Here is a 114,348-nt window from a genome sequence, read left to right as displayed (position 1 = left end):
CGGCGCCGTCACCGCCTCCGTCTACTCCGGGCAGCGCCCGGTCCACTGGACCGACACGGAGATGGCCTTCGGCGCCCTCGGCTGGGCCGTCCTCGCCGTGTGCGCCGCCACCGCCCTCCACCGGGCCCTCACCCGCGAGCGGTCCGGCGCCCCGGACGCCCCCGCGCTCCCCACCGCCCGCCAGGCCCCCGCCCCCGACGCCCCGGCCGGCACGCCGACCGCCCCGGCACCCGCCGACTGACCCGCCCCCACCCCCCGCCGAAGTGGAGAAGCCCGTGACGGAAGGCCAGAGCAGCGCCCCGAGCAGCAGCCCCAGGATCGGCATCCTGGTGGTGGCGTACAACGCGGAGGCGACGCTGGAGAAGACCCTCGACCGCATCCCCGCCGACTTCCGCCCGAGGATCGCCGAGATCCTGATCCTCGACGACGCCAGCCACGACGCCACGTTCACCGCCGGCTGCCGCTGGTCCCAGCTCGACGGCATGCCCCCCACCGTCGTCATGCGGCACACCAAGAACCTCGGCTACGGCGGCAACCAGAAGGCCGGCTACGCGCTCGCCGCCGAACGCGGCCTCGACATCGTCGTCCTCCTCCACGGCGACGGGCAGTACGCCCCCGAACTGCTCCCCGCCATGGTCGAGCCGCTGGAACGCGGCGAGTGCGACGCCGTGTTCGGCTCCCGGATGATGCGGCCCCGCGACGCCCTCAAGGGCGGCATGCCGCTCTACAAATGGCTCGGCAACCGCGTCCTCACCCGGCTGGAGAACACCCTCCTCGGCTCGGAGCTGACCGAGTTCCACTCCGGCTACCGCGCCTACAGCGTCGACGCGCTGCGCCGCCTGCCCATCGAGCGCAACACCGACGCCTTCGACTTCGACACCCAGATCATCGTGCAGATGGCCGACGCCGGGATGCGCATCCGGGAGATCCCCATCCCCACCTACTACGGCGACGAGATCTGCTACGTCAACGGCATGCGGTACGCCAAGGACGTCATCAAGGACGTCCTCGAATACCGCCTGGCCAGAAAGGGATTCGGCACCTGCGGCTGGATCCCCAAGCCCGTCGAGTACGCCTTCAAGGAGGGCGACGGCTCCTCCCACGCCGTCATCCTCGACCGGATGCGCGCCCTGCCGCCCGGCCGGGTCCTCGACGTCGGCTGCTCCGGCGGCGTCTTCGCCGAACGGCTGGAGGCCCTGGGGCACACCGTCACCGGCATCGACTGCGTCGAGGTCGAGGGCGTCCGCGAGCGGTGCTCCGGCGGGTTCTTCCTCGCCGACCTGGAGGACGGCCTGCCCGAGGGCATCGGCGAGGGGTACGACTACGTCGTCGCCGGCGACGTCGTCGAACACCTCTCCCGCCCCGAACGCCTTCTCGCCGCCCTGCGCGGCGTCCTGCGCCCCGACGGCCACGTCCTGCTGTCCGTACCGAACTTCGGGCACTGGTACTCACGGCTGCGCGTCGCCCTCGGCGTCTTCGACTACGACCGGCGCGGCATCCTCGACGAGACCCACCTGCGCTTCTTCAGCCGCGCCAGCCTCCGCCGCACCGTGCGCGCCGCCGGCTACGACGTGCTGTCCATCGGCGCCACCGGGGCGCCCTTCTGGTCCGTGCTCGGCGGCGGGCCCGTCTCCCGGGTGCTCGGCGCGGCCTCCCGGCTGCTCACCCGGCTGCGCCCCACCCTCTTCGGCTACCAGTACGTCGCACTGCTCACCCCGCATGCGGCGCGGACGATCATCGCGGGGGAGCACATCGATGTCCAGGACATCCTCAACCGCCAGTTCGTCCCCGTGGACGCCGCCACCGACCGCGTCGGCGTGTGAGAGGCGGACGTTGACCCTGCCCAGCTTCGCCCTGCTGCTGTTCGCGGTGTTCTCCTCGGCGGCCGGCCAGATCATGCTCAAGCACGGCATGAAGGCCGCCGCCGGCGCCGCCGAGCGGGCGGGCGGCTCCCTCGCCCTGCGCGCCGCCACCACCCCCTGGGTGGTGCTGGGCCTCACCGTCTTCGCGATCTCCGCCGTCGCCTGGATGTCCACCCTCGCCCGTGTCCCGCTGTCCGTCGCGTACCCCTTCAACGCCCTCGGCTATCTGCTGATCGTGCTGGCCGGCTCCACCCTGCTGCACGAGCGGACCTCGGTGTGGACCTGGGCCGGCTCGCTGCTGGTGGTGATCGGACTGGTGACGGTCTTCCTCGGCCAGCGGAACTGAACCACCTCCAGAAGGACCGAACGCCCATGCCCGCACTCAGCGTCGTCGTGTCCGGCCACGCCCCCCACGGCCGGCTCCGCGCCTGCCTCGACAGCGTCACCGCCCAGACCCCGCCCGACCTCGACATCGTCGTCACCGTCCCCGGCGCCGACGGCCCCGCCCGGGCGCTCACCACCACCTACGAGCTGCGCGACCCGCGCGTCACCGTCGTACCCGTCGCCGCCGGCGCCCCCGCCGCCACCGCGCGCGCCGCCGCCGCCCGCGCCGCGACCGGCACCCACCTCCAGTTCCTGGACCCCGCCACCGACCGGCTCCCCGAGGGCGCCGCCGCCGCCCTCACCGCCCGCCTCGCCGGCGGTGACGACGCGCCCGACGTGCTGCTCGCCGACCACCACCACGCCCACTGGTACGACGACGCCGCCCCCAGCGGCACCACCGAGCTGCTCACCGGCACGGGCGGGGCCGCCACGCTCGCCGCCCGCCCCGGGCTCCTCGACGTCGCGCCCCTCCTCGGCAACCGCCTCGTCAGCGCCCGGCTGCTGGCCGAGCACCCCGAACTGGCCGGCACCCCCGGGCACGACGAGCTGTACCTCTCGTACGCCGTGCTGCTCCTCGCCCGGCGGATCGACACCTGCGCCGACATCGCGCTCGTCCGCCACAAGGACCGGCCCAGCCGCCGCCGGGCCGCCGGACCCGACCAGCACTTCGCCGCCTTCGGCCAGTACGAGCGCCTCCACCAGCTCGCCCACGCCGCCGGCGCGCCGCCCGCCCTGCGCGGCCGGCTCTACGACCGGATGGTCGGCGACTACCTCGCCACCCTCGCCCGGCGCGACGAACTGCCGCCCGCGCTGCTCACCGAGTACTTCCGCCGCGCCGCCCGGCACACCGCCCGCTTCCGCCCCGAGGACCACCAGCGGCCCGGCGGCCTCGACGGCGTACGCCACCTGCTCCTCGGCCGGGGCGCCCACCTCGGCTACCGCCTGCTGCGCCTCGCCAACGACAAGCGCCGCACCGCCGGCGCCGCCGCCGGCCGGCGCGCCGAGCAGCTCACCGCCGCCCGCACCCGGCTGCGCTACCGCCGGGGGCTGCGCCGGAGCGCCGACCAGGACCTCGCGGTCTTCTCCGCGTACTGGGGGCGCGGCGTCCACTGCAACCCCGCCGCCATCGCCGCCGAACTCGCCGAACTCGCCCCCGACATCCGCCAGGTGTGGATCGCCGAGGCCGACCGCGTCCCCCTGCTGCCCCCCGGCACCGACCACGTCGTCCCCGGCACCCCCCGCTACTGGGACGTCCTCGCCCGCGCCCAGTACCTCGTCAACAACGTCAACTTCCCCGGCGCCGTCGTCAAACGCCCCGGCACCGTCCACCTCCAGACCCACCACGGCACCCCGCTCAAGCGGATGGGCGTCGACCAGCGCGACTTCCCCGCCGCCACCCAGGGCCTCAGCCTCGAAGCGCTGCTGGAACGCGTCGACCGCTGGGACTACAGCCTGTCCGCCAACAGCCACTCCACCGAGACCTGGGAGCGCGCCTACCCCGCAGGCCACCGCTCCCTCGACTACGGCTATCCCCGCAACGACATCCACTACCGGGCCACCGCCGCCGACGTCCGCGCCGCCCGCGCCCGGCTCGGCCTCGGCCCCGGCACCCGCGCCCTGCTGTACGCGCCCACCCACCGCGACCACGAGCCCCGCACCCGCTGGACCCCGCGCCTCGACCTGCCCCGCCTCGCCGACGCCCTCGGCGACGACACCGTCCTGCTGGTGCGCGGCCACTACTTCTACGACCGGCTGCCCGGCCCCCGCCACGACCGCGTCCTCGACGTCACCGGCTACGAACCTGTCGAACAGCTCGCCCTCGCCGCCGACGCGCTCATCACCGACTACTCGTCGATCATGTTCGACTACGCCAACCTCGACCGGCCCATCGTGCTGCTCACCGACGACTGGGAGACCTACACCGCCACCCGGGGCGTCTACTTCGACATCACCGCCGAACCCCCCGGCCACGTCACCCGCACCCAGGACGAACTCACCGGAATCCTCCGCGACGGCACCTGGTGCGACGAGGCGGCGGCCAAGCTGCGCCACGACTTCCGGCTGCGGTTCTGCGAGTACGACGACGGGCACGCCGCCGAACGGGTCGTACGCCGGGTCTTCCTCGGCGAGGGCGAGGAAAGCCTGCCGCCCGTCCTGCCCCTGGAGCGGCGCACCCCCGCCCCCACCCCCGAGGAGGCCACCCGCCGATGACCGCCCTCCCCGACGTCACCGTCACCGTCATCGTCCACGACGACGCCGAGCGGCTGCCCCGCGCCGTCGCCTCCGTACGCGCCCAGACCCACCGCGACATCGAGATCGTCATCAGCGACGACCACTCCACCGACGCCACCCCGCACGTCGCCGCGCAGCTGGCCGCCCAGGACGACCGCATCCGCGTCATCCGGCTCGAACGCAACAGCGGCGGCTGCGGCGCCCCCCGCAACCGCGCCCTCGACACCGCCCGCGCGCCGTTCCTGATGTTCCTCGACAGCGACGACGAACTCCCCCCGCGCGCCGTCGAGCTGCTGCTCGCCGCCCACACCGAGACCGACGCCGACTTCACCATGGGCGCGGTCGAACGCGTCCGCACCGACACCGGGGACGTCTCGCCCTGGATGGGCCACCTCTTCACCCGGCGGCGCACCGTACGGGGCGTGGCGGACGAACCCCGCATCCTGTTCGAACCGCTGTCGACCAACAAGATGTACCGCAAGGAGTTCCTCGACCGGCACGCCCTGCGCTTCCCCGAGGGGCTCCACTACGAGGACCAGCTGTTCTCCGCGCAGGCGTACACCCTCGCCCGCGCCTTCACCGTGATCACCGAACCGGTCTACCGCTGGTACATCGCCCCCTACGCGGCGGCCGGCGCCGCGACCATCTCCAACCGCCGCCACCTGCTCTCCAACGTCCGCGACCGGGTCACCGTCGCCCGGCTCATCGACGGCTTCCTGGCCGGCCAGGGCGTGCCGGCGGCGGTCCGGGAGGAGAAGGACCACAAGTTCCTCAGCCACGACCTGCGGCTGTACGCCGGCGACCTGCCCCACCGGGACCCCGCCTGGGTGGCCGGCTTCGCCGCCGAGGTCCTCCCCTACCTGGACACGCTCGCCCCCGCCGCCGTACGGCGGATGCGGCGCGCCGACCGGATCGTGGTGGGGCTGCTGCGCGAGGGGCGGTACGAGGAGGCCCGGCTCGCCGCCCGGGGCCTCGCCCACCCGGTGGGCCCCCGCGAGACCGTCACGGACGAGGACGGCCGGACCTACTGGGGCGGCACCCCGCCCCGCACCGAGGCCGGGCGCGCCGACCTGGACCTGGCCGAGTGGGACCTGGCGGGCTGCCCGTTCGGCGCCGCCCGGTTCCGGCACGAGATCACCCGGGTCGAACGCGCCGGGGACGGCGCCCTGGACCTGCGCCTGCGCACCTACGACCCGGGGCGGCGCCTGCCGCTCGCCCCGCTCGCCGCCCGGCTGCACGTGGCGCCCGGCGGGCGGCGGCTGACCGTGCCGCTGCGGATGGACCCGGCGGGGCGGGGCGTCTTCGAGGGCGCCGTCCGGCTGGACCTGACCGCCGCCGCGCTGCCCGCGCACGGCTTCCGGGGCGTACGGCACCCGGTGCTGGAGATCACCGACGGCCGCACCGGCGCGTGCGCCACCGGGGTGCTGCTCGCGCCGCTGGACCTCGCGCCCTGCGAGCTGGCCGGCGCGGGCCGCCACCGCGTCACGGCCGAACCGGAGGGCCGCGACACCGGGCGGCTCCAGCTGCGCTGGCAGCCGGGCGGGCTGGTGGGCCGGCTGCTGGGCCCGGTGGTGCAGCGCGGCCCGGTCAGACGCGCCGCGAAGGCCCTGATCCGGGGCCGGTGACCGCTCAGCGCGGCGCCGGGAACAGGACCGCCGACCCACCGGGGCACGGCGCCGGGCGGCGGTCCTCCGGCGGGACGACGGGCGGCAGGGCGGCCTCGTCCTCGCCGAGGAACAGGTGCCGCACCACCCGCTCGGCGGCGTACCCGTCGTCGTACGGGCAGAAGCGCGCCCGGAAGGCGGCCCGCAGCTCCGCCGAGCGCGACCCGCGCCAGTGGCCGGTGACGAAGATGTCGACCAGCTCGTCCTCGGAGCGGGCCACCGCGCCCGGCGGGAAGGCCCGCAGGTCGAAGTAGGTGCCCCGGGCCGCCTCGTACGCCTCCCGGTCCTCGATGTGCACCACCACGGGCCGGTCCAGGTTCACATAGTCGAACATCAGCGACGAGTAGTCCGTCAGCAGCGCGTCCGACGCCAGGCACAGCGCCTCCACCGAGGGGTGCCGCGACACGTCGATGATCCGGGAGTCACCGGCCGGGGCGAAGGGCGTGCCGTGCGTGGGGTGCGGGCGGGCCAGCACCACGAACCGGGGGCCCAGCTCCCGCAGCAGCCGCTCCAGGTCCAGCAGCACCGGCTGCGGATGGGCGTAGTCGCGGTGCGTCGGGGCGTACAGGATCGCCGTGTGGCCCTCGGGGACACCCAGCGACTCGCGCAGCAGCGCCACGTCGGCGGCGGTCGCCCGCTGGAAGACGTCGTTGCGCGGCGAGCCGAACTCCAGGACGCGGTACGCCGCCGGGTAGACCCGCTCCCACACCAGGCTGGAGTGGCGGTTGGCGGACAGCAGCACGTCCCACTGGTCGATGCCGCGCAGCAGCCGGGCGAAGTCGGTGTCCCGCGCGGCGGCCGGCCGGTACTGGAGGTCGAGGCCCATGTGCTTGAGCGGGGTGCCGTGCTGGGTCTGGATCAGCAGCTGGCCGCGCCGCTTCACCAGCCGGTGGTCGAAGTTGACGTTGTTGACCAGGTACTTGGAGCGGGCCAGCGCCGTCCAGTAGGCGGCCGTCCCCGGGCGCAGCCGGAGCGTCCCGGCCGGCACGGTGTGCGCGTGCTCCGGCCCGCACACCCAGGCCGTGCGCACCTGCGGGGCCAGCTCCCGCACCCGCTCCTCGACGGCCGCCGGGGCGCACGCGTACCCCCGGTGCCAGTAGGCGGCGAACACCGCCCGGTCCTCGCGCACCGGCAGGCACAGCTGGACCCGGTAGTGCGCCTGGAGCAGGGCGCCCCGCGCGGCGCGGGCGGCCACCGATGCGTACCGCCCGGCGCGCTTCCTCAGCACCCGGGCGGTCATGATCGCCCGGTACGCCCGGTGGCAGCCGAGCCGCACCAGCGCGTGGCGCAGCCGGGTGGTGAACTTGGGCGTCGCGCCCCGGGTGCGGAAGCGGCGGTAGTGGCGGCGGGCGCGCCGGAAGAAGTCGGCCCGGGTCCCGCGCGGGAGGCGGCCGGGCGCGGAGAACACGGACGTGAAGTGGTCGGCCATCCGCCGGAACAGCACCGGCCGCCAGCGCGCCAGCTCCGGCCGCGCGTCGATGAACGCGAAGACCCGCTCGTACTGCTCGAACAGGTCGAAGTGGCGCGGGCTGGTGGTGCGCAGGATGGATCCGGTGCGGCGCTGGCGGTAGTGGACGCAGACCCGGTCGAGGGTGGCGATGGACCCGGCGGCCATCAGCGCCGGGTACGTCCAGGGCGTGTCCTCGTAGAAGCCGGGCGGGAAGGTGAAGCCCTCCCGCTCCAGGAATTCCCTCTTGTACGCCTTGTTCCACACCACCATGAGGACCTTCAGCAGCCCCGGCCGCTCGGTCAGCGGGAAGGGCGCCGGCCCGTCCTCGGTGAGGTGGGTGCGGAACTCGTGCCGTACCGCCTCGCCGGACCAGTACACGCGCGCGTAGTCGTACACCAGCAGGTCGGGCGAGCCGGTCTCCTTCAGCCGGTCGGCGACGGCCTGGAGGGCGCCCGGTACGAAGGTGTCGTCGCCGTCCAGGAAGAGGACGTAGTCGCCGGTGGCCCGTTCCAGCCCGGCGTTGCGGGCGGGCCCCAGACCGGTGTTGACGGGCAGGTGCACGGCGACGACCCGGCGGTCGCGGGCGGCGAACTCGTCGATCACCGCCCCGCAGCCGTCGGGCGAGCAGTCGTCCACGGCGATCAGCTCCCAGTCCTCGAAGGACTGGGAGAGGACCGACTCCAGGCACTCGTGCAGATACGCCTGGACCTCGTACGCGGGGACGATCACGCTGAACCGGGGCATGGCCCGGGAACGTCGGATGAACCGACCGGGTTACGCCCGCCGTGGCATACGGGGGACGCCCCGGCACCGCCGTGACGCCCCCGTCGGCCACCTCGCCGACCGGCCCCTCGACCACCCCCTCGACCACCCCCTTGACCACCTCATTTGACGGCCCCCGCCATCACTCCGGAGACGAACTGCCGCTGGAAGGCGAAGAACACCGCGAGCGGGATCACCATCGACAGGAAGGCGCCGGGCGCCAGGATGTCGATGTTGTTGCCGAACTGCCGTACCTGCTGCTGGAGGGCGACGGTGACCGGCGGGGACTCCGAGTCCGCGAAGATCAGCGCCACCAGCATGTCGTTCCACACCCACAGGAACTGGAAGATGCCGAGCGAGGCGATGGCCGGGCCGCCCAGCGGCATCACCACCCGGGTGAACAGCCGCACCTCGCCCGCCCCGTCCAGCCGGGCGGCCTCCAGCAGCTCGCGGGGGATCTCCGCGAAGAAGTTCCGCAGCAGGAAGATCGCGAACGGCAGGCCGAACGCGACATGGAACAGCACCACCCCGAGCGTCGTCTCGAAGATCCCGACCGTGCCGAACAGCTTCGACACCGGGACGAGCGCCACCTGCACGGGCACCACCAGCAGCCCCACCACGACCAGGAACCACCAGTCGCGGCCGGGGAACTCCATCCAGGCGAAGGCGTATCCGGCGAGCGCCCCGACCACCACGACCAGCACCGTCGCCGGCACGGTGATCAGCACCGTGGAGAGCAGGGAGCCGGTGATGGTGTCGTTCTCCAGGATGGCCGCGTAGTTGTCCGCCGTGAGCCGCGCCGGCTCGGTGAACACCGTCCACCAGCCGCTCGCCCCGATGTCGGCCGGGTCGCGCAGCGAGGACAGCAGCAGCCCCACCGTGGGCATCAGCCAGAACAGCGCCACCAGCACCAGGAACACCCGCACCGCCCCGCCGCCCGCCCGCGCCGCGACACGCGCGGCGAGCGGGCGCCGGCCCTTCCCGGGCGTCGTCGTCCCGCTCATCGCCGTCCCTCCTTCCGGATACGGCGGATGTTGAAGAACATCACCGGGATCACCAGCAACAGCAGCAGCACCGAGATCGCGCTGCCCACCCCCAGGTGGGCGTCGGTGCCGAAGGACGAGCGGTAGAGCTGGAGCGCCAGGACGTTCGCGTCGTCCTGGACCGAACCGGGCGCGATGATGAACACCAGGTCGAAGATCTTCAGCACATTGATCATCAGGGTGACCAGGACGACCGCCAGGACCGGCGCCAGCAGCGGAACCGTCACCCGGCGGAAGACCTGCCACTCGCTCGCCCCGTCCACCCGGGCCGCCTCCAGCAGCTCCCGGGGCAGGCTCGCCAGCCCCGCCGCGATCAGCACCATGGCGAACCCGGCCCACATCCAGACGTAAGAACCGATGATCGCCGGGGTCACCAGCGTCGGGCCGAGCCAGTCCACACCGTTGTACTGCTCCCGGAAGTTGCTCCCCGGCAGCCGCAGATGCGCCCCGTCCGCCTCCCGGGGCAGAAAGAACGTGCCGTCGGCGGCGGCCGTCGCCGTGGCGACCACCTTCCCGTCCCGTACCGCCTCCACCGTCAGGCCCTTCAGGCCCAGCTCCCGGGCGTCGACGGTGTTCGGCGTCCCGCCGCCGCCCCGGGTGAAGTCCAGCCACGCCGTGCCCGCCACGCCGTCGCCGCTCCGCTCCGGCGCCTTCGCGGGCCGCGCGTCCGCCGGCATGTCCGCCGGGGCCACCCCGATCAGCGGCAGCTCCACGGGCGTGCCCGCCCGCACCGGCTCCTTGGTGACGAACGCCCCGCCGCCCGCCGCCTCCAGCGGGTGGACCGGCAGCGGCCGCGCCCGGGGGTAGACCGCCGACTCGGCGAACGTGTCGTGCACGCCCACCCAGACGGCGTTGGCGACACCGCGGTCGGGATCCTGCTCGTACACCAGCCGGAAGATGATCCCGGCGGCCAGCATGGAGATGGCCATGGGCATGAAGACGATCAGCTTGAACGCCGTGCCCCAGCGCACCCGTTCCGTCAGCACGGCGAAGATCAGCCCGAGCGCGGTGGCCACGGTCGGCGCCAGCACCACCCAGATCGCGTTGTTCCGGACGGCCGTGAGGATGGTGTCGTCGGTGAAGATCTCGACGTAGTTGTCCAGGCCGGCGAAACCGCTGCCCGCCCGGTCGAAGAAGGACCGGTACACCGAGTACCCGATCGGGTAGACCACGAGCGCGCCCAGCAGCACCAGCGCCGGCAGCAGGAACCCCGCCGCGACGGCTCTCCGGGTGCCGGTGACGCTCCTGCGCGAGACCGGGGGCGCGGGCCGTGTGGCCGCCGCGCCCCCCGCTGCCGGCGCCGCCACGGCGTCAGCCCGCGCTCTTGTACGCCTTGGCCGCGTCGGCCTCCAGCCTCGCCTGCGTACCCGCGACGTCCTTCGGGTTCTTCAGGAAGTCCTGGAGCGCCTTCCACTCGCCCTTGCCGGGCGTGCCGCCGAACGACTGCGGCATCTGGTCCGACATGTCGAACCGGAAGTCGTCCCCCGCCGCGATGAGCGCCTTGCCGATCTCACGCTGGACGTCGTTCGGGTACGCCGCCGGGTCCAGCGACCTGTTGGGGGAGATGAAGCCGCCCTCGGCCGCCCAGATCCGGGCCGCGTCGGGCGAGGCGAGGAACGTCAGCAGCGCCTGGGCGGCGGGCTTCGCGGTCAGCGCCACCGCCACGTCCCCGCCGGTCACCACCGGCGCGTCGGCGCCCACCGCCGGGAACGGGAACGCCTTGGCGTCCGTCCCGACCTTCGCCTCCGTCTGCGCGATGTTGATGGAGACGAAGTCCCCCTCGAAGACCATCGCGGCCTTGGGCGTGTCACCCCCGGTGAAGGTCTGCGTCACCGACGCGGGGAACTCGGTCTGCAGCGCGCCCGCCGCGCCGCCCGCGATCAGGTCCGGCCGGCCGAAGACCTCGCCGAGGGTCGTCAGCGCCTGCTTGACGGACGGGTCGGTCCACGGGATCTCGTGCTTCGCCAGCCGGTCGTACTTCTCCGGCCCGGCCTGCGAGAGGTAGACGTTCTCGAACCAGTCCGTCAGCGTCCAGCCGTCCGCGCCGCCCACCGAGAAGGGCGTCACCCCGGACGCGGACACCGTCTCGGCGGCGCCGATCAGCTCCTTCCAGGTCTTCGGCTCGGACACCCCCGCGTTCTCGAAGGCGGCCGTGTTGTACCAGATCAGCGACTTGTTGGCGGCCTTGAAGTACACGCCGTACTGGGTGCCGCCCACCGTTCCGAGGTCCCGCCAGCCCTTGCCGTAGTTCTTGGCGAGCTGCTCCTTGGCGCCGGGACCGGCGGGCTTGGCCCAGCCGCGCTCCACGGCCTGCTGGAGCGCGCCGACCTGCTGGAGCATGGCGACGTCCGGCGGGGCGCCGCCCGCGATCTTCGTACCGATGTAGTTGAGCATCGCGTCCTGGGTCGGCACATAGGCGACCTCCGCGCCGGTGCGCCTCTCGAATGCGTCGAGGACCTTGGTGAACGCCTCCTGCTCGGGGCCCGTCCACACCGCCACGACCTGGACCTTCTGCCCCTCCAGCCGGGGCAGTTCGACGGTCGCCGCCCCGGTGCCGGTGTCCTTGCCCGGCTCGGAGCCGCCGTCCCCGCCGTCGTCCCCGCCGCAGCCGGCGAGGGCGAGCGCGCAGAGGGCGGCGAGCGCCGCCGCGGCCCCGCGGGTCCGGAGGGTCCCGCGGGTCCGGGGGGCTCTGCCGGCCCGGGGGGTCCCGCGGGTGTCAAGGTCCGTGCGTGTGCGAAGAGTTGTGCGTGTGCGAAGGGTTGTGCGCATCACTGCCCCGTCTCTCCCGTGCGCGTACGCGTCCCGTCCGTCAGGTCTACGCCCGGCGTACGGGGGTCGCAATACCGCCTTCGGGGTCGCGGCGGGTTTCGTGATCGGGTCGTGACGTGGCGTCAACCCCCTTTCAGGTCTGCCGCGTTGGTACGAGCGGGGGCAGCGGGGCAGCCTCCACGGAGCGGGCCGCCCGCTCCAGCGCGCTGGCCAGCAGGGCCAGGTCCGTCGGGCCGTTGCCCAGCTCCCGCACCGGGCGGCGGGCCGGCGGGTCGCCCATGCGCTCCCACTCCAGCGGCACCACCGTGGGCCGCTGGGTCGCCGTCCGGGGGATGCGCCCGGTGACCCGGCCGCCCTGGAACGGCGTCACCCGGCCGTCCGGGTGGCCCAGCCGCCCCCGGCCGGGAGCCGGGACGTCCGGCCCGGGCGCGGCGGGCGGCGGCTCCAGCACCACCCGCAGCCGCGCCCGGTGGGCCAGCTCGGTGTCGGCCGTGCGCTCCGGGCGGGCCGACGCGGCCACCAGGTGCACGCCCAGCCGGTCGCCGTCCCGCGCCACCGCGTCCAGCGCCCGGACGACCGACCCGGCGGCGGGCCGCCCGGGGCTGCCGAGCGAGGGCGCCACCAGCGCGTCGTAGTCGTCGACCAGGACGACCAGCCGGGGCAGCGGCGGCGGGGCCTCCTCCTGGGCGCCGCGCGCGGCCGGGCGCAGCCGCAGCGTCCCGGACGGCGGCGAGTCCAGCCCGCCGGACGGGTCCGTACCGTCACCGGGGCGGCGGGGAGCGCCGGGCTGGGCCGTGTCGCCGGGTCGGCGGGGGGCGCCGGGCTGGGCCGCGTCGCCGGGGCGGCGGGGGCTGCCGGACGGGTCCGTACCGTCACCGGGGCGGCGGGGGCTGCCGGGTTGGGCCGTGTCACCGGGGCGGCGGGGGCTGCCGGGCTGGGCCGCGTCGCCGGGGCGGCGGGGGGCGACCATCCGGTCCGCGACCTCGCGGCGGGTGTGCCACTCGGCGAAGTCCTCCCGGCCCAGCAGCTCCGCGCGGCGCTTCAGCTCCGCCCCCAGCGCCTGGGCGAAGTCCCGCATCCGCACCGGGTCCGACGCCACCAGGTGCTCCACGGTGTGCGGCAGCTCGGTGCAGGGCGCGAGCCCGCCGTCGCGCCCGCCGCCCGCCCCGTCCACCAGCAGCAGGCCCAGCCGGTCCGGGCGGGACGCGGACGCCAGGGACGCGGCGACGGAACGCAGCAGCTCCGTACGGCCACTGCCGGCCGGCCCCTCGACCAGCAGATGGGGGCCCTCCGCCGTGAGGTCCACCACCAGCGGGCCGCGCGGACCGGTGCCCAGCACCGCGGTGCCGTCCGGGGCGGAGGCCCAGCGGGCCATCAGGGACGCGGGGGTCGCGCGGGCCAGCCCCAGCTCGTCCAGCAGCCGCGCGGACGGCGGCAGCGGCGCGGCCACCGCCCGCCCGCGCGGGACGGCGCCGCCCGGGGCCCCGGGGCCGCCCCCGGCCGCCCCGCCCGGCTCGTCGCGCTCGGCGCGCAGCGGGGCGAGGGCCCGCGCGAACCGCTCGGCCCAGGCCGCGGACACCGCGTCGACCGTGCCCACGGTGCCGTGCCCGGCGGGCCGGCCCGCCACCGTACGCATCAGCCGCAGCGCGGTCGCCACGTCGCCCGACAGCAGCGCGGCCGCCCCGCACTCGCGGAACGCCAGCGACGCGGCGCAGGCCGTCTCATAGGTGTCCGCCACCGGGGACAGCGGGGACGCCGCCGGGGACTCGGCCAGGCAGATCAGGTGGATGCCCGCCGCCGACCCGGCCGCCGCGAGCCGCGCGGTCGTCTCGCGCAGCGCGGCCGTCCCCGGGTCGCCGTCGACGATCACCACCGTGTACGTGCCGTCCTCCGCACCGTGCAGCCCGGCGGCCTCCGTGACGGCCCTGCGGTCGGCGCTCGCCCAGCCGGGCCCCAGCGGCCCGTCGTCCAGCCGCCGGGTCAGCTCCGCCGCGCGGGCGGCGGCCTGCTCCCGGTCGTACGCCAGGAGCAGCCGGCAGTCCTGGCCCCGGGCCGGGCGCACATGCGGCAGCCAGCCGAGCCAGCTCCACTCCCGCCGCCGCTGCGCCCCGCTGAGCAGGACGATCTCCAGCTCGGCGGGCGTGTGGAGCGCGGCGAGCTGGGCGACGACCGAGCGGGTCAGGCCCAGCAGCCGCGCCCGGGGCCCGGCCAGCCCCAGTGACCCGGCCTCGCGGAGCCCGACGGTCACCGGGACGGCGGCCAGGTCGGCCCGGTCGGTGGTGCCGAGCCGGACGACCAGCGACTCCGGGTGGCCCGGGCCCCGCTCCCACAGGCGCGGTCCCGGCCCGAGCGCGGTGAGCAGCACGGCCGCCGGGTCGGGCCAGGTCTCCGGCAGGGCGCCGCCCCCGGGCGCCGCCGGGGCGGGCACCCCCGGGGCGTCGGCCGGTCCGCCGCGCCCGCCCGCGAGCCGCCGCGCCCAGGCGCTTATGCCCCGCTTGCGGGCGGGCGCGGCGGGGTCGGCCCCGGTGCTGCCCGGTCCGTCATCGTCGCCCGGTCCCGCCGTACCGCCCGTACTGCCCGGTCCGCCCGTACCGCCCGCGCCGCCGACCGGGGTGCCGCGCGGCGGGGTGGCCTCCCGCGATCCGGCGCCGCCGCCGGTGCCCGGGGCGCCCGGGGGCGGGCCCGCCGGTGTGACGGCGACCGTGCCGCCGGTGACCGCCGGCCCGGCGCCGCCCGGGGCCGGGGGCGCCGCCTGGCGCGGCACCCGGTGCGCGCCGCCCCCGCCCGCCGGGCCGCCACCGTCCGGGACGTGCGCACCGGGGGCGGGCGCCGTACCGCCGAGGGACACCCGCAGGTGGCCCTCGCCGTCGGGCGCGGTCGGCAGCGGGGCGCCGTCCGCCAGCGGCGGGCCCACGGACAGCCGCAGCGAGGACTCGCCCAGGCGGAGCAGCGCGCCGGGGGAGAGGCGGACGGGCCGGCCGCCGACCCCGGAGCCGTCCAGGGTGGTGCCATTGGTGGAGCCCAGGTCCTCGACGGTGACCCGGCCGTCGTCGGCGACCGTCACCGCGCAGTGCAGGCGGGAGACGTCCGGGTCGTCCAGCGGGACGTCCGCGTCGGCGGAGCGGCCGATGCCGATCCGGCCGGGGTGCAGCAGATGGACGCCGCCCGCGTCCGGCCCCGCCACCACGTGCAGCCGCGCCGCCGCGCCGTCCGGCGGGGCGTGGTCCTCGCCGGGCACCTGGAGCGAGAGCACCGCGCCGTCCACCAGCGGCGGCTCGCCCAGGAAGCGGCGCTGCGGGTCCAGCCGCTCCCCGCCCGCGTACAGCACGACGGTGCCCGAGGGGTCGGCGCCCGACACGGCGGCCGCCAGCCCGGAGGCGACGGCGGCCAGCGCGGTCCCGGCCGGGGCGGTGACAAGCACGTCACAGGCGCGCCCCGCGGCCTGGCCGCCGGGCGGCGCCGCGAGGACGGTCAGCCGGATCTGCATCGCCGTCAGCGGTCCCTTCTGCGCGGCGCGCCCGGCAGGGGAGGGAACGGCCCGTCTCGCGCTCCCCCCACCCGTCGCGGACGCGTCGTCCGGTCAGGTCGGCACGGTCCACGGGGCTCCCGACCCCGTGATGGCCGTGCTGTGAGGCATCCTCCCACCCGGGACCGACAACCCGTCCCCGCCCCACCAAGAAATGATCTTGAACGATCGGACCCGGTCGGGAAAAGACCTGCTCGCCCCCCTTTTGTGATCATGTGCGGCGGTGCGAGTCGTGTCACCCTGGCAACCGTGTACCGCCCGCGGGCGTCCTCCAGGGGCGTACGGGGGCGGAACTCGACCCGCCGCCGGGCCGCGGTCCGGCACTACAGTGGGTCGGACACCCGGGCGGACCCGAGAGGGGCTCGGACAGGCAAGGACCACGATCGCAGGGAGCGCATGACGTGCGGCCGGTAGGCAGCAAGTACCTGCTCGAGGAGCCGCTCGGACGCGGCGCCACGGGCACCGTCTGGCGAGCCCGCCAGCGTGAGACCGCGGGCGCCGAGGCGGCCGTGCCCGGCCAGCCCGGCGAGACCGTCGCGATCAAGGTCCTCAAGGAGGAGCTCGCGAACGACGCGGACGTGGTGATGAGGTTCCTGCGGGAGCGCTCCGTCCTCCTCCGCCTCACCCACCCCAACATCGTCCGCACCCGCGACCTCGTCGTCGAGGGCGACCTCCTCGCCCTCGTCATGGACCTGGTCGACGGCCCGGACCTGCACCGGTACCTCCGGGAGAACGGCCCCCTCAGCCCGGTCGCCGCCTCCCTGATGACCGCCCAGATCGCCGACGCGCTCGCCGCCAGCCACGCCGACGGCGTCGTCCACCGCGACCTCAAGCCCGCGAACGTCCTGCTCGCCGAGCGCGACGGCCGGATGCACCCGATGCTCACCGACTTCGGCATCGCGCGCCTCGCGGACAGCCCCGGCCTCACCCGTACGCACGAATTCGTCGGCACGCCCGCGTACGTGGCGCCCGAGTCCGCCGAGGGCCGGCCGCAGACCTCCGCCGTGGACGTCTACGGTGCCGGCATCCTGCTGTACGAACTGGTCACCGGCCGCCCGCCGTTCGCCGGCGGCACCGCCCTGGAGGTGCTGCACCGCCACCTCAGCGAGGAGCCCCGCCGCCCCTCGACCGTGCCGGGCCCCCTGTGGACCGTCATCGAGCGCTGCCTCAGCAAGGACCCCGGGCGGCGCCCCGGCGCCGAGAACCTCGCCCGCGGCCTGCGCACCGTCGCCGCCGGCATCGGGGTGCACGCCACGCCCGCCCAGATCGAGGCCGCCGAGGGCGTGGGCGCGCTGCTCGCCCCCGACCCCGCCCCGGCGCCCGTGCCGGTCGACCCGGCCGCCGCCGACCCCACGCAGGTGCTGCCCGGCCGCGGCGCCGCCGCGTACGACCCGGGCGCCGCCACCAGCGTCCTGCCCACCACCGGAGCGGGCGGGGGCGCCCCGGGCGCCGCCGACCCCACCGCCGTGATGCCGCCCGTGCCGCCGCGCGCCGACGGCTCCCCGCAGCCCGAGGAGCCGCACCCCTGGCAGAGCCAGCTCCGCGCCGCCCGGGACCGCAACGAGCAGACGCAGGTCCAGTACCTCGACCCGGACCAGGACCCGCTGCGCCGCCGCCCGCAGCGCCAGGCGCCCCAGCGGTCCCCGCAGCACCAGCAGCCGTACCCGCCGCAGCCGCAGGCCCAGCAGCCCCCGCAGCGCCGGCAGTACGCTCCGCCGCCGCCCCCGCAGCAGTACGCGCCGCCGCCCCCGCAGCAGCAGTACCCGCCCCAGCAGTACCCGCCGCAGGCCCAGCAGCCCCGGCAGCCCCAGGCGCCGCAGCAGCCCCAGCCGCCGGCCGGGCGCCCGCCGCGCGAGCCCCGGCAGCCCCGGCAGCGCAGCGCCAACCCGATGCGCATCCCGGGCCTCGGCTGCCTCAAGGGCTGCCTGTTCACGATCGTGCTGTTCGTCGCGGCGGGCTGGCTCATCTGGGAGCTGACCCCGCTCCAGAGCTGGATCGCCGAGGGCAAGAGCTACTGGCAGGCGATCAGCGACGGCGTGTCGGCGGTCTCCGACTGGGTCTCGGGCCTCAGCGGATCCGGGGGCTCCGGCGGCTCGGCCGGCACCGGCGACACCCCCGCCGGACAGTAACCCTGCCGATTTGTCGACTTCCGGGGGGTGATTTACCCCCGGAAGTGAGTACCGGCGCCCGACCCCGCGTAACTTTGTCGGGAACGCCAGCCGCTGAGGGAGCAGTCTTGGCACGGAAAATCGGCAGCCGGTACACGGCCCACCAGATCCTGGGGCGGGGCAGTGCCGGAACGGTGTGGCTCGGCGAGGGCCCCGAGGGCCCCGTCGCCATCAAGCTGTTGCGCGAGGACCTGGCCTCGGACCAGGAGCTCGTCGGGCGCTTCGTCCAGGAGCGCACCGCCCTGCTCGGGCTGGACCACGCGCGCGTGGTGTCCGTCCGCGACCTGGTCGTCGACGGCAACGACCTCGCCCTGGTCATGGACCTGGTGCGCGGCACCGACCTGCGCACCCGGCTCGACCGCGAGCGCCGGCTCGCCCCCGCGGCGGCCGTCTCGATCGTCGCCGACGTCGCCGAGGCCCTGGCCGCCGCGCACGCCGCCGGAGTCGTCCACCGGGACGTGAAGCCCGAGAACATCCTGCTCGACATGGAGGGCCCGCTCGGCCCCGGCGGCGCCCACCCCGCCCTCCTCACCGACTTCGGCGTCGCCAAGCTGATCGACACCCCCCGGCGCACCAGGACCAACCGGATCATCGGCACCCCCGACTACCTCGCCCCGGAGATCGTCGAGGGCCTCCCGCCCCGCGCGGCCGTCGACATCTACGCCCTGGCGACGGTGCTCTACGAGCTGCTCGCCGGCTTCACCCCGTTCGGCGGCGGCCACCCGGGGGCCGTGCTGCGCCGGCACGTCACCGAGACCGTCGTACCGCTGCCCGGCATCCCCGACGAGCTGTGGCAGCTGGTCGTCCAGTGCCTCGCCAAGGCCCCCGCCTCCCGGCTGCGCGCCTCCGAGCTGGCCGCCCGCCTCCACGACCTGCTGCCCCTGGTCGAGGGCATGCCGCCGCTCGACGTGGACGAGCCGGACACCGAGCCCGCCGCCGAGGCGCACGAGGATGACCCGTACCCGACCCTCCCGAACGCCCCGCGCCGGGCCGCCGTGCCGCTGGTCCCGGGCTCCTCCACCGACTCCAACCGGGACACCCACACCTCGATGCGCGTCCCGGCCCCCGACGAGCTGTCCGGCGGCCCCCGCGGCACCGCTCGCGCCCCGCGCCCCGCCGGCGGGCGGCGCCCCGGCTCCGCCCGCCACAAGGCCGGGGCCGTGCGCAAGCGCCGGATCACCCTCGGCATCGCCGCGCTCGCCCTGCTGACCGCCGCGGGCGTCGGCGGGTACGTGGCGACCGGCGAGGACGACGCGGGCGCCCCGCCCCGGGACTCCAAGCAGTCGGCCCCCTCCCAGCCCTGACCGGGGCACCTCGCCCGCCCCCGACCGGGGCCGGGGCGGGGCGGGGGTGGCCCCCACAGGCCCTCGGAGGCCCCGGTGGCCGCCTGGGGGGCCGGGGTGTCGCACGCAGCCGTTACGCTGGTGTCGTGGCAGTCGTCGATGTATCCGAAGAGCTGAAGTCCCTCTCCTCGACCATGGGGTCGATCGAGGCCGTCCTGGACCTCGACAGGATGAGGGCAGACATCGCCGTGCTCGAGGAGCAGGCCGCGGCCCCGTCCCTCTGGGACGACCCGGAGGCGGCGCAGAAGATCACCAGCAAGCTCTCGCACCTCCAGGCCGAGGTGCGCAAGGCGGAGGCGCTGCGCGGTCGCATCGACGACCTCGGCGTCCTCTTCGAGCTGGCCGAGGAGATGGACGACCCGGACACCCGCGCCGAGGCCGAGACCGAGCTGACCGCCGTCCGCAAGGCGCTCGACGAGATGGAGGTCCGCACCCTCCTCTCCGGCGAGTACGACGAGCGCGAGGCCCTGGTCAACATCCGCGCCGAGGCCGGCGGCGTCGACGCCTCCGACTTCGCCGAGCGCCTCCAGCGCATGTACCTGCGCTGGGCCGAGCGCCACGGCTACTCCACGGAGGTCTACGAGACCTCGTACGCGGAGGAGGCCGGCATCAAGTCGACCACCTTCGTCGTCAAGGCGCCGTACGCCTACGGCACGCTCTCCGTCGAGCAGGGCACGCACCGGCTGGTCCGCATCTCGCCCTTCGACAACCAGGGCCGCCGCCAGACGTCTTTCGCGGGCGTCGAGGTGCTGCCGGTCGTCGAGCAGTCCGACCACGTCGAGATCGACGAGTCCGAGCTGCGCGTGGACGTCTACCGCGCCTCGGGCCCCGGCGGCCAGGGCGTCAACACCACCGACTCGGCGGTGCGCATCACGCACATCCCGACCGGCATCGTCGTCTCCTGCCAGAACGAGCGCTCGCAGATCCAGAACAAGGCCAGCGCCATGAACGTCCTCCAGGCGAAGCTGCTGGAGCGGCGCCGCCAGGAGGAGCAGGCCAAGATGGACGCCCTCAAGGGCGACGGCGGCAACTCCTGGGGCAACCAGATGCGTTCGTACGTCCTGCACCCGTACCAGATGGTGAAGGACCTCCGGACGGAGTTCGAGGTCGGCAACCCGCAGTCCGTCCTCGACGGCGAGATCGACGGCTTCCTGGAGGCGGGCATCCGCTGGCGGAAGCAGCAGGAGAAGTAACCGCGGCAGAAGCGGAATCGACGGCGCCCGGGGTCGGCCCCGGGCGCCGTCGCGTTTTCCGGGCGCACACAATTCGCTGGCGCAAGCGCCGTGTTCACCCCGGACTCGCTTTGTCGACAAGGAAACTAGCCCCTGGCGGGCGGTTGTTCGCTGTTTACGTCACAGTTGCATCGTTGCACCCCCGGCAACTGCGATCATTTCGGGCATCGCACGCGCAACCGCCTTGACGCTTGTACGAAAACTGGGAAAGCTGACGCGCGGCATGCGCATGACTGGGGCGCGTGTGATCGGGGGTGACTCAATCGAACCCCCCTGCGTCCGCTGCCCCGAGCGCTGTTCCACTGACAATCGGCTACTGGGGGTAGCAGGCAGATGACGAAGAAGACGCGGATCCGCGTGGCGCGGATCGCAGCCGGCGCGGTGATCGCGGCCGGTGCGTCCCTGACCGCGGCGGGCGCCGCCTCGGCGGTCGGCATAGACGTCAACGTGGCCGGTATCGGCGTCAACGCCGAGGTGAACGAGGACGGTCTCGACGCGGGTCTCGGTATCGGCGACGGCGAGCCGGGCGATGGTGACCCGGGTGGCGTCGACGGCGGCAACGAGCAGGGTGGTACCGGCGACCAGGGTGGCACGGGCGACCAGGGTGGCACGGGCGACCAGGGTGGCACGGGCGACCAGGGTGGTACCGGCGACCAGGGTGGCACGGGCGACCAGGGTGGTACCGGCGACCAGGGCGGCACGGGTAACCAGGGTGGTACCGGCGACCAGGGCGGCACCGGCGACCAGGGTGGTACCGGCGACCAGGGCGGCACGGGTAACCAGGGTGGTACCGGCGACCAGGGCGGCACGGGCAACCAGGGCGGCACCGGCGACCAGGGTGGCACCGGTAACCAGGGTGGCACCGGTAACCAGGGCGGTACGGGCGACCAGGGTGGCACGGGTAACCAGGGTGGCACCGGCGACCAGGGCGGCACCGGCGACCAGGGTGGTACGGGCAACCAGGGTGGCACCGGCAACACCGGCGGCACCGGCACCACGGGTGGCACCGGCACCACCGGCACCACTGGTGGCGACGGCTCCACCGGCGGTAACGGCTCCACCGGCACCGCCGGCGGCAACGGCACCGCCGGGTCCGCGACCGGTGGCGGCGACGCCACCACCTGCACCGTCGACCTCGACGGCGCCGAGTGCGCCGACAACACGGACACCGACTCCGCCGGCTCCCAGCCGGTCGAGCAGGGTCAGGCCAAGGAGGAGCTGGCCGAGACCGGCGCCGCCGAGACCTCGTTCCTGCTCATCGGCGCCGCGACGATGATCGCCGGCGGCATCGGCTTCCGTATGCTGCCCCGCCTCGTGAGCGGTGGCCGCGCGGCCGCCTGAGTGCGCACGCGCGACGCGCGACCATGACAAAGGGCCCGGGCGGGCCGTCCTTCACGGCCCGCCCGGGCCCTTTCGGGCGCTCAGGGCGCAGGTGTACGTCTTCCGGCCGCCTCAGGCGGTCTGGTGGGCCGCCAGCAGGGCCACCGCCGCGACCAGGGCCACCAGCACCATCAGCAGGACGGCCGGGCTCAGATTGCCGAAGGGGCCCGTCTGCTGCATCCGCTCGCGGTTCGCCCGGCAGACCGGGCACCGGCCCTCGCTGACGGGGGCCGCGCAGTTGGCGCACACCAGTCGGTCATAGGTCATGCGCTCTCCTCCTCCCGCGCGGCGGAGCCGCGGACGCGGACCGTGCGCCCACGCGGACTGTGCACACAGTTCTCTCCGCACAACGCTCGGGGAACCGCATCCGTTCCCCCTACCACTGTGCCAGCTCCCCCGAGTTTAGGCGCGCCCCGCCGGATTCCCACCGGTTCGGGCTTCTACCCCACCCGGACAAAAGGCGCAAGGCAGGACGGCGACTGCACGCGGCATCCCCAGTCGCGTATGGTCACGCTCACCTACTCCCTGCCGACCGTGGTGCACCCGTGATCCGATTCGACAACGTCTCCAAGACCTACCCGAAGCAGAACCGCCCCGCGCTCAGGGACGTCTCCCTCGAGATCGAGAAGGGCGAGTTCGTCTTCCTGGTGGGCTCCTCCGGCTCCGGGAAGTCCACCTTCCTGCGGCTGGTGCTGCGCGAGGAGCGCGCCAGCCACGGCACGGTGCACGTCCTGGGCAAGGACCTCGCCCGGCTGTCCAACTGGAAGGTGCCGCACATGCGGCGCCAGCTCGGCACCGTCTTCCAGGACTTCCGGCTGCTGCCCAACAAGACCGTCGCGCAGAACGTGGCGTTCGCGCAGGAGGTCATCGGCAAGCCGCGCGGCGAGATCCGCAAGGCCGTCCCGCAGGTGCTCGACCTCGTCGGGCTGGGCGGCAAGGAGGACCGTATGCCCGGTGAGTTGTCCGGCGGTGAGCAGCAGCGCGTCGCCATCGCCCGCGCGTTCGTCAACCGCCCGATGCTGCTGATCGCGGACGAGCCGACCGGAAACCTCGACCCGCAGACCTCCGTCGGCATCATGAAGCTGCTGGACCGGATCAACCGCACCGGCACCACGGTCATCATGGCGACGCACGACCAGAACATCGTCGACCAGATGCGCAAGCGGGTCATCGAGCTGGAGAAGGGCCGTCTCGTACGCGACCAGGCGCGCGGCGTCTACGGCTACCAGCACTGAGCAGCAGCACCAGCAGCACCCCGCAGCAGCAAGGAAAGGCTGAACGCACGCGATGCGCGCCCAGTTCGTACTGTCGGAGATCGGTGTCGGCCTCCGTCGCAATCTCACGATGACCTTCGCCGTCATCGTCTCCGTGGCTCTGTCACTCGCCCTCTTCGGCGGTGCGCTGCTCATGCGCGAGCAGGTCAGCGTGATGAAGGACTTCTGGTACGACAAGGTCAACGTCACGATCTACCTCTGCAACAAGAACGACGCGGCGGCCGGCGGGACGTGCGACAAGGGCGCGGTCACCGCGCAGCAGAAGAAGGAGATCGAGGGCGACCTCGCCAAGCTGGACACCCTCGTGGAGAAGGTCCACCACGAGACGGCGGACGAGGCGTACAAGCACTACAAGGAGCAGTACGGCGACACCGCGATCGCCAGCATCATCACGCCGGACCAGATGCAGGAGTCGTACCGGGTCAAGCTGAAGGACCCGGAGCAGTACAAGGTGGTGGCGACCGCGTTCGCGGGGCGGGACGGCGTGCACTCGGTGCAGGACCAGCGGCAGACGCTGGAGAACCTGTTCCAGATGATGCGGGGCATGAACGTCGCCGCGCTCTGTGTGATGGCGCTGATGCTCGTCATCGCCCTGATGCTGATCGTCAACACCGTGCGCGTCTCGGCGTTCAGCAGGCGCCGGGAGACCGGCATCATGCGGCTGGTGGGCGCGTCGAGCTTCTACATCCAGATGCCGTTCATCATGGAGGCCGCCGTCGCCGGCCTGCTGGGCGGCGTGGTGGCCTGCGGAATGCTGCTGGTGGGCCGCTACTTCATGATCGACGCGGGTCTGAACCTCGCCGAGAGCATGCCGCTGGTCAACTTCATCGGCTGGGACGCCGTGGTGACCGTGCTGCCGCTCGTGGTGGTGATCGGTCTGCTGATGCCCTCCCTTGCCGCCGCCATCGCGTTGCGCAAGTACCTGAAGGTGTGACGATCGCCCCTGGCGTCGTGCGGCCAACGGCCGTACGACGCCTTTTCCTTGTCCTACAGTGGGCGGCATGCTGGGCCCCGAGTTCTGTACCCGGCCCCGCGGTGGTCGCACCCGCGGGGCGGCCCTGACATTCGTCTTCGCGTCCGTGCTCGCCGCCGCCTCGGTGACCAACTGCCTGCCCCGCGACCCCGGCGCCGCCGAGCGGCCCGCGCCCCGGGCCGCGGCCGCCCCCGCCGGGCACGGCGACCGCGAGGAGCGGGTGGACCGGCGCGAGCTGGCACGCGCGGCGGCCGAGGCGATGGCGGACGGCAAGTCCGGCGCCAAGGCGGCCGAGGAGGTCGTCAGCCGCAGCGGCGACCGCTGGGGCGTGGTCTACGACCAGCGGGAGTACGAGGAGTTCGCCCAGGCCCTGGACGGCCGGTACACCGGCGTCGGGCTCTCCGCCCGCCGCACCGCGGGCGGCCGTGTCGAGGTGGCCCGCGTCCAGGAGGGCGGCCCGGCGCAGCGGGCGGGCCTCCGGGCCGGCGACCGCATCCGCACCGTCGACGGCCGCCCCGTGGACGGGCGTTCCGCCGCCGAGGTCGTCGCCCTGCTGCGCGGCGACGGGGCGCGCCCCGGCACCGCGGTCGCCGTCGGGGTGCAGCGGGGCACGCGCGCGTGGAGCGAGACGCTGCGGCGGGCCAGGCTCGCCACCGAGGACGTGACCGTGCGGCGGCTGGCCGACGGCACGCTCAGCATCAGGGTGGCGGCGTTCACCAGGGGGACGGGCCAGCGGGTGCGGGACGCGGTCCGCGCCGCGCCCCGGGGCGCCGGCGTCCTGCTGGACCTGCGGGGCAACAGCGGCGGCCTGGTCGCCGAGGCCGTCACGGCGGCCTCCGCGTTCCTCGACGGCGGCCTCGTCGCCACGTACGACGTGGACGGCGAGGAGCGCGCGCTGTACGCCCGGCCCGGCGGCGACACCGCCAGGCCCCTGGCGGTGCTGGTGGACGGCGGCACCATGAGCGCGGCCGAGCTGCTCGCCGGGGCGCTGAAGGACCGCGGCCGGGCGGTCGCGGTCGGGAGCAGGACCTTCGGCAAGGGCGCCGTCCAGATGCCGAGCCGGCTGCCCGACGGGTCGGTCGCCGAGCTGACCGTCGGGCACTACCGCACCCCGGCCGGGCACGGTGTGGACGGGCGGGGCATCACCCCGGACCTGGCGGCCCCGGTCCGCGCCGAGGAGCGGGCGCGGACAGTATTGAGTGGCCTGGGGACCGGCTCGTAGTGCGAAAATGGCGGCACTATGGCTAAGGAAAAAGGGCGCAAGCTGATCGCGCAGAACAAGAAGGCGCGGCACGACTACCACATTCTGGACACCTATGAGTGCGGCCTGGTGCTGACCGGCACCGAGGTGAAGTCGCTGCGCCAGGGGCGGGCCTCGCTGGCGGACGGCTTCGTCCAGATCGACGGCGGCGAGGCGTGGCTGCACAACGTGCACGTACCGGAGTACAGCCAGGGCACCTGGACCAACCACAGCGCGCGGCGCAAGCGGAAGCTGCTGCTGCACCGGGTCGAGATCGACAAGCTGGAGTCCAAGTCCCAGGAGACGGGTCACACGATCGTGCCCCTGGCGCTGTACTTCAAGGACGGCCGGGCGAAGGTGGAGATCGCCCTGGCGAGGGGCAAGAAGGAGTACGACAAGCGGCAGACGCTCCGGGAGAAGCAGGACCGGCGCGAGGCCGACCGGGCGATGTCGGCGGTCCGCCGCCGCCAGCGCGCCTGACGCCGCCCGGCCGGCGGCCCGGGCCCGCACGGGGACGGCCCGTCCGGGGCACGTCGCGGGAATACGCTGGCACGGTCGTGCGTTGGTCACGTACGATGGCACCTGCTCCTCACCGCAGGGGCGCGCCCTCTCGGGGGCTTTGAAAAATCAACATGGGGATGATCGGTTTCGACAGCGGATGTCGAAGCAGGGGAAGCGTGTCGAGGAAGCGGCAATGATCTCGTAAACCATATGTCGCAACCAATAATCGCCAACACCAAGCGCGATTCCTTCGCCCTCGCTGCCTAAGTAGCGACTTGCGAAGTGTCAGCCCGGGGCTGTTCCCGACCCGGATCCTGGCATCATTGAGGGAACTAAACCTCTAGACCCGGTCACGGGGTGCAGAGGGAAATCAAACAGTGACTGAGCCCGTCGGAGACTTGTCCGCGTGATCTCCGGGGCCGAGAAAATCGCAGCGGACTGCACACGGAGAAGCCCTGATTCTGCACCGTTGGACGCGGGTTCGATTCCCGCCATCTCCACGAGCGGTACCTCCGGGGGCCCCGCCCCCGGACCCGTCACCCCATGTAGCCCCTGACCTGCGGCGAAAGCCCAGGTCAGGGGTTTTTTCATCAGGCCGTGGCCCGGGAACGGCGGGCTCAGGACGACTCGGAGATCGCCTGGCAGTCCGCCAGGGTGGTCTCGTCGTGGTCCATGCACTCGTCGTACGTCATGCCGGACGTGTCAACCCCACTGTCACTGTCACTGCCGCTGTCACCGCTGCTGTCGCTCTCGTCGGCGGAGTCGTCGGAGGGACGGTTGCTGGGGTGGTTCACCCCGTACGTGTCGTCCCACGCCTTCTTCGGCATGTCGTAGAGCTTGTGGCAGTCCAGGCCGTCGGTGTCCTCGCCCCACGTCTTGGGGTCGGTGTGGGCGCTCGCGCAGGTGAGGAGCCGGCGCTGCTCCTCGTACTCGCCGACGGTGTCCGGGTGCTGGGCCCATATCAGGACCGTGAAGACGGCCGTGACGACGAGCGAGGCGAGCGCGAGTGCGGCGGCGGCCGTCCTGAGGGCGGGGTGCAGGCGCCGGGCCTTCCGGCCGGTGGCGTCCGGCGGGACGGGCGGCGGCATGGCCGGGGCGGGCGGAGGGGCGGGTGCGGTGCTGTCGGACACGGTTCTCCTCTTCGGCCGGGCGTCGGGGCAGGTGATCGCCCGGCCGGAATCATCCCGCGTCCCAGGTGCGGTGCGCGGCCGTTCGGGGGAATTGCCCCGCAGCGAGCGGGCCCGCGACCGTCAGGAGCAGGGCCACCAGGAGGGCGACCGCCGCCGCACCGGCCGGGACGGCGTACCCGGCGGCGGAGGCGAGGTGCTCGGCCGTCCACCCGCCCGTGGCCGAGCCCGCCGCGATGCCCCCGAGCAGGGCGGTCACGGCCAGCGTCATGCCCTCGTTCAGCCGGTCCGGCGGCGTCAGGCGCTGGACCAGCGTCATCCCGGTGACCATCGTCGGCGCGGTCGCCATCCCCGCCAGGAGCAGGCCGCCGCCCAGCATGAGGAGCGAACCGGTGGAGACCGCCGCGAGCAGCGGCAGCGTCATCAGGGCCGTCATCGCGGCGAGGCAGACCGCCAGTCGGCGCCCCGCGCCCCCGCCGGGCGCCCGCACCGACCCGTACACCAGCCCCGCCGCGCACGACCCCGCCGCCTGGAGGGCCAGCAGCAGCCCGGCCGCCGGGCCGTCCACGTACGCCAGCGTCACCACCTCCAGCGACCCGAATACCGCGCCCGTCGCCAGGAACACGGCCAGCAGGGCGGGCATGCCGGGGGTGCGCAGCGGGGAGCGCGTCCGCCCGTCGCGGGGGGCGACGGGCGGTTCCGTGCCGCGCTGCGCCGCGAAGACCAGCACCCCGGTGAGCAGCAGCACGGCGCCCGTGAGGGTGCCCGCCTCCGGGAACACCGCGGCGCACAGGAAGGCGGCCAGCACCGGCCCGAGCATGAAGCACAGCTCGTCGGCGGCCTGTTCGAAGGCGTTCGCGGTGTGGAGGGCGGCCGGGTCGCCCCGGTGCAGGTGCGCCCAGCGGGCCCGGGACATGCCGCCCGTGTTGGGGGTGGTGGCGGTCAGGGCGTACGCGGCGAACAGGGTCCACGCGGGCGTGCGGGCGTGCACGCACAGCAGCAGGGCGAGCGAGCCGAGCACGGCCACGGCGGTGGCGGGGACCGCGATCCGCGCCTGCCCGTACCGGTCGACCAGCCGTGCCGTGAACGGCGCGACCACCGCGGTGGCGGCGAGCCCGGTGGCGGTGACCGCGCCCGCCAGGGCGTAGGAACCGTACGCCCCGGCGATCATGATGACCGCGCTCACGCTGAACATCCCCATGGGGAGCCGGGCGAGGAGGTTCCCCGCGGTGAACGCCCGGGCGCCGGGCGGTGCGAACAGGCGGCGGTACGCCGCCGCGGTCCCGCCCCGCCGGCCCCCGTGCGCGGCCGTCCGTCCGGATCCGGACGGACCTGGCCCCGGCGGTGCGGCGGGGCTTCGGGGCGGCTCCGGTCGTGCGGCCGGGGCCCGGGGCGGCTCCGGCGGGCTCTCCCGCGGCTCCCGGTAGGCCGGGGCGAGGACGGGGGACTCGGCGGTCAGGGCGAGCGTCGGGGAGGTGGTCGTCTGCGGCATGCGTCCACCCTCGGGCCGTCCGCCGCCCCCGGTCCAACACCTGTACGAGCCCCATTCACGCGCTCACGTTGTAAGTTCGGCGGGTGCCCGCCGACCGAACGCCCTCCGCCCGTGCGCCCCACGACGCCGAACCCCGCCTGCTGCGCGCCTTCGTAGCCGTCGCCGAGGAGCTGCACTTCACCCGCGCCGCCGCCCGGCTGTACGTCGCCCAGCAGGCGCTCAGCCGCGACATCCGGCGGCTGGAGCGGGAGTTGGGCGCCGAGCTGTTCGCCCGGACCACCCGCCAGGTGGCGCTCACGGTGGACGGGGAGCGGCTGCTGCCGTACGCGTACGGGGTGCTGGCGGCGTACGACGAGCTGGGCGCCGCGTTCGCGGACGGGGCGCGGCCCCTGCTGGTGGACGTCAACACCGACGGGATGATCAGCGGCCGGGTGCTGGCGCTGGCCCGCGAACGGGTCCCGGAGTGCGAGCTGATGGCCCGCTACGAGCGGGGGCTGACGGGGGCCGCCGCCGGGATCCTCGCGGGGCGGCTCGATGTGTCGTTCGGGCGGTTCGCGGGGCTGGCGCCCGCCGTGCGCGCCCGGCTCTCCGCGCAGCCCGTGCGGTACGAGCCGATGGCGGTGATCCTCCCGGAGGACCACCCGCTGGCCGGCCGTGCCGAGGTGGAGCTGGACGCGCTCGCGGGGGAGACCGTCTACGCGGGCGCCGGCAACCCCGCCACCCGCGAGTGGACCGACCTGGCGGAGCGGCTCTTCGCGGGGCGCGGCATCCGGGTCGCCCCGCCGGCGCCGGTGGCGATCGGGGCCGAGGAGTTCCGGCGGGTCATGGGCCGGTCGCGCACACCGGTGCTGGCCGTGGTGGACTTCCCGGCCACACCGGGGACCGTGCTCCGGCCGCTGGTGGACCCGGTGCCGCTGTCGCCCGTGTCGCTGGTGTGGCGCACGGGGCTGGTCCACCCCGGCCTGGACGCGCTGCGCGCGGCGGCCGCCGGGCTGGCCGGCGCGGAAGGGTGGCTGAAGATGCCCTCAGGGGCATGGCTCCCTGAGGGTGATTTGACGCACATGTGCCCGAATGAATGAACCTTCAGCCCTCTTGTCACACGGGTGCGCTACATTCGTTGTCCGGGTGCAGTGAAGGTGGGGGCGCTCCGGCAGGGTGGGGGCCCGGTCCGGCGCGAGTACCCAGCAGGTCCGTGTGCGCACCCTCGGTCCATTCAGTGGGGGATGTGCGTACAAAGTGGACAATTGGCGAGCAAATGCCTGGAACGGGCATCAGAACGAGCCACTCGACAGCACCGTCCAGGTCGACAGCCTGAACGCCTTCGACGCGTTCGGCCACCGGGACGACGCCGCCGGGTACGGCCACGGGACGACCGCCCCCGGCCCCTACGCCGACACCTCCGGGTACACCCACGAGGGCCAGGCGTACGCGGGCGAGACCCAGCTCCTGCCCGCCGACGGCCAGGCGTACGCCCCCGCCGGCACCCACGCCGCGCAGGACCACCCGGCGGCACAGGACTACGCCGCGCAGGACTACCAGGGCTACGCCACCCAGGACTACCAGGGCTACGCCCACCCCGGCCAGGACCACCCGTCCCCGGAGTACGCGTCCCAGGACCACCCCGCGCAGGAGTACGCCCAGGACCACACCGGCCAGGACTACGCCTCCGGGCACCCCTACGGCGCCGCGGACGCGGACCCCGCCGCCCTCACCACCGTCGTCCCGGCCGTCGACGGCGCCGAGCAGGGCACGACCGTGCTCCCGCCCGTCCCCGCACAGGCCGCCGCCGCGGCCCCGGCCGCCCACGAGCCCGCCGACGGGCCGGTGTTCGTCGACGAGAGCGGCCGCCGCAGCAAGAAGTTCCGCCGCCTGGGCTGGGTGCTCGCCTCCGCCTGCGCGGTGTACGCCATCACGCTCGTCGTCTCGGTGATCGGCGGCAACTCCGCCGCACCCTGGCTCCTCATACCGGGGCCGGCCGACGAGAAGAAGACCGAGACCACCAAGGTCGAGCCCGCGCCCAGCACCACCGAGGCGCCGAAGGGCGACACCCCCGGGACCGTTCCCGGGGTCCCCGCGCCCACCGACTCCACCGGCGCGGTGATCCCGCGGCCCGACGGGAGCGGCACGCGCGACGAGCCCGCCGACCCCCGCCCCGGCACGTCCTCCGCGCCGGGCACCACCCCGAGCAAGGGCAGCACCGGCGGCACCGACGCCGGCGAGCCGCCCGCCACCCGGCCGACCCCGCAACGGCCCACCGACGGCGGCGACACCCCGCAGCCGCCGCCGGTCGTCCCGCCCGTGACGCCCGACCCGGACCCCACGGACCCCGAGACGACCCCGACGGAAGAAGAACCCACCGACCCGCCGGTCGGAGACAGCGGCGGCCAGCAGATGGCCGCGGAAGGCGCACAGTAAATGACTTCCCCCGGCAGGCGGCGCGCCCAGAAGCAGAGGCGCAGCCGCAGACGCAGGCTGCCCATGCGCTATCTGCTGCCGTCCCTCTTCCTGGTCGCGCTCCTCGCCATGCTGATGCTGCGCGGCTACGTCCACAGTGAGATCCTCGCCGACCACCGCGTACGCCCCCCGGTCGCCTACGACCAGGTGCCCGAGCACATCCTCAAGGGCGGACCGGTCATCGACGCACGCGACAAGAACGCCCCCAAGGCGCTGAGCGTGCCCGACAAGAAGCTCGTCCTGACCTTCGACGACGGCCCGGACCCGGTCTGGACCCCGCGCGTCCTGGACAAGCTCAAGCAGTACGACGCCCACGGCGTGTTCTTCGTCACCGGCACCATGGCCTCGCGCCACCCCGACCTGGTCGAGCGGATGGTGCGGGAGGGCCACGAGGTCGGCCTGCACACCTTCAACCACCCCGACCTGTCCTTCCAGACGAAGAACCGCATCGACTGGGAGCTGTCGCAGAACCAGCTCGCCATCGCCGGCGCGGCCGGCGTGCGCACCTCGCTCTTCCGCCCGCCGTACTCCTCCTTCTCCAGCGCCCTGGACAACGAGGCGTGGCCGGTCACGCAGTACATCGGTGAGCGCGGCTACATCACCGCCTTCAACAACACCGACTCCGAGGACTGGAAGCGCCCCGGCGCCGACGCGATCATCAAGCGCTCCACGCCCAAGGGCACCCAGGGCGCGATCGTGCTGATGCACGACTCCGGTGGCGACCGCTCGCAGACCGTCGAGGCGCTCGACCGCTTCCTGCCGCAGATGCAGAAGCGCGGGTACGAGTTCACCGTGCTCACCGAGGCGCTCGGCGCGCCCAGCGCCCACACCCCGGTCACCGGCCTGGAGCTGTGGAAGGGCAAGGCGTGGGTCGGCGCCGTCGCCGTCTCGGAGAACACCACCACGGTGCTCGTCGGCGGCCTCGCCGTCATCGGTGTGCTCGTCATCGGCCGCTTCGGCCTGATGCTGCTGCTGTCCTTCGCCCACGCCCGCAAGGTCCGGCGCCGGGGCTTCCGCTGGGGCGCGCCGGTCACCGAACCGGTGACGGTGCTGGTCCCGGCGTACAACGAGAAGGAGTGCATCGAGAACACGGTGCGCTCGCTGATGGCCAGCGACCACCCCATCGAGGTCATCGTCATCGACGACGGCTCCTCCGACGGGACCGCCGACATCGTCGAGAACATGTACCTGCCCAACGTCCGGGTGGTGCGGCAGGTCAACTCCGGCAAGCCGGAGGCGCTCAACAACGGCATCCGGCACGCCCGCTACGACATCATCGTGATGATGGACGGCGACACGGTCTTCGAGCCGTCCACCGTCCGCGAGCTGGTGCAGCCGTTCGGCGACCCGCGCGTCGGCGCCGTCGCCGGCAACGCCAAGGTCGGCAACCGCGACTCGCTCATCGGGGCCTGGCAGCACATCGAGTACGTGATGGGCTTCAACCTCGACCGCCGCATGTACGACCTGCTGGGCTGCATGCCCACCATCCCCGGCGCGGTCGGCGCCTTCCGCCGCGAGGCCCTGGAGCGGGTCGGCGGCATGAGCGAGGACACCCTCGCCGAGGACACCGACATCACCATGGCCATGCACCGCGACGGCTGGCGCGTGGTCTACGCCGAGAAGGCCCGTGCCTGGACCGAGGCGCCGGAGTCCGTCCAGCAGCTGTGGTCCCAGCGCTACCGCTGGTCGTACGGCACGATGCAGGCGATCTGGAAGCACCGGCGCGCCCTCATCGAGCGCGGCCCGTCCGGCCGCTTCGGCCGGGTCGGCCTGCCCCTGGTGTCGCTGTTCATGGTGCTCTTCCCGCTGCTGGCACCGCTGATCGACGTGTTCCTGCTGTACGGCCTGATCTTCGGGCCCACCGGCCAGACCGTCGTCGCCTGGCTCGGCGTGCTCGCCATCCAGGCGGTGTGCGCGGCGTACGCCTTCCGCCTCGACCGCGAGCGGATGACCCACCTCATATCGCTGCCCCTCCAGCAGCTCCTGTACCGGCAGTTGATGTACGTGGTGCTGCTCCAGTCCTGGATCACCGCCCTCACCGGCGGCCGGCTGCGCTGGCAGAAGCTGCGCCGGACCGGTGTGGTCGAGGCGCCCGGCTCCATCCCGAGCCAGCGGCGCAGCGGTGACGATCGGAGGCCCGTCGCATGACGACCCCCACCAACCGCCCCGGCGGCGAGGGTTCCGACTGGTTCGGCTCCCGGTCCGCCCCGGGCGGCGGCCCCGCCGCGCCCGGCGCCCCGTACGGCGAGAACGCGTACGGTGACAGCGCGTACGGCGACAGCGCCTACGGCGACCGCCCGCTGCCCGTCCCGTACGGCGGAGGCGACGGCTCCGGCCCCGCCCCGGCGCCGTACGACCCGTTCGGCACCCAGGCCCCGGCCCCCGCCCCGGCGCCGTACGACCCGTTCGGGGCCCAGGCCCCGGCCGCTGCCCCCGCCCCTGTCCCCGCAACCGCCCCCGGGCCGTACGCCGACGACCCGTTCGGCGCCCCGGCCGGGGAGGTCACCGGCGCCCCGGCGGCGCACGCGGGCGGTGCGCTCGCCGACGCGGCACCGGCGCCCGCCGGGCGTACGGCCCTCGCGCCGCCACCCGGTGACACCGGCACCCTGCCGGCCGTGGAGACCACCGGCGGCGTGCCGCGGGCGCGGCACAAGGCGGCCGTCGCGGGCGGCCCCGCCCCGGCGGCGGCCCGGCCCGGCCGCGACCGGTACCTCGACCTGCTGCGGGCCATCGCGCTGCTCCGCGTGATCGTCTACCACATCTTCGGATGGGCCTGGCTGACAGTCCTGTTCCCCTCCATGGGCGTGATGTTCGCCCTCGCCGGATCGCTGATGGCGCGCTCGCTGTCGCGGCCCGCGTGGGGGGTCATCCGGGGCCGCATCCGCCGTCTGCTGCCGCCGATGTGGGCGTTCTCGCTCACCGTCGTGCCGATCATGTTCTACTTCGGCTGGAAGCCGCTGAAGGAGGAAGGGCTGTGGTGGTTCGCCAAGCTGGCGACCTACATCTTCCCGATCGGCGCCCCGCCCTACCCCTGGCACAGCGGCAGCCAGTCCGGGCTGCTGGAGGACACCTGGGCGGTGCAGGCCGCGGGGCCCCTCTGGTACATCCGCGCCTACCTCTGGTTCGTCATCGCCTCGCCGCTGCTGCTGTGGGCGTTCCGCAAGCTGCCGTGGGCCACGCTGCTCGCGCCGCTCGGGCTCACCGCGATCGTCGGCTCCGGCCTGATCAAGATCCCCGGCGAGACCGGCAACGCGATCACCGACTTCGCCGTCTACGGCTCCTGCTGGGTGCTGGGCTTCGCGCACCACGAGGGCCTGTTCCAGAAGGTCCCGCGCTACATCTCGGTCTCCGTGTCCGCGCTGATCATGTCCTTCGGGCTGTGGTGGGCGTCCGGGCACCTCGGCCCGGACGGCTGGGACCTCAACGACATCCCGCTCGCCCAGGCCACCTGGTCGTTCGGCTTCTGCGTGATCCTGCTCCAGTACTCGCCGTCCTGGAAGGAACTGCCCGGCAAGCTGGCCGCCTGGGACTCGCTGGTGACCCTCGCCAACAACCGGGCCGTCACCATCTACCTCTGGCACAACCTGCTGATCATGGCGACCATCCCGATCATCGACCTGCTGTGGAAGATCCCGGGCGTCTGGCCGACCTACGCCGGAGCCCTGGAGAGCGCCTACACGGTGCTGATGCTGATCGCGGTCTTCCCGCTGATCGGACTGATGATCATGGCCGTGGGCTGGCTGGAGGACGTCGCCGCCAAGCGCAAGCCGCGGCTCTGGCCGAACGGCACCAAGAAGAAGTCCCCCGCTCGGTAGTCCGTACACCCGCCCTAGTCCGTACACCCGCCCTCACCGAGCCTCCGGCCGTGAGGTGAGAGCAAGGTTTCAGCCCGGTCACGTCCGATGACCGGGCTGAAACGCGTCCTCCCTAGCGTCGGTCCGACAGGAAGTCCAGGACCCGACAGCAGCAGTGGAGGACGCGATGGGCGGCGGCCGGTGGATCGAGCGGTGGGAACCCGAGGACGAGACCTTCTGGCGTGAGGGCGGGCGGCGGATCGCCCGCCGCAACCTCCTCTTCTCCGTGCTCTGCGAGCACATCGGCTTCTCCGTGTGGTCCCTGTGGTCGGTGATGGTCCTCTTCATGGGCCCGGAGTACGGGATCGACGCGGCCGGGAAGTTCGCCCTCATCGGCGTCGCCACCCTCGTCGGGGCCGTCATCCGCGTCCCGTACACCTTCGCCGTCGCCCGCTACGGGGGCCGCAACTGGACGGTGTTCAGCGCCCTGCTGCTCCTGCTGCCCACGGGCGCCGCCTTCGCCGTGATGGAGCCCGGCACCTCGTACTCCACCTTCCTGCTGGTCGCCGTGCTCACCGGCGTCGGCGGCGGCAACTTCGCCTCGTCCATGACCAACATCAACGCCTTCTTCCCGCAGCGCGAGAAGGGCTGGGCGCTCGGCGTCAACGCGGGCGGCGGCAACATCGGCGTCCCCGTGGTCCAGCTGGTCGGGCTGCTCGTCATCGGCACGGCCGGCGCGGCGCACCCCCGGATCGTCCTCGGCGTGTACCTGCCGCTGATCGTGGCCGCCGCCGTGGGAGCCGCGCTGCGGATGGACAACCTGGCGCCGGTACGCAACGACGCCGGCGCCGTACGGGAGGCCGCGCGGGAGCCGCACACCTGGGTGCTGGCGCTGCTCTACATCGGCACCTTCGGCTCCTTCATCGGCTACAGCTTCGCCTTCGGCCTGGTCCTCCAGACCCAGTTCGGCCGGACCCCGCTCCAGGCCGCGGCGTTCACCTTCGCCGGGCCGCTGCTGGGCTCGCTGGTACGGCCGTTCGGCGGCGCCCTCGCCGACCGGCACGGCGGCGCCCGCATCACCGCGTGGACCTTCGTCGCCATGGCGGCGGCGACCGGGGTCGTCGTCCTCGCCTCGCTCCTCGCCTCGTTCGGCCTCTTCCTCGCCGGGTTCCTCGCCCTGTTCGTGCTCAGCGGGCTCGGCAACGGCTCGGCCTTCAAGATGGTCCCCGCCGTGTTCCAGGCCAAGGCGTACGCGGCCGGGCTCACCGGCGAGGAGGCCGAGGCGTACGGCCGGCGGCTCTCCGGCGCGGCGATCGGGCTGATCGGCGCGGTCGGGGCGGCCGGCGGACTGGCCGTCAACCTCGCCTTCCGGCAGTCCTTCCAGAACACCGGCACCGGCACCGCCGCCTTCCTTGCCTTCCTCGCCTTCTACGGCGTGTGCCTGGCCGTCACCCGGGCGGTATACCTTCGCCGCCCGGCACCGGTCACCGGCGCCGAGCCCCGGCTCAGCCACTCCGGGGTGTGACCCCGGACCGGGAACGGTGCTCGTAACCGGGGGGAAATACCGGTGAACCGAGAGCGTCACGCATCCTTGACAGGCTCTGATGCCATGCACGAGTCAGAGCACGCTGCCCACGGCCCCCTGGCCGGCTTCACCGTCGGTGTCACCGCGGCCCGCCGCGCGGACGAGCTCGGCGCCCTGCTGGAGCGGCGCGGGGCGGCCGTCCAGCACGCCCCGGCGCTGCGGATCGTGCCGCTCGCGGACGACGCCGAACTCCTCGACGCCACCGAGGCCCTCGTCGCCACGGGCCCCGACACCGTGGTCGCCACCACCGCGATCGGCTTCCGCGGCTGGCTGGAGGCCGCCGACGGCTGGGGGTACGGGGAGGAGCTCCGCGCCCGGCTGCGCGGCGCCCAGGTCCTCGCCCGGGGCCCCAAGGTCAAGGGCGCGGTCCGGGCCGCCGGGCTCACCGAGGAGTGGTCGCCCGCCTCCGACTCCATGGCCGAGGTCCTCGACCGGCTCCTCGCCCAGGACCTGACGGGGCGCCGTATCGCGCTCCAGCTGCACGGCGAACCCCTGCCCGGCTTCGTGGAGGCGCTGCGGGCGGCGGGCGCCGACGTGGTGGTCGTCCCGGTCTACCGGTGGATGCCGCCCGCCGACCTCGCGCCCCTGGACCGGCTCATCGACGCCACCGTCGCCCGCTCGCTGGACGCGGTGACCTTCACCAGCGCCCCGGCGGGCGCGTCGCTGCTGAACCGGGCGGAGGAGCGGGGCCTGCTGCCCCCGCTCCTCGACGCGCTGCGCCACGACGTGCTGGCCGCCTGCGTCGGGCCGGTCACCGCGCTGCCCCTCCAGTCCCGGGGCGTGGAGACCGTCCAGCCGGGCCGCTTCCGGCTCGGCCCGCTCGTCCAGCTGCTGTGCCAGGAGCTCCCCGGGCGCGCCCGCCCCCTGCCCCTCGCCGGGCACCGCGTGGAGATCCGGGGCCACGCCGTCCTGGTCGACGGCGCCCTGCGGCCCGTACCGCCCGCCGGGATGTCCCTGCTCGCCGCCCTGGCCCGCCGCCCCGGCTGGGTCGTCTCCCGCGCCGACCTGCTGCGCGCCCTGCCCGGCGCGGGCAGCGACGAGCACGCCGTGGAGACCGCGATGGCCCGCCTCCGCGCCGCCCTGGGCGCGCCCCGCCTGATCCAGACGGTCGTCAAGCGCGGCTACCGCCTCGCCCTGGACCCGGCCGCCGACCCGGAGGACCCCGACCCGGACGGCCCCGAGCCGGACGCCGCGTACGCGGACGCGTAGGCAGGAGCGGGAGGGCGCCGGGCGGCTGAGGCGGTCTTTTCGGCGGCGGGGCGGGCGGGCACTCTGGGCGCATGGTGGCGGGGCGCTTCCAGGCCGGGCGGCTGTGCCTGGAGCTGATGGCCGGGCCGCCGTCCGACGCCGGGCGGCTCGCGCGGTGGCTCGCCGGCGCCGGGCTCGTACCGGCGGGGACACCGCTGGACGCGGTCGACGCGCGGTGGGCGGAACGGTTCACCGAACTGGCCGGGGACATCGACCACTTGGTGCGCGGGACGCTCGCCGGGCCGGGCCGGTACAGCCCCGCCCGGCTCGACCGCCTCAACGCCCTCGCCACCGCCCCGCCGCCCGCGCCCCGCGCCGTACCCGGTGAAGGGGGCGCCCTGGTACGGGCCCTGGCCGCACCGCCCGACTGCGGCGCTCTGCTCGCGGTCGTCGCCCGCGACGCGGTGGACCTGCTGACCGACCCCGCCGCCCGCGCGATGCTCCGCCAGTGCGCGGGCGACACCTGCCGGCGTGTGTATCTCGACACATCCCGGGGGCGCCGGCGCCGCTGGTGCTCCAGCGAGACCTGCGGCAACCGGGAGCGCGTCGCACGCCACCGGGCGCGCACGCAAAGGCAGTTCTGAAACCTCCCCGGAAAAAAACTTCTCCGCGCGTTGAGTCGATCGCCGCCCGCCTCCGTAGTGATGGGGGACAACGAGTCAGATCAAGGTCTCGACCGGGAGGTTCCAGGTGCGCAAGGATGCCGCCGTGGCCGATGACCGTCGGGGGACGCATCGCGCCCGGCATCGAGCGGTGCCCGCCCGCACCCAACCGGACGTCCCGGACGAAGAGTTGATGCGGGCCCTCTACCGTGAACACGCCGGGCCCCTGCTCGCCTACGTACTGCGCCTCGTCGCCGGCGACCGCCAGCGCGCCGAGGACGTCGTACAGGAGACGCTCATCCGTGCCTGGAAGAACGCCGGTCAGCTCAATCGGGCGACCGGCTCTGTCCGACCCTGGCTGGTGACGGTCGCCCGGCGCATCGTCATCGACGGCCACCGCAGCCGGCAGGCCCGGCCGCAGGAGGTCGATCCGTCGCCGCTCGAGGTCATGCCCGCGGAGGACGAGATCGACAAGGCGTTGTGGCTGATGACGCTCTCTGATGCGCTCGACGATTTGACCCCGGCCCACCGGGAAGTCTTGGTCGAGACCTATTTCAAGGGGCGTACGGTCAACGAGGCGGCCGAAATCCTCGGCATACCCAGTGGGACCGTGCGGTCCCGGGTGTTCTACGCACTGCGTTCGATGAAGCTCGCGCTGGAGGAGAGGGGGATCTCGGCATGACGTCGCACCACGCTCCGCAGGGGAACGAGTCGGTGCACGACTCGGTCGGCGCGTATGTGCTCGGCATTCTGGACGACGCCGACGCCACCGCCTTCGAGGCGCATCTGGCGGGCTGCGACCTGTGCGCCCACCACCTGGAGGAATTCTCCGGGATGGAACCGATGCTCGCCATGCTCGCCGAGGCCCCCGGCCCGGCGGCCCGGCCCGTCGTCCTCCCGGTGCCGGAACGTCCCGGCGCCCCCGGCGCGCCACCCGCCCCGATGCTGGACCGCCTCGTCGACGAGGTGGCCGCCAAACGCGCACAGCGCCGCCGCCGCAGCCGATTCCTGGTCGCGGCGGCCGCCGCGCTGATCATCGCCGGTCCCGCGGCGGCCTTCGTCGCCACCTCGGCCGGGGACGAGACCAACCGGACCAACCAGGCGATCGACCCCCACCCGACCAGCCCCGCCGAGGACGCCTTCTTCCACCACATGGAGGAGAAGGTCCAGCACACCGACGCCTCCACCAAGGTCAGCGCGACCGTCGGCATGGAGAAGAAGGCGTGGGGCACCCACACGGTGCTGGAGCTGAAGAACGTCAAGGGCCCGCTCAAGTGCAACCTGATCGCGGTGTCCAAGACCGGCGAGGAGGAGGTCGTCACCTCCTGGGCGGTCCCGAAGTGGGGCTACGGCATCCCGGGCAGCACCCACGAGGTCGGCAAGAACCCGCTGTACGTCCACGGCGGCGCCGCCATGAACCGGAAGGACATCGACCACTTCGAGGTCCGCACCTTCGACGGCGAGCGTCTGGTGGAGGTCCCCGCGGCCACCGCCTGACACCTCCCCCTTCCGTGGCGTAGGCTCGACGGCTGCCCAGCACGTCAGAAGGGGGCCTCGGTGGCCGCGCAGGAAGCCGACCGTGGTGTCGACACGCTCCCGGACTCGAACCCGGAACCACACCCGGACCCGAACCGGGACCAGGTCCGGGAACAGGTCCGGGACTCGGTCCGGGACCGCGAGATCGGGATCGAGCAGGACCACCTGGACCAGGTGTACCGCCGCCTCGAGGAGAAGATCCACGAGGCGGAGTTCCTGATGCACGACGCCGCCCGGCGCGGCCAGGTCGGCACGCCCGGCGCGCTCGCCGAGCGGGACGCCCAGGTCTTCCGCGCCGGGATCCACCTCAACCGGCTCAACAACGAGTACGAGGACTTCCTCTTCGGCCGCATCGACCTGCTGTACGGCAAGGACGGCAAGAAGGGCCCCGACGGCGCGTACACCTCCGTCGAACCCGCCGACGACGCCGTACGCCCGGACGGCACCGCCGACATCGGCGAGACCCTCCACATCGGCCGCATCGGCGTCCTCGACTCCGACTACGCCCCGCTGGTCATCGACTGGCGCGCCCCGGCCGCCGCGCCCTTCTACCGCGCCACCCCGGTCGAGCCCGGCCGGGTGGTGCGCCGCCGGGTCATCCGCTCCCGGGGCCGCAAGGTCCTCGGCGTCGAGGACGACCTGATGCGCCCCGAGCTGACCGCCCGCATCGGCGGCGAGGACCTCGCCGTGATCGGCGACGGCGCCCTGATGGCCGCGCTCGGGCAGGCCCGCGGCCACACCATGCGCGACATCGTCTCCTCCATCCAGGCCGAGCAGGACCTCGTCATCCGCGCCCCCGCCGCCTCCGTCACGTACGTCGAGGGCGGCCCCGGCACCGGGAAGACGGCCGTCGCGCTGCACCGCGCCGCCTACCTGCTCTACCAGGACCGGCGCAGATACGCGGGCGGCATTCTCATCGTCTCGCCCACCCCGCTGCTCGTCGCCTACACCGAGGGCGTCCTGCCGTCGCTGGGCGAGGAGGGCCAGGTCGCGATCCGCGCGGTCGGCAGCCTGGTCGACGGGGCCGAGGCCACGGCGTACGACGAGCCGGCCGTCGCCCGCGTCAAGGGCTCCTCCCGGATGCTCAAGGTGCTGCGCAAGGCCGTGCGGGGCGCCCTGGAGACCGGGGACACGCCCGGCCGGCTGCGGGTGGTGGCCTTCGGGCGGCGCCTGGAGCTGGAGGGCGAGGAGCTGACCCGCATCCGCAACGCCGCCCTCGGCGGCACCGCCCCGGTGAACCTGCTCCGCCCCCGCGCCCGCCGGCTCCTGCTGGACGCGCTGTACGCCAAGTCCGGCGCCGCCTCCCGGCACCCCGGCGACCCGGAGCTGGCCGCCGAGCTGCGCTCCTCCTTCGACGAGGACGTCACCACCGAGGACAGCTTCACCGAGTTCCTGAACGCCTGGTGGCCCGAGCTGACCCCGCGCCGCGTCCTTGCCGCCATGGCCGACGAGAAGCGGCTGGGCCGCTGGTCGCGCCGGGTGCTCAACCCCGGCGAGGTGCGGCGCCTGGCCCGCTCGCTGCGCCGCGACGAGCTGTCCGTGCACGACGTGGCCCTGCTGGACGAGCTCCAGACGCTGCTGGGCGCCCCGGCGCGCCCGCGCAGGAAGCGGGAGCTCGACCCGCTGGACCAGCTCACCGGGCTGGAGGAGCTGATGCCGGTACGGGAGGAGACGCAGCGCGAGCGGGCGGAGCGGCTGGCCCAGGAGCGCACCGAGTACGCCCACGTCATCGTGGACGAGGCGCAGGACCTCACGCCCATGCAGTGGCGGATGGTCGGCCGGCGCGGGCGGCACGCCACCTGGACGGTGGTGGGCGACCCGGCCCAGTCGTCGTGGTCGGTGCCGGACGAGGCCGCCGAGGCGCGGGACGAGGCGCTGGGCACCCGGCCGCGCCGCCGCTTCGAGCTGACCGTCAACTACCGCAACCCGGCCGAGATCGCGGAACTCGCCGCCAAGGTGCTGGCCCTGGCCATGCCGGGCATGGAGGCGCCCCGGGCGGTCCGCTCCACGGGCGTGGAGCCGCGCTTCGTCGCGGTGGGGGAGGGCGACCTGTTCGAGGTCGTACGGGAGGAGGCGCGGCGGCTGCTGGACCGGGTGGACGGCACCGTGGGCGTGGTGGTCGCGATGAACCGGCGCGAGCAGGCGGCCCGCCGGCTGGCGGACCTGGGCGACCGGGTGGTGGCCCTGGGCAGCCTGGAGGCCAAGGGCCTGGAGTACGACGCGACGGTGGTGGTCTCGCCCGCCGAGATCGCCGACGAGTCCCCGGCGGGCCTGCGGGTGCTGTACGTGGCGCTCACCCGGGCGACGCAGCAGCTGACGGTGGTCTCGGGCCGCCGGGACGAGCCGGACGCGGCGGGCGTTCCCGACCTGCTGCGGGACTGAGGCGCGGGCGCGCCCGGCTGACGCCCCGTCGGCGGGCGGGCCGGTGTCCGCCCGCCCGGCGGGCCCGTGTCCGCCGCCCGGAGGGCCGGTGTCCGCCGGTGCCGTAGGCCGTCCGGCGGAGGGCGTGAGCACTCCGTCGGGACGTCTTCGCGCGCGGGGGAATCACTTACCGGGGTGGTTTGTTAGCCTGGGTGTGGCACCGGCCCGATCCAAGCCCCCGGGCCCAACCTTCGTCGCTACGAGCGACCACTTGCCGCGAGGCGAGCATGGCGGGTCGGTGCCACTCAAGCCCCCTTCAGCAGGTCCGTGTCATCCTCCGATGGCGCGGACCTGCTGTCGTTCGTCCGTTGGGTCTTCCGCCGACCCCCGCTCCCCCGTATGGTGGGCTCTCTCGTATGGTGGAAAACAGTTTCCGAAAACTGAACGACCGAAACGACCGCTATTACCTGCTACTCGCAGGTAGGTGCGACCATCGGAGGGCTCCGTCCCGGCCACCCGCCGGTACGGAGCGGCAACGAACCAGGGAAAGCAGAGGAACACGGCCATGGCAACGGCGCCCAGCGTCTCGTACTCGATGACGGTCCGGCTGGAGGTGCCCGCGAGCGGTACAGCGGTCTCCCAGCTCACCACGGCTGTGGAATCCTCCGGCGGCTCGGTCAGCGGCCTCGACGTCACCGCCTCCGGCCACGAGAAGCTCCGGATCGACGTCACCATCGCCGCCACCTCCACCGCGCACGCCGAGGAGATCGTCGGCAAGCTGCGCGGCATCGAGGGCGTCGTCCTGGGCAAGGTCTCCGACCGTACGTTCCTGATGCACCTCGGCGGCAAGATCGAGATGGCGTCCAAGCACCCCATCCGCAACCGTGACGACCTCTCCATGGTCTACACGCCCGGCGTGGCCCGCGTCTGCATGGCGATCGCCGAGAACCCCGAGGACGCCCGCCGCCTCACCATCAAGCGCAACTCCGTCGCAGTCGTGACGGACGGCTCCGCCGTGCTGGGCCTGGGCAACATCGGCCCCAAGGCCGCCCTGCCCGTCATGGAGGGCAAGGCCGCCCTCTTCAAGCGCTTCGCCGGCATCGACGCCTGGCCCATCTGCCTGGACACCCAGGACACCGACGCCATCGTGGAGATCGTCAAGGCGATCGCCCCCGGCTTCGCCGGCATCAACCTGGAGGACATCTCCGCGCCCCGCTGCTTCGAGATCGAGGCACGGCTGCGCGAGGCCCTCGACATCCCGGTCTTCCACGACGACCAGCACGGCACCGCCATCGTCGTCCTCGCCGCCCTGACCAACGCGCTGCGCGTGGTGAACAAGGCCATCGGGGACGTCCGCGTGGTGATGTCGGGCGCCGGCGCGGCCGGCACGGCCATCCTCAAGCTGCTCATCGCGGCGGGCGTCAAGCACGCGGTCGTGGCCGACATCCACGGCGTGGTGCACGCGGGCCGCGAGGACCTGGTCGCCGCCGACCCCGAGTCGCCGCTGCGCTGGATCGCCGACAACACCAACCCCGAGGGCGTCACCGGCACCCTCAAGGAGGCCGTGCGCGAGGCCGACGTCTTCATCGGCGTCTCCGCCCCGAACGTGCTCTCCGGCGAGGACGTCGCCGCCATGGCGGAGGGCGCCATCGTGTTCGCGCTCGCGAACCCGGACCCCGAGGTGGAGCCCGCAACCGCCCGGCAGACCGCGGCAGTTGTGGCCACCGGCCGCTCCGACTTCCCCAACCAGATCAACAACGTGCTGGTCTTCCCCGGCGTCTTCCGCGGCCTGCTCGACGCCCAGTCCCGCACCGTCAACACGGAGATGATGCTCGCGGCGGCGACCGCCCTCGCCGACGTCGTCACCGAGGACGAGCTGAACCCGAACTACATCATCCCGTCGGTCTTCAACGACAAGGTCGCGGGCGCGGTGGCGGGTGCCGTACGGGACGCCGCCAAGGCCGCCGGCGCCGGTGTGACAGCGCCCACGTCCGCCTGACCCCCGGCGCGTCGCGCCTCCCCGGGCCGTCAAGCCCCCTTTAGGGTGGCGGTTCGGCTCCGGGGAGTCCCGGCGCGGTCGACCCAACGTCACCACGGTGGGACTGTGGCGCTTTTCGTGTGACTCCGGAGGGTGCCGGATTGGCTTTCCCGCCGCTGGTGGGGGCAGGATGCGTATTCGGGCGCGAGGGTCTGACGGCAGACCCGGGTCCGGGGACTGTCCGAGGCCCCTGGCAGCATCGGCTTCGCTGTGCCCATAGTGCGGCCCAGCCGCGTGGCACGCCTCAACAGCAAGAAGAACACGGGAGTAACAACATGAACCGCAGTGAGCTGGTGGCCGCCCTGGCCGACCGTGCCGAGGTGACCCGCAAGGACGCCGACGCCGTGCTGGCCGCGCTCGCCGAGACCGTCGGCGAGGTCGTCGCCAAGGGCGACGAGAAGGTCACCATCCCCGGCTTCCTGACCTTCGAGCGCACCCACCGTGCCGCTCGCACCGCTCGTAACCCGCAGACCGGCGACCCGATCAACATCCCGGCCGGCTACAGCGTGAAGGTCTCCGCGGGCTCCAAGCTCAAGGAAGCCGCCAAGGGCAAGTAAGACCCCAGGCGTCGCGAGGGCGGTCACCCCGGTGGGGGTGGCCGCCCTTCCGCGTACGCGCACAGGCGTACGCCCCCGCCCTGCCGCGTCCACGCACCGGCCGTGTCCGCCCGGCCGTCCGGCCCGTACACGCACCGGCCGTGTCCGCCCGGCCCACCGGGCCCGTACGGGCGCGGGAGCGGCCCCGTGGCGCCCGTACGCCGTCCTCAGGGCCCCGGGGCGGCCAGGAAGGCCCCGCGGGCCGCGGGGGACGCAGAACGGCCCCCCGCCGGGGTGGCGGGGGGCCGTCGGCGGGCCCGGCGGGCCTCACGGGGCGTCAGACGATGGCGCTGCCCGGCAGTTCGACCTTCGCGCCCAGCTCCACGAGCTTCTCCATGAAGTTCTCGTAGCCGCGGTTGATCAGGTCGATGCCGTGGACCCGCGACGTGCCCTGCGCGGCCAGCGCCGCGATCAGGTACGAGAACCCGCCGCGCAGGTCCGGGATGACCAGGTCCGCGCCCTGGAGCTTCGTCGGGCCGGACACGACCGCCGAGTGCAGGAAGTTGCGCTGCCCGAACCGGCAGTCCGACCCGCCCAGGCACTCGCGGTAGAGCTGGATGTGCGCACCCATCTGGTTGAGCGCGGAGGTGAAGCCGAGCCGCGACTCGTACACCGTCTCGTGGACGATGGACAGGCCCGCGGCCTGCGTCAGCGCCACCACCAGCGGCTGCTGCCAGTCGGTCTGGAAGCCGGGGTGCACGTCCGTCTCCAGCGCGATCGCGTTGAGCGCGCCGCCCGGGTGCCAGAAGCGGATGCCCTCGTCGTCGATCTCGAAGGCGCCGCCGACCTTCCGGAAGGTGTTGAGGAACGTCATCATCGAGCGCTGCTGCGCGCCGCGCACATAGATGTTGCCCTCGGTGGCCAGGGCCGCGCTCGCCCAGGAGGCCGCCTCCAGGCGGTCCGGCAGCGCGCGGTGGGTGTAGCCGCCGAGCTTGTCGACACCGGTGATCCGGATGGTCCGGTCGGTGTCCATGGAGATGATGGCGCCCATCTTCTGCAGCACGCAGATGAGGTCCTCGATCTCCGGCTCCACCGCCGCGTTGGACAGCTCCGTGACGCCCTCCGCCAGCACGGCCGTCAGCAGCACCTGCTCGGTCGAGCCGACCGAGGGGTACGGCAGGCGGATCTTGGTGCCGCGCAGCCGCTGCGGGGCCTCCAGGTACTGGCCGTCCGCCCGCTTCTCGATCGTCGCGCCGAACTGGCGCAGCACGTCGAAGTGGAAGTCGATCGGCCGGCCGCCGATGTCGCAGCCGCCCAGGCCCGGGATGAAGGCGTGGCCGAGCCGGTGCAGCAGCGGTCCGCAGAACAGGATCGGGATGCGCGACGAGCCCGCGTGCGCGTCGATGTCGGCGACGTTGGCCGACTCGACGTGGGTGGGGTCCAGGACCAGCTCGCCCGGCTCCTCGCCGGGGCGGACGGTCACGCCGTGGAGCTGGAGCAGTCCGCGGACGACGCGGACGTCACGGATGTCGGGCACATTGCGCAGTCGGCTCGGCTCGCTGCCGAGCAGAGCGGCGACCATCGCCTTGGGCACGAGGTTCTTCGCGCCGCGGACGCGGATCTCGCCCTCCAGCGGGGTTCCGCCATGGACAAGCAGTACATCGTCTGTGCCGGTCATGAATCTCGCGTTCCGGTGGTCCCCCCGGCGGAGCTAGGGGGAGATCGGGCAGGGGGCCAGGGAAAAGGGTAAGGGGGCGGAGTGGCCTTCTTGGTAGCCCGAGGACGCCAGTCAGATGTAATGAATTCGGCACAACACCCTCCGTTCGCCGGTCCTTGCGGACGGTTACGGTCCGCTTTCGGCCAGGGCGGCGGTCCGCGTGGCCGCCCGGGCGGCCCCGGCGGTGGCGGGGACCCGCTCCCGCCTCCCGGTTGGCCGTGATGCGGCGGCCGACCCTCCGCCGGAGGCCCGGATGCGGGATCATGTCGGCATGACCGAGGTGTCCTCGCTCACAGGACGGCTGCTCGTGGCCACCCCCGCGCTGGCGGATCCGAACTTCGACCGCGCGGTCGTCCTGCTGCTCGATCACGACGACGAGGGCTCGCTCGGCGTGGTCCTCAACCGCCCGACCCCGGTGGACGTGGGCGACATCCTGGAGGGCTGGGCGCCGCTGGCCGGCGAGCCCGGCGTGGTCTTCCAGGGCGGCCCGGTCTCCCTCGACGCCGCCCTCGGGCTCGCCGTCATCCCCGGTGACGAGGGCCCCCTCGGATGGCGGCGGGTGTACGGGGCGATCGGGCTGGTCGACCTGGAGACCCCGCCGGAGCTGCTCGCCGCCGCGCTGGGCAGCCTGCGGATCTTCGCCGGGTACGCCGGGTGGGGCCCCGGCCAGCTGGAGGACGAGATGGCCGAGGGCGCCTGGTTCGTGGTCGACTCCGAGCCGGGCGACGTGTCGTCCCCGCGCCCCGAGGGGCTCTGGCGCCAGGTGCTGCGCCGCCAGCGCGGCGAGCTGGCCATGATCGCCACGTACCCGGACGATCCGTCGCTCAACTGACGCGGCCGGGCATCACGGCGACTTTCGGCCATCCGTCCGCGCCGGCCGGCGGGCGGTCCGCCGGGGGCGCGCGGGTGACCGGGTTCACAGCGACCGGCCGGGGCGCCCCGCCGGGCCGGGCGGGCCCTCGCTCCCGGGACCGGGCCGGCGTGGGTACCCTTGGAGCTCATGAGCACTCTTGAGCCCGAGCGCGGGGCAGGTACGGGGACCCTCGTAGAGCCGACGCCACAGGTGTCGCACGGCGACGGCGACCACGAGCGCTACGCCCACTACGTCCAGAAGGACAAGATCATGGCGAGCGCCCTCGACGGCACTCCCGTGGTGGCGCTGTGCGGGAAGGTCTGGGTACCGGGCCGCGACCCGAAGAAGTACCCGGTCTGCCCGATGTGCAAGGAGATCTACGAGTCCATGGGCGCCGGCGGCGACAAGGACAAGGGCGGCAAGGGCGGCAAGGACAAGAAGTAACCGGTCCGGACCGCACACCGAGGGCCCCCGGGGCGCGTACGCACGTACGCCCCGGGGGCCCTCGCCTTTTTCGCGTGGCCGTCTTTTGATCACGGAGTGGTCGAGACCTCTTGTGGGCGCCGTCGGCCGGCTCTAACCTCCTGCGTGTTGTGCAGTGCGAAACGCTCGTTGCGTATGCTGCAACGCCTTCGGAGGGGAATCCGTCATGAAGCTTCCTGCCCGGCTCGTCGCCCCCGTCGCCGCCCTGTTCGTCACCATGGCCGCCGCCTGCGCCCCCGGGACCTCCGGCGCCCGCCCCACGGAGGACGCCAGGACCGGCACCCTGCGGGTCTGGCTCTTCCAGGAGGTCGGCAACAAGCCCAAGGAGCGGGTGGTCGACACGGCCGTCGCCGCCTTCGAGAAGCGGCACCCCGGCGCCGACGTCCAGGTCGAGTACATCCCCGTCGAGACCCGCGCGCAGCGCGTCAAGGCCGCCTTCAACGACCCGTCGAGCGCGCCGGACGTCATCGAGTACGGCAACACCGACACCGCCGGGTACGTCAAGGACGGCGGACTCGCCGACGTCAGCGCCGAGTTCGCCGCCTGGGCCGACGCCAAGGACACCGACCCCACCGCCCGCGCCTCGGTCACCGTGGACGGCAAGGTGTACGGAGCGCCGCTCTTCGTCGGCGTACGGGCGCTGTACTACCGCACCGACGTCTTCCGCGAACTCGGCCTGGCACCGCCCAGGACACTCGCCGAACTGGCCGCCACCGCCCGGAAGATCCGCGCGGCCAGGCCCGCGATGTACGGCATCGCCGTCGGCGGCGCCTACACGTACGGGGCCCTGCCCTTCCTCTGGGCGCACGGCGGCGGGCTCGCCACCCGCACCGGCGGCACGTACACCGCCGCCGTCGACAGCGCCGCCGCGCGCCGGGGCATCGCCGCGTACACTTCCCTCTTCGGCGACCACAACTGCCCCGCCGCCACGTGCGCCTCCATGGGCGGCAACGCGACCGTCACTGCCTTCGCCTCCGGGCGGGCGGCCATGGCGATCGGCGGCGACTTCAGCCGCGCGGCCGTGGAGGCCGGCAAGGTCAAGGGCGCGTACGCCGTCGTCCCGCTGCCCGGCGTGACACCCGGGTCGATCGCCCCCGCCTTCGCCGGCGGCAACAACGTGGGCGTGCTCAAGAGCAGTTCGCACCGCACCCTGGCGGTGGACCTGATGAAGTCGCTGGCGGGCAAGGACACCCAGCGGGCCCTGTTCGACGCGATGGGCTTCCTGCCGACGTACACGGACGTACGCGCCGAGGCGGCGCGCAAGCAGCCGTTCGTGAAGCCGTTCACCGACACGCTCGCCGCCGGCACCCAGTTCGTCCCCGCCTCCCCGGCGTGGGGGCAGATCGACGCCTCGCTGATCCTGCCGACGATGTTCCAGGAGATCGTGAGCGGCCGCAAAGACGTGGCGGCGGCGAGCGCCGGCGCGGCGGACCGGATGGACGCGGCGTTCGCCGGCGCGGCGGGCTGACCATGGCCCGCGACACCAGCCCCCCGGCCCCCGCGCACCCCGCCCCCGGAACGCCCCCCGGAACGCCCCCAGGGGCGCCCGCCGCCCCGGTCGCCAAGGCCGGTGCCGTACCGTCCCCGCGAACCGGCCGCCGCACCGGACCGCGCCCCGGCCGCCGCACCCGCCCCGCGGGCACCCCCGGGCGGCACGGGCGCTGGACCCCGTGGCTCTACCTGGCCCCCGCCCTCGCCGTGCTCGGCGCCCTCCTGGTCTACCCCATCTACCAACTCGGCCTGATCTCCCTGCTGGAGTACACCCAGGCCCAGGTCAGCGGCGGTGAGCCGACCAGCTTCCAGGGCCTCGGCAACTACGCCGCCCTCGTCCGCGACCCCCAGTTCCGGCAGGTCCTCCTCGCCACCGTGCTGTTCGCCGCCGCCTGCGTCGTCACCACCCTGGCCGTGGGCTGCGCCCTCGCCGTCCTCCTCACCCGGGTCCGCGCCCTGCCGCGCCTCGCGCTGATGCTGGCCGCGCTCGGCGCCTGGGCGACACCGGCCGTCACCGGGTCCACCGTCTGGGTGTTCCTCTTCGACCCCGACCACGGGCCCGTCAACCGGCTGCTCGGGCTGGGCGACTTCTCCTGGACGTACGGCCGTTACAGCGCCTTCGCCCTGGTGCTGTTCGAAGTCGTCTGGTGCTCGTTCCCGTTCGTGATGGTCACCGTCTACGCGGGCATCCGCGCCGTCCCCACCGAGGTGCTGGAGGCCGCCGCCCTCGACGGCGCTTCCCAGTGGCGCACCTGGCGCTCCGTCACCGCGCCGCTGCTGCGGCCGATCCTGGTCGTCGTCACCATCCAGTCGGTGATCTGGGACTTCAAGGTCTTCACCCAGATCTATGTGATGACCAACGGCGGAGGCATCGCCGGACAGAACCTGGTCCTCAACGTCTACGCGTACCAGAAGGCGTTCGCGTCCTCCCAGTACAGCCTGGGCGCGGCGATCGGCGTCGTGATGCTGCTGATCCTGCTCGCGGTGACGCTGGTCCACCTCCGCCTGATGCGACGCCAGGGAGAAGAACTGTGATCCGCGTCCCGCGCGTACGGCGCCCCTGGCGGCTGGCCGCCGAGGCCACCGCCCTGCTCACCGCGGCCGTGGTCGCCTTCCCGCTGTACTGGATGGTGCTCTCCGCGCTGAAGCCGGCCGGCGAGATCCAGTCCACCGAACCCCGCCCGTGGACCCTGGCCCCGACCCTCGACTCCTTCCGCCGCGTCTTCGACCAGCAGGACTTCGGCCGCTACTTCCTCAACAGCCTGCTCGTCGCCACCACCGTCGTCGTCGCCTCCGCCCTGATCGCCTTCCTCGCGGCCACCGCCGTCACCCGGTTCCGCTTCCGGTTCCGCACGACCCTGCTGGTGATGTTCCTGGTGGCGCAGATGGTGCCGATCGAGGCGCTGACCATCCCGCTGTTCTTCCTCATGCGGGACCTCGGCCAGCTCAACACCCTGGGCGCGCTGATCCTGCCGCACATCGCCTTCTCCCTCCCCTTCGCCGTCTGGATGCTGCGCGGCTTCGTCCGGGCCGTCCCCGAGGCGCTGGAGGAGGCCGCGTACCTCGACGGCGCGAGCCGCTCCCGGTTCCTGTGGCAGATCCTCTTCCCGCTGGTCTTCCCGGGGCTGGTGGCGACCAGCGTCTTCTCCTTCATCTCCACCTGGAACGACTTCCTGTTCGCCAAGTCGTTCCTCATCAGCGACACCTCCCAGTCGACCCTGCCCATGGCCCTGCTCGTCTTCTTCAAACCGGACGAGAACGACTGGGGCGGCATCATGGCCGCGTCCACCGTCATGACCATCCCGGTGCTGGTCTTCTTCGTACTCGTACAGCGCCGCCTGGTGTCCGGGCTCGGCGGCGCGGTGAAGGACTGACGACCGATGGATCCCCTGGACCTGATCCCCGCCCCGTCCGCCGCCCGGTGGGTGCGGCCCGCCGGGTACGCCGTCCTCGACGCGGACACCCAACTGGAGGCCCGCCCGGGCACGGAGGGCGTCGCCCGCTGGTTCCGCGCCACGATCGGGGCCGCCACCGGCCTGCCCTTCCCGGACGGGAACGACACCGGCGGCCGGATCGTGCTGGGCATCGACCCCGCGCTGCCGCCCGAGGGCCACCGCATCGTCGTCGACGGGCACGCGCAGCGCATCGAGGGCGGCAGCGCCGCCGGAGTGTTCCGGGCCGTCCAGACGTACCGTCAGCTCCTCGGGCCCGACGCGTACCGCAGGGCACCCGTCGGGCCGCCCGGCCGGGAGTGGCGCGTCCCCGCCGTCGCCGTCGAGGACGCCCCGCGCTTCCCCTGGCGCGGCGTCATGCTGGACGTCGCCCGGCACTTCCTCCCCAAGGACGACGTCCTCCGCTTCGTCGACCTCGTCGCCGCCCACAAACTCAACGTCCTGCACCTGCACCTGACCGACGACCAGGGCTGGCGCGTGGAGATCCGGCGCCACCCCCGGCTCACCGAGGTCGGCGCCTGGCGGGCGCGCACCAAGCGGGGGCACCGGGCCTCGGACCTCTGGGACGACACCCCGCACGGCGGCCACTACACCCAGGACGACATCCGCGAGATCGTCTCCTACGCCGCCGAGCGGCACATCCGCGTCGTCCCCGAGATCGACGTCCCCGGCCACTCGCAGGCCGCGATCGCCGCGTACCCCGGACTCGGCAACACCGACGTCGTCGACACGGCGTCACTGACCGTCTGGGACACCTGGGGCGTCAACCCGAACGTCCTCGCCCCCACCGACGCCACCCTGCGCTTCTACGAGGGCGTCCTGGAGGAGATCCTCGACCTCTTCCCGGCGGAGACCTCGCCCTTCGTCCACATCGGCGGCGACGAGTGCCCCAAGGACCAGTGGAGGGCGTCCCCGGCCGCGCAGGCCCGCATCCGGGAGCTGGGGCTGGCCGGCGAGGACGAGCTCCAGTCGTGGTTCGTCCGGCACTTCGACCGCTGGCTGGCCGAGCGGGGCCGCCGCCTCATCGGCTGGGACGAGATCCTGGAGGGCGGCACGACGGACGCGGGCCTGACACCCGGCGCGGCCGTCTCCTCCTGGCGCGGGTACGCCGGCGGGATCGCCGCCGCCGAGGCCGGCCACGACGTCGTCATGTGCCCCGAACAGCACGTGTACCTGGACCACCGGCAGGCCGCCGGCCCCGACGAGCCGGTGCCCATCGGGTACGTCCGCACCCTGGAGGACGTCTACCGCTTCGAGCCCGTCCCGCCGGGGCTGTCCCCGGAGGCCGCCGCGCACGTCATCGGCGCCCAGGCGAACCTGTGGACCGAGGTCATGGACTCCCGCGCCCGCGTCGACTACCAGGCGTTCCCGCGCCTCGCCGCCTTCGCCGAAGTCGCCTGGTCCGCCCGGCTGCCCACCGACCCGGCCGCCCGCGACTTCGCGGACTTCGAGCGCCGGATGGCCACCCACTACCGGCGCCTGGACGCCCTCGGCGTCGCCTACCGCCCGCCGGGCGGCCCCCTGCCGTGGCAGCGCCGCCCCGGGATCGCCGGCCGCCCGCTCGACGGTCCGCCCCCGAACGTGTGACCCCGGCGGAGGGGCGTGCGCCCCGGCGCCCCCGCCGACGCGCGGCCCGCCCGGAATAAGTCGTACAAGGTCGCCGAGAAGTGGCAATCCCCCCGTCCCGCCAGGGGCCTGGCAAACCGGTTCATCTCGCAGGTCACGGGATGTCCGGGGCGGATGCGTGCTTCGCGGACCTGCGCGCCGACCGGCCTGGAAGATGTGCCAGAGTTGCCACGTCGGGGCTGTGAGCACGTACGGTACGGCCACACAGGCGGGCCGGCCGGGACAGCCGGGACACCGGGAAGGGGCAGCTGGGTTGACCACGCACGCACCGCAGGCGGCGCAGTCCGTGATGCTGCCGACCACGCTCGGCGAGGCCGTGGCGGCGCTCAGCGCCATGCCCGCCGCCGTGCCCGTGGCGGGCGGTACGGACCTGATGGCCGCCGTCAACAAGGGCCAGTTGCGCCCCGCCGGTCTCGTGGGCCTCGGCCGCATCAACGAGATCCGGGGCTGGCAGTACCAGGACGGCCACGCCCTGCTGGGCGCCGGCCTCACCCACGCGCGCATGGGCCGCCCCGACTTCGCGGCGCTCATCCCCGCCCTGGCGGCGGCCGCCCGCGCGGCGGGCCCGCCCCAGATCCGCAACGCCGGCACCCTCGGCGGCAACATCGTCACCGCGGCGCCCACCGGCGACGCCCTCCCCGTGCTGGCCGCCCTGGAGGCGGACCTGGTCGTCGCGGGCCCCGGCGGGCTGCGCGAGGTCCCGGTGACCCACCTGCTCGCCGGCCGGGAACTGCTGGGCCCCGCCGAGCTGATCGGCCATGTGCGCGTCCCGCTCCTGCACGCCCCGCAGGTGTACCTGAAGGCGACCGGGCGGACCGGCCCCGGGCGGGCCACGGCGTCCGTCGCGGTCGTCCTGGACCCGGCGCGGCGCGGGGTGCGGTGCGCGATCGGCGCGATCGCCCCGATGCCGCTGCGGCCGCTGGAGGCGGAGCGCTGGATCGCGTCGCTCATCGACTGGGACAACGACCGGGGGCTGGCCCCCGAGGCGCTGACCGCGTTCGGCGAGTACGTCGCCGCCGCCTGCATCCCGGACCCGCCGGGCGGGGAGCAGTTCCCGCCCGCCGTACTGCACCTGCGGCGCACGGTCGCCGCGCTGGCCCGACGGGCACTGGGGAGGGCGCTGTCATGACCACCGACGAGAACGACGACCGGCGGGAGGGCGCCGGCTGGCAGCCGACGCCGCCGGGCGAGTACGACGGCGACGCCACCGCCTTCGTCCAGCTGCCCCCGGACCTGTCCGGCACCGGCGCGCCCCTGGAGGCGCCCGGGCACGGCTACGTACCGCCGGAGGCGTGGGCCGGGCACGACCCGAACGCCACCGCGCAGTGGGAGTACCGGGCCCCGGCGCCCGCGCCCACGGAGCTGACCGGGCAGTGGACGGTCCCGGTCGCCCAGGGGGACCTTCCGGACGAGTCGGGCGAGTTCACCACGTCGGCGCTCGCCTCGCAGTGGACCAGCGGCAATCCGCCCGCCACCCTGCCGGGCGGCGCCCCCGCACCCTGGGCCACGCCCGCGCCGCCGCCCGCCCCGGCGGAGGACACGGCCCCGGAGCCCGTCCACGCGGAGCCCGCGCCGGAGCCCGTCCCCGCGGAGCCCGGCGCGCCCGCCGGACCGGATCCGGAGCCCGCGGAGCCCGTACGAGCGGAGCCCGGGGCCGCGCCGGAGGCCGTCCACGCGGAGCCCGTCCCCGCGCCGGAGCCCGGCGAGCCGGGGGCCGCCCACGAGCCCGGGGCCGCCGAGGAACCCGGGGCGCCCGCGCCGGCGCACGTCACCGCCGGCGACGAGCACCCGCACATCTCGTACGTGCTGCGCGTCAACGGCACCGACCGGCCCGTCACCGACGCCTGGATCGGCGAGTCCCTGCTCTACGTGCTGCGTGAGCGGCTCGGCCTCGCCGGCGCCAAGGACGGCTGCTCCCAGGGCGAGTGCGGCGCCTGCAACGTCCAGGTGGACGGCCGGCTCGTCGCCTCCTGCCTGGTGCCCGCCGCGACCACGGCCGGCAGCGAGGTGCGCACGGTCGAGGGGCTCGCCACCGACGGCGAACCCTCCGACGTCCAGCGCGCCCTCGCCCGCTGCGGGGCCGTCCAGTGCGGCTTCTGCATCCCCGGCATGGCCATGACCGTCCACGACCTGCTGGAGGGCAACCACGCCCCCAGCGAGCGGGAGACCCGCCAGGCCCTCTGCGGCAACCTCTGCCGCTGCACCGGCTACCGGGGGGTCCTCGACGCCGTGCGCGACGTCGTCGCCGAACGCGCCGCGGCGGCCGAGGCGGCCGGGGCGGCCGACGCCCCCGACGCCCCCGCCCCCGGCCAGGGCGGCGCCGCCCAGGCCCGCATCCCGCACCAGATCCCCCACCCGCACGACGGAGGCACGGCGTGAGCAACGACGCGGCCACCGCCATCCCGGCGGTCGACGGCCCCCAAGGACCCCAGCAGGAGCTGCCGGACCACGGGCTGGGCGCGTCGCTGCCGTCCGCGGAGGCCCGCGCCAAGACGGAGGGGACCTTCCCCTACGCCGCCGACCTGTGGGCCGAGGGCCTGCTGTGGGCCGCCGTCCTCCGCTCCCCGCACGCGCACGCGCGCGTGGTCTCCATCGACACCGCGGCCGCGGCCGGGATGCCCGGCGTACGGGCCGTGGTCACGCACGCGGACGTGCCCGGCGCCGCCACCTACGGCCGCACCGTCGCCGACCGGCCGGTCTTCGCCTCCGACCTCGTCCGCCACCACGGCGAGGCCATCGCCGCCGTCGCCGCCGACCACCCCGACACGGCCCGGCTGGCCGCCGCGGCCATCGCCGTCGAGTACGAGCTGCTCGACCCGGTCACCGACCCCGAGCAGGCGTTCGCCGCCGCGCCCCTCCACCCCGACGGCAACCTGATCCGGCACATCCCGCTGCGCTACGGCGACCCGGAGGCCGCCGGCGAGGTCGTCGTGGAGGGCCTGTACCGCATCGGCCGGCAGGACCCCGCGCCGATCGGCGCCGAGGCCGGGCTCGCGGTGCCCCGCCCCGACGGGGGCGTCGACCTCTACACCGCCTCCACCGACCCGCACACCGACCGGGACCTGGCCGCCGCGTGCTTCGGCCTCGGCCCCGAGCAGGTCAAGGTGGTCGTCACCGGAGTCCCCGGCGCCACCGGCGACCGCGAGGACCCCGGCTTCCAGATCCCCCTCGGCCTCCTCGCGCTGCGCACCGGCTGCCCCGTCAAACTGGCCGCCACCCGCGAGGAGTCCTTCCTCGGCCACCCGCACCGCCACCCCACGCTGCTGCGCTACCGCCACCACGCCGACGCCGAGGGCCGCCTGGTCAAGGTCGAGGCGCAGATCCTGCTGGACGCGGGCGCCTACGCCGAGGCGTCCTCCGAGTCGCTCGCCGCCGCCGTCGCCTTCGCCTGCGGCCCGTACGTCGTGCCGCACGCCTTCGTCGAGGGCTGGGCGGTCCGCACCAACAACCCGCCCTCCGGGCACATGCGCGGCGAGGGCGCGATGCAGGTGTGCGCCGCGTACGAGGCGCAGATGGACAAGCTCGCCGCCCGCCTCGGCGTCGACCCCGCCGAGCTGCGCCTGCGCAACGCGCTGGCCACCGGCGACATCCTGACCACCGGCCAGACGGTCACCTGCCCGGCGCCGGTCGCCGAACTCCTCCAGGCCGTAAGGGACTTCCCGCTGCCGGACCTCCCCGCGGACACCCCGGAGGACGACTGGCTGCTGCCCGGCGGCCCGGAGGGCGCGGGCGAACCCGGCGCGGTGCGCCGCGGTGTGGGCTACGCCCTCGGGATGGTCCACATGCTCGGCGCGGAGGGCACCGACGAGGTGTCCACCGCCACCGTCAAGGTGCACGACGGCGTCGCCACCGTCATCTGCGCGGCCGTCGAGACCGGCCAGGGCTTCTCCACCCTCGCCCGGCAGATCGTCCAGGACACCCTGGGCATCGACGAGGTGCACGTCGCCTCCGTCGACACCGACCAGCCGCCGGCCGGACCGGCGACCCACGGCCGCCACACCTGGGTGTCGGGCGGCGCCGTGGAGCGCGCCGCGAAGATGGTGCGCACCCAGCTGCTCCAGCCGCTGGCGCACAAGTTCGGCATGTCCACCGAGCTGCTCCAGATCACCGACGGCAAGATCACCTCGTACGACGGGGTGCTGTCGACCACCGTCATGGAGGCCCTGGAGGGCAAGGAACTCTGGGCGACCGCCCAGTGCCGCCCCCACCCCACGGAGCCCCTCGACGACAACGGCCAGGGCGACGCGTTCGTCGGCCTCGCCTTCTGCGCGATCCGCGCGGTGGTGGACGTCGACGTCGAGATCGGCTCCGTCCGGGTGGTCGAGATGGCCGTCGCGCAGGACGTCGGCCGCGTCCTGAACCCCGCCCAGCTCGCCACCCGCATCGAGGCGGGCGTCACCCAGGGCGTCGGGGCGGCCCTCACCGAGAACCTCCGCACCGCCCGGGGCCTGGTACGCCACCCCGACCTGACCGGCTACGCCCTGCCGACGTCGCTGGACGCCCCGGACATCCGCATCGTCAAGCTGGTCGAGGAGCGCGACGTGGTCGCCCCCTTCGGCGCGAAGGCCGCCAGCGCGGTCCCCGTGGTCACCTCCCCGGCCGCGGTCGCCGCCGCGGTCCGCTCCGCCACGGGCCGCCCCGTCAACCGCCTCCCCATCCGCCCCCAGGCCGCCGTCACGACACCCCCGCAGGGATGACCCCCGGGGGCCCCGCCCCATGCGACGAGGCGTACACCGCGATGGGTGTACGCCTCGTGCCCCGGAGACCGTGGCGGGATTCGAACCCGCGTCACCGGAGTTGCAGTCCGGCCCCTGAGCCACTCGGGCACACGGTCGTGAGGTGCTTCGGTACGACCGTAGAACGCCGCCCCACCGCGCCGGAAGCGCCGCAACACGACTGCCACACGGTGTTCATGACCGGGCCCGCCGGGCCTCGCGGTGTGAGCCGTGTCGCACTCCGCGCGGTCACGGCGGCGTCCCGGGCGGGGTGGGGGCGAGGCACCGGTAGGGTGGCCCGGTTGTCGTACGTACCAGCCGAGAGCCCGAAGCGGAGACCGTGACTACTACCGCCTCCCATCACCTCTCACCCGCCTTCCCCGGCCGCGCCCCCTGGGGCACCGCGAACAAGCTGCGCGCCTGGCAGCAGGCCGCGATGGACCGATACGTCCAGGAGCAGCCGCGCGACTTCCTCGCGGTCGCCACCCCCGGCGCCGGCAAGACCACCTTCGCGCTCACCCTCGCGTCCTGGCTGCTGCACCACCACGTCGTGCAGCAGGTCACCGTCGTCGCGCCGACCGAGCACCTGAAGAAGCAGTGGGCCGCCGCCGCCGCGCGGATAGGGATCAAGCTGGACCCCGACTACAGCGCCGGGCCGCTGAGCAAGGAGTACCACGGCGTCGCCGTCACCTACGCCGGTGTCGGCGTACGGCCGATGCTGCACCGCAACCGCAGCGAGCAGCGCAAGACGCTCGTCATCCTCGACGAGATCCACCACGCCGGCGACTCCAAGTCCTGGGGCGAGGCGTGCCTGGAGGCGTTCGAGCCCGCCACCCGGCGGCTCGCGCTCACCGGCACGCCCTTCCGCTCCGACACCAACCCCATCCCCTTCGTCACGTACGAGGAGGGCAACGACGGCATCCGCCGCTCGGCCGCCGACTACACGTACGGCTACGGCAACGCCCTCGGCGACGGCGTCGTCCGGCCGGTGATCTTCCTCAGCTACAGCGGCAACATGCGCTGGCGCACCAAGGCCGGCGACGAGGTCGCCGCCCGGCTCGGCGAGCCGATGACCAAGGACGCCGTCTCCCAGGCGTGGCGCACCGCCCTCGACCCGCGCGGCGACTGGATGCCCAACGTGCTGCGCGCCGCCGACCAGCGGCTCACCGAGGTCCGCAAGGGCATCCCCGACGCCGGCGGCCTCGTCATCGCCTCCGACCAGGACTCCGCCCGCGCCTACGCCAAGCTCATCCGGGAGATCACCGGGACGAAGGCGACCGTCGTCCTCTCCGACGACGCGGGCGCGTCCAAGCGGATCGACGAGTTCAGCGAGGGCGACGACCGGTGGATGGTCGCCGTCCGGATGGTGTCCGAGGGCGTCGACGTCCCGCGCCTCGCCGTCGGGGTGTACGCCACCACCATCTCCACGCCCCTGTTCTTCGCCCAGGCCGTCGGCCGTTTCGTACGATCGCGCAGGCGCGGCGAGACCGCGTCCGTGTTCCTTCCCACCATCCCCAACCTGCTGACCTTCGCCAACGAGATGGAGGTCGAGCGCGACCACGCCCTCGACAAGCCGAAGAAGGACGGCGCCGACGAGGACCCCTACGCCGAGTCCGAGAAGGAGATGGACGAGGCCAACAAGCAGCAGGACGAGGACACCGGCGAGCAGGACGCGCTGCCCTTCGAGGCCCTGGAGTCCGACGCGGTCTTCGACCGGGTGCTGTACGACGGCGCCGAGTTCGGCATGCAGGCCCACCCCGGCAGCGCCGAGGAGCAGGACTACCTCGGCATCCCCGGGCTGCTCGAGCCCGACCAGGTCCAGCTCCTGCTGCGCAAGCGGCAGGCGCGGCAGATCGCGCACAGCAAGCAGAAGCCCGCCGAAGAGGCCGACCTGCTGGAGCTGCCCGCCGAGCGGCGCCCCGTCGTTTCCCACAAGGAACTGCTCGAACTGCGCAAGCAGCTCAACACCATGGTCGGCGCCTACGTCCACCAGAGCGGCAAGCCGCACGGCGTCATCCACACCGAGCTGCGCCGGGTCTGCGGCGGGCCGCCCAGCGCGGAGGCCACGGCCGGGCAGATCCGCGAGCGGATCAAGAAGGTCCAGGAGTGGGCCACGCGGATGCGCTGAGGCGGCACCGGGAGCCACGGTCTTCGACGCGGGGTGGCGCTTGAGTGGGGCATTCGGGGCGTTTCGGGGCGCATTGCCCGGGGTGAAAACGCTTGCGACCGGATTCTGGACGAGGTCTTCCGCTGAGCGGAGTCCCTCGCTACTGTCCCGGCAATCGCCATACAAACGCCCCGTGGCAGCGCCGCCGCGGAGCGCAGCCGGTGTGCCATGGCCTGCCGGCGGCCTCTCCGTGCGTCGCCGATGGGACCGGTGGCGCGTCCGCCCTTGAGAGTGTCCGCCGCCACTCACTCCGAAGGAGAGGGCGTCGTGACCGCGGAGACTTCCCAGACGCTCGACAGAGGACTGCGGGTCCTCAAGCTGCTCGCCGACACCGACCACGGGCTGACCGTCACCGAGCTGTCCAACAAGCTCGGGGTCAACCGGACCGTGGTCTACCGTCTGCTCGCCACCCTCGAACAGCACGCCCTGGTCCGCCGCGACCTCGGCGGACGCGCCCGCGTCGGCCTCGGCGTGCTGCGCCTGGGCCGCCAGGTGCACCCGCTGGTACGGGAGGCCGCGCTGCCCGCGCTGCGGGCGCTCGCCGAGGACATCGGCGCCACCGCCCATCTCACCCTGGTCGACGGGGCGGAGGCGCTCGCGGTCGCGGTCGTCGAGCCGACCTGGACCGACTACCACGTGGCCTACCGGGCCGGCTTCCGCCACCCGCTGGACCGGGGCGCGGCCGGCCGCGCGATACTCGCCGCCCGGCAGGGTGCCCTCGGCGACCCCGGCTACACTCTCACCCACGGCGAGCTGGAGGCGGGCGCCAGCGGCGCGGCGGCCCCGCTGCTCGGGGTGACCGGCGTCGAGGGCAGCGTCGGCGTGGTGATGCTCGCGGACGCGGTGCCCGAGCGGGTGGGCCCCCGCGTCGTGGACGCCGCCCGCGAAGTGGCGGACGCCCTGCGCTGACCCGCCGGGCGGGCCGCAGCGCGGAGCGGGCCGGGCGGGCGGGTGAGGCCGGCGTTTGAGCCAGGGTGGGCCGCAGCGCGGAGCAGGTCGAGCGTACGGGTGGGGTTGGTGTGCGGGCGGGCCTGGCGTGAGGGGCCGGCGTACGAGCCGGTACGCCGCAGGGGGCGGTGCGCCGAGCCGGTGCGCCTTCCCGGGCCGGGGGGCGGCTCGGGGCGGGGGATATCTTGGCACCGTGCTCTCCACGCTCTCGCGCCCCCGTGCTCTCGCCCTGTGCGCCCTCCCCGTCGTCGCCCTGCTCGTCGTCGCCGGGGTCGCGCCGCTGCCCTTCACCCTGGCGCAGCCCGGCTCGACCAGTGACGTCCTCGGGGAGCACAAGGGCCGGCAGGTCATCACCGTCTCCGGGGTGCCGGTCCGCGAGACCCGGGGCGAACTGCTGATGACGACCATCGTCGCCACCGGCCCGCGTGCCGACGTCGACCTCGGGGACGTCGTCGACAGCTGGTTCCGCACCGACCGGGCCGTCCTGCCGCGCGACTCCGTCTACCCGGCCGGCAAGTCCGACGCGGAGATCGAGAAGCGCAACCTGGGCCAGATGCGCGAGTCGCAGAACACCGCCGTCGAGGCCGCCCTCGGGTACCTCGGCAAGAGCCCCGAGCAGGTCGAGGTCGACCTGCAGCTCGCCGACGTCGGCGGGCCGTCCGCCGGGCTGTTCTTCGCGCTCGGCATCATCGACAAGATCCAGGGCGACGGCTCCGGCGGCGACCTCACCGGCGGCCGGATCGTCGCCGGTACGGGGACGGTCGACGCCGACGGGAAGGTCGGCGCCGTGGGCGGGGTGTCCCTCAAGACGCAGGCCGCCCACCGGGACGGCGCCACCGTCTTCCTCGTACCGAAGGACGAGTGCGCGGACGCGCAGGCGGAGAAGCCCGCCGGGCTGCGGCTCGTCCCGGTGAGCACCCTCAAGGACGCGGTGTCCTCGCTGCGCGCCCTGGAGCAGGGCAAGAAGGTCCCGAGCTGCTGAGCGCGGCCCCCGCGCCGTCCATCTCCCGCCAGCTCGGGAAGACGGCCGGGGTCAGCGTCATCAGGAAGTAGACGGCGCCGACCGCGAGCAGCGCCGGGGCCAGGCCCGCGCCCTCCACCAGCAGGCCCGCGCCGACACCGCCCAGCGGCATGGTCATCAGCACCCCGGCGGTCGTCACCCCCGCGACCCGGCTGCGCAGCGCGTCCGGCACCCGCTCGTACATCAACGTCGTCAGGATCGGGTTCAGCGTCCCGACCCCCAGCCCGGCCACCGCCATCGTCACCACCAGGGGCGTCACGTCGTCGGTCAGCGCCGCGACGACGTAGAGCGGCGCGCCGCCCAGCAGGAACGCGACCGTGAACACCGGCCGCCGCCGCAGCCGGTGCCCCACCGCCCCGTAGACGAGCGCCCCCAGCAGGGCGCACCCGCCGAACACCGCCGTGACCAGGCCGATCGCGGCGGCGCCCCCGAGGTTGCGCTGGGCGTGCACGGGCAGCAGCACCGAACTCCACGCCTGGTTCAGCCCGTTGGTGACCATCACCATCAGGGTGATCCCCAGCAGCAGCCGGGAGCGCAGCACGAAGGCGTACCCCTCGCGCAGCTCCGCCCGGTACCGGGCCGCCGACACCGGCGGGCCGTCCCGCCGCGGCTCGGCCGCCGCGACCCCGCGCAGCCCCGCCAGGACCAGCAGCGCGGAGAGCCCGAAGGTCACCGCGTCCAGCAGCAGCACCGTCTCCGCGCCCAGCAGCGCGATCAGTACGCCGGCCAGCGCGGCGCCCGTCATCCGCGCACCCCGCGACACCGCGTCGAACAGGCTCGCCGCCCGCGCGAGGGTCGTCCCCGCCCCCTCGGCCAGGTCCGGGACGAGGACGTGCCGGGCCGTCTGGCCGGGCGCGTGGAACAGCCCGGTCACACCCATCAGCGCGCACAGCATCCAGAAGTCGAGCCGTCCCGCGCCGTGCAGGAGCGGGATCGCGGCCAGGGCGAGCGCGCACACCAGGTCCGAGGCGACACTGACGCGCCGGCGGCCGATCCGGTCGATGACCGGCCCGCCGGCGAGCGCCGAGACGACCACGGGGAGGGTGGCGCAGAAGGCGACGAGGCCCGCCCGGCCGGGGCTGCCGGTGCTCTGGAGCGCGAACCACGGGACGCCGATGAGGGTCAGCGAATTGCCGGTGACGGAGACTGCCTCGGCCGCCAGCAGGGTCCCGAGCGGGCGGCGCGGGCCGCTCATGCGGGGCGGGTGGTGCGGGCCGGGGGAAGGGGAGTGGCGACCAGCCGCAGGCCGAACTCCACGAGCGTCCAGCCCAGTCGGGTACGGAGCGGGCCGCGATGGACGCGGGAGGCGAGCCGGCCCGGGGTGGTGGGGTGCGGGGCGCGGGACGGTAAGCCGGCGGCACGCGCGGCGTGCAGGAGCAGGTGTATGTCGGGGTGCGTGGCGGTCACCGGGTGTCCTCTCGGTCGTCGGCCTGCGGGAAGGCGTGCACATGGAGCCGGACCTTGGCGGCGCCCTCGGCGGGCTCGGCGTCGCGGTAGCCGTTGATGAGTTCGTGGATCTTCTCGTCCAGCTCGCGCACCTGGGCGGGGGCGAGGCGCAGCGTGAAGTCGCTCAGATCGGTGCTCCTGGCCCACTCGGAGGGCCATTCGCGCATGGTGCCGATCCAGGTGGACAGCTCCTGGCCGTGCAGGGTGGCGATCTCGTGCAGGAACACATTGACCGCGCCCCGCGTCTCGGCGTCCTCCTGGTCGAAGAGCGAGTCGTCCCAGGCGGTGCCCTGGTGCACGGCCTGCCACCAGCGCTCCCGCCCCTTGCCGCGCTCGGGGGCGTCGGCGACGAAGCCGTACGAGGCGAGCTGGCGCAGGTGGTAGCTGGTGGCCCCGCTCGACTCGCCCAGCCGCTCAGCCAGTTGGGAGGCGGTGGCGGGGCCGTGGTGGCGCAGGGCGGTGAGCAGCCGGATGCGCAGCGGGTGGGCGAGGCCGCGCAGGGAGCGCGGGTCGAGCTGGCGGATCGACGGCGTGCCGGGGGCGGCCGGCTTCTCGGATGCGGGCATGCCGTCAGCGTAGAGATGCAAAGACTTGCTTGCAAGGGTTTCTTTGCAAGCGGTCCTTTGCAGTGAGTGCTGTGCACGGGGTGCTGGGCGGGTGCTTCTTGGCGTCCGGGGGAGCGGGGCCTCAGCCTTCCTTGATGAACCCCTCCTTGATCAGCCACTCCTTCGCCACCGCGTGCGGGTCCTCGCCGTCCACGTCCACCCGCGCGTTCAACTCCTGCGCCACCGCCGTGTTCAGACGGGCGCTCAGCGGGTCGAGCAGCTCCGCGATCACCGGGTACCGCTCGAACGTCGGCGTGTGCAGCGCCGGCGCCGCGTTGTAGTTGGGGAAGAAGTGCTTGTCGTCGGCCATGGTGTCCAGGTCCATCGCCTTGATCCGGCCGTCCGTCGTGTACGCCTCGCCCAGCAGGCACGAACCGGACTTCGCCACCTGGGTGTAGATGATCCCGGCGTCCATCTTGCGGATGTTGCCCGGCGGGATCGTCATCCCGTACGCCTTCTCCATGCCCGGCAGGCCGTCCTCCCGGGAGGCGAACTCGTTCTCCACGCAGAGCGTGACCGCCGACGGGTCGCGCCGCGACAGTTCGGCCACGTCCGACAGCGTCCGCAGCTTGTACCTGGCGTTGTTCCGCTTGTTGATGGCGAGGGTGTACGTGTTGTCCAGCGTCGACGGCGGCAGCCAGGTCACCCCGTTGCGCACGTCCACGTCCCGTACCGCCTCCCACTGCGCACGCGGGTCGGGGATCGGCTTGTCACGGCCCTGGTACGTGATCCACGCCGTGCCCGTGTACTCGTAGATCGCGTCGGCGTCGCCCTTGATGATCGCCTCCCGGCCGCTGATGGAGCCCGGCAGGTTCGTCCGGTCCAGCACCTCCGCGCCCGCCGCCTTGAAGATCAGCCCGATCATCTGGCCCAGGATGATGTTCTCGCTGAAGTTCTTCGACGTGACCGTCAGCGAGGCGCCCGCCAGCGGCAGCCCCCGGCCCACCGAGCCCGGCCGCACCTCGTCCACCATCGGCGAGCCGCTCTTCAGCCCGCACCCGGTGAGCCCGGCCGCCACCAGCGCCAGCACCAGCGCGCCCCGTACCGCGTACCGCATCACCCGGCCTCCAGTCCGTGCGGCGTCAGCAGCAGCTCCGCCAGCGACGCCAGCCAGTCCACCAGCAGGGCCAGCGCCACCGTCAGGATCGACCCCAGCACCAGTACCGCCATCCGCTGGGTCTGGATGCCCGTCGTGATCAGATCGCCCAGCCCGCCGCCCCCGACGAACGTCGCCAGCGTCGCCGTACCGACGTTGAGCACCAGCGCCGTGCGCACTCCCGCCAGGATCAGCGGCACCGCCAGCGGCAGTTCCACCCGCGACAGCCGGCCCCACGCCGACATCCCGATGCCCCGCGCCGCCTCCACCAGCTGGGGATCGATGGCCCGCAGGCCCGCCATGGTGTTGGACAGCACCGGCAGCACCGCGTAGATCACCATGCCGGTCACCGCCGTCGACGGGCCGATGCCCAGCCAGATCACCAGCAGCGCCAGCAGGCCGATCGCCGGCGTCGCCTGGCCCACGTTCGCCACCGCCGTCGCGACCGGGGCCGCCTGCCGCATCCCGCGCCGGGTCAGGACGACGCCCAGCGGAACGGCGATGATCAGCACCCAGAAGGTGGAGACCGCCGTGAGCCTGATGTGCTGCCACACCCGCAGCTGCACGTTCCCGCCGGCCAGCGCGTTGCGCGCGATCACGTCCAGGTGGACGTTCGAGATCCAGAAGTACGTCCCCAGCAGCAGCACCGTCAGCACCGCCGGCATCACCACCAGCCTCCGCCACGGCAGCCTCCGCCGCAGGGCCTCCCACCGCCCCGGCGCCCGGAGCACCCCGGACTGCGGCTCCTGCTCCGGTTCCTGCTCCTGCTCCGGCTCCCGGGGCCCGTGGAGCCGAGGCCCGCCCGGCTCGTCGCGGGTGTCCGGCACCCCGGGCGTCACGAGCCGCCCTCCAGCTCCGTCTCGGTCCGGTGGTGGCGGGCCTCCTCCACGTCGTGCTGGTGCTCGATCGCGGCCAGCCGGTCCGCCTCCAGCATCTCGTGCACCGAGTTCATCAGCGTCTCCATGTCGACGACCCCGATGTACTCGCCCCGCCGCCCGGTCACCGCGACCCGCCCCGCCGAGTCGATGAGCACCGCCTCCAGCGCGTCGTGCAGCGTCGCGTCCCGCGTCACCGTGTCGTGCACCAGCTGCCCCGCCCGCGCCAGCGACCCCTTGGCCCGCATCAGGTCGCCGCGCCGCAGCCACTTGTACGGCCGGCCGCGCCGGTCCAGCATCAGCAGCTCGTTGTGCAGGCCGCCGCGCAGCCGGTTGAAAATGGTCTGGAGCGGGTCGTCCACCGACACCGTGGGGAAGTCGGCGATCTCCACGTCCCGTACGCGGGTGAGGTTCAGCCGCTTCAGGGCGGCCCCCGCCCCCACGAACCCCGACACGAAGTCGTCCGCCGGGTTGGTGAGGATCGCCTCCGGCGTGTCGAACTGCGCGATGTGCGACCGCTCGCGCAGCACCGCGATCCGGTCGCCCAGCTTGATCGCCTCGTCGAAGTCGTGCGTCACGAACACGATCGTCTTGTGCAGCTCGTGCTGGAGCCGGATCAGCTCGTCCTGGAGGTGGTCGCGCGTGATCGGGTCCACCGCCCCGAACGGCTCGTCCATCAGCAGCACCGGCGGGTCCGCCGCCAGCGCCCGCGCCACGCCCACCCGCTGCTGCTGGCCGCCCGACAGCTGGCGCGGGTACCGCCCGTGGAACTCCCGCGGGTCCAGCCCCACCAGGTCCAGCATCTCCTCCACCCGGTCGCGCACCCGCGCCTTGGACCACCCCACCATCCTCGGTACGAGCGCGATGTTGTCCGCCACCGTCATGTGCGGGAACAGCCCCGACGACTGGATCGCGTACCCGACCTTCCGGCGCAGCTTCACCGGGTCGATGCGCGTCACGTCCTCGTCGTCGATCCTGATCCGCCCCGACGACGGCTCGATCAGGCGGTTGATCATCTTCAGGGTGGTCGACTTCCCGCACCCCGAGGGGCCCACGAAGATCACCGTCTCGCCCGGCCGGATCTCCATCGAGACCTCGTCCACGGCCGGCTGCGCGCTGCCCGGATACCGCTTCGAGAGGTTCTCCAGCTCAATGCTCGCGCCCACGGATCCCCCTCGGAATCGTCAGCCGGCCCAGCAGGACATACGCGGCGTCGAACAGCAGCGCCAGCACGACGATCCCGAGCGTCCCCGCCAGCACCTGGTTCAGCGCGTTCGCACTGCCCAGCGAGGCGATCCCGCGGAAGATCTCATTGCCGAGCCCCGGCCCCGACGCGTACGCGGCGATCGCCGCGATCCCCATCAGCATCTGCGTCGACACCCGGATGCCGGTCAGGATCGGCGGCCACGCCAGCGGCAGCTCCACCCGGGCCAGCCGGGCCGCCGGGGACATCCCGATGCCCTTCGCCGCGTCCACCAGCGCCGGATCCACCCCCCGCAGCCCCACGATCGCGTTGCGCACCACCGGCAGCAGCCCGTACAGCACCAGCGCGATCACCGTCGGCGGCACCCCGAGCCCCACCACCGGGATCAGCAGGCCGATCAGCGCCAGCGAGGGGATCGTCAGCACCGTCGCCGTCGACATGATCGCCAGATTCCCCGCCCACCCGCTGCGGTACGTCACCAGGGCGATCAGCACCCCCAGCGCCGTGGCGATCACCATGCACTGGAAGACCGCGCTGACGTGCTGGTACGCGTCCGTGAGCAACTGCTGGTGGCGGCTGGCCACGTACTCCCAGAAGCTCACGGCCGTGCTCCCTTCGCTGCTCCTGCGCGCCCCCGGCCCCGCGGGCCGCTCACTCCTGCGCGCCCCCGGGCCCCGCCGGTCGCTACTCCTGCGCCGCCTGCTCCACCAGCGGGATGATCCGCAGGGGCACCGGGTTCTCCATGACGATCGCCGTGGAGGCCCGCACGATGCCATCAAAACCGACAACCCGGTCGATCACCCGCTGGAGATCCGCGTTCGACCGCGCCACCAGCCGGCACAGCATGTCCCCGTGCCCCGTCGTCGTGTGCAGCTCCAGCACCTCCGGCACCCCCGCCAAGTGCTCCCGCACGTCCGCGCCTTGGCCCTGCTTGATCTCCAGCGTGGCGAACGCCGTCACCGGATACCCCAGCGCCGCCGGGTCCACGTCCGGCCCGAACCCCCGGATGACTCCGTTCGACTGAAGCCGGTCCAGCCGCGCCTGCACCGTCCCGCGCGCCACCCCCAGCCGCCGCGACGCCTCCAGCACGCCTATCCGGGGCTCCCGCGCCAGCAGCGCGATGAGCCGCCCGTCCAGATGATCGATCGCCACGGCCGCCCTCCAATGGTCACCCTGTACAGAACGTCCCCCCAGAGTGCCCATCCGGTGGGCAAAGTGACCAGCCCCTGCGGGAACTATTGCGCACCTTGCCAAACGGAGAGAGCCTGCCGCCATGACTGAGACCATCTCCCACGCCCCCGACACCGCCCGGCAGGACGACCCCTTCCCGGTGAAGGGGATGGACGCGGTCGTCTTCGCCGTCGGCAACGCCAAGCAGGCCGCGCACTTCTACTCCACGGCCTTCGGCATGAAGCTCGTCGCCTACTCCGGACCGGAGAACGGCAGCCGCGAGACCGCGAGCTACGTCCTCACCAACGGCGCCGCCCGCTTCGTGTTCACCTCCGTCATCAAGCCGGCCACCGAGTGGGGCCGCTTCCTCGCCGACCACGTCGCCGAGCACGGCGACGGCGTCATCGACCTCGCCATCGAGGTCCCCGACGCCCGCAAGGCGTACGCCTACGCCGTCGCGCAGGGCGCCACCGGCATCACCGAGCCGTACGAGGTCAAGGACGAGCACGGCACCGTCGTCCTCGCCGCCATCGCCACGTACGGCAAGACCCGCCACACCCTCGTCGACCGCTCCGGCTACGACGGCCCCTACCTGCCCGGCTTCGTCGTCGCCCGCCCCATGGTCGAGCCGCCGGCCAAGCGCACCTTCCAGGCCATCGACCACTGCGTGGGCAACGTCGAGCTCGGGAAGATGAACGACTGGGTCGGCTTCTACAACAAGGTCATGGGCTTCACCAACATGAAGGAGTTCGTGGGCGACGACATCGCCACCGAGTACTCCGCGCTCATGTCCAAGGTCGTCGCCGACGGCACGCTCAAGGTCAAGTTCCCGATCAACGAGCCCGCCATCGCGAAGAAGAAGTCCCAGATCGACGAGTACCTGGAGTTCTACGGCGGCGCCGGCGTCCAGCACATCGCGCTCGCCACGAACGACATCGTGCACACCGTCCGCACCATGCGCGCCGCCGGTGTCCAGTTCCTCGACACCCCCGACTCGTACTACGACACGCTCGGCGAGTGGGCCGGCGAGACGCGGGTGCCCGTCGAGACCCTGCGCGAGCTGAAGATCCTCGTCGACCGCGACGAGGACGGCTACCTGCTGCAGATCTTCACCAAGCCGGTCCAGGACCGTCCGACCGTGTTCTTCGAGATGATCGAGCGGCACGGGTCGATGGGCTTCGGCAAGGGCAACTTCAAGGCGCTGTTCGAAGCGATCGAGCGCGAACAGGCCAAGCGCGGCAACCTCTAGCCCCGCGGGGCGGCGCCCCCCGCCCGTTGTGGGCGATCGTCCCGCAGGGCGATGGGGGTGCGCCCACCCCGTTCCGTTGTGGGCAATCGTCCCGCTGGGCGATGGGGGTCCCCCCTGCTCGAGCGAAGCCGAGAGCTTGGGGGAGGGTGGGCACAACGGGGTGCCCACCGGAGCGGTGCCTCCCGGTGGGGGTGGGGCGGGGCCCCTCCGGGCTCACCTCCTCGCGGTCGGCGGGTTGCCCTACCGGTCGGGTGACCGTGCGACGCCGCCAACCGCTGCGGGGGCGACCCTGCACGGCCCCACCCCGGTGGTACGCCGACTGCGGGTCGTCGCGGGCTCAGCGGGACCGGGGGCGTTCCGGGTGTCGGGGGGCACTCGGGGCGTCCGCATCCGGCTCGCCGAGGGCCGTCAGCGCACGGCGCGCCCTCGGCGCCAGCAGCGGCGAGAAGTACGGGTTGATCCGCAGCGCCTCCTCGATGTGCCGCCGCGCCGGCCCGTACTCGCCCAGCTCCCGCTCGATCTGCCCCCGGTGGTACGCGAACAGCGCACTGCGCAGGCCCTGTTCCGTCGCCCGTCTGGCGTACGGCAGGGCCTCCTTCGCGTCGCCCGACCGGTACAGCGCCCAGCCGAGCGCGTCGGCGACGTGCACCGAGCGGTGGCCCTTCGCCCACTCGGCGCGCAACCGGCGCGCGGCGGACTCCGGGTCGCCGTGGTCCGCCTCGTACCGCGCCAGCACCAGCGCCGTGTTCACCCCGTGCGTGCCCGCCTCCGACACCCGCGCCCGCAGCATCGCGTACTGCGTCTGCGCGTCCCCGTCCAGGCCGAGGGACTCGTACAACTCGCCCGCCTCCAGGGCGTACTGCGGCAGCGGCTGCGCCTCCAGGGCCGCGCCGTAGTCCCGCAGCGCGTCCTCCTCGCGGCCGAGCGCCGCCAGCGCCCGCGCCCGGCCCGCCAGCGACGGGGCGTGACCGGGCACGAGCTCCAGGGCCGTCCCGTACGAGCCGAGGGCCTCCCGCGGCTCGCCCCGCTCCCAGGCGAGGTCCCCCAGCCGGGCCAGGCACGCCGCCTTCTCCGCCGGGGTCCCGGCCAGCGCCACCGCGTCGTACGCCAGCGCCGAGGCGTCCTCCCGCCAGCCCTTGTCGCGGTACACCAGGGACGCCCGGGACAGCGCGGGGCCGCCCGCCCGCAGCTTCCGCAGCCGGTCCGCGGCCCGGCCGGCCGACACGTAGTCGCCGAGCCCGCTGTACGCGTCGATCAGGACGGGGTACGTCTGCCAGCGCCGCGGCTGCTCCTTGCGCACCGCCTCGGCGTGGACGCGGGCGGTCCGGAAGTCGCCCCGGGCGTTGGCCAGGGCGGCCAGGCCGAGCCGGGCGTCGGCGTTGCCCCGGGCGGCCGGCCACACCGCGAGGGACCGCTTCAGGGCGCTCTCCGCCCGGACGTACGAGGCGGTGTCGCCGTCGCGTCCGCCCCGCTCCACGTACGCGCCGCCCAGCTCCGCCCATGCCGCGTCGTCCCGCGGGTGGGCGCGCAGCCACCGCTCGCGGTCGCCGATCAGCGCGGCCAGCTCCGGCAGGGACGCCTGCGCCCCGGCCCGTACCGCCGTCTCGGCCCGCGCGACCGGGCCCGGCGCGGGCGGCGGGGCACCGCCGCCGCCGGGACCGCCGGGGAGGCAGAGGGCGAGCGCCCCGGCCAGCACCATGGCCGCGCCCGTGCCGAGGACGATCCGCGGGACCCGTTCCGTCTTCATGCCGCCACTGTGCGCCCGGAACGGCGAGCCACCCGGTGAGGCCGGAGCCGATCCCCCGACGGGTTCACACCGATGGCCCCGGGTGCCAGGCTGGGATCATGGACGAGCTACTGACGCGTCTGCGGGCCGGTCTGCCGGCCGACGCGATCCTGACGGACCCGGACGTCACCGTGTCGTACGCCCATGACGCGGCGAGCTTCTGCGAGGCGGGCACCCCCGCCGTGGTCGTCCTGCCCGGCACGGTCGAGCAGGTTCAGCATGTGATGCGCACCGCGAGCGAGCTGCGGGTGCCGGTGGTCCCGCAGGGCGCCCGCACCGGCCTGTCCGGCGCGGCGAACGCCTCGGACGGCTGCGTGGTGCTGTCGCTGACCCGGATGGACCGCATCCTGGAGATCAGCCCGGTCGACCGGATCGCCGTGGTGGAGCCCGGCGTCGTCAACGCGGTGCTGTCACGGGCGGTCGGCGAGCACGGGCTGTACTACCCGCCGGACCCGTCGAGCTGGGAGATGTGCACCATCGGCGGGAACATCGGCACGGCCTCCGGCGGGCTGTGCTGTGTGAAGTACGGCGTCACCGCGGAGTACGTCCTGGGGTTGGACGTCGTCCTCGCCGACGGGCGGCTGCTGACCACCGGCCGCCGCACCGCCAAGGGGGTCGCCGGCTACGACCTGACGCGGCTGTTCGTCGGCTCCGAGGGCACCCTCGGCATCGTCGTACGGGCCGTGCTGGCGCTCCGGCCGAAGCCGCCGCGCCAGCTGGTGCTGGCCGCCGAGTTCCCCTCGGCCGCCGCCGCGTGCGACGCGGTGTGCGCGATCATGGAACGGGGCCACACCCCGTCTCTGCTGGAGCTGATGGACCGCACCACCGTCCGCGCGGTCAACGCGCTGGGGCGGATGGGGCTGCCCGAGTCCACCGAGGCGCTGCTGCTCGCCGCCTTCGACACCCCCGACCCGGCGGACGACCTGGCCGCCGTGGGCGGGCTGTGCACCGCCGCCGGGGCCACCCAGGTCGTGCCGGCCGAGGACGAGGCCGAGTCGGAGCTGCTGCTGAAGGCCCGCCGGATGTCGCTCACCGCCCTGGAGGCCGTCAAGTCGGCGACGATGATCGACGACGTCTGCGTCCCGCGCTCGCGGCTGGGCGCCATGATCGACGGTACGGCCGCGATCGCGGCGAAGTACCGCCTGACCATCGGCGTCTGCGCCCACGCGGGCGACGGCAACACCCACCCGGTGGTGTGCTTCGACCACCACGACGCCGACGAGTCCCGGCGCGCCCGCGAGTCCTTCGACGAGATCATGGCGCTCGGCCTGGAGCTGGGCGGCACCATCACCGGCGAACACGGGGTCGGCGTCCTGAAGAAGGAGTGGCTGGCGCGGGAACTGGGCCCGGTGGGCCTGGAGTTGCAGCGCGACATCAAGCGGGCCTTCGACCCGCTCGGCATCCTGAACCCCGGGAAGCTCTTCTGAGACCGGGGTCCTAGGACACAGGTCCGATGGTGGGAGTGGCGGGCGCGGACCTAGCGTGAAGGCACCGACGAAGGAGGAGCCGTGCCCGCACGCCTTGACCACACCATCGTCCGCAGCCGTGACCGGTTCGCCGGCGCCCGCTTCCTCGCGGAGCTGATCGGCGCTCCCGAGCCCACGCCCTTCGGCCCGTTCGCGTCGCTCCCGCTCGACGGCGGCGTCACCCTGGACTACCTCGACGACGACGCGCCCCGGATCACCTCCCAGCACCTCGCGTTCCTGGTGTCCGAGGAGGAGTTCGACGCGATCCTCGGCCGCGTCCAGGAGCGCGAACTGCCGTACTGGGCCGACCCGTACCACCGCGAGCCGCAGCGGATCAACCACCGGTACGGCGGCCGCGGGGTGTACGTGGACGACCCCGACGGCCACTCGATCGAATTCATCACGCACACGTACGTGACGGGCTGACCGCCCCATCAGGTGAGCAGCCCGGCCAGCCCGTCGTCCCAGCCGAGGCGCTCCGACTCCGAGCCGGGCGGCACCACCCGCAGCGACCGTTCCAGCCACGCCGACACCTGCGCGGCCGGGACCTCCAGCAGGGCGTCGCCGTCCGGCGAGGACAGGGCCATCAGCACCGCCGCCCGTCCGTCGAGGGTCGTCGGCCAGACCCGGACGTCGCCGTGCCCGCAGGGCCGGAAGACCCCCTCGACCAGCAGCTCGCGGGCGAAGGTCCAGTGCACGGGGTGCTCGGAGCCGACGTGGAAGGTGATGTGCACGGCGTACGGGTCGTCCGTGCGGTAGGTGAGGCGGGCGGGGACGGGGACGCCACGCTCGGGCGACAACACCAGGGTGAGTTCGAGGTCGCGTTCGACGACGGTGTGCTGCATGGGGGGTTCCCTTCTCTCCATTCCGCGCCCTGAACGGGGCCGTATGGATGAGAGGGGGTTTGCCGCCCGCCATTACGCGACTTCCGGCGGCGGAATGGGCCGCGGGTCCCCGTAACACAGGTGTGACCGGATCGTGGTCGTTGTGGACGGACCGGTCCGGGGCCGCCGCGGGGTCTGGTAGATGTGGTGCCTTGAATTGAGGACTCGAAGAGATACGGGACCACGGTGATGAGCGCCCCAACCCCGGCAACCGGCGACGGCAGCCCCACGCCTGGCTACTACCCGGATCCGTCCATCCCTGGATATATCCGGTTCTGGAACGGCGCCGCGTGGGTGCCGGGGACGAGCCGTCCCGCGCCCCGGGACGGCGAGGCGATGCCGTCCCCGCCGGCGCCCGCCGTCCCGGCCCAGGCAGCGCCCCCGGCGCGTACCCCCGCGGTGGAGGAGACCGGTCCGGTCTTCTTCGACGAGGAGGACGCGGCCGACGGCCGGCCGGAACCGGAACCGGCCACGGTCTGGCAGGCGGACGCCTCGCGGCAGACCGGTTTCGGCGGTGACCGGGACCGCAAGGTCTCCTGGGGCGCCGAGAACGGCCAGGACCCCCGCCGCCCGGCCCCCGCCGCGCCCGACCCGACGGGCGGCGCGCTGCCCGGCGTCCGGGACGTCCAGCCGCAACCGGAACCGGCCGCGCCGGCCGCGCGGGAGGGCACCGTCACCATCCGGGCGGTCACCCCGCCGAGGCGGGAGCCCGAGGCGCCGGCCGACGGCACCATGACCATCCGGGCCCTCGCCCCCGAGGCACCGCCCGCCCCGGCGCCGCAGCAGCCCGCCCCGGCCGGGCCCCAGCCCGCGCCCGCCGCCCCTGCCGCCTCGCCGCCGCCCGTCACGCACGGCCCCGGGGGCGGCGCCGCGTCCTGGGCGCAGCAGGTCCACCCGCTGGCCCGCCCCGCCGAGCCGGAGGCGGCCCGGCCCGTGCCGTCCCGGGAGCCGTCGCCCCAGCAGCCGGTGCTGCCCTGGAAGCCGCCGGTCGAGGACCCGTTCCTGGCCGCCGCGCAGGCGCAGGCCGCCGCCCGCCCGGCCGCCCTCGGCAAGCGGTTCGCCGCCCGGCTGGTCGACACCCTGCTCCTGGGCGCCGCCGTGGCCGCCGTGGCCGCGCCGCTCGTGACCCGGGCGCTCGACCACATCGACGGCAAGATCCAGCAGGCCAAGCAGTCCGGTGAGACGGTCACCGTGTGGCTGGTGGACGGCACCACCGCGACCTGCTTCGGCATCGCGCTCGCCGCGCTGCTGGTGCTGGGCGTGCTCTACGAGGCGCTGCCCACCGCCAAGTGGGGCCGCACGCTGGGCAAGAAGCTGATGGGCCTGGAGGTGCGGGACATCGAGTCCCACGAGCCCCCGTCCTTCGGCGCCGCCCTGCGCCGCTGGCTCCTCTACGGTCTCCTGGGCGTCCTGGTGGTCGGGATCGCCAACGTCCTGTGGTGCCTCTTCGACCGCCCCTGGCGCCAGTGCTGGCACGACAAGGCGGCCCACACCTTCGTCGCGGGCACCTGACCGGGCGCCCCGGGGGAGGGTGACCCGGGGACCCCCGAACAGCCCCCTTTCCGTTGCGGGGGCCCGGTGGGCGGGGTGCACTGCCCCCATGAGCAACGAACCGCCGCCGCCCGGTCAGCAGCCGCCCGAGGACGATCCGTTCCGCAAGAAGCCGCAGGACGAAGGCGCCCAGCCGCCCCCGGCGCCGCCGCCTCCGCCGCCCGGTGGCGGCGGCCCGTACGGCGGCGGCACCGGCGGCCCGTACGGCGGCGGTACCGGAGGGCCTTATGGCGGGGACGGGCCCGGCGGTCCCGGCGGGCCGTACGGATCCGGGCCCTACCCGGGCGGGCCCTATGGCGGCGGGCCCTACGGCGGGGCCGATCCGCTCGCGGGGATGCCGCCGCTGGCCGATCCGGGGCGGCGTGTCCTGGCACGGATCATCGACTGGATCATCGTCGCCATTCCGCTCGCGCTGATCGCGATCCCGTTCAACATCTACGACCGGGTGACCGACCAGGGCGACTGGGAGGACGTCTGGACGACGAGCGACGGCAACGGCTGGGTCTTCCAGCTCCTCACGATCATCGCGTACATCGGCTACGACGCCCTGATGGTGGCGAAGAACCGGGGCCAGACGCTGGGCATGCGGCTGATGGGCATGCGGGTCGCGATGCTCAACGACGGCAGCGTGCCGCCCATGAACGCCTCGCTGATCCGGTCCGTGGTGCTGTGGCTGCCCGGCCTGATCTGCTGCGCCTGCCTGTGGCCGCTGCTGCTGCTGATCCTGATCCTGGTCGACAAGCCGTACAAGCAGGGCCTGCACGACAAGGCCGCCAAGACCGTGGTGGTGTCAACGACGCAGTGAGTGCTCCCGGCGCTCGGCCGGGAAGGCCGGCCGCGCCTGGTGGTACGCCGCCCGGCGCCCGGCCCGTCCCGGCACGGTCACGGTGACCAGCACGCCGAGCGCCAGGGCGGCGACCCCGATCAGCGCGACTCCGAGCCCGGTCGTGGTGCGGGACAGCAGCAGCATGGCGACGGTCGCGAGGACGACGGTGGCCGAACCGTAGGCGAGCTGTGCGGCGGTCGGACGCGGCATGGCGGGTTCCGTCCTGGAGGCGAGGGAGCACCGGATGGGGGACGCGCGGTTCGTTCGCACTGACTTGTGACTCTACGAGTGTGGATGCCCGAGAGGAACCGGTAGTAAGCGTGACCTAACCCACGGTACCGGTGTATGGGGGGCGCATGGAATCACGGCCGGCCCGATCTGGCCGGAAGACGGCGCCCGTTGACGCGATACGCAGGGGAGGACCGTATCAAGTGACGTACGTCCGACGGGGTATGGCTGTCCTGGTCGTCCTGGCCGTCCTGGTGGTGCCGGCCGCCTGGGGCTCCGGCGCCCCGGCGTCCGCCACCACCGCGCCCGTGCACGACGACACCGCGCACGGCACCGCCCAGGGGAAGCACGACGGGCACGTCATCGACGGGCCGTACAGCGCCCGGCAGCGGCAGCAGCGGCAGGTGGCTCTGGAGCGGCTGCTGAGCGGCAGCGCGAAGGTCGAGCGGCGCGGCGGCTCCAAGGTGGTGAAGCTCGGCGACCGGAAGTACGTGGAGCTGGGCCGGGAGCGCACGGACCGGATCTTCACCATCCTGGTGGAGTTCGGCGACAAGGTGGACGACACCACGCGCCACGACCCGGACGGGCCGGGCGGCCCGAAACCCCCGGTGGTCAAGTACGGCGGTACGCCGGGGCCGCTGCACAACAGCATCCCGGAGCCGGACCGGACGCAGGACAACGCGACGGACTGGCGGCCCGACTTCGACCGGGAGCACTACCGGCGGCTGTACTTCGGCGAGGGCGACGGCGTGGAGTCGCTGAAGACGTACTACGAGCGGACGTCCTCGGGCCGGTACTCGGTGGAGGGCGAGGTCTCGGACTGGGTCAGGGTCGAGTACAACGAGGCGCGGTACGGCTCGAACTACTGCGGCGGCAACAACTGCCCCAACGTGGAGGACCTGGTCTTCGACGGGGTGGCCGCGTGGGTGGCGGGCGAGCGGGCGGCGGGGCGGAGCGACGCGCAGATCCGGGAGCGGGTGGCGCGGTTCGACGAGTGGGACCGTACGGACCACGACAACGACGGTGACTTCAACGAGCCGGACGGGTACATCGACCACTTCCAGATCGTCCACGCGGGCGAGGACGGGTCGGCGGGCGGCGGGGCGCAGGGGCCGGACGCGCTGTGGGCGCACCGGGGCTACGCGTACAGCAGGGACGACGGGGACACCGGCCCGGCGGGGTTCCGGGCGGGGGGTGTGGCCGTCGGCGACACGGGCGTGTGGGTCGGCGACTACACGATGCAGCCGGAGAACGGCGGCCTGGGCGTCTTCGCCCACGAGTACGCGCACGACCTCGGCCTGCCGGACCTGTACGACACCAACAACGCGGCGGGGGTGGAGAACTCGGTCGGCTTCTGGTCGCTGATGTCGTCGGGTTCCTGGCTGGGCACCGGCAAGCACGCGATCGGCGACCTGCCAGGGGACATGACGGCCTGGGACAAGCTCCAGCTGGGCTGGCTCAACTACGAGCGGGGGGAGGCGGCGACGGCGTCCCGGCACACGCTGGGCGTCTCGGCGTTCAACACGGACCTGCCGCAGGCGCTGGTGGTGGAGCTGCCGGAGAAGAGGGTGACCACCGCGGTGGTGAAGCCGGCCGGGGGCGCGGGGCAGTGGTGGAGCGACCACGGCGACAACCTGTCCCACACGCTGACCCGGACGGTCGACCTGCGGGGCAGGGCGCGGGCGACGCTGTCGCTGGACGGCTGGTGGGACATCGAGAAGGACTTCGACCACCTCTACACGCAGGTCTCCGCGGACGGCGGCGAGACCTGGCGGACGCTGGACGGGACGGCCGACGGGGAGGTGATCCCCCGGGACGGCGGTGACAAGCCGGCCCTGACGGGGGTGTCGGGGGCGTACCGGAAGCTGTCGTACCCGCTGGACGCGTACGCGGGGCGGCGGGTGGAGATCCGGTTCCGCTACAAGACCGACGGGGGTGTGGCCGGCAAGGGGTTCGCGGCGGACAACATCACCGTGCGGGCGGACGGGGCGATCCTGTTCCGGGACGACGCCGAGGGCGACGGGAGCGGCAGCGGGACGGGCGACGGCGGCGGGGACGGGGGCGGGTGGACGGCGCGGGGGTTCGCGCGGGTGGGGGAGTCGGTCACCGGCTCGTACCCGCAGTACTACATCGCGGAGAACCGGCAGTACGTCTCGTACGACCGGACGCTGGAGACCGGCCCGTACCACTTCGGCTTCACCGCGCCGCGGGACAACTGGGTGGAGCACTATGCCTACCGGCCGGGCCTGATGATCTGGCAGTGGGACACCTCGCAGCGCGACAACAACGTCACCGACCACCCCGGCGAGGGCCTGCTGCTGCCGGTGGACGCCCATCCGCGGCCGATGCGCTGGGCGGACGGCACGCTGATGTCCAACAAGATCACGCCGTACGACGCGGCGTTCGGCCACCGCCCCGTGCCCGGCTTCACCCTGCACAAGGCGGGTGAACCGCAGCGGATCGCGGCGCAGCCGGGCAACCCGGTCTTCGACGACCACAACGGCGTGTACTGGTACGCCGAGAACGAGTTCGGCGGGGTGCGGACCGCGGACACCGGCACCCGGATCGCCATCTCGGAGCAGCCGGCGAACGGCTCGTCGATCACGGTGGACGTGGGTCCTTCGGAGGGCTGAGGGGCGGGTGACCAGGCCGGTTCGCCGCCGGCCGGTTCGTCGTACCGCTGTTCGCAATGCGGGTTCATCTGTTCACATAGAGCACCTGCCTTGTACAAGTCAAGGTCTGTCTTTTCGCGTCATTCTCCGGTCGAATGTCGTCACTTGTGGCGCGACACCGCACGCGGATAACACATCGACCCCCCATCCGCGGTTCGCGGGCGCGGGGAGGACAAGATCAAGTGACCAGCAGACGACGGGCGTTCAGAGCGTCCGCGGTGATCGTGGCGCTGGCCGCCACCGCCGCGACGGCATCCGCCTTCACCACGGCCCAGGCCGACAACCGCCCCACCGACGGCATCGAGCGCCACGACCCGGCGCCCGGCGCGCACGACACGGGACACGGTGCCCCCGGGCACGACCACGCCGCCAAGGTCGACCACGACCTCGACGGCCCGTACAGCAGGCAGCAGGCGCAGGCGCGGGAGGCCGCGCTGGAGCAGGTGCTGGCCGGCGACCTGAAGGTGGAGCGCAGGGGTGCCTCCAAGGTCGTCAAGCTCGACGACAAGAAGTACGTCGAGCTCGGCCGGGAGAAGACCGACAAGATCTTCACCATCCTGGTCGAGTTCGGCGACAAGGTGGACAACACCACGCTCGTCGACCGTGCGGACGACGACACCCCCGAGCCGAAGCCGAAGTACGGCGGCACGCCCGGACCGCTGCACAACCGGATAGCCGAGCCGGACCGCAAGAAGGACAACTCGACGGCCTGGCAGAAGGACTACAACCAGAAGCACTTCGAGGACCTCTACTTCGGCACCGGCAAGGACAAGAAGACCGGCAAGCAGAAGCAGTCCCTGAAGACCTACTACGAGAAGACCTCGTCGGGCCGCTACTCGGTCGACGGCGCCGTCTCCGACTGGGTCAAGGTCGAGTACAACGAGGCCCGTTACGGCTCGAACTACTGCGGCAGCAGCAACTGCTCCAACGTCTGGGACGCCGTCCGCGACGGTGTCACCGCCTGGACCGCGCAGCAGAAGGCCGCCGGGAAGACCGACGCCCAGATCAAGGCGCAGCTGGCCCAGTACGACCTGTGGGACCGCTACGACTTCGACGCCGACGGCAACTTCAACGAGGCCGACGGCTACATCGACCACTTCCAGATCGTCCACGCCGGTGAGGACGAGTCCGCGGGCGGCGGCGCCCAGGGCGGCGACGCCCTGTGGGCGCACCGCTGGTACGCGTACGGCACCGACGCCGGCAAGACCGGCCCGGCGAACAACAGGTCCGGCGGCACGCAGATCGGCAACTCCGGCATCTGGGTCGGCGACTACACGATGCAGCCGGAGAACGGCGGCCTCGGCGTCTTCGCCCACGAGTACGGCCACGACCTCGGCCTGCCGGACCTGTACGACACCTCCGGCGCGGCGGGCGCGGAGAACTCCACCGGCTTCTGGTCGCTGATGTCCTCCGGCTCCTGGCTGGGCACCGGCAAGAACGAGATCGGTGACCTGCCCGGCGACATGACCTCGTGGGACAAGCTCCAGCTCGGCTGGCTGAACTACGAGAAGGCCAAGGCGGCCACCAAGTCCTCGCACACCCTGGGCGTCTCCGAGTACAACACCAAGAACCCCCAGGCGCTGGTCGTCGAGCTGCCGAAGAAGAAGGTCACCACCCCGGTCGTCAAGCCGGCCGAGGGCTCCAAGCAGTGGTGGAGCGACATGGGTGACGACCTCAAGAACACCCTCACCCGCTCCGTGGACCTCACCGGCAAGACCAAGGCCGAGCTGACCCTCGACGGCTGGTGGGACATCGAGAAGGACTACGACTACCTCTACACCGAGGTGTCGACCGACGGCGGCAAGAACTGGACGGCCCTGGCCGGCACCGCCAACGGCAAGGCCATCCCGGCCGACGCGAGCGGCGCCCCGGCGCTGACCGACGTCTCCGGCTCGTGGCAGAAGCTGGTGTACCCGCTCGACGCGTACGCCGGGAAGAAGTTCGACCTCCGCTTCCGCTACCAGACCGACGGCGGCGCGGGCGGCAAGGGCTTCACGGCCGACGCCATCACCCTGAAGGCGGACGGCGCCGCGGTCTTCTCGGACAACGCCGAGGGCGACGACAACGGCTGGACCGCGAAGGGCTTCTCCCGGATCGGCGAGGCGTTCACCAACGAGTACGAGCAGTACTACATCGCCGAGAACCGGCAGTACGTCTCGTACGACGCCACCCTCAAGGTCGGCCCGTACAACTTCGGCTTCCCGGCCCCGAAGGACTCCTGGGTGGAGCACTACCCGTACCAGACCGGCCTGCTGGTCTGGCAGTGGGACACCTCCCAGAAGGACAACAACACCGCCACCCACCCGGGCAAGGGCCTGATCCTTCCGGTCGACGCCCACCCGACGCCCACCCACTGGGCGGACGGCACCCTGATGCGCAACCGCATCCAGGCGTACGACTCGCCGTTCAGCCTCTACCGCACCACCGGCATCACGCTGCACAAGGCGGGCGTCCCGTCGAAGATCCACTCGCAGCGCGGTGTGGCGGCCTTCGACGACCGCAAGGGCACCTACTGGTACGAGTCGAACCCGCGCGCCGGTGTCCAGGTAACTGACACCAACACCAAGATCTCGATCGTCAAGCAGCCGAAGAACGGCCAGACGATCACGGTCCAGGTCGGCCCGTCGACGAAGTAAACCTCGTCGTCGCAGGTCAGAGCATGATCGGCCGTCGCCCACTAGCGGGCGGCGGCCGATTCTGTTTAGGTGCGTGGTGGCCCGTTCTTATTGACACACCATCTCACGGGGGAGTGGTCCAGCATGCCCGGTGGAGGTTTCACCAAGTTGCCCGGCGGCAAGGTCGTGGTCGCCCTCAGCCTGCCCAGCCCGGTGGGCGACGGCTCCACGGTCCGCGTCCTGGTGCACGCCGCCAACCGCGCCCGCGCCCTGACCAGGCTGCGGAACCTCGGGCTGCGCGCCGTCTACCTGCGGGGCAACCTCCACCCGCCCACCCCGGACGAGGTCACCGCCGTGCTCCACCACCCCGACGGCCTGCTGTGGCGGACCGTCCCGGAGTGCCGCACCGAGCTGTGGCACCCCATCCGCGCCCTGCTGCCCCAGTCCCGCGCCTGGGACGCCCCCCGGGCCTCGTAGCGCGGCTCCCGGTCCTCCCGGTACGGCCCGGGGGCCCGGGCGGGCCGGGTCAGACCACCGGCTTGCCGGTCAGCTCGACGCCCGCCGCGCGCAGCTCCGCCAGCGCCCGCTCGGTGGTCTCCTCCGCCACGCCCGCCGTCAGGTCCAGCAGCACCTGGGTGCGGAAGCCCTCCCGGGCCGCGTCCAGGGCCGTGGCCCGTACGCAGTGGTCGGTGGCGATGCCCACCACGTCCACCTCGGTGACCCCGCGCTCCCGCAGCCACCGGGCCAGCGGGACGTCGTTCTCGTCGGTGCCCTCGAAGCCGCTGTACGCCGCCGCGTAGGCGCCCTTGTCGAACACCGCCTCGATCGCGCCGGACGCGACCGCCGGGGCGAAGTTCGGGTGGAAGCCCACCCCCTCCGTACCGGCCACGCAGTGCCGGGGCCAGGAGTCCACGAAGTCCGGCCGGTCCGAGAAGTGGTCGCCCGGGTCGATGTGGTGGTCCCGGGTGGCCACCACGTGCCGGTAGACGGCCCCGGCCGCCTCGCCGACCAGGTCCGTGATGGCGGCGGCGACGTCCGCGCCCCCCGTCACCGCGAGGCTGCCGCCCTCGCAGAAGTCGTTCTGTACGTCGACGACGATCAGTGCGCGGTGCATGACGGGTGTCCTTCGTGGGTGGGGGAGCGGTTCGGTGGGCCGTGCTGCGGGTGCCTGGCCGTGCTGCGGCTGCCGGGGACGGTTTCGAGCCTAGAGATTCCCGGGGCCCGGCGGGAGGGGGCGCGACCCCCCGGCCGGGCGCCCTCTCAGACGTACTCCGTGGGGATGACGGGCTCGCCCCGCGAGAGCTGGATCGCCGACATCGGCAGCCGCCCGAGCGCGGCCAGGTGCCGGTCCCGCGCCGCGTCCAGCGGCTCGCGCGCCACCACCTCGCCGCCCTTGACCAGCTCCACCAGCAGCTGCCGGTCCGCCAGCTCCGCCGGCACCGGTCCGGTGCCGACGACCTCCGCCTCGGCCACCCCGTCCGCGCCGGCGCGCCGCGCCGCCCACTTGCGCCCGCCGACCGACATCTTGCCGCCCAGCGACTTCTTGGCCACCGACCGCAGCGGCGCCTTCGGGTCGGCCGACTCGGCGCGGGCCACCAGCTTGTAGACCATCGAGCAGGTCGGATGCCCGCTACCGGTCACCAGCCGGGTCCCGACCCCGTACGCGTCGACCGGAGCCGCCGCCAGCGAGGCGATCGCGTACTCGTCCAGGTCCGAGGTGACCACGATCCGCGTGTCGCGCGCGCCCAGCTCGTCGAGCTGCTGGCGCACCCGGTGGGCCACCAGCAGCAGGTCGCCGGAGTCGATCCGCACCGCACCCAGCTCGGGGCCGGCGATCTCCACGGCGGCGCGCACCGCCTCGGCCACGTCGTAGGTGTCGACCAGCAGCGTCGTCCCCCGGCCCAGGGACTCCACCTGGGCGCGGAAGGCGTCCCGCTCGGTGTCGTGCAGCAGGGTGAACGCGTGCGCGGACGTGCCGACCGTCGGGATGCCGTAGCGGAAGCCCGCCGCCAGGTCGGAGGTGGAGGAGAAGCCGCCCACGTACGCGGCGCGCGCGGCGGCGACGGCGGCCAGCTCGTGGGTGCGCCGGGCGCCCATCTCGATCAGCCGCCGGTCGCCGGCCGCGGCGGACATCCGGGAGGCCGCGGCGGCGATCGCCGAGTCGTGGTTGAGGATCGACAGGATCACAGTCTCCAGCAGCACGCACTCGGCGAAGGAGCCCTCGACCCGCAGGATCGGGGAGCCGGGGAAGTACACCTCGCCCTCCGGGTAGCCCCACACGTCGCCGCCGAAGCGGTAGTCCGCGAGCCAGGCGAGGGTCGGCTCGTCCACGATGCCGCGCTCGCGGAGGAAGCCGAGGACGCCCGCGTCGAAGCGGAAGTTCTCCACCGCGTCCAGCACGCGGCCGGTGCCCGCGACGACGCCGTAGCGCCGCCCCTCGGGCAGCCGCCGGGTGAACACCTCGAAGACGGAGCGCCGGTCGGCGGTACCGCCCCGCAGGGCCGCCTGGAGCATGGTCAGCTCGTACTGGTCCGTGAAGAGCGCGGTAGACGGCACGTCCACCGGCAGCCCAAGATCCGCAGCATTCATACGACGATGCTACCCCGAATACTCGTCAGAGTGACGATTTCCCCCGGGGCGGGCGAGCGCCGGGGCCTTGTCCGGTCCTGTGCTCCCCCACCGCCCGGGGCCTTTCGGGCGCCTCCGGCGTGGTGCGGGCCCCGTGTGTGCGGGCCACCACCCCGAGTGGCAGCATGGGACGAGTGAGTGTTGCTCCCACAGAGATCGAACGCACCGAAGCGGCCGAAGAGGGTTTCGCCGTCACCGAACCCGACGTGCCCTGGGTGACGATCGTCCACAACGACCCGGTCAACCTCATGAGCTACGTCACCTACGTCTTCCAGGCGTACTTCGGCTACTCAAAGGACAAGGCGCACAAGCTGATGCTGGACGTGCACCACAAGGGCAGGGCCGTCGTCTCCAGCGGCACCCGCGAGGAGATGGAACGGGACGTGCAGGCGATGCACGGCTACGGACTGTGGGCCACCCTCTCCCAGGACCGCGGCTGATGAGCGGGCATTTCGAGGCGCTGCCTGGCGGCGGCGCGGCCGTCCCGCTGGACGAGGTCGAGGTCTCCATCCTCCGCTCCCTGGCCGTCCAGCTCCTGGAGCTGATCGGCCCCGGCGAGACCCCGCCCCAGGGCGAGGACCCGCTGGCCGAGCTGTTCCGCGCGGGCCCGAGCGAGCCGCCGGCCGACCCCGCGCTGGCCCGGCTCTTCCCCAACGCGTACGAGGACGGCGACGAGGAGCTGCGCGCCGCGTCCGCCGAGTTCCGCCGCTACACGGAGAACGACCTGCGCGCCCGCAAGCGCGAGGACGCCCTCACCGTCGTACGCAGCCTGGACACGCTCAGCGTGACCGGCGAGGGCGGCGCGGTCCTCAAGCTGTCGGCGGAGGAGTCCCGGCACTGGCTCGGCGCGCTCAACGACCTGCGGCTGACCATCGGCACCCGGCTGGAGGTCGCCGACGACGACGAGAGCGAGGCGCTGTACCGGCTGCCGGACTCCGACCCGCGCAAGCCGATGGTCATGGCGTACCTCTGGCTGGGCGCCCTCCAGGAGACCCTGGTCGAGACGATGATGTGACGCCCGGTGCGGCCGTCGTCGGTGCGCGTGTGACGTCGACTCCCGCGGTGTTCGCTCAGCGGACACTCAGATCCGTATAACGATCGGATTACCCGCCTGCCCCGGGTGGTGGGCTTTTGTGTTGCTTGTCCGCTTTTTCCTGTGCGGTGGGTCACAGTGGTCGTCGTCGATCACTGGTACGAGCGTGATACACCTTCACGATCGCCCGGGGACGCCACCCCTGTTCCCGGGTGCGCCACGACCGGCAGACCGCCGGAGGCACTCCATACACATCCGGGGGGATCAGGACCTGATCCGCGGTCACGCGCAGGGGCGCGGGGCGACGCGGGTCGACGTGGAGAAAGGCGCACCACATCATGACCTCAGTGCGGGTCGACAAGCAGCACGACGGTGGGGCCGCGGGGGCCGCATCCGGCGAGGGCGAGGGCTACCAGCGGGGCCTCGGAGCCCGGCAGATCCAGATGATCGCGATCGGCGGAGCCATCGGCACCGGGCTCTTCCTCGGCGCGGGCAAGGCCATCTCCAAGGCCGGCCCCAGCCTCGTCCTGGCGTACGCGATCGCCGGACTCGTCATCTTCTTCATCATGCGGGCCCTGGGCGAGCTGCTCATGTACCGCCCCGTCTCCGGCTCCTTCTCGGAGTACGCCCGTGAGTTCGTCGGCCCCTTCGCCGGCTTCGTCACCGGCTGGACCTACTGGCTCTTCTGGGTCGTCACCGGCATCACCGAGGTCACCGCGGCCGCCACGTACATGACGTACTGGTGGAACATCCCGCAGTGGGTCTCCGCCCTGGTCTTCACGGTCATCCTGTACGGCGCGAACCTCATCTCCGTGAAGCTCTTCGGCGAGCTGGAGTTCTGGTTCTCGATGATCAAGGTCACCGCCATCATCGGCATGATCCTGATCTGCGCCGGCATCCTCACCATCGGCTTCTCCGACGCCGCCGAGACCGCGTCCATGACCATGCTCTGGTCCGAGGGCGGCTTCTTCCCCAAGGGCATCGGCGGCACGCTGATGACCCTCCAGATCGTGATGTTCGCCTTCCTCGCGGTCGAGCTGGTCGGCGTCACCGCCGGCGAGTCCAAGGACCCGAAGGTCACCCTGCCCAAGGCCATCAACACCGTGCCGTGGCGCATCGCCGTCTTCTACGTCGGCGCGCTGATCATGATCCTCTCGGTGGTGCCCTGGACGCATTTCAAGCCGGGCGTCTCGCCGTTCGTCGCCGCCTTCGAGCAGATGGGCCTCGGCGTCGGCGCCGCCATCGTGAACTTCGTGGTGCTGACCGCCGCCCTGTCCTCCTGCAACTCGGGCATGTACTCCACCGGCCGCATGCTGCGCGACCTCGCGCTCAACGGCCAGGGCCCCAAGGTCTTCACCCGGCTGACCAGGTCCGGCACCCCGCTGCTCGGCACCACCTTCTCGGCCGCGCTGATGCTCGTGGGCGTCTGGATCAACTACGTCGCCCCCGGCAAGGCGTTCGAGTACGTCGTCTCCTTCGCCACCATCTCCGGCATGTGGGCCTGGATCATGATCCTCGTCTCGCAGATCCGCTACCGGCGCGCCGTCGCCCGCGGCGAGGTCCCCGAGTCCGAGTTCAAGGCGCCCGGAGCCCCGTACACCAGCTGGTTCGCCCTGCTGTTCATCGGCATGGTCATCGTGATGATGGGCATCGACGAGGGCGCCCGGGTCTCCCTGTACTGCGCCCCGCTGTGGGCCCTGCTGCTGGGCGTCTCGTACCTGGTCCTGAAGTCCCGTAACCCGGAGAACGCCGCCTTCTCGCGGAAGCCGGCGAAGCGGTAGCCGTCCCGGGGCGGGCTGTTCCGGTCCCGGTCCGTTTCGGCGGTCCGGCCGGTCCGGGTCCGTTTCGGCGGTCCGCCCGGTTCGGGTCCGTCTCGGCGGTTCCGGCCCGGCCTCGGTCCAGTATGTGGGCCCGTCCGTACCATCCCTCGGTACGGGCGGGCCCCTCTGCTTATCCTGAGCCCATGCTGACCATCACACGGGCCCTGTACGACCAGATCGTCGCGCACGCGCGCGAGGACCACCCGGACGAGGCGTGCGGCGTGGTCGCCGGTCCGGCCGGCTCCGGGCGCCCGGAGCGCTTCATCCCGATGCTCAACGCCGCCCGCTCGCCCACGTTCTACGAGTTCGACTCGGGCGACCTGCTGAAGCTGTACCGGGAGATGGACGACCGCGACGAGGAGCCGGTGGTCATCTACCACTCGCACACCGCCACCGAGGCGTACCCGTCCCGCACCGACGTCTCGTACGCCAACGAGCCCGGCGCGCACTACGTCCTGGTCTCCACGGCGGACACCGACGACGCCGGACCGTTCCAGTTTCGGTCCTACCGCATCGTCGAGGGCGAGATCACCGAGGAAGAGGTGCAGGTCGTCGAGGCGTACTGAGCCTCCGCTTGCCGCCGTGTCCCGCATGATGGGCGGAAACCGTCCAGCATGCGGGATCACACTCCGAATGCCGGACCGGGAATCGATACGATGACCGCATGGTTTCCCTCGACGTGAGCGAACAGACGCCGGGCACCGTGCTGCTCGTGGCGCGGCTGCACGTCGACCTGTGCCGGCTCGCCAGCGCCATGTGTCCGCGCGGCGCCGCCGTCGCCGCCTGAGCGCCGCGGTCCGGCACGCCGCCGTGCGCCCGGCCGTACGGCGCGATCGCGCCCCTTCGCACGGGCGCCACCTCTGCTCAGCCGCTCGTCCGCTCGGCCCGTGCTCAGCCCGCCTTCGTACGTCCCGACTCGTTCGTCCTTCCGACAGGAGCCCACACCATGGCCATCGAGGTCCGCATCCCGACCATCCTCCGCACCCACACCGGCGGCGCCAAGGCCGTCGAGGGCAGCGGGGACACCCTCGCCGACCTCTTCGCCGACCTCGAGACCCGGTACACCGGCATCCAGGAGCGCATCGTGGACGGCGGCGAGCTGCGCCGCTTCGTGAACGTCTACCTCAACGACGAGGACGTCCGCTTCCTGGAGGGCATCAACACCAAGCTGTCCGACGGCGACAACGTCACCATCCTCCCGGCCGTGGCCGGCGGAATGCGCTGATGCGCTACGACTCGCCCCTCGCCGCGGTCGGCAACACCCCGCTCGTACGGCTGCCGCGCCTGTCCCCCTCGGCGGACGTCCGCATCTGGGCCAAGCTGGAGGACCGCAACCCGACCGGGTCGGTCAAGGACCGGCCGGCGCTGCACATGATCGAGCAGGCGGAGAAGGACGGCCGGCTCACGCCCGGCTGCACCATCCTGGAGCCGACCAGCGGCAACACCGGCATCTCGCTCGCCATGGCGGCCCGGCTCAAGGGCTACCGCATCGTGTGCGTGATGCCCGAGAACACCTCCCAGGAGCGGCGCGACCTGCTCGCCATGTGGGGCGCCGAGATCATCTCGTCGCCGGCCGCGGGCGGCTCCAACACGGCCGTACGGGTCGCCAAGGAGCTGGCCGCCGAGCACCCGGACTGGGTGATGCTCTACCAGTACGGCAACCCCGACAACGCGGGCGCGCACTACGCCACCACGGGGCCGGAGATCCTGGCCGACCTGCCGTCCGTCACGCACTTCGTGGCGGGCCTGGGGACGACCGGCACCCTGATGGGCGTCGGCCGCTTCCTGCGCGAGCACAAGCCGGACGTCCGGATCGTCGCGGCCGAGCCCCGGTACGACGACCTGGTGTACGGGCTGCGGAACCTCGACGAGGGCTTCGTGCCCGAGCTGTACGACGCGTCCGTGCTCACCACCCGCTTCTCGGTCGGCTCCGCCGACGCGGTGACGCGGACGCGGGAGCTGCTCCAGCAGGAGGGCATCTTCGCGGGCGTCTCGACGGGGGCGGCGCTGCACGCGGCGATCGGCGTGGGGAAGAAGGCGGTCAAGGCGGGCGAGAGCGCGGACATCGTGTTCGTCGTGGCCGACGGCGGCTGGAAGTACCTCTCGACGGGCGTCTACACGGCCCCGACGACCGAAGCCGCGATCGAAACGCTCCAAGGCCAACTCTGGGCCTAACCGCCCGCGGCCCGGTTACCCGCCGCGGCCGGCGCCCGCGCCCGGCCGCCCCCGGCCCCCACCCGTTGTGGGCAATCGTCCCGCAGGGCGATGGGGGTCCCCCCTGCTCGAGCGAAGCCGAGAGCTTGGGGGAGGGTGGGCACAACGGACCGGGGCGGTGCCCTTTGCGGACGGTGCCCCCGAGGGCGGTGCCCTCGGAAGCTGCGGGTGCGTGGGGGGTGTGGCCCCTCCGGGCTCGCCTCCTCGCGGTCGGCGGGTTGCCCTACCGGTCGGGTGACCGTGCGACGCCGCCAACCGCTGCGGGGGCGACCCTGCACGGCCCCACCCCGGCGCGTCGCCGACTGCGGACCGGTGGGCGGGACGGCCCACCGGCGAGGCGCACCGCGGCTACGCCGCCAAGTGCCGCACCCGGTCCCAGACCAGCGGATCCACCCGCCCCGCGCGGCGGCGGAAGTGCCCCACCGCGACCTCCCGCAGCTCGTCCGTCTCCAGAAAGCTCCGCCGCCCCCGCGCATCGCCCACCGCGCCGGGCGGCAGCGCGACGACACCGGCCCGGCCGTCCCGGTACCGGCTGGTGATCTTCGCGACGAGCGCCGTGTCGCCCCGTACCGCCAGCACCAGGCACGGACGGTCCTTCCCACCCGGACCGTCCTCGAACGGCACCCGGGCCCACCAGATCTCCCCGGGCCGGGGCCGGAACGGCGGCTTCGGCGCCCCGCCCGGCCGCGCGGGCGGACGGGTGCGACCGCCCGGCCGCCGGCGCCCGGCCGTGCCGGACACCGCCGCGACGAACGCGAGAACCACCACGGCGCCGAGCGCCGGCCACCAGGACGTGTCCATGAATCCGGACGCTACCCGCCCGAACCGGTGACAGCGCGGGTGAGTTCGACCACAAGGGGCCACCACGGAGGAGCGACCCGGCGTGCGGCGCCTTACGCTCGGTAAACCGCACGACCTCCCCTGTCAGCGCCTGCCCGGCTCCCTTCCACGGAGGTTCACGCTCCATGAAGCTCACCGTCGTCGGCTGCTCGGGGTCGTTCCCGTCCGCGGAATCGGCCTGTTCGAGCTACCTCGTAGAGGCCGACGGCTTCCGGCTGCTCCTCGACATGGGCAATGGCGCCCTGGGCGAGCTGCAGCGCCACATCGGTCTGTACGACCTCGACGCGATCTTCCTCAGCCATCTGCACGCCGATCACTGCATCGACATGTGCGGGTACTTCGTCGCGCGCTACTACCGCCACGAGGGCGGGCGCTGCTCCGCCATCCCGGTGTACGCGCCGTCAGGCGCCGAGCAGCGCCTGACGACGGCGTACGCGGACACGCCGTCCGAGAAGTCGATGAGCGAGGTGTTCGACTTCCGGACGCTGTCGTCCGGCTCGTTCGACATCGGCCCCTTCCGGGTGCGGACGGAGAAGGTGTGCCATCCGGTCGAGGCGTACGGGATCCGGCTGGAGCACGGGGGCACGTCCCTGGTGTACTCCGGGGACACGGGCGTCTGCGACGAGCTGGACGCGCTGGCGGCGGGCGCGGACCTGTTCCTGTGCGAGGCGTCGTTCACGTACGGCAAGGAGGACATCCCCGGGCTGCACCTGAACGGCCGCGAGGCCGGTGCGCACGCGGCGCGGGCGGGGGCGGGGCGGCTGGTGCTGACGCACGTCCCGCCGTGGACGGACGGCGAGCGGAACCTCGCCGACGCGCGGGCGGTGTACGACGGCCCGTCGGAGCTGGCCCGGGCGGGCGCGGTCTACGAGGTGTGAAAAAAGGCCCCCGGGTGACCGGGGGCCTTCTTCATGGGCGGGAGTTACTTGGCTTCGGCCTTCTGGAGTTCGGCCAGCTCCTCGTCGGACTCGCGGCCCGGCGTCGGGAGGTTGAACTTGGTGATGGCGAAGCGGAAGACCACGTAGTAGACCGCCGCGAAGCAGAGGCCGACCAGGGCCAGGCCCCACGGGTTGGACGCGATGCCCAGGTTGAGGACGAAGTCGACCGCGCCGGCGGAGAAGCCGAAGCCGTCCTTCATGCCGAGGGCCCAGGTCAGCGCCATGGAGACACCGGTCAGCACCGCGTGGATCGCGTACAGCACCGGGGCGATGAACATGAAGGTGAACTCGATCGGCTCGGTGACACCGGTGACGAAGGACGTCAGCGCGAGCGAGAACATCATGCCGCCGACGACCTTGCGGCGCTCGGGGCGGGCGCAGTGCACGATGGCGAGGCAGGCGGCGGGGAGCGCGAACATCATGATCGGGAAGAAGCCGGTCATGAACTGTCCGGCGGTGGGGTCACCGGCGAGGAAGCGGGCGATGTCGCCGCTCTTGCCCTCGTACGAGCCGGCCTGGAACCAGGGGAAGCTGTTGAGCAGGTGGTGCATGCCGACCGGGATCAGCGCGCGGTTGGCGACACCGAAGATGCCCGCGCCGGCGGCGCCGGAGCCGATCAGCCACTCGCCGAAGTTGTGCAGACCGGTGCCGAGGACCGGCCAGATCAGGCCGAAGACGATGCCGGTGAGCAGGCCGGCGAAGGCGGAGAGGATCGGGACCAGCCGGCGGCCGCCGAAGAAGCCGGCCCAGTCGGGCAGCTTGGTGCGGTAGAAGCGCTGGTAGAGGAGCGCCACGATGATGCCCATGACGACGCCGCCGAGCACCTTGGCGTCGACCGCCTGCTCGACCATGACGATCTTGCCATCGACGATCGCCTCCTTCTTGGGGAGGCTGCTGTCGGTGAAGGTGCCGAGCACGTTCTTGAAGACGAGGTAGCCGACCACGGCGGCCAGCGCCGTCGAGCCGTCCGACTTCTTGGCGAACCCGATGGCGATGCCGACGGCGAAGAGCAGCGCCATGTTGTCGAGCAGCGCGCCACCGCCGGCGGCCATGTACTCGGCGATCTTGTTGATGAAGGAGGGCAGCGACTCCCGGCCCAGCATGTCGGGCTGGCCGAAGCGCACCAGGAGCGCGGCCGCCGGCAGCACCGCGACCGGCAGCATGAGGCTGCGGCCGATACGCTGCAGGACGGCCATCACGCCGGCGCCCTTCTTCTTCTCCGCCCCGGGGGCGGTGGCGGTGGACATCAGGTTCCTCCAGGTGGGCAAGGCGCCGCCCGGGGACATTGATCTCATGGGGGACGGCGGCGTCTCCGAAACGCGGTGCACCACCGCGTGGTCTACACCATTAACTGGTGTAGACCTGTTGTAGCACGGTGAGGGTTAGATAAGGAACTTGCGATTTGATAACGCCGAAGGGGCCCCGCGAGCGGGGCCCCTTCGGGTGTGACCGGACGGCTACGGCCTGGTGTTGTCGCTCTCTTCCTCGTCCGGTTCCCGGCCCGGGGTGGGCAGGTTGAAGAACGTGATCGCGAAGCGGAAGACCACGTAGTAGACGACCGCGAACCCGAGGCCGATCGGGATGATCAGCCACGGTTTGGTCGCCAGCCCCCAGTTGATGACGTAGTCGATCAGCCCGGCCGAGAAGCTGAAGCCGTCCTTGACCCCGAGCGCCCAGGTGACGGCCATGGAGACGCCCGTCAGCAGGGCGTGGACCGCGTACAGCGCCGGGGCGATGAAGACGAAGGAGTACTCGATCGGCTCGGTGATGCCGGTGACGAACGAGGTGAGCGCCAGCGACAGCATCAGGCCGCCGACCTCCTTGCGCCGGTGCGGCTTGGCGCAGTGCGTCATGGCGAGCGCGGCGGCGGGCAGCGCGAACATCATGATCGGGAAGAAACCGGTGGTGAACTGGCCCGCGTCCGGGTCGCCCGCAAGGAACATGCTGATGTCGCCGTGCACCACCGTGCCGTCCGGCTTGGTGTACGAGCCGAACTGGAACCACACCGGCACGTTCAGGAACTGGTGCAGGCCGATCACCAGCAGGGCGCGGTTGGCGACGCCGAAGATGCCCGAGCCCCAGGCGCCGAGGCCCACCAGCCAGTCGCTGAAGCTCTCCAGCGCGTCGCCCACCGGCGGCCAGACGAACAGGCAGATCACGGCGACGGCGATGGCGACGAACGACATGATGATCGGTACGAGCCTGCGGCCGTTGAAGAAGCCCAGCCAGTCGACCAGCCGGGTGCGGTGGAACCGCTGCCAGAAGTAGGCCGTGAGCAGGCCCATGACGATGCCGCCGAAGACGCCCGGATTCTGGAAGGTGTACTCGGCGAAGGTGTCGTCGGGCCCCAGGCACCCGCCGCCGACGTCCTTGGTGCCGGACGGGCAGCCGTCGGGGAAGGCACGCAGCACCCCCCGGTACACCAGGAAGCCCACGACCGCGGCGAGCGCGGTGGAGCCGTCCGCCTTCTTGGCCATGCCGATCGCGACGCCGACGCAGAAGAGGATGGGCAGGCCCAGCTCGGCGTCCAGCAGCGCGCCGCCCGCCCCCGCCATGACCTTGGCGACGTCGTCCCAGCCGAGACCCTCGGCACCGAAGACGTCCGGCTGCCCCAGCCGGTTGAGGATGCCCGCGGCGGGCAGGACCGCGATGGGCAGCTGGAGGCTGCGGCCCATCTTCTGGAGCCCCTGGAAGGCGCCGGTCCACCGGCTCGGCTTCGGAGCGGCCGCGCTGTCGGAGCTCATCGGCGTCCTCCCGGAAGACTGGTGTAGACCAGTTGCGATATCGTGGACGTTGGTGATCGTCATCCTTCGGGACAACCGGGTAATGCGCCCGCGAAGATGGGCCAACCGTGCGTTACCGTGACGAAAGACCTAGGTGGGCCGAGCAGCGCTCAGCGCTCCGAAACGGCACTTGGACGCAGGGAGAAACACATGGCCAGCAAGGCTGAGAAGATCGTCGCCGGGCTCGGCGGCATCGACAACATCGAAGAGGTCGAGGGCTGCATCACCCGCCTGCGCACCGAGGTCAACGACCCCGGCCTGGTCGACGAGGCCGCGCTCAAGGCCGCCGGCGCCCACGGCGTCGTCAAGATGGGCACCGCGATCCAGGTCGTCATCGGCACCGACGCCGACCCGATCGCCGCCGAGATCGAAGACATGATGTGAGCTGACGCTCACCCGTGAGGGGCCCGTACCGACACCGGAACGGGCCCCTCACCCATGAGCGCTAGGCTCCTGTCCATGTCTCGAATCGACGGCCGCACCCCCGAACAGCTCCGCCCGGTCACCATCGAACGCGGATGGAGCAAGCACGCCGAGGGCTCCGTCCTCATCTCCTTCGGCGACACCAAGGTCTTCTGCACCGCCTCCGTCACCGAGGGCGTCCCCCGCTGGCGCAAGGGCAGCGGCGAGGGATGGGTCACCGCCGAGTACTCGATGCTGCCGCGCTCCACCAACACCCGCGGCGACCGCGAATCCGTCCGCGGCAAGATCGGCGGCCGTACGCACGAGATCAGCCGCCTCATCGGCCGCTCGCTGCGCGCCGTCATCGACTACAAGGCGCTCGGCGAGAACACCATCGTCCTCGACTGCGACGTCCTCCAGGCCGACGGCGGCACCCGCACCGCCGCGATCACCGGCGCGTACGTCGCCCTCGCCGACGCCGTCGCCTGGGCGCAGGGCAAGAAGCTCATCAAGGCCGGCCGCAAGCCCCTCACCGGCACCGTCGCCGCCGTCTCCGTCGGCATCGTCGACGGCACGCCCCTGCTCGACCTCCGCTACGAGGAGGACGTGCGCGCCGAGACCGACATGAACGTCGTCTGCACCGGCGACGGCCGCTTCGTCGAGGTCCAGGGCACCGCCGAGGCCGAGCCCTTCGACCGCAAGGAGCTCAACGCCCTGCTCGACCTCGCCACCGGAGGCTGCGCCGACCTGGCCGCCCTCCAGCGCGACGCCCTCGGCACCACGCTGTAGCAACCGCGGAGGGCCGCGCCGGCGTCTGTGAGAGTGCGGGCGCACGGATCGAACCGTGCGCCCGTCCACAGCATCCGGGAGGACCCGTTCCATGCGCCGTCGCCGTACCGCCGCCCTCGCCGCCACCGCAGTGCTCGCCCTCACCGGGGCGGTCGGCTGCGGCGCCCTCGACAAGGCCATGGACTGCGTCCAGACCGCCGAGGCCATCGCCACCAGCGTCGACAACCTCGGCCAGGCCGTCTCCAGCGCCTCCGACGACCCCACCCGGCTCACCGAGTCCCTCGACGCCATCGACAAGGAACTCGACAACCTCCGGGACACCACCGACAACGCCGACCTGACCAAGGCCGTCGACGACCTCGGCAAGGGCGTCACCAGCGTCCGCACCGCCGTCGAGAACGGCGACACCACCCCGGACCTCGCGCCCGTCACCAGCGCCGCCGCCGAGATCGGCAAGGTCTGCACCCCGTAGATACTGGGGACATGACCCGCCTGATCCTCGCCACCCGCAACGCCGGGAAGATCACCGAACTGCACGCCATCCTCGCCGGAGCCGGGCTCGACCACGAGCTCGTCGGGGCGGACGCGTACCCCGAGATCCCCGACGTCAAGGAAACCGGCGTCACCTTCGCGGAGAACGCCCTGCTCAAGGCCCACACCCTCGCGCGGGCCACCGGCCTGCCCGCCGTCGCCGACGACTCCGGCCTCTGCGTCGACGTCCTCGGCGGCGCGCCCGGCATCCTCTCCGCCCGCTGGGCCGGCCGCCACGGCGACGACGAGGCGAACCTCCGGCTCCTGCTGGCCCAGCTCTCCGACATCCCCCCGGCGCACCGTGGCGCCCACTTCGCCTGCGCCGCCGCCCTCGCCCTCCCCGACGGCACCGAGCGGGTGGTCGAGGGCCGGCTGTCCGGCACCCTCCGCACCGCCCCGGCCGGCTCCGGCGGCTTCGGCTACGACCCGATCCTCCAGCCGGACGGCGAGACCCGCACCTGCGCGGAGCTGACGGCCGCCGAGAAGAACGCCATCAGCCACCGCGGCAAAGCCTTCCGCGCCCTCGTCCCGGTGGTCCGGGAGCTGGTGGGCTGAGGCGCTGTACCGTGACGGGCGTGACACCTGATCGATGTCACGCCCGTCATGCGTGGGCCCGGTGGGACTCGAACCCACGACACACCGGACCTAAACCGGCGCCCTCTAGCCAGCTGGGGTACGGACCCGCGACGGCTACTCTACTGGGCGCTGGTCGGCGCTTGTGAGTCGCGATCGGTTCGAGAAGGTCTTCGTCTGACTGTGACAGGACGGGCACAGGTACCGGAGATTCTCGCGCCGGTTGTCCAAGTGGTCGCCGTTGCTGTGGTCGATCTCCAGGACGAGTCGCTTGCCCTGCCAGACGTCTCCGACACCGCATGCCACGCAGACGCGCGGAACGTCCAGATCATCGAGTGCTCGGCGCAACATTGCCGTTTTCGTGCGACGTGTGCCGCCGGCGCTACGTACGAGGACCTCCTCCGGAGTCTTGCGCTTGGGGGATGTCCGCCCCGTCTGATGCGCTTGGCCCGTGAAGTGGTCCGTCGACAGACCGTGCTCCGCGATCTCCCGCCGAACCCGAACGCGCGCCGCGCCGCTGTCGCGTTGCCCCAGGCTGCGTAGCACGCCGGCAAGGCTGTGCGATGTGGCGACCGCGTCGGCGAGTTGCTCACGTGAGAACGGACTGTCGCCCGAACGTCCGGTGAAGTGTGCGGTGTCGATGCCGAACTGGTCGAGCTTCTTCCTGACGTGGCCGTACGGGCTGTCGCTCGGGGGGTAGCCGAGGCGCTCGAGCACGTCCCGGATGCTGTGGGAGTGTGCCGCGGCCTCTTCGAGCACCGCTTTCGCGTAGGTGCGATTCGCCCGCTCGGGCAACGGCTCATCGACAAAGTGCGAGGTGTCTATGCCGTAATGCTCCAGCCGGTTGCGCAGGTAACGCCTTGTGATGCTGCCGAGTGGGGCCTCCACGCGCCGCATCAGATCCACCAGGCTCGAGGAGACGGCGGCAGTCCGGGTCAACAGGTCGCGCGGATAGCGTGCCGTGCTCATCCCGTGGTCCTCCGCCTGCGGCCGCGGTAAGTGTCCGTCACGGCATGGCAGTTCGGGCACAGCAGCCGCAAGTTCTCCCGGCGATTGTCCCACCAGTCGCCGTTGACGTGATCGACTTCGAGTCGGAGGGGCTCGCCGTTCCACTCAGGCCCCGTCCCGCACATGGCGCACCTTTCCGGTACGCCGGTACGGAGCAGCTCACGTCGCAGCCGAGAGCCAGGGATCCTGCCCTCCTCCCGTGAGTGCACGCCCAGGAGTGGGCCTTTGGCCGCACGGGCCCGTCGCGGTTCACCCTCATGGAAGTGCGACGTGTCGATCCCCAGCGCCCCGATCCGGCGGCTGATGTGTGCATGGTTTCCTCCCACGGGGCTGAGGGACAGGAAGCACAGCACGTCCCTCATGCTCATGGCTGCCGCGACCGCCTCCCTCAGGCGCTCCTCCGTATGGCGCACCCACCACTGTTCTGCGAAGTGCGACGTGTCGACACCCGCATCCGCCATTTTCCGGCGCAGATAGCGCCTGCTCCCTGGCGTGGGTGTGCCGCCACACCAGCGGATCGCCTCGTCCCAGTTCTTCGTCTGCCGCGCCGCTTCGGCGAGCAGCTCCCGGGTGTATCTGACCGGCATCTGTGTCTACTCCGTCTTCGGCCACGCGTTCAGGTCTCGGACGGAGTAACGAACCGATTGTCGGACGGTCACGTCCGACAATCGGAGTGTCGCTTGCTTCTTACGAGAACTTCGGTTCCGGCGCCTCGGATCGGACCAGTTCCGCGGCCTCCTCCTTGGTGCACACCGCCGGGGGCGAGCCCTCCAGGGGCTGGCGGGCCGTCTCCTTCATGCACGCCACCGCGATCACGCCCACCAGGGCGGCCGCCATCGCGTAGTACGCCGGCATCAGCGTGCTGCCGGTGACACTGATGAGCGCGGTGATCACCAGCGGGGTCGTCCCGCCGAAGAGCGACGCCGACAGGTTGTAGCCCACCGACAGGGAGCCGTAGCGCACATGGGTCGGGAACAGGGCGGGGAGCGCCGCGGACATGGTGCCCAGCAGGCACACCAGCGACAGGCCCAGCATCAGCATGCCGGCCGTGATGGCGAGGATGCCGCCCAGGCCGATCAGCCAGAACGCGGGCGCGGAGAGAAACAGGAAGCCCAGCATGCCCGCCATCAGCAGCGGCTTGCGGCCGTAGCGGTCGCTGAGCCGGCCCACCTGGTTGATGATCAGCATCAGGAAGGCCATGACGGCCAGCAGGATCAGCAGCCCGTGGGTCGCGCTGTAGCCGAGCTCGTCGGAGAGGTACGTCGGCATGTACGACAGCAGCATGTAGTCGGTGATGTTGTACGCGCCGACCAGGGCGATGCACAGGATCAGCGTGGGCCAGTACTGGCGGAAGATGGTCGCGAGGTCGCCCTTGGTGGAGGTCTCCACGGTGTCGGCCGCCTCGGAGGCGGACGCGCTCTCCGACTCCAGCTTCTGGAAGGCCGGCGTCTCGTCCAGCCGCAGCCGCAGGTAGAGGCCGACCAGTCCCAGCGGGCCGGCGACCAGGAACGGGATGCGCCAGCCCCAGGACTCCATCGTCGCGTCGCCCAGCACCGCTGTGAGCGCCGTGACCAGGCCGGCGGCCCCGACGTATCCGGCCAGCGTGCCGAACTCCAGGAAGCTGCCGAAGAAGCCGCGCCGCTTGTCGGGCGCGTACTCGGCGATGAAGGTCGACGCCCCGCCGTACTCGCCGCCCGTCGAGAAGCCCTGCACCAGCCGGAACAGGATCAGCAGGGTGGGGGCCCAGAAGCCGATCGACGCGTACGAGGGGATGAGCCCGATCGCGAAGGTGCCGACCGCCATCATGATCATCGTCAGGGCGAGGACCTTCTTGCGGCCGATCCGGTCGCCCATGGGGCCGAAGAACATGCCGCCCAGCGGCCGGACGAGGAAGGCGACGGCGAAGGTGGCGAACGAGGACAGCAGCTGCGCCGTGTCGTTCCCGGAGGGGAAGAAGACATGGCCGATGGTGACGGCGAGGTAGCTGTAGATGCCGAAGTCGAACCACTCCATGGCGTTGCCGAGCGAGGCCGCCTTCACGGCCCGCTTGACCGCCGCCTGGTCGGTGACGGTGATGTCGCACCGGCGGAGCTTGGGGTTCTTCCGCTGCTGGATCGTGCGGAACAGGATGCGGTGGCGCCTGACCGCCGCCGGATCGGCCTTGGCCGCCATGGGCAGGGTTCCTTTCCTGGACTTCGGGTCTGAATCCAAGGGGAACATCTGCTCTGCCATCGCGTTCGCAAACCGAAGTCCCCGGCGAAAGGGACCTCGGTCACACGGCGGCGGGCCGGACGGAGGGGAAGGGGGTCAGGGGAGGGGGCGGGAGGGAGTGGTGGCCCCCGGCCGCCCGGAGGGGCCGGGCCGCCCTGGGTCAGATGCCGAGATCCTTGATGATCTTGGCGACATGCCCGGTCGCCTTCACGTTGTAGAGGGCGCGCTCGACCTTGCCCTCCTCGTCCACGACGACCGTCGAGCGGATCACGCCCGTCACCGTCTTCCCGTACAGCTTCTTCTCGCCGAAGGCGCCGTACGCCGCCAGGACCTCCTTGGAGGGGTCGCCGACCAGCGTGACCCGCAGGTCCTCCTTCTCGCGGAACTTCGCCAGCTTCTCCGGCTTGTCCGGCGACACGCCGATCACGTCGTACCCGGCGCCGGCCAGCACGTCCAGGTTGTCGGTGAAGTCGCACGCCTGCTTGGTGCAGCCGGGTGTCAGTGCCGCCGGGTAGAAGTAGACGATGACCTTGCGTCCCCGGTGGTCAGCGAGCGACACGTCCTTGCCGTCCGCGTCGGGCAGGGTGAAGGCGGGGGCGGTGTCGCCGGGCTGAAGGCGCTCGCTCATGGCTTCTCGGCTCCTCGGGGTCGTGAATGGGGGCGGGGCACGGCACAGGTGTCGTACGCGTTCAGAGCCTAATGGGGGTCCACGACAGTCAGCGGGCCCCTGAGCTGACAGACTGTCCACCACGGATTCGGACGGACCTACGGAGGCAGCGCGGTGTCGGAAGCCAGGACCCCTGCGCAGATCGAGGCGGACATCGTCCGCAGGCGTGAGCAGCTCGCCGTGACGCTCGACGAGATCGGCGTACGCGTGCACCCGAAGACGATCATCGGGGACGCGAAGGCCCGGGTGGCCTCGACGGTCGACGAGACCGCCGGGCGCGCCTTCGTCACCGTGAACCGGGTGGTGACCGATGTGCGGGCGCGGTTCGTGTCGGAGGACGGCGCGCCGAGGCTGGAGCGCGTGGTGCCGGTGGCCCTGCTCGCGGTCGGTGTGGTCGGGCTGCTGGCCCTGAGCGCCCGCAGGCGCCGGGACTGACCGGCGACCCTTGGGCGTACGCGGCGGGCCGGGGCAGGTAGTTTCGTGGGGTGAGCGAGAACACCCACGACAAGCTGCCCATCCGCATGCTGCACGACCGCGTGCTGGTCCGGACCGACGCCCAGGAGGGCGAGCGGCGCTCGGGCGGCGGCATCCTGATCCCGGCGACCGCCGCCGTCGGCCGCCGGCTGGCCTGGGCCGAGGTGGTCGCGGTCGGGCAGAACGTCCGGACCGTCGAGATCGGTGACCGGGTGCTGTACGACCCGGAGGACCGTGCCGAGGTCGAGGTGCGGGGCGTGGCGTACGTCCTGATGCGGGAGCGCGACCTGCACGCGGTGGCGGCCGACCGCTTCGGCGGGTCCGAGGACTCGACGGGCCTGTACCTGTAGGCGTACGGGGTTTGTGCCTGTCCGCGTACGGGGCCGGTCCGGGTTGGCGTACGCGGGCCGGTCCGGGTTGGCGTGCGGGGCCGGTCCGGGGACGCGTACGGGTTGGCGTACGGGGCCGATACGGGAGCCGTTTCGCGGGGCCCGGAGCCGGTGTGAGGCCCGGTGGCGGAGGTCACCGGGCCTTCGTGCTGCCGTTTTGCTAGCGTGGAGGGACCCCGACGAGACGCGCCGTACCGGGTTATGCAAAGACGACGCACCCCTGTATACGTCGTCGCGTTTCGGAGGTGCCGTCATGGCCTGGGTTCTGCTGATCGTCGCCGGTCTGCTGGAGGTGGGCTGGTCGATCGGGATGAAGTTCACGGACGGTTTCACCAGGCTGTGGCCCAGCCTGTTCACCGCCGCCGGGATCGTCGCCAGCATGGTGCTGCTGTCCCAGGCGGCCAAGACCCTGCCGATCGGCACCGCCTACGGGGTGTGGGTCGGCATCGGCGCGGCCGGCGCGGCGGTGGTCGGCATGATGGTGCTCGGCGAGCCGGTGACCGCGGCCCGGATCTTCTTCGTCTGCCTGCTGCTGGTCGCCGTGGTGGGCCTGAAGGCCACCTCCGGCCACTAGGTCCCGCCCTGATCATGGCCGCGGGCCCCGGGACGGCGCTCGTCCCGGGGCCCGCGGCCCTGTGTGCGGTACCCCTCAGGGCGCCGGCGGCGGCCCCGCCGGGGCGTCCGGGAACGGGGGTGGGAGATCCGGCACCGGCACCGGGATCGGGGCGGGCGGGGGTCCCGCCGGCGGGGCGCCCGCCGCGCCGGGCCGCCCGCCGCCGCCCGTACCGCCCGGTCCGGCCGTACCGCCCGGTCCGGCCGTACCACCCGGTCCGGCCGTACCGGCCTGTCCGCCCGGCGTGCCGGGGCCGCCGGGACCGGTGGGCGCGCCCGGGCCCTCGTACCCCTCGTAGCCGTCGGAGCCGTCACGGCCCCGGCCCGCCTCCGTGGCCTCCTGGTCACCCTCGCCCGGCTCCTCCGGGTTGCCCGAGCCCGTGGGGTCGGGCTCCTCCAGCTCCTTCTCCGCGCCCTTGGCCAGGGTCAGTTCGAAGTCCCGCACCCGGGAGCCCTCCAGCGCCGTGCGGGTGTACTGGCCCCAGATCTCGGCGGGCGCCCCGCCCCCGTTCATCCGCTCCAGCCCCAGCGCCCCGTACAGGGACTTCTGCGCTCCCGTGTTCGGGTCCTGGCCCATCACCGTGACGACGGTCGCCAGGTCCGGGGTGTAGCCGGCGAACCAGGCCGCCTTGTCGTCCTCGGCCGTCCCCGTCTTGCCGGCGGCCGGCCGCCCGGCCGCCTGGGCGGCGGTGCCGGTGCCGCCCTCGACCACGCCGCGCAGCATGGCCGTCGTGGTGTCGGCCGCCTCCCGGCTGATCACCTGCTTGCTCCGGGGCTCGGGCAGCGGCAGGGCCTTGCCGTCCTTCTCGATCCGCGCCACCAGCACGTACGGGCTGTGCTTGCCGTGGTTGGCGAGCGTCGCGTACGCCTGCGCCATGTCCAGCACGCTCGCGGTGGAGGGGCCGAGCGCGATGGACGGCGAGGGGTTCAGGTCGGGGGTGTCGGCGGGCAGGCCCAGGTCGATGGCGGTCCGCTCCACCTTGGCCGGGCCGACGTCCACCGCGAGCTGCGCGTACACCGCGTTGACGGACTTGTCGGTGGCGGTACGGACGGTGATGCTGCCGTAGTCCACGTCGTCCTCGTTGGCCGGGGCGTACCGGCTGCCGGTCCAGCCCTGCACGGCGCGCTTGTTGGTGCCGTCGTACCGGGTGTTGGGCGTGATCCGGTCGCCCTTCTGGTTCACCGAGGAGTGGTGGACGGCGGCGGCGAACACGAACGGCTTGAAGGTGGAGCCCACCTGGTAGTCGCGCCGGGTGGCGTTGTTGACGAACTGCCGGGTGTAGTCGACCCCCCCGTACATCGCCACCACCTTGCCGGTGGCCGGGTCGATGGAGACGCCGCCGACCCGGAGGAAGCGGTCGGTCTCGTTGGAGGAGTCCATCCGCGCCACGACCTGCTCGTCGACCGCCTGCGCGAGCGCCTCCTGCTTGGTCTGCTGGAGCGTGGTGGTGATGCGGTGGCCGCCCTGGGCCAGGGTCTTCTTGTCGATGACGTCGTTGGCGACGAGGTAGTCCTCCACGGCCTGCACGACGTAGCCGCGCTGGCCGGAGAGCCCGGTCGTGGCGCTGACCTCCTCCGGGTCCGGGAAGGAGGTGGCCGCGCGGGCGGCGGGGGAGAGCCACCCCTCCTTGACCATGGCGTCCAGGACGTAGTTCCAGCGCCCGATCGCCTTGGCGCGGTTCTCGGGCCGGCCGCCGACGTCGTACGCGCTGGGGGCGTTGAGCAGGACGGCGAGGTACGCGCCCTGGGCGGTCGTCAGTTCATCGGCGTCCTTGCCGTAGTAGGCGCGGGACGCGGCCTGGATGCCGTAGGCGTTGCGGCCGTAAAAGCTGGTGTTGAGGTAGCCCTGGAAGATGTCGTCCTTGGTCTTCTCCCGGTCGAGCTTGATGGAGATGAAGAACTCCTTCACCTTCCGCATCAGGGTGCGCTCCTGGCCCAGGTAGTAGTTCTTGACGTACTGCTGGGTGATGGTGGAGCCGCCCTGGGTGCCCTTCCCGGTGACCGTGTTCCACGCGGCACGGAGCATCGCCTCGGGGTCGACGCCGGGCTGGGAGTAGAAGTCCCGGTCCTCGGCGGCCAGGACGGCGTGCCGGACGGTGGCCGGGACCTGGGAGAGCCGGATGTTCTCCCGGTTGACGTCACCCTTCTGGGCGAGGGGCGTGCCGTCCTCGTAGAGGAACACGTTGGACTGAGCCGTGGCGGCGGCGTTGGCGGCCGGAATGTCGGTGAAGTGGTAGCCGGCGAAGAAGCCGCCGACCAGCAGCAGGGCGGCGAGGACGGTGGCGCCGAGGACCATGCGCCAGGTCGGGACGAGCCGCCGCCAGCCGGTGCGCCTGCGCCTGCGCTGCTGGCGCCGTTCGCGCCTGCCGGGGCGGCTGGTGGCCGGGGCGGTGTCGGAGTCGGAGTGGGTGGTGGTGCCGGGGGCCGATCCGGGGTCCGGGTCCTCGTCCCGGTGGGAGGAGGTCGCGCGTCCGCCGCCGTCCCCGGTGGTCGCGGGTCCGGCGGTCGCCGCCTCCGTACGGGCCCGGCCGCGCCCGGCGGTGCCGTTGGCGTCCCCGCCGTCCCCGTCCCCGTTCCCGTCGCCGTCCCTGTCGTCGCCGTCCCGGTCTTTGCCCCGGGCGTCGTCCCGGGCGTCGGGTGCTCGGGCCGGGTCCCGGGCGGCGGTGTTCTCGGTGGGTTCTCCGGCCGGTCTGTCCGTGGGGGGCCCGCCGACGGTCGGGTCGCGGGGCTCCCAGCCTGGCTGCGGTGGCTCGTCGCTCATGGTCTCCGGCCTTTTTCGTCGTATATGGGGTGATTTATGCAGTCCTCTCATAGTGCACGGCACACCCGCCCAACCCCGGCAACGGCAGCCGAAAACCGCTCGCGGGCATGGATCGGGGCGTACTAGGCTCCCCGCCTTTGGCGGGCACCGGGTCCGGGCCGGGGGCTCGCGGGGCTGTGGAGGGAGCGCGCAGATGCGGCTGTACGCGGCGGTGGCGGCGGGCGGGTTCCGTCGCTACGCGACGTACCGGGTGGCGACCGCCGCCGGGGTGTTCACCAACACCGTGTTCGGTTTCATCCTGGCGTACACCTACATAGCCCTCTGGGACGAGCGGCCGGGGCTGGGTGGCTACGACATGTCCGAGGCGCTCACCTATGTGTGGGTCGGCCAGGCGCTGCTGGCGACCTGCGGGCTGATGGGCGGCGGCTTCGAGGACGAGCTGATGGAGCGCATCAAGACCGGGGACATCGCCGTCGACCTCTACCGCCCGGCCGACCTCCAGCTGTGGTGGCTGTCGGTCTCCCTGGGCCGGGCGGCCTTCCAGCTGCTCGGCCGGGGCGTGGTGCCGCTGGCGGCAGGGGCGCTGGCCTTCGACCTCGCGCTGCCCGGCCGGCCGTGGACCTGGCTCGCGTTCCTGGTGTCGGTGGCGCTGGGCGCGGTGGTGAGCTTCGCCGTCTGGTTCCTGGTGGCGCTGAGCGCGTTCTGGCTGATGGACGGGGCGGGAGTGGTGCAGGTGGCGTGGCTGTCGGGCACCTTCTTCTCGGGGATGCTGCTGCCGCTGACCGTCTTCCCCGGGGCGCTCGGCGAGGTGGCGCGACTGCTGCCGTGGGCGTCGCTGCTCCAGGTCCCGGCGGATGTGTTCCTGGAGAAGTGGAACGGGTGGGAGCTGATGGGGATGTACGCCTTCCAGGGCGGCTGGGCGCTGGTGCTGCTGCTGGCGGGCCGGGCGGTCCAGGCGGCGGCGACCCGGCGGGTGGTGGTCCAGGGTGGCTGAGCCGGGCGCGGGGCTGCGCGCGTACGGGCTGATCGCCGCGATGTGGGTGCGGTCGACGATGACGTACCGCTTCTCCTTCGCGATGACGCTGCTGTCGAACTTCACGGCGACCGGGTTCGACTTCGTGGTCATCCTGCTGATGTTCAGCCAGGTCGAGGGGCTGGGCGGCTTCTCGTTCGCCGAGGTCGCCTTCCTGTACGGGACAACCGGGACCGCCTTCGGGCTGGCCGACCTGGCGCTGGGTCAGGTGCAGCGGCTGGGCCGGCGGGTCAGGGACGGGACGCTGGACACCCTGCTGGTGCGCCCGGCGCCGGTGCTCGCCCAGGTGGCGGCGGACCGGTTCGCGCTGCGGCGGCTGGGGCGGGTGGTGCAGGGGCTGATCGTGCTGGTCTGGTCGCTGGTGCTGCTCGACGTGGACTGGACGCCCCTGCGCGTGCTGCTGGTGCCGGTGATGGTGATCGGCGGGTGGCTGATCTTCTCGGCGGTAATGGTGCTGGGCGCCGCGTTCCAGTTCTGGGCGCAGGACGGCTCGGAGGTGGCCAACGCGTTCACGTACGGCGGGAACACCCTCCTCCAGTACCCGCCCGTGATCTTCGCGCAGGACCTGGTGCGCGGGGTGGTGTACGTGGTGCCGCTGGCCTTTGTGAACTGGGTGCCCGCGCTGTATGTGCTGGGGCGCGAGGCACCGGCGGGTCTGCCGGAGTGGGCGGTGTTCGGGTCGCCGGTGGTGGCGGCGGTGTTCTGGGTGGTGGCGGGGCTGGCGTGGCGCGTGGGGATTCGTTCGTACCGGAGCACGGGGAGCTGAGCACGTCCATGAGCGATTTCATCGAACTCGACAACATGGAGAAGGTCTTCGACGTCCGCCGCAAGGCCGGCCGCTTCCGGCGGGAGCGGCGGCAGGTCCGGGCGGTCGACGGGATCAGCTTCCGCGTGGCGCGCGGCGAGATGGTCGGCTACATCGGGCCGAACGGCGCCGGGAAGTCCACCACCATCAAGATGCTGACCGGCATCCTCACCCCCAGCGGCGGCCGGCTGCGGGTCGCGGGCATCGACCCGTCCCGCGAGCGGACCCGGCTGGCGCGCCGGATCGGGGTGGTGTTCGGGCAGCGTACGACGCTGTGGTGGGACCTGCCGCTGCGCGACTCCTACCGGCTGGTCCACCGGATGTACCGGATCCCGGACGCCCGCTACCGGGAGAACCTCGACCGGTGCGTCGAGCTGCTGGACCTGGGCGCGCTGCTGGACGTGCCGGTCCGTCAGCTGTCCCTGGGGCAGCGGATGCGCGGCGACATCGCGGCGGCGCTGCTGCACGACCCGGAGGTGCTGTACCTCGACGAGCCGACGATCGGCCTGGACGTGATGTCCAAGGCGAAGGTGCGGGACTTCCTGCGGGACCTGAACGCCGAGCGCGGCACCACGGTGCTCCTCACCACGCACGACCTCACCGACATCGAGCAGCTGTGCCGCCGGGTGATGGTCATCGACCACGGCCGGCTGATGTACGACGGGCCGCTGGCCGGGCTGCACGAGGTGGGGGAGAGCGAGCGGACGCTGGTGGTGGACTTCGAGCGGGAGCTGCCGCCGATCGAGGCGGAGGGCGCGCGGGTGGTGCGGGTGGAGGGCCCCCGGCAGTGGCTGGCCTTCCCGGCCGGCCGGTCGGCGGCGCCCCTGGTGGCCCGGATCGCCGCGGAGCACCCGCTGGTGGACCTGTCGGTCCGGGAGCCGGACATCGAGACGGTGATCGCCACGATGCTGTCGGGCGGCCGGACGCCGGTGGCGGCGGGCGGTATCGGGGGCGGGGACGGGGGCGGTACCGGGGGCGGGGACGGCCGGGTGCTCCCGGTGGCGGAGGGGGTGCCCCTGCCGGCGGACGGTTCCGGGGGCGTACGGGAGGGGGCCGGGGCGCCTCCGGCGGGGCCGGGGGACGGATCGGCGGGCTTCTGACGGTGCCCCGCATTAGGCTGTTCGTATGACGAGCGAACTGCCGGAGATGCGGGCTTCGGACGCGGAGCGCGAGCGGGTGGCGGAGCGGCTGCGGGACGCGGTCGCCGAGGGCCGGCTCGACATGGCGGAGTTCGAGGAGCGTCTCGACCTCGCGTACAAGGCGCGTACGCACGGGGAGTTGGTACCGCTCGTCCGCGACCTGCCGGGGACCGGCGCCCCCGTGGCGGCGGGCGCGCTGGAGGGGGCGCAGTCGCCGTCCTGGCCGGCCCGGATCGGCAAGCCGGCCACGTCGCGGGGCGCCTTCGCCTTCTGGAGCGGCTTCGGGCGGCGCGGCAAGTGGACCGTGGGGCGGAGCTTCACGGCGGCCGTCGTCCAGGGCGGCGGGGACATCGACCTGCGCGACGCGGACTTCGAGGACCGCGAGATCGTCATTCGCTGCTTCGCCCTGATGGGCGGCATCCAGGTGGTCGTGCCGCCCGACCTGCACGTCGAGGTGACCGGCCTCGGCTTCATGGGCGGCTTCGACGACCGGGGCGCCGGCGAGGGGACGCCCGGCTCGCCGAGGGTGCGGGTCACCGGATTCGCGCTGATGGGCGGGGTGGACGTACGGCGCAAGGAGCGCAAGGCGGCCCGCAAGCAGCTGCGGAAGTGACCGTCCGGCACATGTGACATCCGCCGCCCCGGGAGTGCGGCCCCGCCTTCGCGGGAACTCGCCGTGCGGCTGGGGAGTACCTGAGGTAGGGACTGAGGTACGCATGCGCGTGGACGGGTGGAGCCGGATGAACCAAGTGAAGACGTCGCTGGCCGCCTTCTCGTACACGGCGGCGGACGAGGAGAAGCGGCGGGGCGTCCGCCGGATGAAGCTCACGGCGACCGCCCTGCTGCTCCTGGTGGCCCTGATCTACGTCCTGGCCACCTGGGCGCGCAGCTCCGGGATCACCGGCTGGCCCGGGTACGTCGCGGCGGCGGCCGAGGCCGGGATGGTGGGCGCGCTGGCGGACTGGTTCGCGGTGACGGCGCTGTTCCGGCGGCCCATGGGGCTGCCGATCCCGCACACGGCGATCATCCCGACCAAGAAGGACCAGCTGGGCTCGGCGCTCGGCTCGTTCGTCGGCGAGAACTTCCTGTCCGAGGGTGTCGTACGCCCCCGGCTGCGCGCCCTGGGCATCGGGGGCCGCCTCGGCACCTGGCTGGCCGACCCCGCGCACGCCGACCGGGTCACGGCCGAGCTGTCGACGGCGCTGCGCGGCGCGCTGACCGTACTGCGGGACGCGGATGTGCAGGCGGTGGTGGGCGAGGCCATCACCCGGCGGGCCGAGGCGGCGGAGGTCGCCCCCGGGCTGGGCAAGACGCTCCAGCGGGTCGTCGCCGACGGGGCGCACCACGGGGCGGTCGACCTGGTCTGCGGCCGGGCGCACGACTGGCTCGTCCTGCACGCCGACTCGATCATGGACGCGGTGCAGGGCGGGGCGCCGGGGTGGACGCCCAGGTTCGTGGACCGGAAGGTCGGCGAGCGGGTGTACCGGGAGCTGCTGCGGTTCGTCACCGAGATGCGTGACATGCCCGCGCACCCGGCGCGCGGGGCGCTGGACCGGTTCCTCACGGACTTCTCGGCCGACCTCCAGGGCGACACGGACACCCGGGCGAGGGTGGAGCGCCTGAAGTCGGACCTGGTGGCCCGGCCGGAGGTGCAGGACATCATCGCGTCGGCCTGGTCCTCCGTACGCGCCATGATCATCTCGGCGGCGGAGGACGAGCGCAGCGAGCTGCGGCTGCGGGCGCGGGCCTCACTGATCTCGCTGGGCACCCGGCTGGCGACCGACCGGCGCCTCCAGGAGAAGGTCGAGGGCTGGCTGGAGGACGCGGCGGTGTACGTGGTGACCACGTACCGGGCCGAGATCACCTCGCTGATCAGCGACACGGTGGCGAGCTGGGACGCCGACCAGACGTCCCGCAAGATCGAGGCGCACATCGGCCGTGACCTGCAGTTCATCCGGATCAACGGCACGGTGGTCGGCGCGCTGGCGGGCCTGCTGATCTACACGGTCTCGCACGCCCTGGGCGGCTGAGCCGCCCCGGGTGGGTGCCGGGCGGGGCGGCCGACCCCTGCCCGGCCGGCCGCCCCCACCCGGCCACTGTGGGGAGGTGCCGTCTTATACGGACGGGCGCACCCGGATGTTCAGCCGCTCCTGCGGCCGACCGCCCACGAGGCCGCGGCCATGCCCCCGGCCACGGAGAACACCGCCGGCCACGCCCCGACCTTCTTGGCCAGCGGGTGCGACCCGGCGAACGCCGCGACGTACGCGGCGGTCAGCGCGGCGGCCGCCTTGCCCCCGCTGCGCTCCTTCCACTCCCGCGCGGCCACGGCGCCGGCCGCCGCCAGGGCCACCCCGCCGAGGGGACGCTTCTTGGTCCACCGCGCCACGGCGTACCCCCCGACGAGCCCGCCCGCCGCCACCACCGTTGCCGGAACCCTCGCCATGTCCACTCCCTGCCTTCCGCACGCGTGTTCCTGTCCTGCCCGAGGCTAACGCGGCACGCGCCCCCGCCCGCGCCGGGCCCGCAGGACCACCACCGCCCCCAGCCCGCCGGCCCCTCCGACCACCAGGGCCCCGAGCACCCCGTCGGGCACGCCCCGCGGCAGGAGCAGCGACACCCCGGTCACCACGCACACCGAGGCGGCGGAACACAGCACACCGAGCACCAGCCACCGCACCGGCCGAAGCCGCGGCGACCCGAGAAGACGTGAGGCCATGCCCCGATCGAACCACGCCACCCGGCCCGGTCACCGTCACGGCACGACGGCCCGTGGCCACGTGGCCTCCGAGTGGCCGCCCCGCCCTTCGACGCACGACCGAGTGACGGCTGCCGAGCACGGGACGGCCGTGCGCCCGATCCCGTAACCTCGCCCTCGAAGCGTTGGGGTGACAGGGGGAGCGAGCCGCCATGCCGATCAGGCCGCGCTATCGACGGGTTTCGGCGCTGCAGAGACAGTTCTTCAACCGCGAGGAACTGCTCGGCACGTACGACGACGAGTTACGCCGGATCTCCGACCGGTTGAGAATCCTCAACATCGTCGGAGTCGGGGGGATCGGCAAGTCGCGGCTCCTCCAGGAACTGCGCACACGCACGCCCGACAGCTGCCGAACCGCGCGACTCGACCTCCAGTTGCCGACCCTGCGTCAGCAGGAGGACGCCCTGGCCGTCCTGCGCATGGAGTTCGGCGCACAGGGCGTCCAGTTCGACCGTTTCGACATCGCCTACGCGGTGCTGTGGCAGCGCGTGCATCCGCAGCTCCAGATGGACCGCAAGAACACTCCGTTCGCGGAGGACAGCGAAGTCCTGTCGAAGATCCTCGACGACGCCATGGGACTGCCGGTCTTCGGGACGGCGGCCGGCCTGGTACGCCTGACCGGCAGAGCCATGAGCAACCGCAGGCGCAGGCAGCGCATCGAGTCCGACCCGACCCTCCAGGAACTCGACGGCCTGTCGAACGCCGAGCTGGGACACGCCGTGTCCTACCTGTTCGCGGAGGAGATGCGCCAGTCCGCCGAGGAGAAGCCGTACGTCCTCTTCGTCGACGCCTACGAGGCGATGGTCCCCACCCCGCTCCCCGGAGGGCGGAGCTACGGCTCCGACGCCTGGCTCCGCGACCTGCTCGGGCAGCTCCACGGCGGGTTGACCGTGCTGGCGAGCCGGGAGCCGCTGCCCTGGTCGGCGTACGACAAGGAGTGGGAGAGCGTCATCCGGCAGACCCGGATCGACGGGCTGCCCATGGCGGCCCGGCTGGACCTGCTCGCCCAGGCGGGCATCACGGAGATGCCCACGCAGCGGACGATCGCCGAGGCGAGCGCCGGGGTCCCCTTCTATCTGCACCTGGCCGTCGACACGCACGCCCAGTCGCCGGCCGCCTCGGCGACGGACGCCGGCACCGCCGAGGAGATCGTCCAGAGGTTCCTGCAGCACGTCGCACCGGACGAGGTACGCATTCTCGAGCTGCTGAGCGTCGCGCGGACGTTCGACCTGGGGATGTTCCGTGAGATCGGGCGCTCCTTCGACCTCCCCACCAACCTGCTCACCTGGGAGTCGTTGACCGCGTACTCCTTCGCCTACCCGCTGCCGGGGGGCTGGTACCGGCTGCACCAATTGATGATCCGCGCCCTGCAGCACCACCTCTCGCCGTCCGTCAAACGCCATGTGCACTCCGTCGTGCGCGGGTACTGGGAGGGCCTCGCCACACGCATGGAGAGCGGGGCGGAGGGGTCCGGTGTCGCCCGCTCCTCACCGCTGCGGGAGGCGGTCCACCACGGCCTGCACGCCGAGGACATCGCGCCGGACCGGATCCAGGAGCACGCCGACCGCGCCGTGTCGATGAGCGGTCGGCAGGCGGCCGACGGCATGGTCAAGGACATCAGGGAGTTCCTGGCCTCCCCTCCTCGTACGCCGTGGGCCGAGGAGGCGCTGCCCGGGATCAAGGACGCCGCCGACTGCCTGGACGCCGAGTCGAAGCTGGAACTCGGCGACGCGAGCACGGTCATCGAGATGACGCCCGCCCTCGACATGCCGGTCCGCTCCGTGGTGTCCGCCCGCCTCGCCCTCGCGGGGGCGAACGCGCGGCGGATCGCCGGGGAGAGCAGCCATGCGGCGAGGATCTTCGCGCGGGTGTGGACGGAGCACGACGGGCCCGCCCGCCCCTCCGCGGGCTTGTGCGTCGCCGACATTCGCATGTGGCAGGGCGACTTCGCGGGCGCCTTCGCGCTGGCCGACGAGGTGTACGCACTCTGCGCGCCGCACGACCGGGCCATTCGAGGCGACCTGAAGCGCCTGATGCACTTGGGGCACCGCTTCCTGATGGACTTCGCCAGGGCCGAGGAGCTGCTGGCGGCGGCCGAGGCGGAGTACCGGGCGGCGGGCGCCGTCGTCGGACTCGCCAACGTCCGGACCAACCGGGCCGAACTGCTGGCCTTCGTCGACCCGGAGGCGGCTGTCGCCGAGGCCGGGGCGGCTCTGGAGGTCCAGCGCGACCTCGGCGCCCAGCACGAGATCGGCAAGGTGTACACGGCCATGGCCATCGCCCAGCTCCGGCTGGGCCGACTGGAGCGGGCCGAGGTGTCCTTCCGCAACGCCAACACCGCACTCGACCGGGCCGGCTACAGGTCCGGCCGGGCGCGGGCGGACCTCTTCCGGACGTTCCTGCTGCTGCGCAGGGGCGAGCGGGAGGCCGCGCGGGCCCTTCTGGTGCACGCGACGCGGGAGTTCGAGACCTGCCAGGTCTACCCTTCGCTGGTCCTGGCCATCGGCGCGGCGGCCGCGCGGACGGGGCTGCTGACCCCCGAGCTGGAGGCCGCGGTCGACCGTGCCCGCCCCCTGCTGCGCCCGCTGGGCACGCTGGAGGCCCTGGAACGACGGACGGACGAGGTGCTGTCGATGCTGCTCGAGGAGGTGGCCCCATGACGTGGACGACGCTGTACGAGCGCGCTCTGGCCTCGGACGAGGCCGCGGCCGGCTACTACAACCGCAACGTCGGCGTGGCCACGCCCGACGGACGTGTGAACGTGCGCATTCCGCTGGCGGCCGCCGACGTCATGGACGTCCGGCTCTGGCGGGAGGAGGACGTGCTCGCCTGCATCGGCCCGTACGTCGGCCACGCCCCCGAGCTGCGCCATGTGTCGGAGCGCCCCCGGTTCCAGGTCCACCACTTCATCGAGGGGCGCGTCCTGGACGGCTTCTGCCCGCGGGGGAGCGCCGTACCGCCCCACGTACCGGCCGATGTGGTCGCGCTGATGGACCAACTGACCCGCATTCCTTCCGAGAAGACGCCTCCACTGCCTCTCGACTGGCCGGAGCCGGGTGACAGCCCGGCCTTCGGCCGGCTGCTCGGCGACTTCACCCGGCGCATCCACGCCGAGCACCTCGACGCGTACGGCGACGTCTTCGCGGCATTCGGTGTCCCGACCGCGCCGCTGGCCGTGGTCGACCCGCTGTGGGCGGGGCTCGAGTCGCGACCCTTCGCGGTCCTGCATGCCGACCTCCACCGCAAGAACATGATCGTCTCCGACGGCGCCACCTGGTTCCTCGACTGGGAGCTGGCCCTGTGGGGCGACCCGATGTACGAGATCGCGATCCACTTCCACAAGATGGACTACCCGGAGGGCCAGCGCGACGAGGTGCTGCGCCTCTGGCAGGAGCGTCTTCCCGACCGCTCCACCGCCGGACCGCGGTCGGACCTCGATCTGTACACCGCCCATGAGCGGATCAAGTCGGCGATCGTCGACACGATCCGCTACAGCAAGCAGCTCGTCGGCGCCGCTCCGCCCGAACGCTCCTTCCTGATCGGCCGACTGGCCAAGAAGCTGAACGCCGCCCGCCCGATCTGGGGTGCACCCCCCGACATGACCCCCCAACGGGTCGCCGAAGCCCTCGCCCCCTGGATCGAGAGGTAGACCGTGGACCCTGTCGCCCTGTACGAGGAGGCACGCGCGCGTGAGGGGGCCCAATCGGGTCACTACAACCGCAATGTCCGCGTGGAGGCCGACAGCGGTCCGGTTCTCGTCCGGATGCGCGCGGATGCCGCCGAGGCCATGGATCTCACGCTGTGGCCGGAGGCCGACGTGCTGGGTGCCATCGCCCCGTACGTGCCCTCGGCCCCGCGACTGCTGCACACGGAGTCCGAACCCGCCTTCCAGGTCCATGAGTTCGTCGAAGGGCGCCGTGTCGACGAAGTCCACCCCGACGGCAAGCCCCTGCCCGAGTCACTGCTCGACGCCATCGGGAGCTTCTTCGGCAGGCTCCTCGGCATCCCGTCCGACGCCGTTCCCCCCGTACCGGCCGACTGGCCGCCGGACGGTGACACCGCCGGCTTCGCCCTGCGCCTGCTGGACCTCGTCCACCAGATCCGGCATCGTGCGGACCCCGCGTTCGCCGAGCTGTACGCGGCGCTCGGCGTCCCCGACGATCCGTGTGTCCGGCTGCGCGCCCGAGCGGCCGCGCTGACGGGCCGCCCCTTCCGTCTCCTGCACGCGGACGTCCACCGCAAGAACATGATCCTCGCCCGCCGCGGGGGCCTCGTCGTTCTGGACTGGGAACTGGCCCTGTGGGGCGACCCGGTCTACGACCTCGCCGACCACGTCCACAAGATGTCCTACACCCCCTCCGACCGCGTCGCGATCATCGAGGCGTGGCGTCGGGCGGCTCCCCGGGACTGCCGCCGCGGCCTCCGGGCGGATCTGGACTACTACTTGGCACACGAGGCGGTGAAGTCGGCGGTCGTGGACACCGTCCGCTGGGGCCGCCGTGTGGCGGCGGCCCCTTCGGAGGCCGAAGCGCGCTCACTCGCCTCGGAGCTCGCGGCCAAACTCGCCGCGGCGCAGCCCCACTGGGCCGACGAGCCCACCGCCGCCCCGGCACCTGAGAATGTACGGGAGGCCGTGCACCGCTGCCTCGGCTGAGGTCGTCCCGTGGCTCGGCGTGTGGCAGGTGAGGAGGAGGGGCCGACATGGCGACCTCCAGGGTCTC

Annotated in this window: 100 protein-coding genes, 2 tRNA genes, 1 other RNA gene and 1 riboswitch (1 of these 104 running past the window's edge); of the genes, 69 read left to right on the top strand and 34 right to left on the bottom strand. The window is 73.0% G+C overall.

Annotation, left to right across the window (positions count from 1 at the left end; translation table 11 throughout):
- The 5 genes in view from ACF08D_RS11250 to ACF08D_RS11230 are tightly spaced (at most 34 nt apart) and all read left to right on the top strand, a layout consistent with a single transcriptional unit that may run on beyond the window.
- Positions 1-241, top strand: partial view of a glycosyltransferase family 39 protein gene (locus ACF08D_RS11250; RefSeq protein WP_392222284.1) — the 3' end only. It extends 1,007 nt beyond the left edge of the window; the window shows 241 of its 1,248 coding nt (coding positions 1,008-1,248); the start codon falls outside the window, past its left edge; the stop codon is at positions 239-241.
- 34 nt (positions 242-275) lie between these two features.
- On the top strand, positions 276-1,823 hold the full coding sequence (locus ACF08D_RS11245) for a methyltransferase domain-containing protein (RefSeq protein ID WP_392222283.1): 1,548 nt from the start codon (positions 276-278) through the stop codon (positions 1,821-1,823).
- A 10-nt stretch (positions 1,824-1,833) separates the two neighbouring features.
- Positions 1,834-2,208 (top strand): hypothetical protein, encoded by a 375-nt coding sequence (locus ACF08D_RS11240; protein ID WP_392222282.1) that lies wholly within the window; start codon positions 1,834-1,836, stop codon positions 2,206-2,208.
- A gap of 26 nt (positions 2,209-2,234) precedes the next feature.
- A complete protein-coding gene (locus ACF08D_RS11235; protein ID WP_392222281.1) occupies positions 2,235-4,457 on the top strand; it encodes a CDP-glycerol glycerophosphotransferase family protein in 2,223 nt (740 codons plus the stop codon).
- The gene (locus tag ACF08D_RS11230) at positions 4,454-6,103 is read left to right on the top strand and encodes a glycosyltransferase family 2 protein (protein ID WP_392222280.1); all 1,650 of its coding nucleotides are present in this window, start codon (positions 4,454-4,456) and stop codon (positions 6,101-6,103) included. Before ACF08D_RS11235 ends, ACF08D_RS11230 begins: the two co-directional genes overlap by 4 nt.
- 4 nt (positions 6,104-6,107) lie before the next feature.
- On the opposite strand, the gene ACF08D_RS11225 is transcribed toward ACF08D_RS11230, so the two are convergent.
- From ACF08D_RS11225 to ACF08D_RS11205, 5 genes are all read right to left on the bottom strand, one after another.
- Positions 6,108-8,336 carry a CDP-glycerol glycerophosphotransferase family protein gene (locus ACF08D_RS11225; RefSeq protein ID WP_392222279.1) on the bottom strand — a complete coding sequence of 743 codons (2,229 nt, stop codon included), beginning with the start codon at positions 8,334-8,336 and terminating at the stop codon, positions 6,108-6,110.
- Positions 8,337-8,476: 140 nt separating this feature from the next.
- A complete protein-coding gene (locus tag ACF08D_RS11220; RefSeq protein ID WP_392222278.1) occupies positions 8,477-9,358 on the bottom strand; it encodes a carbohydrate ABC transporter permease in 882 nt (293 codons plus the stop codon).
- A complete protein-coding gene (locus tag ACF08D_RS11215; RefSeq protein ID WP_392222277.1) occupies positions 9,355-10,704 on the bottom strand; it encodes a carbohydrate ABC transporter permease in 1,350 nt (449 codons plus the stop codon). Before ACF08D_RS11215 ends, ACF08D_RS11220 begins: the two co-directional genes overlap by 4 nt.
- A gap of 4 nt (positions 10,705-10,708) precedes the next feature.
- On the bottom strand, positions 10,709-12,166 hold the full coding sequence (locus tag ACF08D_RS11210; protein ID WP_392222276.1) for an ABC transporter substrate-binding protein: 1,458 nt from the start codon (positions 12,164-12,166) through the stop codon (positions 10,709-10,711).
- A gap of 133 nt (positions 12,167-12,299) precedes the next feature.
- A complete protein-coding gene (locus ACF08D_RS11205; protein WP_392222275.1) occupies positions 12,300-15,653 on the bottom strand; it encodes an FHA domain-containing protein in 3,354 nt (1,117 codons plus the stop codon).
- 440 nt (positions 15,654-16,093) lie between these two features.
- Between ACF08D_RS11205 and ACF08D_RS11200 the strand changes: the two genes are divergently transcribed.
- The 4 genes from ACF08D_RS11200 (at position 16,094) to ACF08D_RS11185 (ending at position 21,776) form a co-directional block, all read left to right on the top strand.
- Positions 16,094-17,821, top strand: a complete 1,728-nt coding sequence (locus tag ACF08D_RS11200) for a serine/threonine-protein kinase (RefSeq protein WP_392222274.1) — start codon at positions 16,094-16,096, stop codon at positions 17,819-17,821.
- 107 nt (positions 17,822-17,928) lie between these two features.
- On the top strand, positions 17,929-19,164 hold the full coding sequence (locus ACF08D_RS11195; protein WP_392222273.1) for a serine/threonine-protein kinase: 1,236 nt from the start codon (positions 17,929-17,931) through the stop codon (positions 19,162-19,164).
- A 125-nt stretch (positions 19,165-19,289) separates the two neighbouring features.
- On the top strand, positions 19,290-20,396 hold the full coding sequence (gene prfB, locus ACF08D_RS11190) for a peptide chain release factor 2 (RefSeq protein ID WP_392222272.1): 1,107 nt from the start codon (positions 19,290-19,292) through the stop codon (positions 20,394-20,396).
- Positions 20,397-20,768: 372 nt separating this feature from the next.
- Positions 20,769-21,776, top strand: coding sequence for a hypothetical protein (locus tag ACF08D_RS11185; protein ID WP_392222271.1), 1,008 nt, complete (start codon positions 20,769-20,771; stop codon positions 21,774-21,776).
- A 111-nt stretch (positions 21,777-21,887) separates the two neighbouring features.
- Here ACF08D_RS11185 and ACF08D_RS11180 read toward each other — a convergent pair whose 3' ends face one another.
- Complete coding sequence (locus tag ACF08D_RS11180; RefSeq protein WP_392222270.1) at positions 21,888-22,082, bottom strand: hypothetical protein; 195 nt, start codon at positions 22,080-22,082, stop codon at positions 21,888-21,890.
- A gap of 278 nt (positions 22,083-22,360) precedes the next feature.
- On the opposite strand from ACF08D_RS11180, the gene ftsE reads away from it, so the two are divergent.
- The 5 genes from ftsE to ssrA all read left to right on the top strand — a co-directional run bounded on the left by ftsE (position 22,361) and on the right by ssrA (position 26,306).
- A complete protein-coding gene (gene ftsE / locus ACF08D_RS11175) occupies positions 22,361-23,050 on the top strand; it encodes a cell division ATP-binding protein FtsE (RefSeq protein WP_064072157.1) in 690 nt (229 codons plus the stop codon).
- A gap of 52 nt (positions 23,051-23,102) precedes the next feature.
- Positions 23,103-24,023 (top strand): permease-like cell division protein FtsX, encoded by a 921-nt coding sequence (gene ftsX / locus ACF08D_RS11170; protein WP_392222269.1) that lies wholly within the window; start codon positions 23,103-23,105, stop codon positions 24,021-24,023.
- A 67-nt stretch (positions 24,024-24,090) separates the two neighbouring features.
- A complete protein-coding gene (locus tag ACF08D_RS11165) occupies positions 24,091-25,284 on the top strand; it encodes a S41 family peptidase (RefSeq protein ID WP_392222268.1) in 1,194 nt (397 codons plus the stop codon).
- A gap of 18 nt (positions 25,285-25,302) precedes the next feature.
- The gene (smpB, locus tag ACF08D_RS11160; RefSeq protein ID WP_392222267.1) at positions 25,303-25,782 is read left to right on the top strand and encodes an SsrA-binding protein SmpB; all 480 of its coding nucleotides are present in this window, start codon (positions 25,303-25,305) and stop codon (positions 25,780-25,782) included.
- Positions 25,783-25,936: 154 nt separating this feature from the next.
- Positions 25,937-26,306: a transfer-messenger RNA gene (ssrA, locus tag ACF08D_RS11155) on the top strand.
- A gap of 114 nt (positions 26,307-26,420) precedes the next feature.
- On the opposite strand, the gene ACF08D_RS11150 is transcribed toward ssrA, so the two are convergent.
- A complete protein-coding gene (locus ACF08D_RS11150) occupies positions 26,421-26,933 on the bottom strand; it encodes a hypothetical protein (protein WP_392222266.1) in 513 nt (170 codons plus the stop codon).
- Between the two features lie 49 nt (positions 26,934-26,982).
- Positions 26,983-28,422: an MFS transporter gene (locus tag ACF08D_RS11145; protein WP_392222265.1), complete on the bottom strand. Its 1,440-nt coding sequence runs from the start codon at positions 28,420-28,422 to the stop codon at positions 26,983-26,985.
- 83 nt (positions 28,423-28,505) lie between these two features.
- Here ACF08D_RS11145 and ACF08D_RS11140 point away from each other — a divergent pair, with 83 nt between their 5' ends.
- From ACF08D_RS11140 to ACF08D_RS11085, 12 genes are all read left to right on the top strand, one after another.
- Entirely contained in the window at positions 28,506-29,501 is a 996-nt protein-coding gene (locus ACF08D_RS11140; protein WP_392222264.1) for a LysR family transcriptional regulator, read from the top strand.
- Between the two features lie 157 nt (positions 29,502-29,658).
- Positions 29,659-30,837 (top strand): hypothetical protein, encoded by a 1,179-nt coding sequence (locus ACF08D_RS11135; RefSeq protein WP_392222263.1) that lies wholly within the window; start codon positions 29,659-29,661, stop codon positions 30,835-30,837.
- The gene (locus ACF08D_RS11130; protein ID WP_392222262.1) at positions 30,838-33,024 is read left to right on the top strand and encodes a glycosyltransferase; all 2,187 of its coding nucleotides are present in this window, start codon (positions 30,838-30,840) and stop codon (positions 33,022-33,024) included. It begins immediately after the preceding gene.
- A gap of 485 nt (positions 33,025-33,509) precedes the next feature.
- Positions 33,510-34,691 carry an acyltransferase gene (locus tag ACF08D_RS11125; RefSeq protein WP_392222368.1) on the top strand — a complete coding sequence of 394 codons (1,182 nt, stop codon included), beginning with the start codon at positions 33,510-33,512 and terminating at the stop codon, positions 34,689-34,691.
- A gap of 166 nt (positions 34,692-34,857) precedes the next feature.
- Positions 34,858-36,195, top strand: a complete 1,338-nt coding sequence (locus ACF08D_RS11120; protein ID WP_392222261.1) for an MFS transporter — start codon at positions 34,858-34,860, stop codon at positions 36,193-36,195.
- Positions 36,196-36,279: 84 nt separating this feature from the next.
- Positions 36,280-37,464 carry a uroporphyrinogen-III synthase gene (locus tag ACF08D_RS11115; RefSeq protein ID WP_392222260.1) on the top strand — a complete coding sequence of 395 codons (1,185 nt, stop codon included), beginning with the start codon at positions 36,280-36,282 and terminating at the stop codon, positions 37,462-37,464.
- 71 nt (positions 37,465-37,535) lie between these two features.
- Positions 37,536-38,087: a CGNR zinc finger domain-containing protein gene (locus tag ACF08D_RS11110; protein ID WP_392222259.1), complete on the top strand. Its 552-nt coding sequence runs from the start codon at positions 37,536-37,538 to the stop codon at positions 38,085-38,087.
- Positions 38,088-38,193: 106 nt separating this feature from the next.
- On the top strand, positions 38,194-38,787 hold the full coding sequence (locus ACF08D_RS11105) for a sigma-70 family RNA polymerase sigma factor (RefSeq protein ID WP_064072166.1): 594 nt from the start codon (positions 38,194-38,196) through the stop codon (positions 38,785-38,787).
- Positions 38,784-39,602 (top strand): anti-sigma factor family protein, encoded by an 819-nt coding sequence (locus ACF08D_RS11100; RefSeq protein ID WP_392222258.1) that lies wholly within the window; start codon positions 38,784-38,786, stop codon positions 39,600-39,602. The genes ACF08D_RS11105 and ACF08D_RS11100 overlap by 4 nt, the downstream gene beginning before the upstream one ends.
- 183 nt (positions 39,603-39,785) lie before the next feature.
- Complete coding sequence (locus tag ACF08D_RS11095) at positions 39,786-42,023, top strand: HelD family protein (protein WP_392222367.1); 2,238 nt, start codon at positions 39,786-39,788, stop codon at positions 42,021-42,023.
- 544 nt (positions 42,024-42,567) lie between these two features.
- Positions 42,568-44,001, top strand: a complete 1,434-nt coding sequence (locus ACF08D_RS11090) for an NAD-dependent malic enzyme (RefSeq protein ID WP_392222257.1) — start codon at positions 42,568-42,570, stop codon at positions 43,999-44,001.
- Positions 44,002-44,315: 314 nt separating this feature from the next.
- Positions 44,316-44,597 (top strand): HU family DNA-binding protein, encoded by a 282-nt coding sequence (locus ACF08D_RS11085; protein ID WP_017237029.1) that lies wholly within the window; start codon positions 44,316-44,318, stop codon positions 44,595-44,597.
- Between the two features lie 316 nt (positions 44,598-44,913).
- Here ACF08D_RS11085 and murA read toward each other — a convergent pair whose 3' ends face one another.
- Positions 44,914-46,254 carry a UDP-N-acetylglucosamine 1-carboxyvinyltransferase gene (gene murA, locus ACF08D_RS11080; RefSeq protein WP_126886772.1) on the bottom strand — a complete coding sequence of 447 codons (1,341 nt, stop codon included), beginning with the start codon at positions 46,252-46,254 and terminating at the stop codon, positions 44,914-44,916.
- 310 nt (positions 46,255-46,564) lie between these two features.
- On the opposite strand from murA, the gene ACF08D_RS11075 reads away from it, so the two are divergent.
- From ACF08D_RS11075 to ACF08D_RS11035, 9 genes are all read left to right on the top strand, one after another.
- Positions 46,565-47,125 (top strand): YqgE/AlgH family protein, encoded by a 561-nt coding sequence (locus tag ACF08D_RS11075; RefSeq protein ID WP_392222256.1) that lies wholly within the window; start codon positions 46,565-46,567, stop codon positions 47,123-47,125.
- A 168-nt stretch (positions 47,126-47,293) separates the two neighbouring features.
- Positions 47,294-47,590, top strand: coding sequence for a DUF3039 domain-containing protein (locus ACF08D_RS11070; protein WP_392222255.1), 297 nt, complete (start codon positions 47,294-47,296; stop codon positions 47,588-47,590).
- A gap of 205 nt (positions 47,591-47,795) precedes the next feature.
- Entirely contained in the window at positions 47,796-49,097 is a 1,302-nt protein-coding gene (locus ACF08D_RS11065; protein WP_392222254.1) for an extracellular solute-binding protein, read from the top strand.
- 2 nt (positions 49,098-49,099) lie between these two features.
- On the top strand, positions 49,100-50,155 hold the full coding sequence (locus ACF08D_RS11060) for a carbohydrate ABC transporter permease (protein WP_392222253.1): 1,056 nt from the start codon (positions 49,100-49,102) through the stop codon (positions 50,153-50,155).
- Positions 50,152-50,994 (top strand): carbohydrate ABC transporter permease, encoded by an 843-nt coding sequence (locus ACF08D_RS11055; protein WP_392222252.1) that lies wholly within the window; start codon positions 50,152-50,154, stop codon positions 50,992-50,994. The genes ACF08D_RS11060 and ACF08D_RS11055 overlap by 4 nt, the downstream gene beginning before the upstream one ends.
- A gap of 6 nt (positions 50,995-51,000) precedes the next feature.
- Positions 51,001-52,659 (top strand): beta-N-acetylhexosaminidase, encoded by a 1,659-nt coding sequence (locus ACF08D_RS11050; RefSeq protein WP_392222251.1) that lies wholly within the window; start codon positions 51,001-51,003, stop codon positions 52,657-52,659.
- Positions 52,660-52,951: 292 nt separating this feature from the next.
- Positions 52,952-53,827, top strand: a complete 876-nt coding sequence (locus ACF08D_RS11045) for an FAD binding domain-containing protein (RefSeq protein WP_392222250.1) — start codon at positions 52,952-52,954, stop codon at positions 53,825-53,827.
- Positions 53,824-55,077: a 2Fe-2S iron-sulfur cluster-binding protein gene (locus ACF08D_RS11040; protein ID WP_392222249.1), complete on the top strand. Its 1,254-nt coding sequence runs from the start codon at positions 53,824-53,826 to the stop codon at positions 55,075-55,077. Before ACF08D_RS11045 ends, ACF08D_RS11040 begins: the two co-directional genes overlap by 4 nt.
- Positions 55,074-57,395: a xanthine dehydrogenase family protein molybdopterin-binding subunit gene (locus ACF08D_RS11035; RefSeq protein WP_392222248.1), complete on the top strand. Its 2,322-nt coding sequence runs from the start codon at positions 55,074-55,076 to the stop codon at positions 57,393-57,395. The genes ACF08D_RS11040 and ACF08D_RS11035 overlap by 4 nt, the downstream gene beginning before the upstream one ends.
- Before the next feature lie 65 nt (positions 57,396-57,460).
- On the opposite strand, the gene ACF08D_RS11030 is transcribed toward ACF08D_RS11035, so the two are convergent.
- Positions 57,461-57,532: transfer RNA gene (locus ACF08D_RS11030), tRNA-Cys, on the bottom strand.
- Positions 57,533-57,753: 221 nt separating this feature from the next.
- On the opposite strand from ACF08D_RS11030, the gene ACF08D_RS11025 reads away from it, so the two are divergent.
- From ACF08D_RS11025 to ACF08D_RS11015, 3 genes are all read left to right on the top strand, one after another.
- A complete protein-coding gene (locus ACF08D_RS11025; RefSeq protein WP_392222247.1) occupies positions 57,754-59,541 on the top strand; it encodes a DEAD/DEAH box helicase in 1,788 nt (595 codons plus the stop codon).
- Positions 59,542-59,847: 306 nt separating this feature from the next.
- Positions 59,848-60,489: an IclR family transcriptional regulator gene (locus ACF08D_RS11020; RefSeq protein ID WP_392222246.1), complete on the top strand. Its 642-nt coding sequence runs from the start codon at positions 59,848-59,850 to the stop codon at positions 60,487-60,489.
- A 232-nt stretch (positions 60,490-60,721) separates the two neighbouring features.
- Positions 60,722-61,510 carry a S16 family serine protease gene (locus ACF08D_RS11015; RefSeq protein ID WP_392222245.1) on the top strand — a complete coding sequence of 263 codons (789 nt, stop codon included), beginning with the start codon at positions 60,722-60,724 and terminating at the stop codon, positions 61,508-61,510.
- Here the strand turns inward: ACF08D_RS11015 and ACF08D_RS11010 are convergent.
- The 8 genes from ACF08D_RS11010 to ACF08D_RS10975 form a co-directional block, all read right to left on the bottom strand.
- Positions 61,449-62,744, bottom strand: a complete 1,296-nt coding sequence (locus tag ACF08D_RS11010; protein WP_392222244.1) for an MFS transporter — start codon at positions 62,742-62,744, stop codon at positions 61,449-61,451. The genes ACF08D_RS11015 and ACF08D_RS11010 overlap by 62 nt on opposite strands.
- Entirely contained in the window at positions 62,741-62,956 is a 216-nt protein-coding gene (locus ACF08D_RS11005; protein ID WP_392222243.1) for a hypothetical protein, read from the bottom strand. The genes ACF08D_RS11010 and ACF08D_RS11005 overlap by 4 nt, the downstream gene beginning before the upstream one ends.
- Positions 62,953-63,561 carry an ArsR/SmtB family transcription factor gene (locus ACF08D_RS11000; protein WP_392222242.1) on the bottom strand — a complete coding sequence of 203 codons (609 nt, stop codon included), beginning with the start codon at positions 63,559-63,561 and terminating at the stop codon, positions 62,953-62,955. Before ACF08D_RS11000 ends, ACF08D_RS11005 begins: the two co-directional genes overlap by 4 nt.
- 121 nt (positions 63,562-63,682) lie before the next feature.
- Positions 63,683-64,657: a glycine betaine ABC transporter substrate-binding protein gene (locus ACF08D_RS10995; protein ID WP_392222241.1), complete on the bottom strand. Its 975-nt coding sequence runs from the start codon at positions 64,655-64,657 to the stop codon at positions 63,683-63,685.
- Positions 64,657-65,523, bottom strand: a complete 867-nt coding sequence (locus ACF08D_RS10990) for an ABC transporter permease (protein ID WP_392222366.1) — start codon at positions 65,521-65,523, stop codon at positions 64,657-64,659. Before ACF08D_RS10990 ends, ACF08D_RS10995 begins: the two co-directional genes overlap by 1 nt.
- 8 nt (positions 65,524-65,531) lie before the next feature.
- A complete protein-coding gene (locus tag ACF08D_RS10985) occupies positions 65,532-66,737 on the bottom strand; it encodes a betaine/proline/choline family ABC transporter ATP-binding protein (RefSeq protein WP_392222240.1) in 1,206 nt (401 codons plus the stop codon).
- Positions 66,721-67,377 (bottom strand): ABC transporter permease, encoded by a 657-nt coding sequence (locus ACF08D_RS10980; protein ID WP_392222239.1) that lies wholly within the window; start codon positions 67,375-67,377, stop codon positions 66,721-66,723. The genes ACF08D_RS10985 and ACF08D_RS10980 overlap by 17 nt, the downstream gene beginning before the upstream one ends.
- A gap of 82 nt (positions 67,378-67,459) precedes the next feature.
- Positions 67,460-67,927 (bottom strand): Lrp/AsnC family transcriptional regulator, encoded by a 468-nt coding sequence (locus ACF08D_RS10975; protein ID WP_392222238.1) that lies wholly within the window; start codon positions 67,925-67,927, stop codon positions 67,460-67,462.
- Positions 67,928-68,048: 121 nt separating this feature from the next.
- Between ACF08D_RS10975 and hppD the strand changes: the two genes are divergently transcribed.
- Positions 68,049-69,194 (top strand): 4-hydroxyphenylpyruvate dioxygenase, encoded by a 1,146-nt coding sequence (gene hppD, locus ACF08D_RS10970; protein ID WP_392222237.1) that lies wholly within the window; start codon positions 68,049-68,051, stop codon positions 69,192-69,194.
- Positions 69,195-69,531: 337 nt separating this feature from the next.
- Here hppD and ACF08D_RS10965 read toward each other — a convergent pair whose 3' ends face one another.
- Positions 69,532-70,941, bottom strand: coding sequence for a tetratricopeptide repeat protein (locus ACF08D_RS10965; protein ID WP_392222236.1), 1,410 nt, complete (start codon positions 70,939-70,941; stop codon positions 69,532-69,534).
- 98 nt (positions 70,942-71,039) lie between these two features.
- Here ACF08D_RS10965 and ACF08D_RS10960 point away from each other — a divergent pair, with 98 nt between their 5' ends.
- Both ACF08D_RS10960 and ACF08D_RS10955 read left to right on the top strand, forming a co-directional pair.
- Positions 71,040-72,407: an FAD-binding oxidoreductase gene (locus tag ACF08D_RS10960; RefSeq protein WP_392222235.1), complete on the top strand. Its 1,368-nt coding sequence runs from the start codon at positions 71,040-71,042 to the stop codon at positions 72,405-72,407.
- 81 nt (positions 72,408-72,488) lie between these two features.
- Positions 72,489-72,872 (top strand): VOC family protein, encoded by a 384-nt coding sequence (locus ACF08D_RS10955; RefSeq protein ID WP_392222234.1) that lies wholly within the window; start codon positions 72,489-72,491, stop codon positions 72,870-72,872.
- 8 nt (positions 72,873-72,880) lie between these two features.
- Here the strand turns inward: ACF08D_RS10955 and ACF08D_RS10950 are convergent, their stop codons facing one another.
- Entirely contained in the window at positions 72,881-73,291 is a 411-nt protein-coding gene (locus tag ACF08D_RS10950; protein ID WP_392222233.1) for an SsgA family sporulation/cell division regulator, read from the bottom strand.
- Between the two features lie 228 nt (positions 73,292-73,519).
- Between ACF08D_RS10950 and ACF08D_RS10945 the strand changes: the two genes are divergently transcribed.
- Together ACF08D_RS10945 and ACF08D_RS10940 are read left to right on the top strand one after the other, a co-directional pair.
- Complete coding sequence (locus ACF08D_RS10945) at positions 73,520-74,842, top strand: RDD family protein (RefSeq protein WP_392222232.1); 1,323 nt, start codon at positions 73,520-73,522, stop codon at positions 74,840-74,842.
- A gap of 88 nt (positions 74,843-74,930) precedes the next feature.
- The gene (locus ACF08D_RS10940; RefSeq protein ID WP_392222231.1) at positions 74,931-75,686 is read left to right on the top strand and encodes an RDD family protein; all 756 of its coding nucleotides are present in this window, start codon (positions 74,931-74,933) and stop codon (positions 75,684-75,686) included.
- Here ACF08D_RS10940 and ACF08D_RS10935 read toward each other — a convergent pair.
- Positions 75,672-75,917: a hypothetical protein gene (locus ACF08D_RS10935; protein ID WP_392222230.1), complete on the bottom strand. Its 246-nt coding sequence runs from the start codon at positions 75,915-75,917 to the stop codon at positions 75,672-75,674. The genes ACF08D_RS10940 and ACF08D_RS10935 overlap by 15 nt on opposite strands.
- Before the next feature lie 242 nt (positions 75,918-76,159).
- On the opposite strand from ACF08D_RS10935, the gene ACF08D_RS10930 reads away from it, so the two are divergent.
- The 3 genes from ACF08D_RS10930 (at position 76,160) to ACF08D_RS10920 (ending at position 81,699) form a co-directional block, all read left to right on the top strand.
- Positions 76,160-78,568 (top strand): immune inhibitor A domain-containing protein, encoded by a 2,409-nt coding sequence (locus tag ACF08D_RS10930; RefSeq protein WP_392222229.1) that lies wholly within the window; start codon positions 76,160-76,162, stop codon positions 78,566-78,568.
- Positions 78,569-78,789: 221 nt separating this feature from the next.
- Positions 78,790-81,243, top strand: a complete 2,454-nt coding sequence (locus ACF08D_RS10925; RefSeq protein ID WP_392222228.1) for an immune inhibitor A domain-containing protein — start codon at positions 78,790-78,792, stop codon at positions 81,241-81,243.
- Positions 81,244-81,366: 123 nt separating this feature from the next.
- Positions 81,367-81,699: a hypothetical protein gene (locus ACF08D_RS10920; protein ID WP_392222227.1), complete on the top strand. Its 333-nt coding sequence runs from the start codon at positions 81,367-81,369 to the stop codon at positions 81,697-81,699.
- A 49-nt stretch (positions 81,700-81,748) separates the two neighbouring features.
- Here the strand turns inward: ACF08D_RS10920 and ACF08D_RS10915 are convergent, their stop codons facing one another.
- Together ACF08D_RS10915 and ACF08D_RS10910 are read right to left on the bottom strand one after the other, a co-directional pair.
- Complete coding sequence (locus ACF08D_RS10915; RefSeq protein WP_392222226.1) at positions 81,749-82,336, bottom strand: nicotinamidase; 588 nt, start codon at positions 82,334-82,336, stop codon at positions 81,749-81,751.
- A 146-nt stretch (positions 82,337-82,482) separates the two neighbouring features.
- Positions 82,483-83,811 carry a nicotinate phosphoribosyltransferase gene (locus tag ACF08D_RS10910; protein WP_392222225.1) on the bottom strand — a complete coding sequence of 443 codons (1,329 nt, stop codon included), beginning with the start codon at positions 83,809-83,811 and terminating at the stop codon, positions 82,483-82,485.
- 164 nt (positions 83,812-83,975) lie between these two features.
- On the opposite strand from ACF08D_RS10910, the gene clpS reads away from it, so the two are divergent.
- The 7 genes from clpS (at position 83,976) to ACF08D_RS10875 (ending at position 88,878) form a co-directional block, all read left to right on the top strand.
- On the top strand, positions 83,976-84,290 hold the full coding sequence (clpS, locus tag ACF08D_RS10905; protein ID WP_392222224.1) for an ATP-dependent Clp protease adapter ClpS: 315 nt from the start codon (positions 83,976-83,978) through the stop codon (positions 84,288-84,290).
- A complete protein-coding gene (locus tag ACF08D_RS10900; RefSeq protein ID WP_392222223.1) occupies positions 84,290-84,865 on the top strand; it encodes a DUF2017 domain-containing protein in 576 nt (191 codons plus the stop codon). Before clpS ends, ACF08D_RS10900 begins: the two co-directional genes overlap by 1 nt.
- A gap of 356 nt (positions 84,866-85,221) precedes the next feature.
- A complete protein-coding gene (locus tag ACF08D_RS10895) occupies positions 85,222-86,664 on the top strand; it encodes an amino acid permease (RefSeq protein WP_392222222.1) in 1,443 nt (480 codons plus the stop codon).
- 182 nt (positions 86,665-86,846) lie between these two features.
- A complete protein-coding gene (locus tag ACF08D_RS10890) occupies positions 86,847-87,269 on the top strand; it encodes a Mov34/MPN/PAD-1 family protein (RefSeq protein WP_392222221.1) in 423 nt (140 codons plus the stop codon).
- A 98-nt stretch (positions 87,270-87,367) separates the two neighbouring features.
- Positions 87,368-87,490, top strand: a complete 123-nt coding sequence (locus ACF08D_RS10885) for a putative leader peptide (RefSeq protein ID WP_392222220.1) — start codon at positions 87,368-87,370, stop codon at positions 87,488-87,490.
- 159 nt (positions 87,491-87,649) lie between these two features.
- The gene (locus tag ACF08D_RS10880; RefSeq protein WP_392222219.1) at positions 87,650-87,928 is read left to right on the top strand and encodes a MoaD family protein; all 279 of its coding nucleotides are present in this window, start codon (positions 87,650-87,652) and stop codon (positions 87,926-87,928) included.
- Positions 87,928-88,878 carry a PLP-dependent cysteine synthase family protein gene (locus ACF08D_RS10875; RefSeq protein ID WP_392222218.1) on the top strand — a complete coding sequence of 317 codons (951 nt, stop codon included), beginning with the start codon at positions 87,928-87,930 and terminating at the stop codon, positions 88,876-88,878. Before ACF08D_RS10880 ends, ACF08D_RS10875 begins: the two co-directional genes overlap by 1 nt.
- Positions 88,879-89,265: 387 nt before the next feature.
- On the opposite strand, the gene ACF08D_RS10870 is transcribed toward ACF08D_RS10875, so the two are convergent.
- Positions 89,266-89,718 (bottom strand): type II toxin-antitoxin system PemK/MazF family toxin, encoded by a 453-nt coding sequence (locus ACF08D_RS10870; protein WP_392222217.1) that lies wholly within the window; start codon positions 89,716-89,718, stop codon positions 89,266-89,268.
- A gap of 164 nt (positions 89,719-89,882) precedes the next feature.
- Here ACF08D_RS10870 and ACF08D_RS10865 point away from each other — a divergent pair, with 164 nt between their 5' ends.
- Positions 89,883-90,635, top strand: a complete 753-nt coding sequence (locus ACF08D_RS10865; RefSeq protein WP_392222216.1) for an MBL fold metallo-hydrolase — start codon at positions 89,883-89,885, stop codon at positions 90,633-90,635.
- A gap of 44 nt (positions 90,636-90,679) precedes the next feature.
- On the opposite strand, the gene ACF08D_RS10860 is transcribed toward ACF08D_RS10865, so the two are convergent.
- Positions 90,680-91,942 (bottom strand): PTS transporter subunit EIIC, encoded by a 1,263-nt coding sequence (locus ACF08D_RS10860; protein ID WP_392222215.1) that lies wholly within the window; start codon positions 91,940-91,942, stop codon positions 90,680-90,682.
- A gap of 210 nt (positions 91,943-92,152) precedes the next feature.
- Positions 92,153-93,439 (bottom strand): PTS transporter subunit EIIC, encoded by a 1,287-nt coding sequence (locus ACF08D_RS10855; protein ID WP_392222214.1) that lies wholly within the window; start codon positions 93,437-93,439, stop codon positions 92,153-92,155.
- 189 nt (positions 93,440-93,628) lie between these two features.
- On the opposite strand from ACF08D_RS10855, the gene ACF08D_RS10850 reads away from it, so the two are divergent.
- The 4 genes from ACF08D_RS10850 to rdgB all read left to right on the top strand — a co-directional run bounded on the left by ACF08D_RS10850 (position 93,629) and on the right by rdgB (position 95,755).
- Positions 93,629-93,862, top strand: a complete 234-nt coding sequence (locus ACF08D_RS10850; RefSeq protein ID WP_107417711.1) for a glucose PTS transporter subunit EIIB — start codon at positions 93,629-93,631, stop codon at positions 93,860-93,862.
- Between the two features lie 75 nt (positions 93,863-93,937).
- Positions 93,938-94,669: a ribonuclease PH gene (gene rph, locus ACF08D_RS10845; protein WP_392222213.1), complete on the top strand. Its 732-nt coding sequence runs from the start codon at positions 93,938-93,940 to the stop codon at positions 94,667-94,669.
- A gap of 91 nt (positions 94,670-94,760) precedes the next feature.
- Positions 94,761-95,141, top strand: coding sequence for a hypothetical protein (locus ACF08D_RS10840; protein ID WP_392222212.1), 381 nt, complete (start codon positions 94,761-94,763; stop codon positions 95,139-95,141).
- Positions 95,142-95,152: 11 nt separating this feature from the next.
- Positions 95,153-95,755, top strand: a complete 603-nt coding sequence (gene rdgB / locus ACF08D_RS10835) for an RdgB/HAM1 family non-canonical purine NTP pyrophosphatase (RefSeq protein WP_392222211.1) — start codon at positions 95,153-95,155, stop codon at positions 95,753-95,755.
- 53 nt (positions 95,756-95,808) lie between these two features.
- Here the strand turns inward: rdgB and ACF08D_RS10830 are convergent.
- The 5 genes from ACF08D_RS10830 to bcp form a co-directional block, all read right to left on the bottom strand.
- A tRNA-Leu gene (locus tag ACF08D_RS10830) sits at positions 95,809-95,883 on the bottom strand.
- Positions 95,884-95,890: 7 nt separating this feature from the next.
- On the bottom strand, positions 95,891-96,742 hold the full coding sequence (locus ACF08D_RS10825; RefSeq protein ID WP_392222210.1) for an HNH endonuclease: 852 nt from the start codon (positions 96,740-96,742) through the stop codon (positions 95,891-95,893).
- Positions 96,739-96,906, bottom strand: a complete 168-nt coding sequence (locus tag ACF08D_RS10820) for an HNH endonuclease (RefSeq protein WP_392222365.1) — start codon at positions 96,904-96,906, stop codon at positions 96,739-96,741. The genes ACF08D_RS10825 and ACF08D_RS10820 overlap by 4 nt, the downstream gene beginning before the upstream one ends.
- A gap of 562 nt (positions 96,907-97,468) precedes the next feature.
- On the bottom strand, positions 97,469-98,953 hold the full coding sequence (gene proP, locus ACF08D_RS10815; protein WP_392222209.1) for a glycine betaine/L-proline transporter ProP: 1,485 nt from the start codon (positions 98,951-98,953) through the stop codon (positions 97,469-97,471).
- 199 nt (positions 98,954-99,152) lie between these two features.
- Positions 99,153-99,620, bottom strand: a complete 468-nt coding sequence (gene bcp, locus ACF08D_RS10810) for a thioredoxin-dependent thiol peroxidase (protein ID WP_392222208.1) — start codon at positions 99,618-99,620, stop codon at positions 99,153-99,155.
- A 153-nt stretch (positions 99,621-99,773) separates the two neighbouring features.
- Here bcp and ACF08D_RS10805 point away from each other — a divergent pair, with 153 nt between their 5' ends.
- From ACF08D_RS10805 to ACF08D_RS10795, 3 genes are all read left to right on the top strand, one after another.
- Entirely contained in the window at positions 99,774-100,094 is a 321-nt protein-coding gene (locus tag ACF08D_RS10805; RefSeq protein WP_392222207.1) for a DUF3618 domain-containing protein, read from the top strand.
- 50 nt (positions 100,095-100,144) lie between these two features.
- Complete coding sequence (locus tag ACF08D_RS10800; protein WP_392222206.1) at positions 100,145-100,483, top strand: GroES family chaperonin; 339 nt, start codon at positions 100,145-100,147, stop codon at positions 100,481-100,483.
- A gap of 190 nt (positions 100,484-100,673) precedes the next feature.
- A riboswitch (guanidine-III (ykkC-III) riboswitch) is annotated at positions 100,674-100,741 on the top strand.
- A 34-nt stretch (positions 100,742-100,775) separates the two neighbouring features.
- Positions 100,776-101,096: a DMT family transporter gene (locus ACF08D_RS10795; protein WP_392222205.1), complete on the top strand. Its 321-nt coding sequence runs from the start codon at positions 100,776-100,778 to the stop codon at positions 101,094-101,096.
- Between the two features lie 75 nt (positions 101,097-101,171).
- Here ACF08D_RS10795 and ACF08D_RS10790 read toward each other — a convergent pair whose 3' ends face one another.
- Positions 101,172-103,895 carry a transglycosylase domain-containing protein gene (locus tag ACF08D_RS10790; protein WP_392222204.1) on the bottom strand — a complete coding sequence of 908 codons (2,724 nt, stop codon included), beginning with the start codon at positions 103,893-103,895 and terminating at the stop codon, positions 101,172-101,174.
- 193 nt (positions 103,896-104,088) lie between these two features.
- Between ACF08D_RS10790 and ACF08D_RS10785 the strand changes: the two genes are divergently transcribed.
- The 5 genes from ACF08D_RS10785 (at position 104,089) to ACF08D_RS10765 (ending at position 108,902) form a co-directional block, all read left to right on the top strand.
- Entirely contained in the window at positions 104,089-104,889 is an 801-nt protein-coding gene (locus tag ACF08D_RS10785; protein ID WP_392222203.1) for an ABC transporter permease, read from the top strand.
- A gap of 40 nt (positions 104,890-104,929) precedes the next feature.
- Positions 104,930-105,694, top strand: coding sequence for an ABC transporter permease (locus ACF08D_RS10780; RefSeq protein ID WP_392222364.1), 765 nt, complete (start codon positions 104,930-104,932; stop codon positions 105,692-105,694).
- Positions 105,695-105,702: 8 nt separating this feature from the next.
- Positions 105,703-106,833, top strand: coding sequence for an ATP-binding cassette domain-containing protein (locus tag ACF08D_RS10775; protein WP_392222202.1), 1,131 nt, complete (start codon positions 105,703-105,705; stop codon positions 106,831-106,833).
- Positions 106,834-106,858: 25 nt separating this feature from the next.
- Positions 106,859-107,485: a DUF1707 domain-containing protein gene (locus ACF08D_RS10770; protein WP_392222201.1), complete on the top strand. Its 627-nt coding sequence runs from the start codon at positions 106,859-106,861 to the stop codon at positions 107,483-107,485.
- 103 nt (positions 107,486-107,588) lie between these two features.
- Positions 107,589-108,902, top strand: coding sequence for a DUF445 domain-containing protein (locus ACF08D_RS10765; protein ID WP_392222200.1), 1,314 nt, complete (start codon positions 107,589-107,591; stop codon positions 108,900-108,902).
- A gap of 110 nt (positions 108,903-109,012) precedes the next feature.
- On the opposite strand, the gene ACF08D_RS10760 is transcribed toward ACF08D_RS10765, so the two are convergent.
- Both ACF08D_RS10760 and ACF08D_RS10755 read right to left on the bottom strand, forming a co-directional pair.
- Positions 109,013-109,315: a hypothetical protein gene (locus ACF08D_RS10760; protein WP_392222199.1), complete on the bottom strand. Its 303-nt coding sequence runs from the start codon at positions 109,313-109,315 to the stop codon at positions 109,013-109,015.
- A 45-nt stretch (positions 109,316-109,360) separates the two neighbouring features.
- Entirely contained in the window at positions 109,361-109,588 is a 228-nt protein-coding gene (locus ACF08D_RS10755; protein WP_392222198.1) for a hypothetical protein, read from the bottom strand.
- A gap of 191 nt (positions 109,589-109,779) precedes the next feature.
- Between ACF08D_RS10755 and ACF08D_RS10750 the strand changes: the two genes are divergently transcribed.
- From ACF08D_RS10750 to ACF08D_RS10740, 3 genes are read left to right on the top strand one after another with little or no spacing between them, the layout of a single operon-like run.
- Positions 109,780-112,287: a hypothetical protein gene (locus ACF08D_RS10750; RefSeq protein WP_392222197.1), complete on the top strand. Its 2,508-nt coding sequence runs from the start codon at positions 109,780-109,782 to the stop codon at positions 112,285-112,287.
- Positions 112,284-113,276, top strand: coding sequence for an aminoglycoside phosphotransferase family protein (locus ACF08D_RS10745; RefSeq protein WP_392222196.1), 993 nt, complete (start codon positions 112,284-112,286; stop codon positions 113,274-113,276). Before ACF08D_RS10750 ends, ACF08D_RS10745 begins: the two co-directional genes overlap by 4 nt.
- 3 nt (positions 113,277-113,279) lie before the next feature.
- Entirely contained in the window at positions 113,280-114,281 is a 1,002-nt protein-coding gene (locus tag ACF08D_RS10740; protein ID WP_392222195.1) for an aminoglycoside phosphotransferase family protein, read from the top strand.
- Positions 114,282-114,348 lie beyond the last annotated feature (67 nt).

The sequence above is a fragment of the Streptomyces sp. NPDC015131 genome (assembly GCF_043079975.1).
In the GTDB taxonomy this organism is placed as follows: Bacteria; Actinomycetota; Actinomycetes; order Streptomycetales; family Streptomycetaceae; genus Streptomyces.
This window is presented reverse-complemented; position numbering and strand designations above follow the sequence as displayed.

What these genes read in the sequence shown, in the direction of transcription:
- ACF08D_RS10995 (WP_392222241.1), bottom strand. Translation starts at nt 64,657, where the DNA reads ATGCGGTACGCGGTACGGGGCGCGCTGGTGCTGGCGCTGGTGGCGGCC.
- ACF08D_RS10755 (WP_392222198.1), bottom strand. Translation starts at nt 109,588, where the DNA reads ATGGCCTCACGTCTTCTCGGGTCGCCGCGGCTTCGGCCGGTGCGGTGG.
- rph (WP_392222213.1), top strand. Translation starts at nt 93,938, where the DNA reads ATGTCTCGAATCGACGGCCGCACCCCCGAACAGCTCCGCCCGGTCACC.
- ACF08D_RS11075 (WP_392222256.1), top strand. Translation starts at nt 46,565, where the DNA reads ATGACCGAGGTGTCCTCGCTCACAGGACGGCTGCTCGTGGCCACCCCC.
- ACF08D_RS10770 (WP_392222201.1), top strand. Translation starts at nt 106,859, where the DNA reads ATGACGAGCGAACTGCCGGAGATGCGGGCTTCGGACGCGGAGCGCGAG.
- bcp (WP_392222208.1), bottom strand. Translation starts at nt 99,620, where the DNA reads ATGAGCGAGCGCCTTCAGCCCGGCGACACCGCCCCCGCCTTCACCCTG.
- ACF08D_RS10855 (WP_392222214.1), bottom strand. Translation starts at nt 93,439, where the DNA reads ATGAGCTCCGACAGCGCGGCCGCTCCGAAGCCGAGCCGGTGGACCGGC.
- ACF08D_RS10850 (WP_107417711.1), top strand. Translation starts at nt 93,629, where the DNA reads ATGGCCAGCAAGGCTGAGAAGATCGTCGCCGGGCTCGGCGGCATCGAC.
- ACF08D_RS10860 (WP_392222215.1), bottom strand. Translation starts at nt 91,942, where the DNA reads ATGTCCACCGCCACCGCCCCCGGGGCGGAGAAGAAGAAGGGCGCCGGC.
- ACF08D_RS11065 (WP_392222254.1), top strand. Translation starts at nt 47,796, where the DNA reads ATGAAGCTTCCTGCCCGGCTCGTCGCCCCCGTCGCCGCCCTGTTCGTC.
- ACF08D_RS11070 (WP_392222255.1), top strand. Translation starts at nt 47,294, where the DNA reads ATGAGCACTCTTGAGCCCGAGCGCGGGGCAGGTACGGGGACCCTCGTA.
- ACF08D_RS10945 (WP_392222232.1), top strand. Translation starts at nt 73,520, where the DNA reads ATGAGCGCCCCAACCCCGGCAACCGGCGACGGCAGCCCCACGCCTGGC.
- proP (WP_392222209.1), bottom strand. Translation starts at nt 98,953, where the DNA reads ATGGCGGCCAAGGCCGATCCGGCGGCGGTCAGGCGCCACCGCATCCTG.
- ACF08D_RS10920 (WP_392222227.1), top strand. Translation starts at nt 81,367, where the DNA reads ATGCCCGGTGGAGGTTTCACCAAGTTGCCCGGCGGCAAGGTCGTGGTC.
- ACF08D_RS11220 (WP_392222278.1), bottom strand. Translation starts at nt 9,358, where the DNA reads ATGAGCGGGACGACGACGCCCGGGAAGGGCCGGCGCCCGCTCGCCGCG.
- rdgB (WP_392222211.1), top strand. Translation starts at nt 95,153, where the DNA reads ATGACCCGCCTGATCCTCGCCACCCGCAACGCCGGGAAGATCACCGAA.
- ACF08D_RS10950 (WP_392222233.1), bottom strand. Translation starts at nt 73,291, where the DNA reads ATGCAGCACACCGTCGTCGAACGCGACCTCGAACTCACCCTGGTGTTG.
- ACF08D_RS10840 (WP_392222212.1), top strand. Translation starts at nt 94,761, where the DNA reads ATGCGCCGTCGCCGTACCGCCGCCCTCGCCGCCACCGCAGTGCTCGCC.
- ACF08D_RS10890 (WP_392222221.1), top strand. Translation starts at nt 86,847, where the DNA reads ATGCTGACCATCACACGGGCCCTGTACGACCAGATCGTCGCGCACGCG.
- ACF08D_RS11010 (WP_392222244.1), bottom strand. Translation starts at nt 62,744, where the DNA reads ATGAGCGGCCCGCGCCGCCCGCTCGGGACCCTGCTGGCGGCCGAGGCA.
- ACF08D_RS11225 (WP_392222279.1), bottom strand. Translation starts at nt 8,336, where the DNA reads ATGCCCCGGTTCAGCGTGATCGTCCCCGCGTACGAGGTCCAGGCGTAT.
- ACF08D_RS10965 (WP_392222236.1), bottom strand. Translation starts at nt 70,941, where the DNA reads ATGAAGACGGAACGGGTCCCGCGGATCGTCCTCGGCACGGGCGCGGCC.
- ACF08D_RS11235 (WP_392222281.1), top strand. Translation starts at nt 2,235, where the DNA reads ATGCCCGCACTCAGCGTCGTCGTGTCCGGCCACGCCCCCCACGGCCGG.
- ACF08D_RS11050 (WP_392222251.1), top strand. Translation starts at nt 51,001, where the DNA reads ATGGATCCCCTGGACCTGATCCCCGCCCCGTCCGCCGCCCGGTGGGTG.
- ACF08D_RS11205 (WP_392222275.1), bottom strand. Translation starts at nt 15,653, where the DNA reads ATGCAGATCCGGCTGACCGTCCTCGCGGCGCCGCCCGGCGGCCAGGCC.
- ACF08D_RS10870 (WP_392222217.1), bottom strand. Translation starts at nt 89,718, where the DNA reads ATGGACACGTCCTGGTGGCCGGCGCTCGGCGCCGTGGTGGTTCTCGCG.
- ACF08D_RS11120 (WP_392222261.1), top strand. Translation starts at nt 34,858, where the DNA reads ATGGGCGGCGGCCGGTGGATCGAGCGGTGGGAACCCGAGGACGAGACC.
- ACF08D_RS10825 (WP_392222210.1), bottom strand. Translation starts at nt 96,742, where the DNA reads ATGAGCACGGCACGCTATCCGCGCGACCTGTTGACCCGGACTGCCGCC.
- ACF08D_RS11130 (WP_392222262.1), top strand. Translation starts at nt 30,838, where the DNA reads ATGACTTCCCCCGGCAGGCGGCGCGCCCAGAAGCAGAGGCGCAGCCGC.
- murA (WP_126886772.1), bottom strand. Translation starts at nt 46,254, where the DNA reads ATGACCGGCACAGACGATGTACTGCTTGTCCATGGCGGAACCCCGCTG.
- ACF08D_RS11100 (WP_392222258.1), top strand. Translation starts at nt 38,784, where the DNA reads ATGACGTCGCACCACGCTCCGCAGGGGAACGAGTCGGTGCACGACTCG.
- ACF08D_RS10880 (WP_392222219.1), top strand. Translation starts at nt 87,650, where the DNA reads ATGGCCATCGAGGTCCGCATCCCGACCATCCTCCGCACCCACACCGGC.
- ACF08D_RS11000 (WP_392222242.1), bottom strand. Translation starts at nt 63,561, where the DNA reads ATGCCCGCATCCGAGAAGCCGGCCGCCCCCGGCACGCCGTCGATCCGC.
- ACF08D_RS10910 (WP_392222225.1), bottom strand. Translation starts at nt 83,811, where the DNA reads ATGAATGCTGCGGATCTTGGGCTGCCGGTGGACGTGCCGTCTACCGCG.
- ACF08D_RS11180 (WP_392222270.1), bottom strand. Translation starts at nt 22,082, where the DNA reads ATGACCTATGACCGACTGGTGTGCGCCAACTGCGCGGCCCCCGTCAGC.
- ACF08D_RS11145 (WP_392222265.1), bottom strand. Translation starts at nt 28,422, where the DNA reads ATGCCGCAGACGACCACCTCCCCGACGCTCGCCCTGACCGCCGAGTCC.
- ACF08D_RS10915 (WP_392222226.1), bottom strand. Translation starts at nt 82,336, where the DNA reads ATGCACCGCGCACTGATCGTCGTCGACGTACAGAACGACTTCTGCGAG.
- ACF08D_RS11090 (WP_392222257.1), top strand. Translation starts at nt 42,568, where the DNA reads ATGGCAACGGCGCCCAGCGTCTCGTACTCGATGACGGTCCGGCTGGAG.
- ACF08D_RS11110 (WP_392222259.1), top strand. Translation starts at nt 37,536, where the DNA reads ATGGTGGCGGGGCGCTTCCAGGCCGGGCGGCTGTGCCTGGAGCTGATG.
- ftsX (WP_392222269.1), top strand. Translation starts at nt 23,103, where the DNA reads ATGCGCGCCCAGTTCGTACTGTCGGAGATCGGTGTCGGCCTCCGTCGC.
- ACF08D_RS10895 (WP_392222222.1), top strand. Translation starts at nt 85,222, where the DNA reads ATGACCTCAGTGCGGGTCGACAAGCAGCACGACGGTGGGGCCGCGGGG.
- ACF08D_RS11185 (WP_392222271.1), top strand. Translation starts at nt 20,769, where the DNA reads ATGACGAAGAAGACGCGGATCCGCGTGGCGCGGATCGCAGCCGGCGCG.
- ACF08D_RS10875 (WP_392222218.1), top strand. Translation starts at nt 87,928, where the DNA reads ATGCGCTACGACTCGCCCCTCGCCGCGGTCGGCAACACCCCGCTCGTA.
- ACF08D_RS10940 (WP_392222231.1), top strand. Translation starts at nt 74,931, where the DNA reads ATGAGCAACGAACCGCCGCCGCCCGGTCAGCAGCCGCCCGAGGACGAT.
- ACF08D_RS10935 (WP_392222230.1), bottom strand. Translation starts at nt 75,917, where the DNA reads ATGCCGCGTCCGACCGCCGCACAGCTCGCCTACGGTTCGGCCACCGTC.
- ACF08D_RS11085 (WP_017237029.1), top strand. Translation starts at nt 44,316, where the DNA reads ATGAACCGCAGTGAGCTGGTGGCCGCCCTGGCCGACCGTGCCGAGGTG.
- ACF08D_RS10820 (WP_392222365.1), bottom strand. Translation starts at nt 96,906, where the DNA reads ATGTGCGGGACGGGGCCTGAGTGGAACGGCGAGCCCCTCCGACTCGAA.
- ACF08D_RS11230 (WP_392222280.1), top strand. Translation starts at nt 4,454, where the DNA reads ATGACCGCCCTCCCCGACGTCACCGTCACCGTCATCGTCCACGACGAC.
- ACF08D_RS10795 (WP_392222205.1), top strand. Translation starts at nt 100,776, where the DNA reads ATGGCCTGGGTTCTGCTGATCGTCGCCGGTCTGCTGGAGGTGGGCTGG.
- ACF08D_RS10780 (WP_392222364.1), top strand. Translation starts at nt 104,930, where the DNA reads ATGTGGGTGCGGTCGACGATGACGTACCGCTTCTCCTTCGCGATGACG.
- ACF08D_RS11040 (WP_392222249.1), top strand. Translation starts at nt 53,824, where the DNA reads ATGACCACCGACGAGAACGACGACCGGCGGGAGGGCGCCGGCTGGCAG.
- ACF08D_RS11115 (WP_392222260.1), top strand. Translation starts at nt 36,280, where the DNA reads ATGCACGAGTCAGAGCACGCTGCCCACGGCCCCCTGGCCGGCTTCACC.
- ACF08D_RS10760 (WP_392222199.1), bottom strand. Translation starts at nt 109,315, where the DNA reads ATGGCGAGGGTTCCGGCAACGGTGGTGGCGGCGGGCGGGCTCGTCGGG.
- ACF08D_RS11060 (WP_392222253.1), top strand. Translation starts at nt 49,100, where the DNA reads ATGGCCCGCGACACCAGCCCCCCGGCCCCCGCGCACCCCGCCCCCGGA.
- ACF08D_RS10765 (WP_392222200.1), top strand. Translation starts at nt 107,589, where the DNA reads ATGCGCGTGGACGGGTGGAGCCGGATGAACCAAGTGAAGACGTCGCTG.
- ACF08D_RS10885 (WP_392222220.1), top strand. Translation starts at nt 87,368, where the DNA reads ATGGTTTCCCTCGACGTGAGCGAACAGACGCCGGGCACCGTGCTGCTC.
- clpS (WP_392222224.1), top strand. Translation starts at nt 83,976, where the DNA reads ATGGGACGAGTGAGTGTTGCTCCCACAGAGATCGAACGCACCGAAGCG.
- ACF08D_RS10745 (WP_392222196.1), top strand. Translation starts at nt 112,284, where the DNA reads ATGACGTGGACGACGCTGTACGAGCGCGCTCTGGCCTCGGACGAGGCC.
- ACF08D_RS10900 (WP_392222223.1), top strand. Translation starts at nt 84,290, where the DNA reads ATGAGCGGGCATTTCGAGGCGCTGCCTGGCGGCGGCGCGGCCGTCCCG.
- smpB (WP_392222267.1), top strand. Translation starts at nt 25,303, where the DNA reads ATGGCTAAGGAAAAAGGGCGCAAGCTGATCGCGCAGAACAAGAAGGCG.
- ACF08D_RS10785 (WP_392222203.1), top strand. Translation starts at nt 104,089, where the DNA reads ATGCGGCTGTACGCGGCGGTGGCGGCGGGCGGGTTCCGTCGCTACGCG.
- ACF08D_RS10960 (WP_392222235.1), top strand. Translation starts at nt 71,040, where the DNA reads ATGGACGAGCTACTGACGCGTCTGCGGGCCGGTCTGCCGGCCGACGCG.
- hppD (WP_392222237.1), top strand. Translation starts at nt 68,049, where the DNA reads ATGACTGAGACCATCTCCCACGCCCCCGACACCGCCCGGCAGGACGAC.
- ACF08D_RS11165 (WP_392222268.1), top strand. Translation starts at nt 24,091, where the DNA reads ATGCTGGGCCCCGAGTTCTGTACCCGGCCCCGCGGTGGTCGCACCCGC.
- ACF08D_RS11210 (WP_392222276.1), bottom strand. Translation starts at nt 12,166, where the DNA reads ATGCGCACAACCCTTCGCACACGCACAACTCTTCGCACACGCACGGAC.
- ACF08D_RS10930 (WP_392222229.1), top strand. Translation starts at nt 76,160, where the DNA reads ATGGCTGTCCTGGTCGTCCTGGCCGTCCTGGTGGTGCCGGCCGCCTGG.
- ACF08D_RS10750 (WP_392222197.1), top strand. Translation starts at nt 109,780, where the DNA reads ATGCCGATCAGGCCGCGCTATCGACGGGTTTCGGCGCTGCAGAGACAG.
- ACF08D_RS10775 (WP_392222202.1), top strand. Translation starts at nt 105,703, where the DNA reads ATGAGCGATTTCATCGAACTCGACAACATGGAGAAGGTCTTCGACGTC.
- ACF08D_RS10865 (WP_392222216.1), top strand. Translation starts at nt 89,883, where the DNA reads ATGAAGCTCACCGTCGTCGGCTGCTCGGGGTCGTTCCCGTCCGCGGAA.
- ACF08D_RS10790 (WP_392222204.1), bottom strand. Translation starts at nt 103,895, where the DNA reads ATGAGCGACGAGCCACCGCAGCCAGGCTGGGAGCCCCGCGACCCGACC.